The 99,032-nt window shown below is 56.9% G+C and carries 92 protein-coding genes, 1 rRNA gene and 1 riboswitch; of the genes, 43 read left to right on the top strand and 50 right to left on the bottom strand.

Annotated features, from left to right (window positions below; translation table 11 throughout):
* Positions 1–289: 289 nt before the first annotated feature.
* Both murI and btuB read right to left on the bottom strand, forming a co-directional pair.
* On the bottom strand, positions 290–1,141 hold the full coding sequence (gene murI, locus MKS11_RS23310; RefSeq protein WP_023291541.1) for a glutamate racemase: 852 nt from the start codon (positions 1,139–1,141) through the stop codon (positions 290–292).
* Positions 1,086–2,924, bottom strand: coding sequence for a TonB-dependent vitamin B12 receptor BtuB (gene btuB / locus MKS11_RS23305; RefSeq protein ID WP_004203694.1), 1,839 nt, complete (start codon positions 2,922–2,924; stop codon positions 1,086–1,088). The genes murI and btuB overlap by 56 nt, the downstream gene beginning before the upstream one ends.
* A 64-nt stretch (positions 2,925–2,988) precedes the next feature.
* A riboswitch (cobalamin riboswitch) is annotated at positions 2,989–3,176 on the bottom strand.
* 114 nt (positions 3,177–3,290) lie between these two features.
* Here btuB and trmA point away from each other — a divergent pair.
* Positions 3,291–4,391, top strand: a complete 1,101-nt coding sequence (trmA, locus tag MKS11_RS23300; RefSeq protein ID WP_004203692.1) for a tRNA (uridine(54)-C5)-methyltransferase TrmA — start codon at positions 3,291–3,293, stop codon at positions 4,389–4,391.
* A gap of 50 nt (positions 4,392–4,441) precedes the next feature.
* Here the strand turns inward: trmA and MKS11_RS23295 are convergent, their stop codons facing one another.
* Positions 4,442–4,801, bottom strand: a complete 360-nt coding sequence (locus MKS11_RS23295) for a YijD family membrane protein (RefSeq protein ID WP_004203691.1) — start codon at positions 4,799–4,801, stop codon at positions 4,442–4,444.
* Positions 4,802–4,816: 15 nt separating this feature from the next.
* Positions 4,817–5,452, bottom strand: a complete 636-nt coding sequence (gene fabR, locus MKS11_RS23290; RefSeq protein WP_004151856.1) for an HTH-type transcriptional repressor FabR — start codon at positions 5,450–5,452, stop codon at positions 4,817–4,819.
* Positions 5,453–5,648: 196 nt separating this feature from the next.
* Between fabR and sthA the strand changes: the two genes are divergently transcribed.
* Positions 5,649–7,049 carry a Si-specific NAD(P)(+) transhydrogenase gene (gene sthA, locus MKS11_RS23285; protein ID WP_002883016.1) on the top strand — a complete coding sequence of 467 codons (1,401 nt, stop codon included), beginning with the start codon at positions 5,649–5,651 and terminating at the stop codon, positions 7,047–7,049.
* Here the strand turns inward: sthA and oxyR are convergent.
* The 4 genes from oxyR to argC form a co-directional block, all read right to left on the bottom strand.
* Positions 7,032–7,949, bottom strand: coding sequence for a DNA-binding transcriptional regulator OxyR (oxyR, locus tag MKS11_RS23280; protein ID WP_002883015.1), 918 nt, complete (start codon positions 7,947–7,949; stop codon positions 7,032–7,034). The two genes, sthA and oxyR, sit on opposite strands and share 18 nt — an antisense overlap.
* 259 nt (positions 7,950–8,208) lie before the next feature.
* Positions 8,209–9,582, bottom strand: coding sequence for an argininosuccinate lyase (argH, locus tag MKS11_RS23275; protein ID WP_064187991.1), 1,374 nt, complete (start codon positions 9,580–9,582; stop codon positions 8,209–8,211).
* A 100-nt stretch (positions 9,583–9,682) separates the two neighbouring features.
* Positions 9,683–10,459: an acetylglutamate kinase gene (gene argB / locus MKS11_RS23270; protein ID WP_087771191.1), complete on the bottom strand. Its 777-nt coding sequence runs from the start codon at positions 10,457–10,459 to the stop codon at positions 9,683–9,685.
* Positions 10,460–10,465: 6 nt separating this feature from the next.
* The gene (gene argC / locus MKS11_RS23265; RefSeq protein ID WP_087771192.1) at positions 10,466–11,470 is read right to left on the bottom strand and encodes an N-acetyl-gamma-glutamyl-phosphate reductase; all 1,005 of its coding nucleotides are present in this window, start codon (positions 11,468–11,470) and stop codon (positions 10,466–10,468) included.
* 113 nt (positions 11,471–11,583) lie between these two features.
* On the opposite strand from argC, the gene argE reads away from it, so the two are divergent.
* On the top strand, positions 11,584–12,735 hold the full coding sequence (gene argE, locus MKS11_RS23260; protein ID WP_004203688.1) for an acetylornithine deacetylase: 1,152 nt from the start codon (positions 11,584–11,586) through the stop codon (positions 12,733–12,735).
* 258 nt (positions 12,736–12,993) lie between these two features.
* Positions 12,994–15,645: a phosphoenolpyruvate carboxylase gene (gene ppc, locus MKS11_RS23255; protein ID WP_017899812.1), complete on the top strand. Its 2,652-nt coding sequence runs from the start codon at positions 12,994–12,996 to the stop codon at positions 15,643–15,645.
* 47 nt (positions 15,646–15,692) lie between these two features.
* Here ppc and zinT read toward each other — a convergent pair whose 3' ends face one another.
* A complete protein-coding gene (zinT, locus tag MKS11_RS23250; RefSeq protein WP_004203686.1) occupies positions 15,693–16,343 on the bottom strand; it encodes a metal-binding protein ZinT in 651 nt (216 codons plus the stop codon).
* Between the two features lie 69 nt (positions 16,344–16,412).
* On the opposite strand from zinT, the gene MKS11_RS23245 reads away from it, so the two are divergent.
* The 3 genes from MKS11_RS23245 (at position 16,413) to MKS11_RS23235 (ending at position 19,380) form a co-directional block, all read left to right on the top strand.
* Positions 16,413–17,354, top strand: a complete 942-nt coding sequence (locus MKS11_RS23245; protein WP_226549981.1) for an AraC family transcriptional regulator — start codon at positions 16,413–16,415, stop codon at positions 17,352–17,354.
* Positions 17,355–17,559: 205 nt separating this feature from the next.
* Complete coding sequence (fsa, locus tag MKS11_RS23240; protein ID WP_004203684.1) at positions 17,560–18,222, top strand: fructose-6-phosphate aldolase; 663 nt, start codon at positions 17,560–17,562, stop codon at positions 18,220–18,222.
* A gap of 54 nt (positions 18,223–18,276) precedes the next feature.
* A complete protein-coding gene (locus MKS11_RS23235; RefSeq protein ID WP_217312163.1) occupies positions 18,277–19,380 on the top strand; it encodes a glycerol dehydrogenase in 1,104 nt (367 codons plus the stop codon).
* A 93-nt stretch (positions 19,381–19,473) separates the two neighbouring features.
* Here the strand turns inward: MKS11_RS23235 and metF are convergent, their stop codons facing one another.
* Together metF and MKS11_RS23225 are read right to left on the bottom strand one after the other, a co-directional pair.
* Positions 19,474–20,361 carry a methylenetetrahydrofolate reductase gene (gene metF / locus MKS11_RS23230; RefSeq protein ID WP_004203682.1) on the bottom strand — a complete coding sequence of 296 codons (888 nt, stop codon included), beginning with the start codon at positions 20,359–20,361 and terminating at the stop codon, positions 19,474–19,476.
* Between the two features lie 227 nt (positions 20,362–20,588).
* Positions 20,589–21,497, bottom strand: coding sequence for a LysR family transcriptional regulator (locus tag MKS11_RS23225; protein WP_023319430.1), 909 nt, complete (start codon positions 21,495–21,497; stop codon positions 20,589–20,591).
* A gap of 91 nt (positions 21,498–21,588) precedes the next feature.
* On the opposite strand from MKS11_RS23225, the gene MKS11_RS23220 reads away from it, so the two are divergent.
* Positions 21,589–21,960 carry a carboxymuconolactone decarboxylase family protein gene (locus tag MKS11_RS23220; protein WP_004203680.1) on the top strand — a complete coding sequence of 124 codons (372 nt, stop codon included), beginning with the start codon at positions 21,589–21,591 and terminating at the stop codon, positions 21,958–21,960.
* A 38-nt stretch (positions 21,961–21,998) separates the two neighbouring features.
* On the opposite strand, the gene MKS11_RS23215 is transcribed toward MKS11_RS23220, so the two are convergent.
* Positions 21,999–24,431 carry a bifunctional aspartate kinase/homoserine dehydrogenase II gene (locus MKS11_RS23215; protein ID WP_023291529.1) on the bottom strand — a complete coding sequence of 811 codons (2,433 nt, stop codon included), beginning with the start codon at positions 24,429–24,431 and terminating at the stop codon, positions 21,999–22,001.
* A 2-nt stretch (positions 24,432–24,433) separates the two neighbouring features.
* Positions 24,434–25,594 carry a cystathionine gamma-synthase gene (metB, locus tag MKS11_RS23210; protein WP_004203678.1) on the bottom strand — a complete coding sequence of 387 codons (1,161 nt, stop codon included), beginning with the start codon at positions 25,592–25,594 and terminating at the stop codon, positions 24,434–24,436.
* A 267-nt stretch (positions 25,595–25,861) separates the two neighbouring features.
* Between metB and metJ the strand changes: the two genes are divergently transcribed.
* The gene (gene metJ, locus MKS11_RS23205; RefSeq protein ID WP_002882924.1) at positions 25,862–26,179 is read left to right on the top strand and encodes a met regulon transcriptional regulator MetJ; all 318 of its coding nucleotides are present in this window, start codon (positions 25,862–25,864) and stop codon (positions 26,177–26,179) included.
* Positions 26,180–26,280: 101 nt separating this feature from the next.
* Here metJ and rpmE read toward each other — a convergent pair whose 3' ends face one another.
* A complete protein-coding gene (rpmE, locus tag MKS11_RS23200) occupies positions 26,281–26,493 on the bottom strand; it encodes a 50S ribosomal protein L31 (protein WP_002882922.1) in 213 nt (70 codons plus the stop codon).
* A 252-nt stretch (positions 26,494–26,745) separates the two neighbouring features.
* Between rpmE and priA the strand changes: the two genes are divergently transcribed.
* The 7 genes from priA (at position 26,746) to rraA (ending at position 34,713) form a co-directional block, all read left to right on the top strand.
* On the top strand, positions 26,746–28,941 hold the full coding sequence (priA, locus tag MKS11_RS23195) for a primosomal protein N' (RefSeq protein WP_032455464.1): 2,196 nt from the start codon (positions 26,746–26,748) through the stop codon (positions 28,939–28,941).
* A 150-nt stretch (positions 28,942–29,091) separates the two neighbouring features.
* Positions 29,092–30,120, top strand: a complete 1,029-nt coding sequence (gene cytR, locus MKS11_RS23190; protein ID WP_004203676.1) for a DNA-binding transcriptional regulator CytR — start codon at positions 29,092–29,094, stop codon at positions 30,118–30,120.
* A gap of 93 nt (positions 30,121–30,213) precedes the next feature.
* On the top strand, positions 30,214–31,179 hold the full coding sequence (gene ftsN, locus MKS11_RS23185; protein WP_004203675.1) for a cell division protein FtsN: 966 nt from the start codon (positions 30,214–30,216) through the stop codon (positions 31,177–31,179).
* 91 nt (positions 31,180–31,270) lie between these two features.
* Entirely contained in the window at positions 31,271–31,801 is a 531-nt protein-coding gene (hslV, locus tag MKS11_RS23180; RefSeq protein WP_002882918.1) for an ATP-dependent protease subunit HslV, read from the top strand.
* Between the two features lie 9 nt (positions 31,802–31,810).
* Entirely contained in the window at positions 31,811–33,145 is a 1,335-nt protein-coding gene (gene hslU / locus MKS11_RS23175) for an HslU--HslV peptidase ATPase subunit (protein ID WP_004203674.1), read from the top strand.
* 69 nt (positions 33,146–33,214) lie between these two features.
* Positions 33,215–34,135, top strand: a complete 921-nt coding sequence (gene menA, locus MKS11_RS23170; RefSeq protein WP_004203673.1) for a 1,4-dihydroxy-2-naphthoate polyprenyltransferase — start codon at positions 33,215–33,217, stop codon at positions 34,133–34,135.
* Positions 34,136–34,227: 92 nt separating this feature from the next.
* Entirely contained in the window at positions 34,228–34,713 is a 486-nt protein-coding gene (gene rraA, locus MKS11_RS23165) for a ribonuclease E activity regulator RraA (RefSeq protein WP_002882913.1), read from the top strand.
* 61 nt (positions 34,714–34,774) lie between these two features.
* On the opposite strand, the gene pfkA is transcribed toward rraA, so the two are convergent.
* From pfkA to cpxP, 3 genes are all read right to left on the bottom strand, one after another.
* Complete coding sequence (gene pfkA / locus MKS11_RS23160) at positions 34,775–35,737, bottom strand: 6-phosphofructokinase (RefSeq protein WP_002882911.1); 963 nt, start codon at positions 35,735–35,737, stop codon at positions 34,775–34,777.
* Between the two features lie 196 nt (positions 35,738–35,933).
* The gene (gene fieF, locus MKS11_RS23155) at positions 35,934–36,836 is read right to left on the bottom strand and encodes a CDF family cation-efflux transporter FieF (protein WP_002882907.1); all 903 of its coding nucleotides are present in this window, start codon (positions 36,834–36,836) and stop codon (positions 35,934–35,936) included.
* A gap of 159 nt (positions 36,837–36,995) precedes the next feature.
* Complete coding sequence (cpxP, locus tag MKS11_RS23150; RefSeq protein WP_004203672.1) at positions 36,996–37,499, bottom strand: cell-envelope stress modulator CpxP; 504 nt, start codon at positions 37,497–37,499, stop codon at positions 36,996–36,998.
* A gap of 149 nt (positions 37,500–37,648) precedes the next feature.
* Here cpxP and cpxR point away from each other — a divergent pair, with 149 nt between their 5' ends.
* Together cpxR and cpxA are read left to right on the top strand one after the other, a co-directional pair.
* Positions 37,649–38,347, top strand: coding sequence for an envelope stress response regulator transcription factor CpxR (cpxR, locus tag MKS11_RS23145; protein ID WP_004203671.1), 699 nt, complete (start codon positions 37,649–37,651; stop codon positions 38,345–38,347).
* On the top strand, positions 38,344–39,717 hold the full coding sequence (gene cpxA / locus MKS11_RS23140) for an envelope stress sensor histidine kinase CpxA (RefSeq protein WP_004203670.1): 1,374 nt from the start codon (positions 38,344–38,346) through the stop codon (positions 39,715–39,717). Before cpxR ends, cpxA begins: the two co-directional genes overlap by 4 nt.
* Positions 39,718–39,780: 63 nt before the next feature.
* On the opposite strand, the gene yiiM is transcribed toward cpxA, so the two are convergent.
* On the bottom strand, positions 39,781–40,455 hold the full coding sequence (gene yiiM / locus MKS11_RS23135; RefSeq protein WP_032455462.1) for a 6-hydroxyaminopurine reductase: 675 nt from the start codon (positions 40,453–40,455) through the stop codon (positions 39,781–39,783).
* Positions 40,456–40,527: 72 nt separating this feature from the next.
* On the bottom strand, positions 40,528–41,148 hold the full coding sequence (sodA, locus tag MKS11_RS23130) for a superoxide dismutase [Mn] (protein ID WP_004203668.1): 621 nt from the start codon (positions 41,146–41,148) through the stop codon (positions 40,528–40,530).
* Positions 41,149–41,437: 289 nt separating this feature from the next.
* Between sodA and rhaT the strand changes: the two genes are divergently transcribed.
* Positions 41,438–42,472 (top strand): L-rhamnose/proton symporter RhaT, encoded by a 1,035-nt coding sequence (gene rhaT / locus MKS11_RS23125; protein ID WP_004203667.1) that lies wholly within the window; start codon positions 41,438–41,440, stop codon positions 42,470–42,472.
* Between the two features lie 32 nt (positions 42,473–42,504).
* On the opposite strand, the gene rhaR is transcribed toward rhaT, so the two are convergent.
* Both rhaR and rhaS (MKS11_RS23115) read right to left on the bottom strand, forming a co-directional pair.
* The gene (gene rhaR, locus MKS11_RS23120) at positions 42,505–43,350 is read right to left on the bottom strand and encodes an HTH-type transcriptional activator RhaR (protein ID WP_004203666.1); all 846 of its coding nucleotides are present in this window, start codon (positions 43,348–43,350) and stop codon (positions 42,505–42,507) included.
* A 73-nt stretch (positions 43,351–43,423) separates the two neighbouring features.
* Positions 43,424–44,260 carry an HTH-type transcriptional activator RhaS gene (gene rhaS / locus MKS11_RS23115; RefSeq protein ID WP_284109713.1) on the bottom strand — a complete coding sequence of 279 codons (837 nt, stop codon included), beginning with the start codon at positions 44,258–44,260 and terminating at the stop codon, positions 43,424–43,426.
* A 310-nt stretch (positions 44,261–44,570) separates the two neighbouring features.
* Between rhaS (MKS11_RS23115) and rhaB the strand changes: the two genes are divergently transcribed.
* From rhaB to rhaM, 9 genes are all read left to right on the top strand, one after another.
* Positions 44,571–46,037, top strand: coding sequence for a rhamnulokinase (gene rhaB / locus MKS11_RS23110; protein WP_087771196.1), 1,467 nt, complete (start codon positions 44,571–44,573; stop codon positions 46,035–46,037).
* Complete coding sequence (locus tag MKS11_RS23105; RefSeq protein WP_004203663.1) at positions 46,034–47,293, top strand: L-rhamnose isomerase; 1,260 nt, start codon at positions 46,034–46,036, stop codon at positions 47,291–47,293. The genes rhaB and MKS11_RS23105 overlap by 4 nt, the downstream gene beginning before the upstream one ends.
* Positions 47,294–47,444: 151 nt before the next feature.
* Positions 47,445–48,275 (top strand): rhamnulose-1-phosphate aldolase, encoded by an 831-nt coding sequence (gene rhaD, locus MKS11_RS23100; RefSeq protein WP_004203662.1) that lies wholly within the window; start codon positions 47,445–47,447, stop codon positions 48,273–48,275.
* An 81-nt stretch (positions 48,276–48,356) separates the two neighbouring features.
* Positions 48,357–49,343 carry a rhamnose ABC transporter substrate-binding protein gene (gene rhaS, locus MKS11_RS23095; protein WP_004203661.1) on the top strand — a complete coding sequence of 329 codons (987 nt, stop codon included), beginning with the start codon at positions 48,357–48,359 and terminating at the stop codon, positions 49,341–49,343.
* A 214-nt stretch (positions 49,344–49,557) separates the two neighbouring features.
* Positions 49,558–51,069 carry a sugar ABC transporter ATP-binding protein gene (locus MKS11_RS23090; RefSeq protein WP_004203660.1) on the top strand — a complete coding sequence of 504 codons (1,512 nt, stop codon included), beginning with the start codon at positions 49,558–49,560 and terminating at the stop codon, positions 51,067–51,069.
* A complete protein-coding gene (locus MKS11_RS23085; protein WP_017899827.1) occupies positions 51,066–52,073 on the top strand; it encodes an ABC transporter permease in 1,008 nt (335 codons plus the stop codon). The genes MKS11_RS23090 and MKS11_RS23085 overlap by 4 nt, the downstream gene beginning before the upstream one ends.
* Positions 52,070–53,074 carry an ABC transporter permease gene (locus tag MKS11_RS23080; protein WP_087771198.1) on the top strand — a complete coding sequence of 335 codons (1,005 nt, stop codon included), beginning with the start codon at positions 52,070–52,072 and terminating at the stop codon, positions 53,072–53,074. Before MKS11_RS23085 ends, MKS11_RS23080 begins: the two co-directional genes overlap by 4 nt.
* 89 nt (positions 53,075–53,163) lie before the next feature.
* Positions 53,164–54,312, top strand: a complete 1,149-nt coding sequence (fucO, locus tag MKS11_RS23075; protein WP_049093254.1) for a lactaldehyde reductase — start codon at positions 53,164–53,166, stop codon at positions 54,310–54,312.
* Entirely contained in the window at positions 54,309–54,623 is a 315-nt protein-coding gene (gene rhaM, locus MKS11_RS23070) for an L-rhamnose mutarotase (protein WP_017899830.1), read from the top strand. The genes fucO and rhaM overlap by 4 nt, the downstream gene beginning before the upstream one ends.
* A 122-nt stretch (positions 54,624–54,745) precedes the next feature.
* Here the strand turns inward: rhaM and MKS11_RS23065 are convergent, their stop codons facing one another.
* The 5 genes from MKS11_RS23065 to MKS11_RS23045 form a co-directional block, all read right to left on the bottom strand.
* The gene (locus MKS11_RS23065; protein ID WP_074377662.1) at positions 54,746–55,339 is read right to left on the bottom strand and encodes a maltose acetyltransferase domain-containing protein; all 594 of its coding nucleotides are present in this window, start codon (positions 55,337–55,339) and stop codon (positions 54,746–54,748) included.
* A gap of 51 nt (positions 55,340–55,390) precedes the next feature.
* Complete coding sequence (locus MKS11_RS23060) at positions 55,391–56,656, bottom strand: MFS transporter (RefSeq protein ID WP_004203654.1); 1,266 nt, start codon at positions 56,654–56,656, stop codon at positions 55,391–55,393.
* Between the two features lie 41 nt (positions 56,657–56,697).
* A complete protein-coding gene (locus MKS11_RS23055; RefSeq protein ID WP_087771199.1) occupies positions 56,698–58,821 on the bottom strand; it encodes an alpha-galactosidase in 2,124 nt (707 codons plus the stop codon).
* 114 nt (positions 58,822–58,935) lie between these two features.
* Positions 58,936–59,931 (bottom strand): substrate-binding domain-containing protein, encoded by a 996-nt coding sequence (locus MKS11_RS23050; protein WP_032455457.1) that lies wholly within the window; start codon positions 59,929–59,931, stop codon positions 58,936–58,938.
* A 90-nt stretch (positions 59,932–60,021) separates the two neighbouring features.
* Entirely contained in the window at positions 60,022–60,570 is a 549-nt protein-coding gene (locus tag MKS11_RS23045) for a helix-turn-helix domain-containing protein (protein WP_050887633.1), read from the bottom strand.
* A 99-nt stretch (positions 60,571–60,669) separates the two neighbouring features.
* Between MKS11_RS23045 and MKS11_RS23040 the strand changes: the two genes are divergently transcribed.
* On the top strand, positions 60,670–61,329 hold the full coding sequence (locus MKS11_RS23040; protein ID WP_032431168.1) for an AzlC family ABC transporter permease: 660 nt from the start codon (positions 60,670–60,672) through the stop codon (positions 61,327–61,329).
* Positions 61,329–61,652, top strand: a complete 324-nt coding sequence (locus MKS11_RS23035; protein WP_004203647.1) for an AzlD domain-containing protein — start codon at positions 61,329–61,331, stop codon at positions 61,650–61,652. Before MKS11_RS23040 ends, MKS11_RS23035 begins: the two co-directional genes overlap by 1 nt.
* On the opposite strand, the gene MKS11_RS23030 is transcribed toward MKS11_RS23035, so the two are convergent.
* The 9 genes from MKS11_RS23030 to fdhD form a co-directional block, all read right to left on the bottom strand.
* Entirely contained in the window at positions 61,649–62,242 is a 594-nt protein-coding gene (locus tag MKS11_RS23030; RefSeq protein WP_004203646.1) for a hypothetical protein, read from the bottom strand. The genes MKS11_RS23035 and MKS11_RS23030 overlap by 4 nt on opposite strands.
* Positions 62,239–62,676 (bottom strand): PTS sugar transporter subunit IIA, encoded by a 438-nt coding sequence (locus tag MKS11_RS23025; RefSeq protein WP_087771200.1) that lies wholly within the window; start codon positions 62,674–62,676, stop codon positions 62,239–62,241. The genes MKS11_RS23030 and MKS11_RS23025 overlap by 4 nt, the downstream gene beginning before the upstream one ends.
* Before the next feature lie 9 nt (positions 62,677–62,685).
* Positions 62,686–62,955 (bottom strand): hypothetical protein, encoded by a 270-nt coding sequence (locus MKS11_RS23020; RefSeq protein WP_004203644.1) that lies wholly within the window; start codon positions 62,953–62,955, stop codon positions 62,686–62,688.
* A 59-nt stretch (positions 62,956–63,014) separates the two neighbouring features.
* Positions 63,015–63,857, bottom strand: coding sequence for a class II fructose-bisphosphate aldolase (locus MKS11_RS23015; protein ID WP_025999201.1), 843 nt, complete (start codon positions 63,855–63,857; stop codon positions 63,015–63,017).
* Complete coding sequence (locus MKS11_RS23010; RefSeq protein WP_004203642.1) at positions 63,844–65,211, bottom strand: PTS sugar transporter subunit IIC; 1,368 nt, start codon at positions 65,209–65,211, stop codon at positions 63,844–63,846. Before MKS11_RS23010 ends, MKS11_RS23015 begins: the two co-directional genes overlap by 14 nt.
* Positions 65,204–65,518 (bottom strand): PTS sugar transporter subunit IIB, encoded by a 315-nt coding sequence (locus MKS11_RS23005; RefSeq protein WP_004203640.1) that lies wholly within the window; start codon positions 65,516–65,518, stop codon positions 65,204–65,206. The genes MKS11_RS23010 and MKS11_RS23005 overlap by 8 nt, the downstream gene beginning before the upstream one ends.
* Before the next feature lie 11 nt (positions 65,519–65,529).
* On the bottom strand, positions 65,530–66,510 hold the full coding sequence (locus MKS11_RS23000) for a 6-phosphofructokinase (protein ID WP_004203638.1): 981 nt from the start codon (positions 66,508–66,510) through the stop codon (positions 65,530–65,532).
* A gap of 390 nt (positions 66,511–66,900) precedes the next feature.
* A complete protein-coding gene (locus tag MKS11_RS22995; protein WP_004203637.1) occupies positions 66,901–67,113 on the bottom strand; it encodes a YdgH/BhsA/McbA-like domain containing protein in 213 nt (70 codons plus the stop codon).
* Between the two features lie 128 nt (positions 67,114–67,241).
* The gene (gene fdhD / locus MKS11_RS22990; protein ID WP_087771201.1) at positions 67,242–68,078 is read right to left on the bottom strand and encodes a formate dehydrogenase accessory sulfurtransferase FdhD; all 837 of its coding nucleotides are present in this window, start codon (positions 68,076–68,078) and stop codon (positions 67,242–67,244) included.
* 156 nt (positions 68,079–68,234) lie between these two features.
* Between fdhD and fdnG the strand changes: the two genes are divergently transcribed.
* The 5 genes from fdnG (at position 68,235) to MKS11_RS22965 (ending at position 75,000) form a co-directional block, all read left to right on the top strand.
* Complete coding sequence (gene fdnG, locus MKS11_RS22985) at positions 68,235–71,285, top strand: formate dehydrogenase-N subunit alpha (protein WP_085956538.1); 3,051 nt, start codon at positions 68,235–68,237, stop codon at positions 71,283–71,285.
* A gap of 12 nt (positions 71,286–71,297) precedes the next feature.
* Entirely contained in the window at positions 71,298–72,200 is a 903-nt protein-coding gene (gene fdxH / locus MKS11_RS22980) for a formate dehydrogenase subunit beta (RefSeq protein WP_002882822.1), read from the top strand.
* Positions 72,197–72,832, top strand: coding sequence for a formate dehydrogenase cytochrome b556 subunit (fdoI, locus tag MKS11_RS22975; protein ID WP_004203632.1), 636 nt, complete (start codon positions 72,197–72,199; stop codon positions 72,830–72,832). Before fdxH ends, fdoI begins: the two co-directional genes overlap by 4 nt.
* Positions 72,829–73,758, top strand: a complete 930-nt coding sequence (gene fdhE / locus MKS11_RS22970) for a formate dehydrogenase accessory protein FdhE (RefSeq protein ID WP_004203631.1) — start codon at positions 72,829–72,831, stop codon at positions 73,756–73,758. The genes fdoI and fdhE overlap by 4 nt, the downstream gene beginning before the upstream one ends.
* 324 nt (positions 73,759–74,082) lie before the next feature.
* Entirely contained in the window at positions 74,083–75,000 is a 918-nt protein-coding gene (locus tag MKS11_RS22965) for an alpha/beta hydrolase (RefSeq protein WP_004203629.1), read from the top strand.
* Between the two features lie 11 nt (positions 75,001–75,011).
* On the opposite strand, the gene fabY is transcribed toward MKS11_RS22965, so the two are convergent.
* The 8 genes from fabY to typA all read right to left on the bottom strand — a co-directional run bounded on the left by fabY (position 75,012) and on the right by typA (position 83,108).
* The gene (gene fabY / locus MKS11_RS22960; protein WP_025999202.1) at positions 75,012–75,953 is read right to left on the bottom strand and encodes a fatty acid biosynthesis protein FabY; all 942 of its coding nucleotides are present in this window, start codon (positions 75,951–75,953) and stop codon (positions 75,012–75,014) included.
* A 44-nt stretch (positions 75,954–75,997) separates the two neighbouring features.
* Entirely contained in the window at positions 75,998–76,435 is a 438-nt protein-coding gene (dtd, locus tag MKS11_RS22955) for a D-aminoacyl-tRNA deacylase (RefSeq protein ID WP_004203627.1), read from the bottom strand.
* The gene (locus MKS11_RS22950; RefSeq protein WP_004203625.1) at positions 76,432–77,292 is read right to left on the bottom strand and encodes a virulence factor BrkB family protein; all 861 of its coding nucleotides are present in this window, start codon (positions 77,290–77,292) and stop codon (positions 76,432–76,434) included. Before MKS11_RS22950 ends, dtd begins: the two co-directional genes overlap by 4 nt.
* On the bottom strand, positions 77,286–77,885 hold the full coding sequence (gene yihX / locus MKS11_RS22945) for a glucose-1-phosphatase (RefSeq protein ID WP_284109711.1): 600 nt from the start codon (positions 77,883–77,885) through the stop codon (positions 77,286–77,288). Before yihX ends, MKS11_RS22950 begins: the two co-directional genes overlap by 7 nt.
* Positions 77,886–78,023: 138 nt before the next feature.
* On the bottom strand, positions 78,024–79,286 hold the full coding sequence (locus tag MKS11_RS22940; RefSeq protein ID WP_048293950.1) for an MFS transporter: 1,263 nt from the start codon (positions 79,284–79,286) through the stop codon (positions 78,024–78,026).
* A gap of 100 nt (positions 79,287–79,386) precedes the next feature.
* The gene (locus tag MKS11_RS22935; RefSeq protein ID WP_017899840.1) at positions 79,387–80,367 is read right to left on the bottom strand and encodes a sugar phosphate isomerase/epimerase; all 981 of its coding nucleotides are present in this window, start codon (positions 80,365–80,367) and stop codon (positions 79,387–79,389) included.
* Between the two features lie 7 nt (positions 80,368–80,374).
* Positions 80,375–81,085, bottom strand: coding sequence for a GntR family transcriptional regulator (locus MKS11_RS22930; RefSeq protein WP_017899841.1), 711 nt, complete (start codon positions 81,083–81,085; stop codon positions 80,375–80,377).
* A 199-nt stretch (positions 81,086–81,284) separates the two neighbouring features.
* Positions 81,285–83,108 (bottom strand): ribosome-dependent GTPase TypA, encoded by a 1,824-nt coding sequence (gene typA, locus MKS11_RS22925; RefSeq protein ID WP_002882755.1) that lies wholly within the window; start codon positions 83,106–83,108, stop codon positions 81,285–81,287.
* 378 nt (positions 83,109–83,486) lie between these two features.
* Here typA and glnA point away from each other — a divergent pair, with 378 nt between their 5' ends.
* The 4 genes from glnA (at position 83,487) to MKS11_RS22905 (ending at position 87,773) form a co-directional block, all read left to right on the top strand.
* Positions 83,487–84,896: a glutamate--ammonia ligase gene (gene glnA, locus MKS11_RS22920; protein WP_004203622.1), complete on the top strand. Its 1,410-nt coding sequence runs from the start codon at positions 83,487–83,489 to the stop codon at positions 84,894–84,896.
* Positions 84,897–85,084: 188 nt separating this feature from the next.
* Complete coding sequence (gene glnL / locus MKS11_RS22915) at positions 85,085–86,134, top strand: nitrogen regulation protein NR(II) (RefSeq protein WP_004203621.1); 1,050 nt, start codon at positions 85,085–85,087, stop codon at positions 86,132–86,134.
* Positions 86,135–86,142: 8 nt separating this feature from the next.
* Positions 86,143–87,552: a nitrogen regulation protein NR(I) gene (gene glnG / locus MKS11_RS22910; protein WP_002882749.1), complete on the top strand. Its 1,410-nt coding sequence runs from the start codon at positions 86,143–86,145 to the stop codon at positions 87,550–87,552.
* Positions 87,553–87,662: 110 nt separating this feature from the next.
* Positions 87,663–87,773, top strand: coding sequence for a YshB family small membrane protein (locus MKS11_RS22905; protein WP_004152951.1), 111 nt, complete (start codon positions 87,663–87,665; stop codon positions 87,771–87,773).
* Between the two features lie 35 nt (positions 87,774–87,808).
* Here the strand turns inward: MKS11_RS22905 and hemN are convergent, their stop codons facing one another.
* On the bottom strand, positions 87,809–89,182 hold the full coding sequence (hemN, locus tag MKS11_RS22900; protein ID WP_004203620.1) for an oxygen-independent coproporphyrinogen III oxidase: 1,374 nt from the start codon (positions 89,180–89,182) through the stop codon (positions 87,809–87,811).
* A gap of 188 nt (positions 89,183–89,370) precedes the next feature.
* Entirely contained in the window at positions 89,371–89,877 is a 507-nt protein-coding gene (gene yihI, locus MKS11_RS22895) for a Der GTPase-activating protein YihI (RefSeq protein ID WP_002882743.1), read from the bottom strand.
* Positions 89,878–90,462: 585 nt separating this feature from the next.
* Between yihI and yihA the strand changes: the two genes are divergently transcribed.
* Entirely contained in the window at positions 90,463–91,098 is a 636-nt protein-coding gene (yihA, locus tag MKS11_RS22890) for a ribosome biogenesis GTP-binding protein YihA/YsxC (protein ID WP_017899842.1), read from the top strand.
* A gap of 359 nt (positions 91,099–91,457) precedes the next feature.
* Here the strand turns inward: yihA and polA are convergent, their stop codons facing one another.
* Positions 91,458–94,250 carry a DNA polymerase I gene (gene polA, locus MKS11_RS22885; protein WP_004203617.1) on the bottom strand — a complete coding sequence of 931 codons (2,793 nt, stop codon included), beginning with the start codon at positions 94,248–94,250 and terminating at the stop codon, positions 91,458–91,460.
* A 396-nt stretch (positions 94,251–94,646) separates the two neighbouring features.
* On the opposite strand from polA, the gene MKS11_RS22880 reads away from it, so the two are divergent.
* Positions 94,647–95,564 (top strand): acyltransferase, encoded by a 918-nt coding sequence (locus tag MKS11_RS22880; RefSeq protein WP_032425949.1) that lies wholly within the window; start codon positions 94,647–94,649, stop codon positions 95,562–95,564.
* Between the two features lie 30 nt (positions 95,565–95,594).
* Here MKS11_RS22880 and dsbA read toward each other — a convergent pair whose 3' ends face one another.
* The 3 genes from dsbA to MKS11_RS22865 form a co-directional block, all read right to left on the bottom strand.
* The gene (gene dsbA / locus MKS11_RS22875) at positions 95,595–96,218 is read right to left on the bottom strand and encodes a thiol:disulfide interchange protein DsbA (protein WP_004203613.1); all 624 of its coding nucleotides are present in this window, start codon (positions 96,216–96,218) and stop codon (positions 95,595–95,597) included.
* 27 nt (positions 96,219–96,245) lie between these two features.
* Complete coding sequence (locus MKS11_RS22870) at positions 96,246–97,232, bottom strand: serine/threonine protein kinase (RefSeq protein WP_284109710.1); 987 nt, start codon at positions 97,230–97,232, stop codon at positions 96,246–96,248.
* Between the two features lie 75 nt (positions 97,233–97,307).
* Complete coding sequence (locus MKS11_RS22865) at positions 97,308–97,577, bottom strand: YihD family protein (protein WP_002882612.1); 270 nt, start codon at positions 97,575–97,577, stop codon at positions 97,308–97,310.
* Between the two features lie 71 nt (positions 97,578–97,648).
* On the opposite strand from MKS11_RS22865, the gene mobA reads away from it, so the two are divergent.
* Together mobA and mobB are read left to right on the top strand one after the other, a co-directional pair.
* Positions 97,649–98,230 carry a molybdenum cofactor guanylyltransferase MobA gene (mobA, locus tag MKS11_RS22860; RefSeq protein WP_064178634.1) on the top strand — a complete coding sequence of 194 codons (582 nt, stop codon included), beginning with the start codon at positions 97,649–97,651 and terminating at the stop codon, positions 98,228–98,230.
* A complete protein-coding gene (mobB, locus tag MKS11_RS22855; RefSeq protein ID WP_032455444.1) occupies positions 98,227–98,733 on the top strand; it encodes a molybdopterin-guanine dinucleotide biosynthesis protein MobB in 507 nt (168 codons plus the stop codon). The genes mobA and mobB overlap by 4 nt, the downstream gene beginning before the upstream one ends.
* A gap of 191 nt (positions 98,734–98,924) precedes the next feature.
* Here the strand turns inward: mobB and rrf are convergent.
* Positions 98,925–99,032 (bottom strand): 5S ribosomal RNA (rrf, locus tag MKS11_RS22850); the annotation flags it as partial.

Below are 99,032 nucleotides of genomic sequence, written 5' to 3'. Positions count from 1 at the left end.
GAGTGCCCACACAGATTGTCTGATAAATTGTTAAAGAGCAGTGCCGCTTCGTTTTTCGCTGCGGCGCGGGGTGTGCATATTACGCTTTCCCGCTGCAGAGTCAAGCATTTATTTTTGCTTTTCTCTGTCGGTTTTCAGCGCTGAACTTCATCGCCGAAACCCTGCTGACCCGGCGGCTCGCTTGCCGTTGTTCCGTGTCAGTGGAGGCGCATTATAGGGAGTTCTGAGACGTTGACAAGCCCTGTTTTCAAAAAATTATTCAACCGTCTCTTTTTTGTGCAAAACGCCGTTAAAGCGGTAATTTTTCCAGCGTCGAGAAGCCATAGCGATGCAAAACGGGTAAAAGTTGTTCCGTTTCTGCCGTCAACGCCATGCAGAATGCTTTATTCTCGTCGCTGGACTTCGCATCCGGCGCTTCATGCTCTAACAGCCAGGCGGTGCGACGGGCAATCGCCGCGCCGGAATCAATCAGCCGCGTGCCTTCCGGCAGAACGCGCTGCAGCTCCTCCTGTAAAAGAGGAAAATGGGTGCAGCCCAGCACCACCGTATCCGGCGGCTCCTGCATCCGCAGCCACGGTCGCAGGATACGGCGCAGCTCTTCTAACGGCACAGGCTCGCCGTGCAGCTTCGCTTCCGCCAGCTCCACCAGCTCCGCCGACCCCAGCATCTCAATCCGACATTCATTGGCAAAGCGGTCGATCAGCTCACGGGTATAAGGACGCTTTACGGTACCGCGCGTCGCCAGCAGACCAACAATGCCGTTCGCCGTTAAGCGGGCGGCGGGCTTGATCGCCGGCACCACGCCAACAACGGGGAAGGCGAACTTTTCACGCAGGGCAGGCAGGGAGACGGTACTGGCGGTATTGCAGGCGATCACCGCCAGCGCCAGGGGATAACGCTGCTGGACAGCGGTGACGATTTCCACAACGCGCTCAACGATAAACTCCTCGCTCTTCTCGCCATAGGGGAAGGCAACGTTATCGAAAGCATAGATGTAATGCAGATTCGGCAGCAGCTGCCGAATCTCATTATAAACCGACAACCCACCGACGCCGGAATCAAACACCAGCACGGTGGGACGTGGATCAGAAGGTGTAGCTGCCAGACAAGGTGTATTCCCGTCCTGCAGATTGGTAGCCATAAACTGTCTCGTAATCTTTATCGAACAGGTTGGCTATTTTACCACGAACTGTCAGGTGTGAGGTGACGGGATACGATAAACCGACATCCCAGAGGCTCAACCCACCCATATTGACGGTACGCGAATTGTCGTAATCATAATCGTAGCGCTTGCCGATGTAGTGATACGTCACATCCCACCCCAGATCGTAGACCTGGCCGTTCAGCTCGTATTTCACCTGCTGCTTCGCCCGGCGATAGAGGATCTTGTTAGTTTCATCATCGCGAGGGTCAACATACTGCAGCGTCAGATGGTGCTCCACCGGCCCTGTGGTGACATTTCCCGTCCACTCCAGCCCCTTGATCGTCGCCGACTTGACGTTGTAATAGGCGTTGTTGTCGTAATCGATGAGGTTTTGAATCTCATAGCGATACGCGGAGAGACGCCAGTCGACCGGCCCCGTTAACCCTTCAAGGCCCGCTTCCCACTGCTTCGACTCCTCTGGCTTCAGGTTCGGGTTAGAGGCGATGCCAAAGCGTTCTGCGCCATACTGCTGCCCGAGGGAGGGGGCGAGGAATCCTGTGCCGTACGAGAGCGTTGTCCGATAACCGTCGATAAATTCCCAGCCTGCCGCCGTCTGCCAGGTACCGTGCCAGCCAAACTGCTCGTCATGATCCTCACGGCCGGAAGCTTCCAGCGTCACGCTGTCAATCTGCTGCTGGCCCGTCAGATAAAGACCGGTGGTATCGCGCTTATACACGTCGGTACTGGTCGTTCCGCTGGATTTCAGCTTCTCCTGTTTCCAGTCTACGCCGCCGCTCACCGCGCCATGGCCCACCACAACATTATTTCCCCACTGGATATAGCGCTGTTCCATATCATCCAGGGTGGTGCCCGCGGCATAGCGGCCAGCGTCGCTGCTGTAGTTGTAATCTTTAATACGCTGATAGTTCGCAATCAGCTGGGAGGAGTAAATTCCGGAGTGGTAGTGCAGACCGGTATCCCAGGATTGGGTATAGGACTGATTTTCATCGTTTCCACCTGCGTAGCCCCAGTTACCCTGGTCATAGTCAGCATTGGCGGAATAACCATAGCCGCGGAAGAATCCCGAGAAGTTATCATCGAACTGATGCTGTACCCCTCCCCACAGCATTTTATTGCGGTAGCCGTCGCGATCGCTGTCGCCGCTATAAGAGGAGTTCGGCTGGACGTTAAACCCTTTGGTGGTCTGATAGGCGCCGGCAGCGGTAACCAGCGTATCGCCAAACCGCTTGTTGAAGGCGCCATCATAGGACTGATAGCCGTTCGTTCCCGCGCCGGCGTTGATCTGCGAACGCTCAGCGTCGGTCATGGTGATAATGTTCACCACCCCGCCGATCGCTCCGGAGCCATACACCGCGGAGCGCGGGCCGCGGATATATTCCACCCGCTGGACCAGAGAGATAGGGATCTGACTGATATCCACGCCGTTGGAGATCCCCGGACGCGCCATCGGCACACCGTCGATCAGCACCAGCACGTGGCGAGCCTCCGTCCCCCGAACATACAGCGAAGCGCTCTGCCCCATGCCGCCGTTGCGGGCAATATCGACCCCGGGAAGACGACGCATGACATCGTTTAAATCTTTGGACTGCCAGCGGTCGATGTCATCGCGCGTCACTATATCGGTCGGCGCCAGCACGGTATTGACCGGCTGTTGAAAACGGTTTGCTGTCACCACCAACGTATCTGAATTGCTATCCTGCGCCCAGCCGGAAAATGCCGTGACGGATAAGGCCGTCATCAGCGAAGCTTTTTTAATCATTGTAAAAGCATCCGAAACAGAAAAAGGATGCCGCAGGTTTTATCAGTTGCTCGCGACGATAAAACCCAGTGCGACGTATTCCGGCAGGTCTTCGGGCTTGGAGGCTGTTTCAAGAAATAATGACTTCCCACGGCTAACCGCAGTGTCTGCACCGAGTGCGCTCATTTCTCACCTTCCTTACCGCTGCGCGTCAGCCCCAGATTTCCACTGGGTTCCCTTTTAACTCACAGGACCGGTAGGCAAATGCTACAATCAGAATCATATAGATGTCCAGACTGCTAATTATATTTCCCGCGGCATTCGAGGCTGGACATCCCCGGCGCTTTCCCTACAATCCCCGCGTACTTATTTTATTCAGGATACATCATGACCCCCGAACACCTTCCTACCGAACAATACGAAGCGCAACTGGCAGAAAAAGTCGTCCGTTTGCAAACCATGATGGCGCCTTTTGCCGCGCCGGTTCCGGAAGTGTTTCGTTCGCCGGTCAGCCACTACCGTATGCGCGCCGAGTTCCGTCTGTGGCACGATGGCGACGACCTGTACCATATAATTTTCGATCAGCAGACCCGGTCGCGGATTCGCGTTGACAGCTTCCCGGCCGCCAGCGCGCTCATCAATCAGCTGATGACCGCCATGCTGGAGGGCGTACGCAACAATCCCGTGCTGCGCCATAAGCTGTTCCAGATTGACTATCTGACCACCCTCAGCAATCAGGCGGTCGTCTCGCTGCTGTATCATAAAAAACTCGATGATGCCTGGCGTGAGCAAGCGGAGGCGCTGCGTGACGCCCTGCGAGCCCAGGGGCTCAATGTGCATCTCATTGGTCGGGCGACCAAAACTAAAATCGAGCTCGATCAGGATTATATAGATGAACGTCTGCCGGTTGGCGGTCGGGAGATGATCTACCGTCAGGTGGAAAACAGCTTTACCCAACCGAACGCGGCAATGAACATTCAAATGCTGGAGTGGGCGCTGGATGTCACCAAAGGAGCGACCGGCGACCTGCTGGAATTGTACTGCGGCAACGGTAACTTCTCGCTGGCGCTGGCGCGTAATTTCGATCGCGTCCTGGCCACCGAAATCGCCAAACCGTCGGTGGCGGCGGCGCAGTACAACATAGCCGCCAACCATATCGACAACGTGCAGATTATCCGCATGGCGGCGGAAGAGTTTACTCAGGCGATGAACGGCGTGCGTGAGTTTAACCGGCTGCAGGGTATCGATCTGCAAAGCTATCAGTGCGAGACGATTTTCGTTGATCCGCCGCGTAGCGGGCTGGACAGTGAAACGGAAAAAATGGTGCAGGCCTATCCGCGTATTCTGTACATTTCGTGCAACCCGGAAACGCTGTGCCGCAATCTGGAAACGCTAAGCCAGACGCATAATGTTACCCGGCTGGCGCTGTTCGACCAGTTCCCGTATACCCATCACATGGAATGCGGCGTGCTGTTGACCCGGAAATAGGCCAAAAAAAACCGGCAACGTCATATTGCCGGTTTTTTATCACTGGCGGCTTATTCGGCTGCCGTATTTTTGCGGTTACGCATCTTGTAGCCGATCCAGAAGACCATCGCGACGGACAGAACGGCCGGGAAGAAGTTAGAGCCGATATCAGGGTACTCCGCACGCACGACGGTGCTGTACAACAGCACCCCGAGAATAAAAAAGGCGGCGGCGAGGCCCGGTAGCCCGACGGGCATACTGCGATTCTGATAGCGCTGATGCAGACAGTAGACCGTCAGCAGCAGGGATAAGATGGGGAAGACGGAAAACGGAACTATCGAACTGAACAGCGCCGCAAAGGCGCCATTAATAGATAACCCGGCAATCAGCGCCAGCAGCAGCGTACCTTTATCTTGAACTGAGTGTTTCATTGCTCGTCCTTCACGTTATTCGGAATGATGTGACATTTTTTCTTGTTCACGGCGATACCAGTAATACGCGCCTTTAGAGATCATTCTGAGCTGCAGTACCAACCGTTCTTCCAGCTGTCGGCGCTGTTCAGGGCCGACATCCAGCGCTTCCGCGCCAGCGCTAAAAACGATGGTGACCATAGCTTCAGCCTGCGCTTCGGTAAAGGCGCGCGGCATATGGTTTTCGAGTTCTAAATAGTCGGCGAGTTCCGCAATAAAGTGCTGGATCTCGCGTGCGACGGCGGCGCGAAACGCCGCAGAAGTTCCCGAGCGCTCGCGCAGCAGCAGGCGGAAGGCGTTCGGGTTGTTACCGATAAACTCCATAAAGGTCGAGACCGAGGTGCGGATCACGCTGCCGCCTTTGGCAATCCGCTGGCGCGCCTGGCGCATCAGCTGGCGCAGCATCAGTCCGCTCTCATCGACCATCGTCAGGCCTAACTCATCGACATCGCGAAAATGACGATAAAAGGACGTCGGCGCGATCCCTGCTTCCCGCGCCACTTCACGCAAACTCAGGCTGGCGAAACTCCGCTCAGCGCTAAGTTGGCTGAATGCCGCTTCCACCAGCGAACGGCGGGTTTTTTCTTTTTGTTGTGCTCTTACGCCCATCACGATGTATGAATCCTTCCAATAGCCCTGCTGGCACTATACCAGAGATTAAAACTAATCGGTTTGCCCTGGATTGTGAATGATTGTTTACGAGCCGTTTCTGCTTTTATGCCGCAAAAAAGCACAACGATAATTGGGTTAAAGCGCAGCGAATGTTATCATCGTGTTTATTTTATGTATAAAACAGGTGAGTAATGCCATGTCACACTCTTGGGATTATGATGCAATAGTGATTGGTTCCGGTCCTGGCGGCGAAGGCGCCGCCATGGGACTGGTGAAACAGGGAGCACGCGTTGCCGTCATCGAGCGCTACCATAATGTCGGCGGCGGTTGCACCCACTGGGGCACCATCCCGTCGAAAGCCCTCCGCCATGCCGTCAGCCGTATTATCGAGTTTAACCAAAACCCCCTCTACAGCGACCACTCCCGCCTTCTTCGCTCTTCTTTCGCCGACATCCTTAACCATGCCGACAGCGTCATCAACCAGCAGACTCATATGCGCCAGGGATTCTATGAGCGCAACCACTGTGAAATTCTGCAGGGCAATGCCCACTTCGTTGATGAGCATACTCTGGCGCTGGAGTGTCATGACGGCACGGTTGAGACGGTGACCGCGGAGAAATTCGTTATCGCCTGCGGATCTCGCCCCTACCATCCGGCGGATGTCGATTTCCACCACCCGCGCATCTATGACAGCGATTCGATTCTCAGCCTGCAGCATGAGCCGCGCCATGTGATCATTTACGGCGCCGGGGTAATCGGTTGTGAATATGCGTCGATCTTCCGCGGCATGGAGGTGAAGGTCGATCTGATCAACACCCGCGATCGTCTGCTGGCCTTCCTCGATCAGGAGATGTCAGATTCGCTCTCTTATCACTTCTGGAACAGCGGCGTGGTCATTCGCCACAACGAGGAGTATGAGAAAATTGAGGGGGTGGATGACGGGGTGATCATGCACCTGAAGTCCGGCAAAAAACTGAAAGCCGATTGCCTGCTGTACGCCAACGGCCGCACCGGCAATACCGACACTCTGGCGCTGGAAAATATCGGTCTGCAGACCGACAGCCGCGGTCAGCTGAAGGTCAACAGCATGTATCAGACCGCCCTTCCGCACATCTATGCGGTTGGGGATGTCATCGGCTATCCGAGCCTCGCCTCCGCGGCGTACGATCAGGGACGCATTGCCGCCCAGGCGCTGGTGAAAGGCGAAGCCTCAGCGCATCTGATTGAAGATATCCCGACCGGGATCTACACCATTCCGGAAATCAGCTCCGTCGGGAAAACCGAGCAGCAGCTGACGGCGATGAAAGTGCCGTATGAGGTGGGTCGCGCTCAGTTTAAACACCTGGCGCGGGCGCAAATCGTTGGCATGAGCGTGGGAACCCTGAAGATCCTGTTCCATCGGGAGACCAAGGAGATCCTCGGCATTCACTGCTTTGGCGAACGCGCAGCCGAAATCATTCACATCGGCCAGGCGATCATGGAGCAGAAAGGTGGTGGTAACACCATTGAGTACTTCGTCAACACCACCTTTAACTACCCGACCATGGCGGAAGCGTACCGGGTTGCCGCGCTGAACGGCTTAAACCGCCTGTTTTAACGCCTTGTCGAAATGGCCATCCATCGTGCCGCGGATGGCCTCCGCCAGATGTTCGTAGCGGCTGCGCAGCGGTGAGCCCGGACGGTAAACCAGACCGATGGTGCGTCTTGGCTCTGGCTTAATGCACGGCAGGTAGACCACGCCATCGCGTTTTCTTTCCTGCGGCACCGCCAGCGCAGGCAGCAGGGTAATACCGCTGCCTGCCGCTACCATATTGCGCAGTGTTTCCAGGCTGGTCGCGCGGAAGTGGGTATCCTCATCCGCCCCCGCTTCAAAGCAGAAGCCCATCGCCTGATCGCGCAGGCAGTGCCCATCCTCCAGCATCAGCAGCTTTTCACCGGCCAGATCCGACATCGGCACCCGATCGCGGTTTGCCCACGGATGATCCTCATAGATAGCCAGCATCATCGGCTCATCGAACAGCGGCACCTCGATAAAGGCCTCGCTCTCTTTGACCAGCGCCAGGATGGCGCAGTCGAGCTTACCGCTGTCGAGCTGAGCCAGCAGCTGATGGGTCTGCGCTTCGTGCAGATACATTTCCAGCTTCGGGAAGGTCTGATGCAGCATCGGAATGATGTGCGGCAGCAGGTACGGGCCAATTGTCGGGATCAGGCCGATATGCAGCGGCCCGGACATGGTTTCCCCTTGTTGGCTTGCCATCTCCTTGAGCACTTTTACTTCGCGTAACACGGTACGCGCCTGATCCACCAGCAACAGCCCCGCCTGGGTAAACAGAACCTTACGGCTGGTGCGCTCCAGCAGCATGACGCCAAGCTCATCCTCCAGCTTGCGGATCTGTCCGCTGAGCGTCGGTTGGCTCACATGGCATGAGTCAGCCGCCCGCCGGAAGTGGCGGTGTTCGGCGAGCGCTACCAGGTATTCAAGATCGCGAATATTCATTATTCATCCTCCATCGCCACGATAGTCCATGGCGATAGATAGCATAGCAACGAACGATTATCCCTATCAAGTTTTCTGTTCAATAATACACCCATAAAGACGGTGAACCTCTGGAAACCACTGGCCCGTCACACTGTTTCTCTACCCGAACAACTAAAGCCAACGTGAACTTTTGCGGACCTTGCGTCCGCTTTTTTTTTTGCATAAAAAACCCGGCGTCGCTGGGCTCGGCCGGGTCAGGGGGGCAGATATCTAAGGATTAGCTCAGACGGGCCTTCGCCTCGCCGATAGCCTGCGCCACCTGCTGCGGCGAGACGCCGCCTTTTGCCGCGCGTTTATCCAGGCAGGACTGCAGCGACAGGATCGGATAAACATCGTCCACAATCACCGGGCTGAATTTCTGCAGATCGGCCAGGGCCAGCGCTTCCAGCGGTTTCCCTTGCGCAATGGCTTCCACCACCGCTTCACCGACAATATGGTGCGCCTCGCGGAACGGTACGCCTTTCGCCACCAGATAATCCGCCAGCTCCGTGGCGTTGGCATAGCCCTGCTGCGCCGCTTCCGCACAGCGCGGACGTTTTACCTGGATGCCATCCAGCACCAGGGTCGCCATATGCAGGCAGTCGAGCCAGGTATCCAGGGCGTCGAAAAGCCCCTCTTTATCTTCCTGCATATCTTTGTTGTAGGCCAGCGGCAGCCCTTTCAGGGTCATCATCATGCCGGTCAGCGCGCCCTGCACGCGACCGCATTTGCCACGGATAAGCTCCAGGGCGTCCGGGTTTTTCTTCTGCGGCATCAGCGAGGAGCCTGAGGTTACGCGGTCGGAAAGCTCGACGAAATTCGCCTCGCCGGAGTTAAAGAAAATCAGATCTTCCGCAAAGCGCGACAGATGCACCATACCGATAGCCGCATCGGAAAGCAGCTCCAGCACATGATCGCGATCGGACACGCTGTCGAGGCTGTTGCGGGTGGCGGAGGCAAAGCCCAGCCAGCCGGCCAGCTGCTCGCGGTCGATCTCATACGCCGTCCCCGCCAGCGCGCCGCAGCCCAGCGGGCTAACGTCGAGGCGCTTCAGCGCGTCCTGCAGGCGGCTTTCGTCGCGCGCCAGCATTTCGACATAGGCCAGACACCAGTGCGCGAACGTCACCGGTTGGGCGCGCTGCAGGTGGGTGTACCCCGGCATCACCGCGTCCTGGTTCTGCTGGGCCGTCTCCACCAGCGCGCTCTGCAGCTGGCGGTTCGCCGACAGCAATTCGACAACGGTATCTTTGCACCACAGTTTAAGATCGGTAGCGACCTGGTCGTTACGGCTGCGGCCGGTATGCAGTTTCTTGCCCAACTGGCCCACTTTGTCGATCAGTTTGCCTTCCACCCAGCTGTGAATATCTTCGGCATCGCTGGCGAGGATTTGCTGCGGATTGGCGCGCACCTCTTCCAGTAGCACATTCAGCGCTTCTTCCAGCTGCTGCTGTTCAGCGGCACTCAGAACGCCGACCGTTACCAGCGCTTTCGACCAGGCGACAGAGCCAACGATATCCTGCTCCGCCAGACGATAGTCGAAGCGCAACGAGTCATTGAACTGTTTAAACCGTTGATCTGCTGCCTGTGTAAAACGCCCGCCCCAAAGTGCCATAACATGCTTCCTTTATTCGTTAGTTCCGCCGGTGGCGTTGTGCCTCCCCGGCCTACGGTCTTGTAAGCCCGGCAGACAACGCGCCGCCGGGCATGAAATCTTAAGCCAGAATACGTGTGCCGATAGGCGTGCCGTTAAACAACGCCGGCAGCTGCTCGGCGTGACGCCAGGAGGCGATGTCCACCGGACGGCCCAGAGCGCGCGCGGCGTCGAGGGCCGCATTCACTTTGACAATCATGCCGTCGGTGATAATCCCCTGCTCGATCAGTTGCTCTGCTTTCTCGGCGGTCATCTCGGCAATGCGCTGCCCTTTACCGTCGAGGATACCGCTGACGTCAGACAGCAGAATCAGATCCGCCCCCAGGGTAGCCGCCAGCGCCGTCGCCGCCTGGTCAGCATTGACGTTCATCAGCTGGCCCTCATCGGTCACGCCGATAGAGCTCACCACCGGCAGGTAACCGCCCGCCAGCAGGGTGTTGATCAGCGTCGGAGAGCCCGGCTGCGCCAGCCCGACATGGCCCAGCTCAGCATCCAGCTGCGTCACCTTCACGCTACCGCCATCGCCGAGGAACAGGCCGACAGAGGCCAGACCGTGCTTTTTCGCCCACGCCAGCAGCGTCTTGTTAGCGGTTCCCGCCAGCGCGCCGGTGATGATGTCGATTTGCTCAGCCGGCGTCACCCGCAGACCATTTTTCTTCTGCACCGGCAGATTGAGCTGCTTCATCAGCTCATCCACCACGCAGCCGCCGCCGTGGACGATAATCAGCGGACGCTGGTGCGCTTCACGGTAATTGACCAGCGCGGTAAACAGACGCTCCAGCGCTTCTTCGCTATCGAGTAATACGCCGCCGAGTTTGATAATTAATGGGTTCATCATCACACCTTAAATAAGAGACTGCGTCTCAGCGAAGCCGAAACGAATATTCGCGCACTGCACCGCCTGCGCTGCGGCGCCTTTCAGCAGATTATCTTCTGCCGCGACGACGATGAGATGATCGTCCTGCACGGCAAAACCGATATCACAGAATGGCAGACCTTCGACGCTTTTCACTGCGGGCACGCCTTTATCATATAAACGTACCAGCGGTTTATCGGCGTAAGCCTGCTGGTAAACCGCCGCGATCTGCGCATGGCCAACGCCCGGCTTCAGGCGGCAGGTAATGGTTTCCAGAATACCGCGTTTAAAATTACCCAGGTGCGGGGTAAAAATCACTTTCGCTCCGAGGTGGCTGGCAATCTCCGGCTGATGACGATGATTAAATATGCCGTACGGCTGCAGGCTGACTTCACAGAAGCTGTTGCCGATCGCGGCTTTGCGTCCCGCGCCGCTCACCCCGCTGGTGGCGTTGATCACTGGCCACTGGTTGAGATCCAGCAGACCGGCATCGATCAGCGGCTTCAGCGACAGCTGCGCCGCCGTTGGGTAGCAGCCAGGCACCGCGATTAACTGCGCTTCTTTAAGCGCATCCGCGCTCCACTCCGCCAGACCATACACCGCCTGTTTGAGCAGGTCGGGATGCTGATGAGTGAAACCATAATATTTTTCGTAGAACGCCCCATCGTTAACGCGGAAGGCACCGGAGAGATCGAACACCACGCAGCCGGCGGCAAGGAACTGCGGCGCCAGATCGTGACTCACTTCGTGCGCGGTGGCGAGAAACACCACGTCCACGCCAGCGCTGAATTCGCTGATATCGGACATCGGCTGCAGCGGCATATCGACAATGCCTTTGAGCTGCGGATGCAGGTCGGGAATTAATTTTCCCGCATCATTGCTTTGCGCGGAGACCGTCAAAGCGGTTATGTTCATATGCGGATGACGATTGATATAGGTCACCAGCTCTGCGCCGGCATAACCACTGGCACCCACAATCAGCGTATTTAACATTGGAAGCGCATCTCCTTACATTCGATGGGTTTTCTTACGCTCAACGATATTGTATTTTTATTCACAATAAATGCATGAATATTGATACTATCACGACCCAAGGTGTGTCAACAATGAAAAACAATTTACCGCCCTTTATCGAGATCTACCGCGCGTTGATCGCCACACCGTCCATCAGCGCGACCGAAGAGGCTCTCGATCAAAGCAATGAGTCTTTAATCAATTTGCTGGCCGGCTGGTTCCGCGATCTCGGCTTCAACGTCGAGGTACAGCCAGTGCCGGATACGCGCCATAAATTCAATCTGCTGGCCAGCACCGGACACGGCGCCGGCGGCCTGCTGCTCGCAGGGCATACCGATACCGTGCCGTTCGATGATGGCCGCTGGACGCGCGACCCGTTCACCCTCACCGAACACGATAACAAGCTCTACGGCCTCGGCACGGCCGATATGAAAGGCTTTTTCGCCTTTATTCTCGACGCCCTGCGCGATGTCGACGTCACCACGCTGAAAAAACCGCTGTATATTCTGGCCACCGCCGACGAAGAGACCAGCATGGCTGGCGCGCGCTATTTTGCCGAAACCACCCAGCTGCGCCCGGACTGCGCCATCATCGGCGAGCCCACCTCCCTGCAGCCAATCCGCGCCCATAAAGGACATATGTCCAACGCGATCCGTATTCAGGGCCAGTCCGGCCACTCCAGCGATCCGGCGCGCGGGGTCAACGCGATCGAGCTGATGCACGACGCCATCGGCCGGATTATGCAGCTGCGCGATCTGCTAAAAGAGCGCTACCACTTCGAGGCGTTCACGGTCCCTTACCCGACCCTCAACCTCGGCGCCATCCATGGCGGCGATGCCTCAAACCGTATCTGCGCCTGCTGTGAACTGCATATGGACATCCGCCCGCTGCCGGGGATGACCCTCAACGACCTTAATGGTCTGCTGGGCGAGGCGCTGGCCCCGGTCAGCGAACGCTGGCCAGGCCGCCTGACGGTCTCGGAGCTGCATCCGCCGATCCCCGGCTATGAGTGCCCACCGGACCATAAGCTGGTGCAGGTGGTTGAGAAACTGCTTGGCGCCCAGACCGACGTGGTGAACTACTGTACCGAAGCGCCGTTTATCCAGACGCTGTGCCCAACGCTGGTTCTCGGCCCGGGCTCGATCAACCAGGCCCATCAGCCTGACGAGTTTCTGGAGACGCGCTTTATCAAGCCGACGCGGGAGCTGATTAGCCAGGTGGTCCACCACTTCTGCTGGCACTAAAATCGCCCTCTTTTTCCGCCCCGTTCTCCCGGGGCGGAACGGTGACGATCGTCACATTTCCATAAGCGATGCTTATCCAGCGCCCCCTGAGTTAAATTTCGCAAATTACGGGTATTTACTCGTTTGCTGAAGCGATTTCGCAGTAATTGACGTGGGGGTATTTACGTGGCTTTATAAAAGACGGGTTGCTTATCCGTTGCTCACGTTCCAGCGCAGCGGATATAACAAAATAAAATGAGATGGGGTGTCTGGGGTAACATGAACGAACAATATTCCGCATTGCGTAGTAATGTCAGTATGCTCGGCAAGGTGCTGGGCGATACCATCAAGGATGCATTGGGAGAAAATATTCTTGATCGTGTCGAAACTATCCGTAAGTTGTCCAAATCTTCACGCGCCGGCAACGAAGCTAACCGCCAGGAGCTGCTGACCACGCTGCAGAATTTGTCTAACGACGAACTGCTGCCGGTAGCCCGTGCCTTCAGCCAGTTCCTGAATCTGGCTAACACCGCTGAGCAGTACCACAGCATTTCGCCGAATGGCGAAGCGGCCAGCAATCCGGAAGTCATTGCGCGTACCCTGAGAAAGCTCAAAGACCAACCCAATCTCAACGAAGAGACCATCAAAAAAGCGGTGGAATCTCTGTCCCTGGAGCTGGTGTTAACCGCCCACCCGACCGAGATCACCCGCCGGACGCTGATCCATAAAATGGTGGAAGTGAACAACTGCCTCAAGCAGCTGGATAACAAAGATATCGCGGACTACGAGCACCACCAGCTGATGCGCCGTCTGCGCCAGCTGATCGCCCAGTCCTGGCATACCGATGAAATTCGTAAGCACCGCCCTTCCCCGGTCGATGAAGCCAAATGGGGCTTCGCGGTGGTGGAAAACAGCCTGTGGGAAGGGGTGCCTAACTACCTGCGCGAGCTGAACGAACAGCTGGAAGCCAACCTCGGCTATCAGTTGCCGGTGGACTTTGTCCCGGTGCGTTTCACTTCGTGGATGGGCGGCGACCGCGACGGCAACCCGAACGTGACCGCCGATATCACCCGCCACGTGCTGCTGCTCAGCCGCTGGAAAGCGACCGATCTGTTCCTTAAAGATGTGCAGGTGCTGATCTCCGAGCTGTCGATGGTGGAGTGTACCGACGAATTGCGCGCCCTGGCCGGCGCCGAGGGCGCTCAGGAACCGTACCGTTATCTGATGAAGAAACTGCGCACTCAGCTGATGGAGACCCAGGCCTGGCTGGAAGCGCGCCTGAAAGGTCAGAAGCTGCCGAAACCGGCGGGACTGATCACGCAGAACGAGCAGCTGTGGGAGCCGCTGTACGCCTGCTATAAATCGCTGCAGGCCTGCGGCATGGGCATTATCGCCAACGGCGAACTGCTCGACACCCTGCGCCGCGTGAAGTCTTTCGGCGTACCGCTGGTGCGTATTGATATCCGTCAGGAAAGCACTCGCCATACCGAAGCGCTGGGCGAAATGACCCGTTACCTCGGGATCGGCGATTACGAAAGCTGGTCAGAAGCCGACAAACAGGCTTTCCTGATCCGCGAACTGAATTCCAAACGTCCGCTGCTGCCGCGCCAGTGGGAGCCGAGCGAAGAGACCCGCGAAGTTCTCGACACCTGCAGAGTGATCGCCGAGGCGCCGCGCGGATCGATCGCCGCCTACGTGATCTCGATGGCCAAAACGCCGTCCGACGTGCTGGCGGTTCACCTGCTGCTGAAAGAGGCCGGGATTGGCTTCGCCCTGCCGGTGGCTCCGCTGTTCGAAACGCTGGACGACCTGAACAACGCCAACGACGTCATGACCCAGTTGCTGAATATCGACTGGTACCGCGGCTTTATCCAGGGCAAACAGATGGTCATGATCGGCTACTCTGATTCCGCGAAAGACGCAGGGGTGATGGCCGCCTCCTGGGCGCAGTACCAGGCGCAGGATGCGTTGATCAAAACCTGTGAGAAAGCCGGGATCGAACTGACGCTGTTCCACGGTCGCGGTGGCTCCATTGGCCGCGGCGGCGCGCCGGCCCACGCCGCGCTCCTCTCGCAGCCGCCGGGAAGCCTGAAAGGCGGCCTGCGCGTTACCGAGCAGGGTGAGATGATCCGCTTTAAGTACGGCCTGCCGGAAGTCACCATCAGCAGCCTGTCGCTCTATACCAGCGCGATCCTCGAAGCCAACCTGCTGCCGCCGCCGGAACCCAAACCGCAGTGGCGCGACATCATGGCCGAGCTGTCCGACGTGTCGTGCAAGATGTATCGCGGCTATGTGCGTGAAAACAAAGATTTCGTACCTTACTTCCGCTCCGCCACTCCGGAGCAGGAGCTGGGCAAACTGCCGCTGGGTTCGCGCCCGGCAAAACGTCGCCCGACCGGCGGCGTCGAGTCGCTGCGCGCCATTCCGTGGATCTTTGCCTGGACCCAGAACCGCCTGATGCTTCCGGCCTGGCTGGGCGCTGGCGCTGCGCTGCAGAAGGTAGTCGAAGGCGGAAAACAGAGTGAACTGGAAGCGATGTGTCGCGACTGGCCGTTCTTCTCCACCCGCCTCGGCATGCTGGAGATGGTTTACTCGAAGGCCGACCTGTGGCTGGCGGAGTATTACGATCAGCGCTTGGTGAAACCGGAGCTGTGGGCGCTGGGTACCGAGCTGCGCAAGCTGCTGGCTGCCGATATCAACGTCGTGCTGGCCATCGCCAACGACTCCCATCTGATGGCTGACCTGCCGTGGATCGCCGAGTCTATCCAGCTGCGTAATATCTATACCGACCCGCTGAACGTCCTGCAGGCGGAACTGCTGCACCGTTCACGCCAGGCTGAAGAAGAGGGCAAAGACCCGGATCCGCGCGTTGAACAAGCGCTGATGGTCACCATCGCCGGCGTCGCCGCCGGTATGCGTAACACCGGCTAATCGATGTCTTTCCCCCGGCCGCCTGGCCGGGGGATTTTTCACCCGTTTTAGTGGTGCAACATCTCATCAACGATCTGTTCTTTATGCAGCGCATACGGATAATAGGTCGGCCAGTTATCCATCTCTTTCAACAACGCTTCCTGTGATTCATTGCCCATGAAAATATGGAAATGCTGCGATTTACGCGGACCAATGATATGGTCGCTGAACTGGACATATTTTGGCGCGTTGGCATCGCCCTGCTGGCACTCGAACAGATAACGTACGCCCTTCTTACCGGAGGCGTAATGCAGAATTTTGTAGCCTGAATAGCGGTATTTGCAGCTGTTGACGGTCTCGCCGACGTGGAACTCAATCACGTCATCTTCAATGCCAATCTGTTCCACATCGGTGGCGTAGCCCTTCTTATAATAGGCGCGATACTCCTCCACGCTCTTGCCGCCGGGCTTTTTCGCCTTCTGCTCCAGCACCGGATCGAGATCGCCGTTGAGCAGATATGGGTTCACCGACTGCCAGACGCCCTCCCAGTCGCTCAGCGCGCGGTCCTGCACATCTTTATCCGCAAAAATGCCTTCGCTGGCCTGACGCTCCACTTCGGTTAGCGCCGGCCCATGGCTATGGTTGCCGTGGGCGAACGCCTGGGCGCTGGCGAGCGCCATGCCGAGTCCCAAGGCCAGCAGGGGGATCTTTCTGGTCATTACTCTCTCCTGAGTTTGCTATCAATAGCGATAAATTGTTACGATATAACATATCGCAAATAAGAAGCAATAGCGACAGGCTGGCGCTTTTACCGCTGGAATAATGTCCGGTATGATGAAAAGGGTGATGCGCGGGGCGGAACAATGATGGACAACGATATCAATCAACTTATTGATGCATTGCTAAAAAAGCAGACCAGCCTCGGCCGGGTTTATTTCGCCGGCGAGACGCGCTCGCCTGCTGAACCGGTGGTGCAGGTTGATTTTCCCCGTCTGAATATCCTCCTCGATGGGCAATTGCGCGACCAGGCGCTCGGCGATAACGCCCCGCCCCTGGAGACCCATGACGTGCTCTATATTCCTGGCGATAGCTGGAACTGCCCACAGTGGCAGGCGCCCTGCCTGCTGTTAAGCATCCTGTTCGCTAAGCAGCAGCTGGAGTGCTCGCTGCAGCGCTGGAATGGCAAGACGATCGCCGTTGTTGAAAAACTACAGGCGCTGCGTCGCGGGCCGCGCGTCGGTTCCTTTCTGCTGCAGGCGCTCAACGAGATCCGGATGCAGCCGCAGGAGCAGCAAACCGCCCGCAGCATCGTCATCAGCCTGCTCAGCCACTGCCATGATCTTCTCGGCAGCCAGGCGCAAACCTCCTCGCGCAGCCAGGCGCTGTTCGAGGCAATCCGTCAGTACATCGAGGTCCATTACCCGGAGCCGCTGAGCCGGGAATCGGTCGCCCAGGCGTTCTATCTCTCTCCTAACTATCTTTCTCATCTGTTCCAGAAATGTGGGCCAATGGGCTTCAATGAATATCTGAACCACATTCGTCTCGAACAGGCCCGTATGCTGCTGAAGGGCCACGATATGAAAGTGAAAGACATCGCCCACGCCTGCGGCTTCGCCGACAGCAACTACTTCTGCCGCCTGTTCCGCAAAACCACGGAACGCTCGCCGTCTGAATACCGCCGCCAGTACCATAGCCAGCTGACGGAAAAATCATCCCCGGCAAAAAACTAGATTTTTGTGTGTTAAACCTGACTTTTGTGCGCGCTATAGTTTCCTCTCATCCCAGGCTGCGTCGATAAATGTGATCTAAATCACCCTTAATCGCGATGCGTACATTTATCCAGTTTTTGGCAAATTTGTCATCTGGCGATCCTTCAAACGAAAGCCGTATGCTTACCTCAACGACAGCACCGAATTAAGCATTGAGGAAAACACTATGGAACTCTATCTGGATACCGCCAACGTCGCCGAAGTGGAACGCCTGGCCCGCATCTACCCGCTGGCCGGGGTGACCACCAACCCGAGCATTATCGCCGCCGGAAAAACACCGGTCTGGGATGTACTGCCGCGCTTGCAAAAAGCCGTTGGCCCGGAAGGGATTCTGTTTGCGCAGACCATGAGCCGCGATGCGCAGGGCATGGTGGCAGAAGCCAAACGCCTGAGCAACGCCGTGCCGGGCATCGTGGTCAAAATCCCGGTCACCGCCGAAGGCCTCGCCGCTATCAAGCTGCTGAAGAAGGAAGGCATCCCAACCCTTGGCACCGCCGTCTACAGCGCCTCACAGGGTCTGCTGGCCGCGCTGGCCGGCGCAAAGTACGTCGCGCCTTACGTTAACCGCGTCGACGCTCAGGGCGGGGACGGCATCCGCATGGTGCAGGAGCTGCAATCCCTGCTGGAAATGCATGCGCCCGAAAGCAAAGTGCTGGCGGCGAGCTTCAAAACGCCCCGTCAGGCACTGGATTGCCTGCTGGCTGGCTGCGAAGCCATCACCCTTCCACTAGATGTAGCGCAACAAATGCTCGGCACCCCTGCGGTAGAGTCAGCCATAGAGAAGTTTGAACAGGACTGGAATAACGCCTTTGGCACGCTGAACCTGTAACCGGACCCGCGCGCCGCCTGCGGGCGGCATCACGGTCATCGAGGAGGAATCGTAATGGATCGCATTATTCAATCACCAGGCAAATACATTCAGGGCGCAGGCACCATCAAGCGCCTTGGCGACTATCTGAAACCGCTGGCCGAACGCTGGCTGGTCGTTGGCGATAAATTCGTGCTGGGATTCGCGGAAGAGATGCTACGCAAAAGCCTGGCCGATGCCGGCCTGGCGGCGGAAATCGCGCCGTTTGGCGGTGAATGTTCGCATAATGAAATCAATCGCCTGCGCGATATCGCCGGCAGTGCGAAATGCACCGCCGTGCTGGGGATCGGCGGTGGTAAAACCCTGGATACCGCGAAAGCGCTGGCCCATTTTATGAAGGTGCCGGTGGCGATCGCCCCCACCATCGCCTCCACCGATGCGCCGTGCAGCGCGCTGTCGGTGATTTACACCGACGAAGGGGAGTTCGACAGCTATCTGATGCTACCGCACAACCCTAACATGGTCATTGTCGATACGCAGATCGTTGCCGGCGCGCCGGCTCGCCTGCTGGCAGCCGGAATTGGCGATGCGCTGGCCACCTGGTTCGAAGCCCGCGCCTGCTCACGCAGCGGCGCCACCACCATGGCGGGCGGGAAATGCACCCAGGCGGCGCTGGCGCTGGCCGAGCTGTGCTACAACACCTTACTCGAAGAGGGTGAAAAAGCGATGCTGGCCGCCGAACAGCACGTGGTCACTCCGGCGCTGGAGCGGGTGGTGGAAGCCAACACCTATCTGAGCGGCGTCGGTTTTGAAAGCGGTGGCCTGGCGGCAGCCCACGCGATTCATAACGGCATGACGGCCATCCCTGACGCTCACCACTATTATCACGGTGAAAAAGTGGCGTTCGGCACCCTGACGCAGCTGGTGCTGGAAAACGCGCCGGTGGAAGAGATCGAGACCGTCGCCGCGCTATGTCACAGCGTTGGGCTGCCGATCACCCTGGCGCAGCTGGATATCAAAGGCGACATCCCGACCAAAATGCGCCTGGTGGCGGAAGCCGCCTGCGCTGAAGGCGAAACCATTCACAATATGCCGGGCGGGGTTAACTCCGACCAGGTCTACGCCGCGCTGCTGGTCGCCGACCAATATGGCCAGCGCTTCCTGCAGGAATGGGAATAATCCAGAGCAAAACAAAACACCCGGCGTCAGCCGGGTGTTTTTTATGTTTATCTGCCGGACGTGTCGCCCACTGGCGGCGGAAACGGCAAGCACTCAGGCCGGACGCACGCCCAGCGTATGGCAGATGGCGTAGCTCATTTCGGCGCGGTTCAGGGTGTAGAAGTGGAAATCTTTTACCCCTTCCCGACTTAAAATCTTCACCATGTCCATAGCGATGTTAGCCCCCACCAGCTGACGGGTTTCGGCATCGTTATCCAGACCTTCGAACATTTTCGACATCCACACCGGGATACGAACGTTGGTCATATCCGCAAACTTTTTCGCCTGTTTAAAGTTGGATACCGGCAGGATACCCGGAATAATTTCCACGTCGATGCCCGCTGAGACGCAGCGATCGCGAAAACGCAGGTAGCTTTCCACATCGAAGAAGAACTGGGTGATCGCGCGGTTGGCGCCTGCCTCGACTTTGCGTTTCAGGTTGAGTAAATCCGCCTGCGCGCTTTTCGCTTCCGGATGCACTTCCGGATACGCGGCAACAGAGATATCGAAATCCCCCACCTCTTTCAGCAGGCTGACCAGATCGGCGGCATACATCTCCGGTTTACCGCTGCCCGGCGGCAGGTCGCCGCGCAGCGCGACGATATGGCGGATGCCGTTGTTCCAGTAATCCTGGGCGATAGTGCGCAGCTCATCGCGAGTCGCATCGATACAGGTCAGGTGCGGCGCCGCTTCCAGACCGGTTCGCTCTTTAATGCCCTTGATGATGCTGTGGGTGCGATCGCGCTCGCCGGAGTTCGCGCCATAGGTCACCGAGACAAACTTCGGTTTCAGACTGCTCAGGCGATCGATGGATTTCCACAGGGTTTGCTCCATTTCACTGGTGCGCGGCGGAAAGAATTCAAAGGACACATTAATCTGGCCCTGGACTTCCGCCAGGCTCTGATTCAGGGCTTCCCGCTGATTGGCGTGAAAAAAGCTCATACCTTACCTCATCAATCGCATGTAATGGCTGTTGTATTGCGAACTTCTATACGTTTAGACGTCCAGATGTAAAAATGACGGAAAAGCGCGCGGGCGTCAATAGAAAAATCTGCGTAAAGAGTGAGGAAAAGGCCGCCAATATGAAAAAAATTCATCTTCCGGCGCTTTGCCCGCCGAAAGAGCCCGCTCTGCGGTCAACATGAGATAGCACGATGTTCAGCCTGAGGCTAGCCAGTCGTCAGGTGCTCATCCAGCAGTGAGAGCCATTGCTGCACGGATTCTGCCCGGTGAGGCGCATAGATCACCCCAAGGCTTAACGGCATGCTGTCGCCTTCAGCGACAGGACAGAACACCACCCCCTGACGCTGGATTGCGGAAAAGGACGCCGGCAGGAGGATCATGCCTTCCCCACGCGCAATTCGCGCCAGCAGCACATCATGTTCGGCAGGCTCTTCCACATAAGCGGGGGTATAGCCAGCCCGGTCGAAAATGCGTCGCGTATAGTCAAAGAAATCGGGGTTACGCTCACGTTTAAACCAGAACAGCGGCCGGTGATTGAGCGCGCTTAGCGTTAACGCTGATGTGGCGGCTTCCGGCCAGGAGGTTGGCACTGCCGCGATAAGCGGCTCCTGATACGGCAATGGGTGCAGGTGCAGCCCTTCAGTATTGAGCGGCAGCGCAACCAGCGCTGCATCGAGTTTGCCTTTGCGCACCTGCTGAGCCAGCGCCGGTGAAGCGTGGCGGGTGATATGCAACGCGCGGGTATGTTCGCTCAGCGCAGATTCAACAGCGGCGAAAATGCCTTGTTCGAAGGCGGTCGTCACGCCCAGACGCAGAGACGGCGGTGAGTGAACGGAGAGCTCACTCAATGCCGCCAGCGTGCGTTCCTGGAGCGCCAGCATGGGCCGAATCATTGCCAGCACCTCTCTGCCCGCGTCGGTAAGGATCAGGCCTTTGCTATGGCGCTGAAACAGCGTCACCCCCAGCTGCGCTTCCAGATGGCGCATATGGCGACTCAGCGGCGGCTGCGAGATAAATAACCGCTGCGCCGCCCGGCTGATGTTATTTTCCTCCGCCACCACCGCAAAGGCGCGCAGCAGGCGGATATCGAGAGAATGCAATCGCGAAGTTGTCATACTGAAAAGGTATCACGAAAAGGGTATTACTCAAGTCCGGCAAACTTCCCTACCCTTCCTCTCAACGCTTCATCACAGAGAGGAAAAAACGATGTCCAGCGAACGTTATATCACCGGTCAGGAAATGCTTCAGCGCGTGGACGGTCACGGCGGGGAAGCCGTCGTCGACAGCCTGCGGGATATCGCCCCCGACTTCGCCCGCTATCTGATTGAGTTCCCCTTCGGCGATATTTACGCCCGGCCAGGGCTTGATTTGCGCAGCCGGGAAATCGCCACCATCGCCGCGCTCACCGCGCTGGGTAACGCCGAGCCGCAGCTGAAAGTGCATATTGCCGCGGGATTAAATGTTGGTCTGACGCAAGAGGAAATTACGGAAGTGATCATGCAGATGGCGGTCTACGCCGGATTCCCGGCGGCGCTAAACGGCCTGTTTGCCGCTAAAGCGGTTTTTGCGGCGCACTAACAAAAAAGACCAGGCCTGGCCTGGTCTTTTTCTCGGGATTACAGCAGCTGCGCCAGACGGTTAATATCCGACTGGATCGCCCCGGCGGTCACGTCACGCCCGGCGCCGGGCCCGCGGATCACCAACGGATTATCACGATACCAGCGGCTTTCGATAGCAAACACGTTATCGCACGGCAGCAGCGCCGCCAGCGGGTGCTCTTCGCGTACCGCTTCCACGCCGACGCGAGCTTTGCCGTTGGCATCAAAGCGCGCCACGTAGCGGAGCACCAGCCCCATCTCGCGGGCCGCCTCCAGGCGCTGCAGCATCTGCTCGTTCAGCTCTTCGCCATTCTCAAAGAAGTGATCAACCGAACCCTCTTCACAGTGCGCCGGGACCAGTGATTCCACGCGCACCTGATCCGGTTCGATGTCATAGCCCGCTTCCCGCGCGAGGATCACCAGCTTGCGCATCACATCTTTACCGGACAGATCGACGCGCGGATCCGGCTCGGTCAGCCCCTGCTGCCACGCCTGATCCACCAGGTCGGTGAACGGCACGGTGCCATCGAACTGCAGGAACAGCCAGGAGAGCGTTCCCGAGAAGATACCGCTCAGGCCGAGGATGGTATCGCCGCTGTCGATCAGGTCGCGCACCGTATGGTTCACCGGCAAGCCGGCGCCCACGGTGGCGTTATACAGCCAGTGGCGCCCCGTCTTCTCAAACGCGTCGTGGATCTGGCGATACTTATCGCTGCTGCTGGCCCCCGCCAGCTTGTTGGCGCTGATCACGTGGAAGCCATGGCTGGCGAAATCAAGATACTGGTCGGCCAGCTGTTCGCTGGCGGTGACGTCCAGCACCACTAAATCATCGTACGGGTGCGCGCGCATCCACAGGAACAGCGACTCTTCATCCTGCTCCACCGCTTCATCGTTGAAGAAAGCTAGCGCCCGGCTGGCGTCCAGCCCGTCATAGTTCAGCAGACTGCGTTTACTGTCGACCACGCCGGCGAGAACAAACTCAAAGCCGGTGCGCGCCGAGAGCGTGGTTTGTTCACGGGCGAACAGCTCCAGCCAGCGGGAACCGATGTTTCCTTTGCCGAACAGCATCAGGCCAATACGCTTTTCGGCACGAAACAAGGACTGGTGCAGCCCCTGGATCAGGCTTTCCGTCGGCCCGGCGCGCAGCACGGCCACCAGGCTGATTCCTTCTTCCGACTGCCAGGTGAACTCCACTGGCTGCCCTTTCAGCTGCTGCCAGAAACGGTGGCAATGCAGGGGGTTACGGGTGACGCCAGCGCCCACCATCGCCACCAGCGCCAGCTTCTGACGCAGACGCAGCTCGCCCGGCAGACCTGCTTCATCGAGCAGCTTCAGCGCGCTGTCGGCCACCTCGGAGGTATAGCAAAACTGCAGCAGCTTGCGGTCGGCATGGACGCCAACGGCTAACGGGCGCAGCTGGGCGCGTTTGAGCAGGGCGTCCAGCTCTTTATGCGCCAGTTTGAAATCGTGACCGGCCGGCACCTGGAACTCCACCAGGCAGACGTCGTCATGGCTGGTGACAATCCGGGCGCCAGTACCGGAGGCCAGTACGCGCTCAATGCGCGTGGAACCCTGTTCCGGCGTATAGCTGCAGCGTAACTGCAGATCGATATCGCTGGCGGAAACCGGCTGTAGCGTGCGGGCATGGAGCACCGGCGCGGCCAGACGCGCCAACTCGCTGGCTTCGTCCAGACGCAGCAGCGGCAGCAGACAGGCGTCTTTCACCTTGCGCGGATCCGCGCTGTACACCCCGGCGACGTCGCTCCAGATAGTGACCCGGGAAGCGCCCGCCAGCGCACCGATCTGGGTGGCGGAGTAGTCAGACCCGTTACGGCCCAGCAGGACGGTTTCACCGGCCTGGTTGCGGGAGATAAAGCCGGTCACCACCAGACGTTTGTTAGGATGCTGCGCCATCAGCTGCTGCAGCAGCGGATAGGATAATCCTTCATCCACCTGCGGCTGCGCGGCGCGTTCCGCGCGCAGGAACGCGCGCGCGTCAAGCCAGGCGGCTTCCATTCCCAGCTGGTTGAGAACCGCCGCCATCAGGCGCGCGGACCACACTTCCCCATGGCCGACCACTTCCGCATAGACCGCTTCGGAAACCCCGCCGTCCAGCAGACCAGCCAGACGCTCAAGGTCGTGGATAAAGGCGGCTATCAGCGTATCCGCCGCCGCAGGCTCCACCAGACCACCAATCAGTTCGGTGTGATAGCGGCGAAGCGACTGCTGAACCTGATGCGCAGCAAGGCGATCGCTCTGGCTAAGCTTAAGCCAGCTGATCAGCTGGTTGGTGGTGCTGCCAGCGGCGGAGACGACCATCATGTCCCCCGCCTGCGAATACTCCTTCATGATCCCCGCGACGCGCAGGTAACATTTCGCATCCGCTAAACTACTCCCACCAAATTTGTGCAGCTGACGACCCTTCGCCCCTGCCTGCGCAATCACACTCATCTTTATTCCTCGTTTGCTGCCCGGAAGCCATTTTCCAGGTCGGCAATTAAATCTTCACCATCTTCAATACCGGTCGAAATACGCAGGAGCGTTTCTGAAATTCCGGCGGCGGCACGCGCTTCAGGCGCCATGCCGGCATGCGTCATCGTTGCCGCATGGGAAATCAGGCTTTCAACGCCCCCCAGCGATTCCGCCAGTGTAAACAGCGACAGCCCGCTCAGGAAACGGCGCAGCGTCTGCTCGTCACCGTCCAGCTCGAAGCTTAACATTGCGCCAAAACCTTTTTGCTGACGCGCCGCAATTTCATGCCCCTGGTTTTCCGGCAGCGACGGATGATACAGCTTTTTCACCAGTGGCTGGGTTTTCAGATACTCGACAATCGCCAGGGCATTACGCTGCGCCACTTCCATGCGTGGAGAAAGCGTCCGCAGCCCGCGCAACAGCAGATAGCTGTCGAAGGCGCTGCCGGTGACGCCAATATTATTCGCCCACCATGCCAGTTCGGTGACAGTCGCCGGATCGTTGGCAATCACCACCCCGGCCACCACATCAGAGTGACCATTAAGGTATTTAGTACAGGAGTGCAACACCAGATCGGCGCCCAGCGCCAGCGGGTTTTGCAGCGCCGGACTCAGGAAGGTGTTATCGACCACGCTGATCGCCCCGGCTTCGCGCGCCAGACCACAGATTTTCGCAATATCCACTACCCGCAGCAATGGATTACTTGGGCTTTCGACCAGCACCAGCTTCGGTTTTTCCGCCAACGCCGCCCGCAGCGCCTGCTCATCGTTTTGATCGACGAACTGAACGCGATAGCAGCCGCGCTTCGCCAGGCTATCGAACAGACGGTAGCTGCCGCCGTAGCAGTCATGCGGCGCCACCAGCAGATCGCCAGGCTTAAGGAACACCGTCGTCACCAGCAGGATCGCCGACATACCGGTATTGGTCAGCACCGCGCCAGCGCCGCCCTCCAGCTCCGCTAAGGCACGCTGCACCACATCACGCGTCGGGTTGCCGCGGCGGGAGTAGTCGTGAGCGCGAGGTTCATTAAAGTCGGTGAAGTTATAGGTACTGGAGAGGTGGATCGGCGGGACAACGCAACCGTACTGCTCGTCGTCATTTAAACCGCTACGCACTGCGATGGTGGCCTGTTTACGCGTCATGTTGGGAAGTTCCTGGGCTGAATCGGTGAAAAGTCAGGCTCCAGAGTAATCATTGTCACAATAGACGTCAATACATCTGGACATCTAAACTTCTTTGCGTATAGATTGAGCAAAGTGCAAATAGCCGTTAAAATTATATGCATTAGCGCACGTCGGCGGCGGCTTATCTCATGTCAGAAAGCCTGCGCTTACGGTAAACTACGCGCAATTATAGCCCGGGCGGAATATTCTGGCCCTTCACTAATAAACAGAGGATTAAGGTATCTCATGGCTGAATGGAGCGGCGAATATATCAGCCCATACGCTGAGCACGGTAAGAAGAGTGAGCAAGTAAAGAAAATTACGGTTTCCATTCCTCTGAAGGTGTTAAAAATCCTCACCGATGAACGTACGCGTCGTCAGGTGAATAACCTGCGTCACGCGACCAACAGCGAGCTGCTGTGCGAAGCGTTCCTGCATGCCTTTACTGGACAACCGTTGCCTAACGATGAAGACCTGCGTAAAGAGCGCAGCGATGAGATCCCGGAAGCAGCGAAAGCGATTATGCGTGAACTGGGTATCGACCCGGATACGTGGGAATACTGAGACAATAAAAAGGGCGGAAGCACTCTTCCGCCCTTTTTCTTTCTCGCCCAGGCAGGCGAGAGACACAAAAAAGCCGCCCTGAGGCGGCTTCTTCTGGCAACTTACTTGCTGCCCGGGATGCTGAAGCGCTTGTTGAAGCGGTCAACACGGCCACCGGTAGCAACATCACGCTGTTTGCCGGTGAAGAACGGGTGGCATTTGCCGCACACGTCGAGGTTCAGGTCATGACCTACAGTGGAGCGGATTTTCATGACATTACCGCAAGAACAGGTAGCAGTAATTTCGTCGTAATTTGGGTGAATACCTTTTTTCATGGGAGAACCTCAGTTAAGGCCGCGTCGCTCTTCCAGCCCTAACGCCAGACACCACGCGATATTAGTAATTTCCCGTCGCCCTCTACGCTGCTGACAGCGTGAAGCACACGGTAATGGTCAATCTTCAATGCGATATAAAGCGCATCAAAGGCGGCGAATCATACAGAATTTGACCAGCATATGCAAACTGATCCGCGCCGCCTTATCGTAATGTGTATACTATCCCGCCAGATTTCAAGTCAGGAAGATGACATGCCCGTCGCCCACGTTGCCCTACCCGTTCCGCTACCGCGCACCTTTGACTATCTGCTGCCTGACGGCATGGCGGTCAAAGCGGGCTGTCGGGTGCGGGTGCCGTTCGGCAAACAGGAGCGGATCGGCATTGTCGCGGCGGTCAGCGAGCGCAGCGAGCTGCCGCTGGACGAGCTAAAACCGGTCGCGGAAGCGCTGGACGACGAACCGGTCTTCTCCGGTACCGTCTGGCGGTTGCTGATGTGGGCGGCTGAGTACTACCATCACCCGATCGGCGATGTGCTGTTCCATGCGTTGCCCATTCTGCTGCGCCAGGGTAAACCCGCCAGCGCTACGCCGCTGTGGTACTGGTTCGCCACCGAGCAGGGGCAGGCCGTCGATCTTAACGGTCTGAAACGCTCGCCGAAGCAGCAGCAGGCGCTGGCGGCGCTGCGCCAGGGCAAAATCTGGCGTCATCAGGTCGGCGAACTGGAATTTAATGAAGCGGCGCTGCAGGCGCTGCGCGGCAAAGGGCTGGCGGAGCTGGCCTGCGAAGCGCCCACCCTCACCGACTGGCGCAGCGCGTATTCGGTGGCTGGCGAACGCCTGCGTCTTAATACCGAGCAGGCCACCGCCGTCGGCGCGATCCACAGCGCCGCCGATCGCTTCTCCGCCTGGCTGCTGGCGGGTATTACCGGCTCCGGGAAAACGGAAGTGTATTTGAGCGTGCTGGAGAATGTGCTGGCGCAGGGGCGCCAGGCGCTGGTGATGGTGCCAGAGATCGGCCTGACGCCGCAAACCATCGCCCGTTTTCGCCAGCGCTTTAACGCGCCGGTGGAAGTCCTGCACTCCGGGCTCAATGACAGCGAACGTCTCTCGGCCTGGCTGAAGGCGAAAAACGGCGAAGCGGCCATTGTGATCGGCACCCGCTCCTCGCTGTTTACCCCGTTTAAAGACCTCGGCGTCATCGTCATCGACGAAGAGCATGACAGCTCCTACAAGCAGCAGGAGGGCTGGCGCTACCATGCCCGCGACCTGGCGGTATGGCGCGCCCACAGCGAACAGATCCCGATAATTCTCGGCTCGGCGACGCCGGCGCTGGAGACCCTGCATAACGTCCGCCAGGGCAAATACCGCCAGTTAACCTTAAGCAAACGCGCGGGCAATGCGCGCCCTGCCCAGCAGCACGTGCTCGATCTCAAAGGGCAACCGCTGCAGGCAGGTCTGTCTCCCGCGCTGATTGGCCGTATGCGTCAGCATCTGCAGGCGGATAACCAGGTGATCCTGTTTCTTAACCGCCGCGGCTTTGCGCCAGCGCTGCTGTGCCACGACTGCGGCTGGATAGCGGAATGTCCGCGCTGCGACAGCTACTATACGTTGCACCAGGCGCAGCACCATCTGCGCTGCCACCATTGCGACAGTCAGCGCCCTATCCCGCGCCAGTGCCCCTCCTGCGGCTCCACGCACCTGGTGCCGGTGGGTATCGGCACCGAACAGCTGGAGCAGGCCCTGGCGCCGCTGTTTCCTGACGTGCCTATCTCGCGTATCGACCGCGATACCACCAGCCGCAAAGGGGCGCTGGAAGAGCATCTCGCCGCCGTCCATCGCGGTGGGGCGCGTATTTTAATTGGCACCCAGATGCTGGCCAAAGGCCACCACTTCCCGGACGTCACCCTCGTCTCCCTGCTGGACGTCGACGGGGCGCTGTTTTCCGCGGATTTCCGCTCCGCCGAGCGTTTCGCTCAGCTCTATACCCAGGTCTCCGGGCGAGCGGGGCGGGCAGGAAAACAGGGCGAAGTGATCCTGCAAACCCACCATCCGGAACACCCTCTGCTGCAGACCCTGCTGTATAAAGGCTACGACGCTTTCGCCGAACAGGCGCTGGCAGAGCGGCAGACAATGCAGCTACCGCCGTGGACCAGCCATGTGCTGATTCGTGCGGAAGACCATAACAACCAGCAGGCGCCGCTGTTTTTACAACAGCTGCGCAATCTGCTGCAGGCCAGTCCGCTGGCCGACGACAAGCTATGGGTGCTCGGTCCGGTTCCGGCGCTGGCGCCGAAGCGCGGCGGCCGCTGGCGGTGGCAGATATTGCTGCAGCATCCTTCGCGGGTGCGCCTGCAGCATATCGTCAGCGGTACGCTGGCGCTGATCAATACGCTGCCGGAGGCGAAAAAAGTGAAGTGGGTGCTGGATGTCGATCCTATTGAAGGGTAAGCCTTCTCTTGCGAGCCGGATCGAAAAATTCAACAAGCATCACGTTTTTCATGAAAATTCTGTAACTCACTGCCGCGACTATCTGATAAAAAAGATGCAGCAGTTAGCGCGCAAGGGAAATGCCAGCGCCATTCAGCGAGGAGAAACCAGGTGAAGCCCAAAAAACAAGTGGTTGCCGCCACCATGAAAGACGTCGCCTTAAAGGCAAACGTTTCCACGGCAACCGTGTCCCGAGCGTTGATGAACCCTGATAAGGTGTCGCAAGCCACCCGTAACCGGGTCGAGCAGGCGGCGCTGGAAGTCGGCTATTTACCGCAGTCGCTCGGACGCAATATGAAGCGCAACGAATCGCGGACGATCCTCGTGATCGTACCGGATATCTGCGATCCCTTTTTTAGCGAAGTGATCCGCGGTATTGAAGTCACTGCCGCCGAGCATGGATATCTGGTGTTAATCGGCGATTGCGCCCACCAGAATCAGAAAGAAAAAACCTTTATCGACCTTATCATCACCAAGCAGATTGACGGCATGGTGCTGCTCAGCTCGCGCCTGCCGTTTGACGCCAGCGTGGAAGAGCAGCGCAATTTGCCACCGATGGTCATGTCGAACGAGTTCGCGCCGGAACTGGAGCTGCCCACCGTCCACATCGATAACCTGACGGCGGCCTTTAACGCGGTAAACTACCTTCACGAGCTGGGACACCAGCGTATCGGCTGCATCGCCGGCCCGGAAGATATGCCGCTGTGCCATTATCGCCTGCAGGGTTACGTGCAGGCGCTGCGCCGCAGCGGTATCACCGTTGATCCGCACTATATCGCTCGCGGCAACTTTACCTTCGAAGCTGGCGCCAATGCGCTGGAGCAGCTGCTGTCGCAGCCGGTACCGCCCACGGCGGTCTTTTGCCATAGCGATGTGATGGCGCTGGGCGCCTTATCGCTGGCGAAACGCCGCGGTCTGAAAGTGCCGGACGACCTGTCGATTGTCGGCTTCGATAACATCGCGTTGTCTGAATTTTGCGATCCGCCATTGACCACCGTGTCACAGCCGCGTTTTGATATCGGCCGTGAAGGAATGCTGCTATTACTTGAGCAAATGCAGGGTCATAACGTGAACAGCGGCTCGCGCCTGCTCGATTGCGAACTGATAGTTCGCGGCAGTACGCAAAAAATCAGACGATAACCATCAGGCTTTCGGGCCTGCTCTTCTGGTCAAAGGCCCGCCGCTTAAGTAACATGGCGGGCTGACGAACGAATATAAGACAGCGAAACGATAGTGGCACAACGAGATTATGTACGCCGCAGCCAACCGGCTTCTTCGCGGCGCAAAAAGAGCACTACCCGAAGCTCAAGGAATAAGCAAAGCAGCCTTCCGGCAATTTCACCGGCTATGGTGGCGATCGCGGCGGCTGTGCTGGTGGCCTTTATCGGTGGACTCTATTTCATTACGCACCATAAGAAAGAAGAAGCGGAAGCGATGCAAAATCGCCAGGCCGCCGGCAACGGCTTGCCGCCAAAACCGGAAGAGCGTTGGCGCTATATTAAAGAGCTGGAAAGCCGACAGCCGGGCGTTCGCGCGCCGACCGAACCGACCGCCGGCGGCGAAGTGATGAAACCGGAGCAGCTGACTGACGAACAGCGCCAGCTGCTGGCCCAGATGCAGGCCGATATGCGTCAACAGCCGACTCAGCTGACCGAAGTGCCGTGGAACGAACAAACGCCGGCCCAGCGCCAGCAGACGCTACAGCGCCAGCGTTTAGCGCAGCAACAGCAGCAGGCGCAACAGCAACAGTGGGCGCAAACTCAGCCGCAGACCGTGCAGCAGCCGCCGCGCGTTCAGCAGCCGAAGCCGGTCCAGCAGCAACAGCCGAAGCAGACCGCGTCAAACCAGCAGCCGTACCAGGATCTGCTGCAGACGCCAGCGCATACCAATACCACGCAGCCGCGTACCCAGGCCGCGGCGCCGGTAACTCGGGTGGAAGAAGCGCCGAAAACCACCGCCGAGAAGAAAGACGATCGTAGCTGGATGATCCAGTGCGGCTCCTTTAAAGGCGCCGAGCAGGCCGAAACCGTCCGCGCTCAGCTGGCTTTCGAAGGGTTTGCTTCGCACATCACCACCAACAACGGCTGGAACCGCGTGGTCATTGGCCCGCTGAAAGGCAAAGAAAGCGCCAACGAGATGATCACCCGCCTGAAGATGGCTGGACACGCGAACTGCATTCGTCTCGCCGCCAGGGGTTGAAACCCTCAAAAACCCCCCCATCTATAATTGCATTCGGCCCCGCGGACAGCGCGGGGCCCCTGTTCCGCTTTTGCAACCAAGGGGTCTGCTCGTGACTACAATTGTAAGTGTTCGCCGTAACGGCCATGTTGTTATTGCCGGTGATGGCCAGGCCACGCTGGGCAACACCGTAATGAAGGGCAACGTGAAAAAAGTGCGTCGTCTGTACAACGACAAAGTGATTGCCGGTTTCGCTGGCGGCACCGCCGACGCCTTCACGCTGTTCGAACTGTTTGAACGTAAACTGGAAATGCACCAGGGCCATCTGGTGAAGGCCGCCGTTGAGCTGGCTAAAGACTGGCGAACCGATCGGATGTTGCGCAAGCTGGAAGCGCTGCTGGCCGTCGCGGACGAAAACGCGTCGCTTATCATCACCGGTAACGGTGACGTGGTACAGCCGGAAAACGATTTGATTGCTATCGGCTCCGGCGGTCCTTACGCCCAGGCCGCGGCCCGCGCGCTGCTGGAAAACACCGATATGGGCGCGCGCGATATCGCCGAGAAAGCGTTGGATATTGCAGGTGATATCTGCATCTATACCAACCATTTCCACACCATCGAAGAATTACCTTCTAAAGCGTAAGGATCTCCCATGTCTGAAATGACCCCACGCGAAATTGTCAGCGAACTGGACAAACACATTATCGGCCAGGACGCCGCCAAGCGTTCTGTTGCTATCGCCCTGCGTAACCGCTGGCGCCGGATGCAGCTTAACGAAGAGCTGCGTCATGAAGTCACGCCGAAAAACATTCTGATGATCGGCCCAACCGGCGTCGGTAAAACCGAAATCGCTCGTCGTCTGGCGAAACTGGCCAACGCGCCGTTTATTAAAGTTGAAGCGACGAAGTTCACCGAAGTGGGCTATGTCGGTAAAGAAGTGGATTCTATCATCCGCGATCTGACCGATGCGGCGATCAAAATGGTTCGTATGCAGTCCATTGAAAAGAACCGTTACCGCGCGGAAGAGCTGGCTGAAGAGCGCGTACTTGACGTGCTGATCCCACCGGCGAAGAACAACTGGGGCCAGACTGAGCCGTCGCAGGAACCGTCTGCGGCGCGCCAGGCGTTCCGTAAGAAACTGCGTGAAGGCCAGCTGGACGATAAAGAGATTGAAATCGATCTCGCCGCGGCGCCGATGGGCGTTGAAATCATGTCCCCTCCGGGCATGGAAGAGATGACCAGCCAGCTGCAGTCCATGTTCCAGAACCTCGGCGGCCAGAAGCAGAAACCGCGTAAGCTGAAAATCAAAGACGCAATGAAGCTGCTGATTGAAGAAGAAGCGGCCAAACTGGTCAATCCGGAAGAGCTGAAGCAGGAGGCCATCGACGCTGTAGAGCAGCACGGTATCGTCTTTATCGACGAAATCGACAAAATCTGTAAGCGCGGCGGCAACACCTCCGGCCCGGACGTCTCCCGTGAAGGCGTACAGCGCGACCTGCTGCCGCTGGTGGAAGGCTGCACCGTCTCCACTAAGCACGGGATGGTCAAGACCGACCACATCCTGTTCATCGCCTCGGGCGCGTTCCAGGTGGCCAGCCCGTCCGATCTGATCCCGGAACTGCAGGGGCGTCTGCCGATCCGCGTTGAGTTGAAGGCGCTGACCACCCACGACTTTGAGCGCATCCTGACTGAACCGAACGCCTCCATCACCGTGCAGTACAAGGCGCTGATGGCGACCGAAGGGGTGAATATCGAATTTACCGAAGACGGTATCAAGCGTATCGCTCAGGCCGCATGGCAGGTAAACGAAACCACCGAGAACATCGGCGCGCGCCGTCTGCACACCGTGCTGGAGCGCCTGGTGGAAGATATCTCCTATGATGCCAGCGAGATGAACGGCCAGACCGTCACTATCGATGCCGAATATGTGAGTAAGCACCTGGATGTTCTGGTGGCAGATGAAGATCTGAGCCGTTTTATCCTATAATCCGGTGCAATGCATTTTCATCACTGTTGATGGGGGCTATCGCCCCCATTTTTATTGGCTAGAATAACTATGACTGATATCAGCCGTTCTCAGGCGTGGCTGGAAAGCCTGCGTCCTAAAACGTTACCGCTGGCATTTGCCGCGATTATTGTTGGCACCGTCCTTGCCTGGGAGCAGGGGCATTTTGATCCCTGGGTCGCCCTGCTGGCGCTGATCACCGCCGGCTTGCTGCAAATTCTTTCCAACCTCGCCAATGACTACGGCGACGCGGTCAAGGGGAGCGATAAACCGGACCGCATCGGGCCGCTGCGCGGGATGCAGAAAGGGGTGATTACCCCCCAGCAGATGAAGCGCGCCCTGATTGTCACCGTCGCGCTGATCTGTCTGTTTGGTCTGGCGCTGCTGTGCGTCGCCTGGCAGAGCGTCGGCGATTTCATCGGCTTCCTCGCGCTGGGTGGCTTGTCGATCGTGGCCGCCATCACCTACACGGTGGGCACCCGCCCGTATGGTTATATCGGCCTTGGTGATATTTCGGTACTCGTTTTCTTCGGCTGGCTGAGCGTCCTCGGCAGCTGGTATCTGCAAGCGCATAATGTGGAAGCGGCCATCTTTCTGCCGGCAACGGCCTGCGGTCTGCTGGCGACCGCCGTGCTGAACATCAACAACCTGCGTGATATCGACAGCGACCGGCAGAACGGGAAGAACACCCTCGCCGTGCGCCTGGGGCCGGTGAATGCCCGCCGCTATCATGCCTGCCTGCTGCTCGGCGCCCTGCTGTGTCTGGCGCTGTTTAACCTGCTGGCGCTGCATTCAGCCTGGGGCTGGCTGTTTATTCTCGCTACGCCGCTGCTGGTCAAACAGGCGCGTTACGTCCTGCGCGAATCCGATCCGCTGGCGATGCGGCCGATGCTCGAAAAGACGGTCAAAGGGGCTTTACTGACCAACCTGCTGTTTGTTATCGGGATTATTGCCAGTAAGCTGGCGGCTTAACTGACAAATATCAATTAACAATTGATGATTTTGCCAACAATGCGATTCGCGGGATATACTAAAAACTCTCGCAGCAACTGAACGTTAAGCCTATGAAATACGATACTTCCGAGCTTTGTGACATCTACCAGGAAGATGTCAACGTCGTGGAACCGCTGTTCTCTAACTTTGGAGGACGGTCGTCGTTTGGTGGACAGATCATTACGGTAAAATGTTTCGAGGATAACGGGTTGCTCTACGATCTGCTCGAGCAGAATGGCCGTGGTCATATTCTCCTGATCGACGGCGGCGGCTCAGTACGACGCGCGTTAATTGACGCTGACCTGGCGCGTCTGGCCGTACAGAATGAATGGGAAGGGTTGGTGGTCTATGGCGCGGTGCGCCAGGTTGACGACCTTGAGGAACTGGATATCGGCATCCAGGCGCTGGCGGCCATTCCGGTCGGCGCAGCTGGCGAAGGCATCGGCGAAAGCGACGTGCGCGTCAATTTCGGCGGCGTGACCTTCTTCAGCGGCGACCATCTGTATGCCGATAACACCGGGATGATCCTGTCGGAAGACCCGCTGGATATCGAATAAACCTTGCGCCATAAAAAAGGCCTTCTCCATGAGAAGGCCTTTTGTTTATCCGGCGCGTAACTTAGTACAGTTTCTTCGCGCAATCCAGCCAGTCGTTCTTGAACGGACGCTTCATGTTCTCGATGGCATCGATGATGTCGTGGTGCACCAGCTTCTCGTTCTGGATGCCGACGCAACGGCCGCCATGGCCCTGCAGCAGCAGCTCAATCGCATAGGCGCCCATGCGGGAAGCCAGGATACGGTCGTAAGGAACCGGGGAACCACCGCGCTGAATGTGGCCGAGGACGGTGGCGCGGGTTTCACGGCCGGTCTCTTTCTCGATGTAGCTTGCCAGCTCGTCAACGTCGCACATGTGCTCGGTGATCGCCACGATAGCGTGTTTTTTCCCTTTCGCGATGCCGGCTTTGATTTCAGCCACCAGATCGTCGCGGGTATATTCCACTTCCGGCACCATGATGAACTCACAGCCGCCAGCAATCGCCGCCGCCAGAGTCAGGTCGCCGCAGTAACGGCCCATCACTTCCACCACGGAGATACGCTGGTGCGAAGAGGAGGTGTCGCGCAGACGGTCAATCGCTTCCACCACGGTGCTCAGAGCGGTGAAGAAGCCGATGGTGTAGTCAGTGCCTTTGATATCGTTGTCGATGGTGCCCGGCAGGCCGATGCAAGGGAAGCCCATCTCGGTCAGGCGCATCGCCCCCATATAGGACCCGTCACCACCGATAACCACCAGCGCGTCCAGGCCGCGCTTCTTCATGTTTTCGATAGCCACAGCGCGGATGTGTTCTTCGCGGAATTCCGGGAAGCGAGCGGAGCCCAGGAAGGTGCCGCCGCGGTTGATCATGTCGGAAACGCTGTAACGGTCGAGCTGAACCATACGGTCTTCGTACAAGCCGAGGTAACCGTCATAGATTCCAAAAACTTCCAGACCTTCCGTTAATGCCGCGCGCACAACGCCACGAATTGCTGCGTTCATGCCCGGCGCATCACCGCCACTTGTCAACACACCGATTTTCTTAATCATGACTACCTCTGAACTTAGGAAGCAAAAAATAATTCTGTTGCCTGAAGCGCTCCCTCACCAGGAGTGCACGACGCTAATGACAATAGTATATCAAACGCTTCAAGCTGAATTGATTCAGGTCAGACCAAACGGCGGTAATTTATACAAAAAATGCCGAGCTGACCCACATTTTTACATCGAATTTACAGACTATAACCTAACGCTCAAAAAAGCCCTGCTGCGCCGCTGGCACCACAGAACTGGGATCCTGATGGATAATGACATCGGATCCCGGGAAACGGCGCAGAATCGCCTGCTCCACCTGGTCTGCAATCACGTGGGCTTGCACCAGCGGGAGGTTATCTTCCATTTCCAAATGAATCTGAATAAAGCGGGTCGGCCCTGACTGCCGCGTTCGTAGATCGTGTGCCCCGCGGATGCCGGGCCATGCGGTCACGATGGTGATAATGTCCTGACGCTCCTCGTCAGGCAAAGCGCGGTCGAGTAACGACTGAACCGCCTCATAGCCCATCCGCAGCGCGCTATATAAAATATAGATGCCAATTCCTAAGGCAAACAACGCATCGGCGCGATGCCAGCCGTACCAGGATAGGCCCAGCGCCACCAGAATGGCGCCGTTCATCATAACATCAGACTGATAATGAAGCATATCCGCCCGCACCGCCTGGCTCTGGGTTTTTCGCACCACCCAGCGCTGGAAAGTCACCAGCGCCAGCGTGCTGACGAGAGCGATCAGCGTCACAACGACCCCGACGCCGGCGGCCTGCAGCGGCTCCGGACGCACCAGGTGCTGAATACCGGTGAGAAACAGGAACAGCGCCGAGCCGGAGATAAACATGCTTTGCGCCAGCGCCGCCAGCGACTCCGCTTTGCCGTGGCCAAAGGTGTGTTCTTCATCAGCTGGTTGCAGCGAATAGCGAACCACCAGCAGGTTGGTCAGCGAGGCGGCAATATCCACCAGCGAATCCACCAGCGCAGCCAGAATACTGACTGAACCGGTATACCACCACGCAAAAATTTTGATCAAAAGTAACGCAGAGGCCATCGCTGTCGCAGCGATAGCGGCGCGGCTGACCAACCGGCCATAAGATTGATTCATATAGGCTCCTTCTCCTGTACTGCGCTTAGTATAACCTGAACTTGTGACGCTCACGGGAAAGGCGAAGAAGTTGATTTGCCGAAAAAAGGGCAAAAAAAACCCCCTCATCATGAGGGGGGAAGACAGGGATGGTGTCTATGGCAAGGAAAACAGGGTTTGTTACTGGGGTTGCAGGGTGTTGCTACTACTCGAAAGCATCATCGCTGAGCCTTTCTGCATCCTTGCAACCTCACGCAACTGATCCATACGTTGCTGGTGCTTAGCATTTAAAACCGCTTGCTGCTCTGGCGTAAGCAGGTGGTACATCTGGTTGCGGACCTTAGCCATCTCGACCTGGCGAGCAACCTGTTCCTGCGCCATCTTTTCTGCCTGAGCGCGCACAGCGTTTTCATCAAAATTTTCTGCGGTGACAAGGCGATGCATTGTCTCCATTTCGCTAACATTAACGGGGAGCCTGTCGTGGCGTGCCCGTTGCATAAGATCCCGTAACTGCTGACGTTGCTGCTCGGTTAAACTTATGCCGTCAAACATATGGCTCTGGCTACCGCGCTGTCCCCCTTCGTCTCCGGGGAGCCAGTTAACGCTGGTAACGACTTCAGCGGCCTGGCTAATTGCACTTAGCGCCAGCGTTGAGGCCATGACGGCAGCGATAACATTGCGCATCACATACTCCCAAAACGTTTGTGTCGCGATTCAACGAGAGACAGTCTACGATTCAGGCTGCAAACATGCGTCAGGGGGTGTAAAACAACGTAAAGTCATGGATTAGCGGGCCTTGATGACGTAATTTCTGCCTCGGAGGTATTTAAACAATGAATAAAATCCTGTTAGTTGATGATGACCGGGAGCTCACCTCCCTGTTAAAAGAGCTGCTCGATATGGAAGGTTTTAACGTGCTGGTGGCCCATGATGGGGAACAGGCGCTGGCCCTTCTGGACGACAGCATTGATTTATTGCTGCTCGACGTAATGATGCCGAAGAAAAACGGTATCGATACGCTGAAAGAGCTGCGTCAGACACACCAGACACCGGTTATCATGCTAACAGCGCGCGGGAGCGAGCTGGATCGCGTTCTCGGCCTCGAGCTGGGCGCAGATGACTATTTGCCTAAGCCGTTCAACGATCGTGAACTGGTGGCGCGTATACGCGCGATTCTGCGCCGTTCCCACTGGAGCGAACAGCAGCAGACGACCGAAGCCGGTTCGCCGACCCTGGAAGTGGATGCCTTAAGCCTCAATCCGGGCCGTCAGGAAGCCAATTTCGATGGCCAGACGCTGGAGCTCACCGGCACCGAGTTCACCCTGCTCTATCTGTTAGCGCAGCATCTCGGCCAGGTGGTGTCACGCGAACATTTAAGCCAGGAAGTGTTAGGCAAGCGCCTGACGCCGTTCGACCGCGCTATCGATATGCATATTTCCAACCTGCGGCGTAAGCTGCCGGAGCGCAAAGATGGCCATCCGTGGTTTAAAACGCTGCGTGGCCGCGGGTATCTGATGGTTTCCGCTTCATGATTGGAAGTTTGACTGCACGCATCTTCGCCATCTTCTGGCTCACGCTGGCGCTGGTGTTGATGCTGGTGCTGATGTTGCCCAAACTGGACTCCCGGCAGATGACCGAGCTGCTGGAAAGCGAGCAGCGTCAAGGCATCATGATCGAGCAGCACGTTGAGGCCGAGCTGGCCAACGATCCGCCGAACGACCTGATGTGGTGGCGTCGTCTGTTTCGCGCCATCGATAAATGGGCGCCTCCTGGGCAACGCCTGCTGCTGGTGACCAGCGAAGGCCGCGTGATCGGCGCAGAACGCAACGAGATGCAGATCATTCGCAACTTTATCGGCCAGGCCGATAACGCCGATCATCCGCAGAAAAAACGCTATGGCCGCCTGGAAATGGTGGGCCCGTTCTCCGTCAGGGATGGGGAGGATAACTATCAGCTGTATCTGATCCGTCCCGCCAGCACCTCACAATCCGACTTTATCAACCTGCTGTTTGACCGGCCGCTGCTGCTGCTGATCGTCACAATGCTGGTTAGCGCCCCGCTGCTGCTGTGGCTGGCGTGGAGCCTGGCGAAACCAGCGCGTAAGCTGAAAAATGCCGCCGACGAGGTCGCCCAGGGCAACCTGCGGCAGCATCCGGAGCTGGAAGCTGGACCGCAGGAGTTTTTAGCCGCCGGCGCCAGCTTTAATCAGATGGTGACGGCCCTGGAGCGGATGATGACCAGCCAGCAACGGCTACTGTCCGATATCTCGCACGAGCTGCGCACGCCGCTTACGCGCCTGCAGCTGGGCACCGCCCTGCTGCGCCGCCGCAGCGGTGAGAGCAAGGAGCTGGAGCGCATCGAAACTGAAGCGCACCGGTTGGACAGCATGATCAACGACCTGCTGGTGATGTCGCGCAATCAGGCGAAAAACGCCCTGGTGAGCGAGACGGTCAAAGCCAATCAGCTGTGGAGTGAAGTGCTGGACAACGCGGCGTTTGAAGCCGAGCAGATGGGTAAATCCTTCACCGTTGAGTATCCTCCGGGCCCGTGGCCGCTGTACGGTAACCCCAATGCGCTGGAAAGCGCGCTGGAGAACATCGTCCGCAACGCCCTGCGCTACTCGCACACGAAGATTTCCGTCAGCTTCTCGGTGGATAAAGACGGGATTACGGTTAACGTCGATGACGACGGCCCGGGAGTCAGTCCGGAGGATCGCGAGCAGATTTTCCGGCCATTCTACCGGACCGACGAGGCGCGCGACCGCGAGTCCGGCGGCACCGGCCTGGGGCTGGCGATTGTCGAAACCGCTATTCAGCAGCACCGTGGCTGGGTGAAGGCCGACGACAGCCCGCTGGGCGGTCTGCGCTTAACCCTCTGGCTGCCGCTGTATAAGCGCACCTGATGCTATCCCGGCTTGCGCTACGCTAAGCCGGGAGCATCCCCGGAAATACTCAATATGGGGGAATTATTTCCCCCATAATCTCCGCGAACTATCCTCGATCTTACCGCTTAAACGGCGCTTCTGCATGGTTCTGCTCCAGCTCACCGACAGGCCCGCGGCCGACAATAAGCGGTGGTACTGATCGTCATCAAACGGCATATGCCAAGCAATCGCCCCGGCCTCATGGACGCTGACCTCACTCAGGCGAGAGACCAGCTCGAGCGGCGCATCGCTGGAGGCTTTCCCCCCGGCGATCACCCGATACAACCAGCCGGTCTTCCCGCTGTTTTGCATCAGCTGAGCCATGTCATTGATCGAAAAATGAAAGTTGAGCTTGAAGCACGGAGAGCGCGGCTGGGTGACCTGGATCAGCGCCTCGCCCCAGCGAAAGATATCGCCAATGTAGACGTTTTGTTCGGTGAGCCCGGTGGTGGAGAGGTTTTCGCCGAACGCCGGGGCGCAGAACCGATCGGCCTGCTGGGGGAATTCACGGATCCAGTCGGCATAGTGTTCGCGCGGATAGTGACACAGCGCGCGGTCCGGCCCGCCGTGGATTTTCTTCTCCGCCTGCTCATCCCCTTCGAGACCGAGATCGCCGAGCTGCAACTCGCCGTCAACCTGGATTTTGCCGATCGCGCTGGGACGACTGCCCGTGTAGTCCCTGATTTTGCCAACAAAGACATTCACCGGATAATGCATCTCTGCTCTCCTTGCTACCGATATAAAAAAAGCGAGCCATCAGACTCGCTTCTCTCTTAGCACATTGCAACCTTATTTTTTGGCGGCAAAACGCGCTGCAGCTTCGTCCCAGTTCACCACATCCCAGAAGGCTTTGATGTAGTCCGGGCGACGGTTCTGGAATTTCAGGTAGTAAGCGTGTTCCCACACGTCCAGACCCAGGATCGGGAAGCCAGAAGCGCCGGAAATGGCTTCGCCCATCAGCGGAGAATCCTGGTTAGCGGTGGAGACAACGGCCAGTTTGTCACCTTTCAGGACCAGCCACGCCCAGCCGGAACCGAAACGGGTAGCAGCGGCTTTTTCAAATTCCGCTTTGAAGTTGTCCACAGAGCCGAAATCGCGCTCGATAGCCGCTTTCAGGTCGCCCTGCAGGGTGGTACCGGTTTTCAGGCCTTTCCAGAACAGGCTGTGGTTCGCGTGGCCGCCGGCGTTGTTACGCAGTACGGTTTTTTTGTCAGCCGGCAGCTGATCCAGCTTGGTGATCAGCTCTTCAGCGGACAGGTTAGCGAACTCCGGCAGGCTTTCCAGCGCGGCGTTGGCATTGTTCACGTAGGTCTGATGGTGTTTGGTGTGATGGATCTCCATCGTCTGCTTGTCGAAGTGCGGTTCCAGAGCATCGTAAGCGTACGGCAGGGATGGCAGGGTATAGCTCATAATCATCTCCATTATTGTCGAGCGGCTCAAGTGTTAACGCCGCGTAAGCAGTTTGTCCATTATAGTTAATTAAATGGTATTGAAAATGCTTATCAATGCCGTATTTTTCATATGGATATAACCAGAAGAAATACCCGCCGTTTTGTGATGTAGAACAACTAATTAAGCCCATGGTTGCCAGAGTTCGCCATCCTGTGGCAACGTCCTGAAGGCGGCCAAAGCGGCTAATTTTTACACTCATCGCATCGGAAGCCGCCGTCTCCGATAAAAAAAGATGAGGATAAAATCAATGAACCACGCGATTACGATGGGTATTTTTTGGCATTTGATAGGGGCCGCCAGTGCCGCCTGTTTCTATGCCCCGTTCAAGAAAGTAAAACACTGGTCGTGGGAAACCATGTGGTCGGTCGGGGGGATCGTCTCCTGGCTGATCCTGCCCTGGGCCATCAGCGCCACGCTGTTACCCGATTTCTGGGCCTACTACCGCTCCTTTAACGCCTCCACGCTGCTGCCGGTCTTTCTGTTCGGCGCCATGTGGGGTATCGGTAATATCAACTATGGCCTGACCATGCGCTATCTCGGCATGTCGATGGGGATTGGCATCGCCATTGGCATCACGCTGATTGTCGGTACGCTGATGACGCCGATTATTAACGGTCAGTTTTCGGTGCTGATGCACACCCAGGGCGGTCAAATGACGCTGCTCGGCGTGCTGGTGGCGGTGGTTGGCGTTGGCATCGTCACCCGCGCGGGCCAGCTGAAAGAGCGCAAAATGGGCATCAAAGCCGAAGAGTTCAATCTGAAGAGAGGGCTTCTGCTGGCGGTGATGTGCGGTATCTTCTCGGCAGGGATGTCGTTCGCGATGAACGCCGCCAAACCGATGCATGATGCCGCCGCGGCGCTCGGCGTCGACCCGTTATATGCGGCGCTGCCAAGCTACGTGGTGATTATGGGCGGCGGGGCGCTGGTTAACCTTGGCTTCTGCTTTATTCGTTTGGCAAAAGTGAAGAGCCTGTCCGTCAAAGCCGATTTCTCGCTGGCCAAACCCCTCATCATCAGCAACCTGCTGCTTTCCGCCCTCGGCGGCCTGATGTGGTATCTCCAGTTCTTCTTCTATGCCTGGGGCCACGCCAGCATTCCGGCGCAGTATGACTATATGAGCTGGATGCTGCACATGAGCTTCTACGTACTGTGCGGCGGTCTGGTGGGTCTGGTGCTGAAAGAGTGGAACAACGCCGGTCGTCGTCCGGTGAGCGTCCTGAGCCTCGGCTGCGTGGTGATCATCATCGCCGCCAACATCGTCGGTCTGGGAATGGCCCGTTAAGCACCGGAGCATTTGCCTGACAAAGACGCGCTTCAGGCGGCGGCGCGACTGCGCTGCCGCCACTGCCCCGGCGACATGCCGATTTCCCGGCTGAACACCACCGAAAAGTAGTTACTGTCCTCAAAGCCGCACTGCATGGCGATATCGCCGATTAAGCGCTCGGTATGCTGCAACAGATACTGCGCATGGCAGATCCGCAGCTGGCGTAAATAGTGATTGATGGTCATCCCGGTTTGCTGGCGAAACTGCTGACGTAGCGCCCGCTCGCTGCCACCCTCCTGCTCGCAGAAACGCTCCAGGACAAAGGGGCGGCTCAGGCTGGCCGCCAGCGCGGCCAGCAGTTTGTCCAACAGCGCTTCGCGCTGCGTCGCCGCCAGGTTATCCGTCGCGTAGCGATGCCGCTGGAGGGTCAGCGCCAGCTGAGCAAACAACAGCTCGGCCATCGCATTCCCCTGCGCATCGTGCCGGGAACACTCATGCTCAAGCTGACTAATCACCTGACGCGCCTGCGCCATACCGGTGCTGCCCATGCGCCAGTGGGGCTTCCACGGGGTGCCGAAGAGACCAGGGATCGCCCCCGCCCAGTCGAAATTGAGCTGCAGCCGCTCCGGGCAATAGATGATGTTCTGCAGAACCAGATCGTTAACGGAAGCATAGGAGTGTTTATCTTCGGCGCGAATATAGAACAGATCGCCGCGGGTAATGCGCCAGGGACGGTCGTTGAGAACATGCAGCCCGTTGCCCCGCCACACCAGCACCAGCTCGCAGAACTCATGGGTGTGTTCAGCGAAGACGTTTTGCGGATAGCGGTCAGCCACCGCCACCGCCTGCGTGGCGGAAGGGAAAAATTCCTCTTTACGTAGAATCAAACCGGCCACGGCTCACACTCCCAACGCGGATAACGGCGCATTATTCGCGTTTTTTCTCCGCAATACGTTGACTCCTCTCGCGTTACTGAAGAATAGCGTCGCGCCCCTGGAGGATATCGCGCGGCGACCAGGAAAACTCGCGGCGAAAAAGCGTCGAAAAGTGGTTACTGTCGCCGAATCCGCAGCGATAGGCGATATCCGTCACGCTTTCATCGCTGTGGCGCAGCAGGTGGCGGGCTTTCATCAGGCGCACCCGATTGAGATAGCGCTGCGGCGTCAGGCCGGTCTGCTGCTTCAGCTGACGGTGTAATGTACGCAGCGATAGCGAAAACTGCGCCGCCACCTCCTCCCAGCAGATCTCCTGCGCAAAATGGTCTTCCAGCCAGGCCAGCAGCTGATTCAGCCGTGCATCGTTGTTGGTGGCCTCTTCCGCAAGGCTGCTTTTCCGCAGCAGCACCAATAGCTGCATAAACAGGATCTCACGGCTGGCGACGGCATGGGTATCCGTTTCGCTCCCCATGGCCTCCATCTGCGCCACGATATGCCGCACCTGCTGCAGAACCGTCTGGTTCACCCGCCAGTGCGACGGGTAGTTGCCCTCCTGCTCCTGGGGCAACAGCTGGCTGACCCCGGCGAGAAACCGAAACGCATCCGGCGCGCGATAAAGCACGTTGGTCAGACACAGATTGTCCGTGTGCTCGTAAAGATGCCGGTCGTGATCGCGAATAAAGCAGACCGAGCCGCCGCCGATGGTATAGGGCTGGCCATTGAAGACGTGAATGCCCGTACCCTGCTCCACGATGACAATTTCATGAAAATCATGGTGATGTTCAGGAAATGCCGACTGAGGGAGGCGGGGTTCAATAGCCACCGTCGAGATCCCGGCCTTAAAGAAATCCGTACTGTGCAATATGGTCATGATGCCACCCTCGTAATGAGAAAAATTATCAGTCACCGGCTGATAGTAATGAAGGGTTGGCTATCCAGCCTTCAATTTTTGACCGCAAAATTCGTAAATCCTGCCGCTTTTTCAAGAATCAGCCGGAAAGATGCGGAACTGCGGACCCCATCACATCCTCCTCACCACCGCCCAAAACCGCAATTTGTGATTTTCCTCACGGTCACCTTTGCTTTCTTGCCAGCGGCCAGTTTCGGCTGTCCGTAGCGAGAAGGTGTGAGTCAGCGCCCTTTTTTAGACTGCGGACAATGATTTTAAGAAGGATCGTTCCATGAGTATTCGTCATTGTGTCGCCGTCGATTTAGGCGCCTCCAGCGGGCGGGTCATGCTCGCCAGCTATCAGTCCGGGCCGCGCGCCCTGACGCTGCGTGAAATTCATCGCTTCACCAACAGCCTGCAGAAGGTGGATGGCTTCGACTGCTGGGATCTCGATAGCCTCGAAGACGAGATCCGCCGCGGGCTGGAGAAAGTGTGTGAGCAGGGCATCCTGATCGACAGCATCGGCATCGATACCTGGGGCGTGGATTATGTCCTGCTGGATAAGCAGGGTCAGCGCGTCGGGCTGCCGGTCTCCTATCGTGACGATCGCACCCAGGGCCTGCTACGTCACGCTGAAGAACAGCTGGGCCGGGCGGAGATCTATCGACGCAGTGGCATTCAGTTTCTGCCGTTTAACACCCTTTATCAGCTGCGCGCCCTGGTGGAACAGCAGCCGGAGCTGGTCAGTCAGGCCGCCCATGCCCTGCTGATCCCCGACTATTTCAGCTTCCGCCTGACCGGCAATCTGAACTGGGAATATACCAACGCCACCACCACCCAGCTGGTCAACATCCACAGCGATAACTGGGATGAGACGCTGCTGAACTGGACCGGCGCGCCGCGCGAGTGGTTTGGCACCCCGACGCATCCCGGCAATGTGACAGGCCACTGGATCTGCCCGCAAGGCAACCGTATTCCGGTGGTCGCCGTCGCCAGTCACGACACCGCCAGCGCGGTGATCGCCTCCCCGCTGGCCGACGGCCACGCCGCCTATCTCTCCTCCGGCACCTGGTCGCTGATGGGGTTTGAAAGCCTGACCCCTTACACCTGCGACGCGGCGCTGCAGGCCAATATCACCAACGAAGGCGGAGCCGAAGGCCGCTATCGGGTGCTGAAAAATATCATGGGCCTGTGGCTGCTGCAGCGGGTGCTGAAAGAACAAAACGTCAGCGACCTGCAGGGGCTGATCGCCCGCACTGCCGCACTGCCGGCGTGTCGCTTCATCATTGACTGCAATGACGACCGCTTTATCAACCCGGCCAGTATGAGCGCCGAGATCCAGGCCGCCTGCCGCGGATCCGGCCAGCCGGTTCCTCACAGCGACGCCGAACTGGCGCGCTGCATTTTCGACAGCCTGGCGCTGCTCTACGCCCGGGTGCTTAACGAGCTGGCGGCGCTGCGCGGCCAGCCCTTTAGCCAGCTGCATATCGTCGGCGGCGGCTGCCAGAACGAACTGCTCAACCAGCTGTGCGCCGACGCCTGCGGGATCGCCGTCGTGGCCGGCCCGACAGAGGCCTCCACCCTCGGCAATATCGGCATCCAGTTAATGACCCTCGACGAGCTGGCCAGCGTCGATGAGTTTCGTCAGGTGGTGCACGGCAACGCATCCCTCACCGCCTTTACCCCCAATCCTGATAGTGAAATTGCCCGTTTCGTGGCGCAGTTTCAGCCACAACAGACCAAGGAGCTTTGCGCATGACCACTCAACTTGAACAAGCCTGGGAAATTGCTAAGCAGCGCTACGCCGCCGTCGGCGTGGATGTCGAGGAGGCCCTGCGCCAGCTGGACCGTCTGCCCGTCTCCATGCACTGCTGGCAGGGTGACGACGTCGCCGGTTTCGAAAACCCGGCGGGAAGCCTGACCGGCGGCATCCAGGCCACCGGCAATTACCCGGGCAAAGCGCGCAATGCTCAGGAGCTACGCGCCGACCTTGAGCAGGCGCTGAGCCTGATTCCGGGGCCAAAACGTCTCAACCTGCACGCTATTTATCTGGAAGCCGACGCGCCGGTGGCGCGCAATGAGATAAAGCCGGAGCACTTTAAAAACTGGGTCGAGTGGGCGAAAGCCAACAAACTGGGGCTGGATTTCAACCCCTCCTGCTTCTCGCATCCGCTGAGCGCCGACGGCTTTACCCTGTCGCATGCCAACGATGAGATCCGCCAGTTCTGGATCGACCACTGCAAAGCCAGCCGCCGCGTATCCGCTTATTTTGGCGAGCAGCTGGGCACCCCGTCGGTGATGAATATCTGGGTGCCGGACGGCATGAAGGACATTACCGTTGACCGCTTCGCGCCGCGCCAGCGGCTGCTGAACGCGCTGGATGAAGTCATCAGCGAAAAATTCGACCCGGCGCACCACATTGACGCCGTCGAGAGCAAGCTGTTCGGTATCGGCGCCGAAAGCTACACCGTCGGCTCCAACGAGTTCTATATGGGCTATGCCACCAGCCGCCAGACGGCGCTGTGCCTGGATGCCGGCCACTTCCACCCGACGGAGGTCATCTCCGACAAGATCTCCGCCGCCATGCTCTACATCCCGCGCCTGCTGCTGCACGTCAGCCGCCCGGTGCGCTGGGACAGCGACCACGTGGTGCTGCTGGATGATGAGACTCAGGCCATCGCCAGCGAAATCATTCGCCATAACCTGTTTGACCGCGTGCACATCGGCCTCGACTTCTTCGATGCCTCCATCAACCGCATCGCGGCCTGGGTGATTGGTACCCGCAATATGAAAAAAGCGCTGCTGCGCGCCCTGCTGGAACCGACCAACCAGCTGCGCCAGCTGGAGAACGACGGCGATTACACCGCCCGCCTGGCGCTACTCGAAGAGCAAAAATCCCTGCCGTGGCAGGCCATCTGGGAGATGTACTGCCAGCGTCACGACACGCCGGCGGGCAGCCAGTGGCTGGACAACGTGCGGGCTTATGAGAATGCGGTTCTGAGCCAGCGCGGGTAATACACGGGCTTCCCCGGGTCGCGGCTGACGCCTTACCCGGGCTACGAACTGCGCGATGTTGCCAGAGCGCACCGAACCGTTCCCTCTCCCCTGTGGGGAGAGGGTTAGGGTGAGGGGCTACCCCCACCGGATTAACAGGAAAGACAAGACTATGCAGACCATTATCGACGCCTGGTTCGTCCAGGGCATGATCAAAGCCACCTCCGACGCCTGGCTGAAAGGCTGGGACGAGCGCAACGGCGGCAACCTGACGCTGCGTCTGGATGAGGCGGATATCGAACCTTACGCGGCGGATTTCCACGCTAAACCCCGCTATATCGCCCTCAGCCAGCCGATGCCAACCCTGGCCAACCAGCCGTTTATCGTCACCGGTTCCGGCAAATTCTTCCGTAATGTCCAGCTCGACCCGGCCGCTAACCTTGGCGTGGTGAAAGTCGACAGCGACGGCGCGGGATACCATATCCTGTGGGGTCTGACGGAGGATGCGGTGCCGACCTCCGAGCTGCCGGCACACTTCCTGTCGCACAGCGAGCGCATCAAACTGACCGACGGCAAGGACCGGGTGATCATGCACTGTCATGCCACCAATCTGATCGCCCTGACCTACGTCCTGGAGAACCACAGCGATCTGTTCACCCGCAAGCTGTGGGAAGGTAGCACCGAATGTCTGGTGGTCTTCCCGGATGGCGTCGGCATTCTGCCGTGGATGGTGCCAGGCACCGATGAAATCGGCCAGGCGACTGCGGAAACCATGCAAAAACACTCGCTGGTGCTGTGGCCGTTCCACGGCGTCTTCGGCAGCGGCCCAACCCTGGATGAGACCTTCGGCCTGATCGACACTGCCGAGAAGTCCGCCGAAGTGCTGGTGAAAGTCCTGTCCATGGGCGGGATGAAGCAGACCATCACTCGCGAAGAGCTTATCGCTCTTGGCAAACGCTTCAACGTCCAGCCGCTGCAGTCCGCGTTAGATCTTTATCCATAACAACATCGCGCCCCGCTCACCGAGACGGGGCGAAGCCTCACCTGCAAACCCTACAAAACTGACTCATGTGGAGTAAAAGCAATGAAAACAAAGACAAGCTTGATCCTCACCGTTGCCGCCCTGGCGTTGTCCGGTTCCGCCTTAGCAGAAGTTAAAATCGCCCTCGTGGCGAAATCGCTGGGAAATGGCTTCTTCGAAGCCGCCAACGTTGGCGCCCAACAGGCCGCCAAAGAGTTAGGTGATGTCAAAGTGATCTACACCGGCCCGACCACCACCACCGCCGAAGCGCAGATCGATGTGCTGAACGGGTTGATCGCCCAGGGGGTGGATGCGATCGCCATTTCCGCCAACGATCCGGACGCGGTGGTACCGGTGCTGAAAAAAGCGATGCAGCGCGGCATCAAAGTGGTTTCCTGGGACTCCGGCGTGGCGCCGGCAGGCCGCCAGATCCATCTTAATCCTTCCAATAACGCCTTAATTGGCGAGACCAACGTCAAGCTCGCCGCCGATGCGCTGAAGGCGCTGAACGTGGAGAAGGGGGATGTGGCGGTGTTAAGCGCCACCCCGACCTCCACTAACCAGAATATCTGGATTGAGGAGATGAAAAAGGTGCTGCCGCAGTATCCGTCCGTCAATCTGGTGACCGTCGCCTACGGTGACGATCTGTCGGATAAAAGCTACCGCGAAGCGGTGGGCCTGCTGAAATCATATCCGGACCTGAAAGTCATTGTTTCGCCGTCATCGGTGGGAATTGTTGCCGCCGCGCAGGCGGTGAAGGACCAGGGAAAAATTGGCAAAGTCTATGTCACCGGGCTGGGGCTGCCGTCGGAAATGGCCGGCGCGATCAAGTCTGGCGCCAGCAAAAGCTTCGCCATCTGGAACCCGATTGACCTCGGTTACGCCGCCACCTATCTGGCCGACGATTTAGTCAAAGGCACGGCGACCAAAACCGAAGCCAGTATGGGCAAGCTGGGCAAAGTGAAGCTGGACGCCGAAGGGAATGGCGCGATGGCCGAGCCGTTTGTCTACGATGCGAGCAACATCGATAAGTTCTCGAAAATTTTCTAACCCTTGTTTCCTCACCCCGGCCCTCTCCCAGAGGGAGAGGGGGAAAGACTGGTCCTCTGCGCGATGCGGCCTGCGGGCGCCGGACCGTTCCCTCTCCCCTGGGGAGAGGGGGAAAGACTGGTCCTCTGCGCAATGCGGCCTGCGGGCGCCAGACCGTTCCCTCTCCCCTTTGGGGAGAGGGTTAGGGTGAGGGGCGATTTTACGGAGAACTATCATGTCAGCATCAACACCACTGCTGTCGCTGAAGGGGATCACCAAGATTTTTCCCGGTGTGCGCGCCCTTGAGAACGTGCAGCTCGATCTCTGGCCCGGCAAAGTGACCGCCCTCATCGGCGAAAACGGCGCGGGGAAATCCACGCTGGTCAAAGTGATGACCGGTATTTATCAGCCCGAAGAGGGGGAGATCCTCTATAAAGCGATTCCCATTCATCTGCCGACGCCGGAATCGGCGCACAAGATGGGGATCACCGCCATCCACCAGGAAACCATACTGTTTGACGAACTTTCGGTCAGCGAAAACATTTTCGTCGGCCAGTATCTGTATAAGGGACTGCTCAAAACGCTCGACTGGCCGGCGATGCACCGCCGGGCTGGTGAGATCCTCGCCCGGCTGGAAGTCCAGATCGACCCGCGGGCAACGTTAAAAACGCTCAGCATCGCCCAGCGGCACATGGTGGCGATTGCCCGGGCGCTGGCTTTCGACGCCCAGGCGGTGATCCTCGATGAGCCGACCGCCGCGCTTTCCCAGCATGAAATCCTGGAGTTTTATCACATCGTTGAGCGTCTGAAGCAGGACGGCAAAGCGATCCTGTTTATCTCGCATAAGTTCGATGAAATTTTCGAGCTGGCCGACTATTACACCATCCTGCGCGATGGGGTGTACGTCAGCTCCGGGATGATGAGCGATATTACCGAAGAGCGGATGGTGTCGATGATGGTGGGCCGGGCGATCAGCCAAACCTACCCGAAAGTCGACTGTACCCCAGGGGAAACGGTGCTGGAGGTCAACGATCTTTGTCATCCTACCGAGTTTGCCGATATCAGCTTCAGCCTGCGCAAGGGAGAAATTCTCGGCTTTTACGGCCTGGTGGGCGCCGGACGCACCGAGCTGATGCAGGCGCTCTCCGGCGTAACGCATCCCTCCTCCGGCGAGATCCGACTGAACGGCAGCCCCATGCGCTTTCGCCAACCCGCCGACGCTATCCGCGCGGGCATCGTCTGCGTACCGGAAGAGCGACAGAAACAGGGGGCGATCATCGCCCTGCCTATCGCCCAGAACATCAGTCTGCCGCAGCTGAGCAAGCTCAATCCTAACGGCGTCCTGAACGACGCCCGGGAATGGCGGCTGGCGGACGAGTACGCCTCGCGCCTGCAGGTTAAAGCCTCCAGCTGGCGGCAGCCGGTGGAGACCCTCTCTGGCGGCAACCAGCAGAAAGTGGTGATCGGCAAATGGCTGGCGACCCAGCCCGAGGTGATCATCCTCGATGAGCCGACCAAAGGCATCGATATCGGCTCAAAAGCCGCTGTGCATCAGTTTATGTCCGAGCTGGTCAGCCAGGGGCTGGCGGTGATTATGGTCTCGTCAGAGCTGCCGGAAGTCATGGGCATGGCCGACCGGATTATCGTGATGCATGAAGGGCTGATGGTCGCCGAGTACCGGGCCGGGGAAGCGACGGCGGAAACCATCGTTAGCGCCGCCAGCGGCATCGGCCAGGAGGCAGCATGATGGGACACGCATGGCTGAAGCATCGCGAAGCGCTGCTGGCGCTGGTCATCATTTTGATGATCGGCGCCATTGGCAGCCGGGCGCCGTCGTTCGTTTCACCGGGTAATCTGGTGGAGATGTTTAACGATACTGCCATCCTTATCATTCTCGCCCTCGGACAGATGATGGTGCTGCTCACCAAAGGCATCGATTTGTCGATGGCCGCCAACCTGGCGCTGACCGGGATGATCGTCGCCCTGCTCAATGCCCATAATCCGGGTATTCCGGTGGTAGCGCTGCTGGCGCTGGCAACCCTGCTGGGCCTGCTGATGGGGATGATTAACGGCCTGCTGGTCTGGCGCCTCGGCATTCCCGCCATCGTGGTGACCCTGGGCACCATGAGCATTTATCGCGGCATTATCTTCCTGCTGACCGACGGCGGCTGGGTTAACTCACATCAGATGAGCGCTGATTTTCTCAGTCTGCCGCGCAGCACCCTCCTGGGATTGCCGCTGCTGAGCTGGTGCGCCATCGCCGCGCTGCTGCTGGTGGGTTACTTCCTGCGCTACAGCCGCACCGGCCGGGCCTTGTATACCGCGGGCGGCAACGCGACGGCGGCGTATTACACCGGCATTAACGCCGGGAAAATGCAGTTCGTCAGCTTCTGCCTCTCCGGCGCGCTGGCTGGCTTCTGCGGCTATCTGTGGATCTCGCGCTTCGCTGTCGCCTATGTCGATGTGGCGAACGGCTTTGAGCTGCAGGTGGTCGCCGCCTGCGTGATCGGCGGTATCAGCACCATGGGCGGAAGCGGACGGGTACTGGGCTGCCTGTGCGGCGCGCTGTTCCTCGGGGTCATCAATAATGCCCTGCCGGTGATCGGCATTTCGCCGTTCTGGCAAATGGCGATTTCCGGGGCAGTGATCGTCATGGCGGTGCTGCTTAACGAGCGCGGCAATCGCGGTCACGGGCGGTTAATCCTGCGTAACGCGGCGTTAGCCCGGCAGAAACAAGGGATGAAATCATGAGCAAGATGATGGTATCTGAAGAGATGAAAAACGCCCCGGCCGTACCGTCGCCGCTGCGCCGCCTGCTGTGCTGGGAAGGGTTTTTACTGGCGGTGACCCTCGCGGTATTTATCGGCAACGCCCTGGCTTCCCCTTACTTCCTCAATATCTGGAACCTGTCGGACGCCACCTTCACCTTTACTGAGAAGGCGATCGTCGTTCTGCCGATGGCGATGCTGATTATCGCCCGCGAAATTGACCTTTCGGTAGCCTCGACGATGGCGCTCAGCTCAACGGTGATGGGCTTTTGCGCGGCGGCGGGGATGGATACGCCGCTGCTGGTATTGGTCGGATTGGGCGTGGGTCTGCTGTGCGGTCTGTTCAACGGTATCCTGGTGACGCGTTTTAACCTGTCGTCGATCGTGATCACCATCGGCACCATGAGCCTGTATCGCGGCATCACCTATATCCTGCTGGGCGATCAGGCGCTCAATCACTATCCGGAGAGCTTTGCCTGGTTCGGCCAGGGATACGTGTGGGGGGCGCTCTCTTTTGAGTTTGCGCTGTTTATCCTCCTCGCGGCCGCCTTCACCTTCCTGCTGCATAAAACCAACTTTGGCCGCCGAACCTATGCCATCGGCAATAACCCGACCGGCGCCTGGTACTCCGGGATCAACGTGAAGCGACATAACCTCGCGCTGTTCGCGCTGGTCGGGCTGATGGCCGGGCTGGCGGCGGTCCTGTTGACCTCACGGCTCGGCAGTACCCGCCCCACTTTGGCGATGGGCTGGGAGCTGGCGGTTGTCACCATGGCGGTGCTCGGCGGCGTCAATATACTTGGCGGCTCCGGCAGCATGCCCGGGGTGATCATCGCCGCCTTTCTGATGGGGCTGGTGACCTTCGGCCTGAGCCTGCTGAACGTACCCGGCATCGTGATGTCGGTGATTATCGGCGCGATGCTGATCGTGGTGATCTCCCTGCCGATTATGGCCCGGCGGATGCTGCAGCGAAGACGATGTTAATTTCCCCCTCGCCCTGGCCCTCTCCCCAAGGGAGAAGGGCGGGGTGAGGGGAAACGGATTTCCCAAAATCAACATTAAGGAGAATTATCATGAGTTTTATGTTGGCACTACCTAAAATCAGCCTCCACGGCGCAGGCGCTATCGGTGATATGGTCAAGCTGGTAGCGGGCAAACAGTGGGGCAAGGCGCTGATCGTCACCGACGGCCAGCTGGTGAAGCTGGGCCTGCTGGACAGTCTGTTTTCCGCGCTGGATGAACAGCAGATGGCTTATCAGCTGTTTGATGACGTGTTCCCCAACCCCACCGAAGCGCTGGTGCAGCAAGGCTATGCGGCGTACCAGGCGGCCCGCTGCGATTACCTGATCGCCTTCGGCGGCGGCAGCCCGATTGATACCGCCAAAGCGATAAAAATCCTCACCGCCAACCCAGGCCCCTCCACCGCCTACTCCGGCGTCGGCAAAGTGAAAAACGCTGGCGTGCCGCTGGTGGCCATCAACACCACCGCCGGCACGGCGGCGGAGATGACCAGCAACGCCGTGATTATCGATAGCGAGCGTCAGGTAAAAGAGGTGATTATCGACCCGAACCTGATCCCGGATATCGCCGTCGACGACGCCAGCGTGATGCTCGACATCCCACCAGCCGTTACCGCCGCCACCGGCATGGACGCCCTGACCCACGCCATCGAGGCCTTTGTCTCCGTTGGCGCCCATCCCCTGACCGACGCCAACGCCCTCGAGGCCATCCGCCTGATCAACCTGTGGCTGCCGAAAGCGGTAGAGGAGGGACACGATCTGCAGGCCCGCGAGCAGATGGCGTTTGGCCAGTATCTGGCGGGCATGGCGTTCAACAGCGCCGGCCTCGGGCTGGTACACGCCCTGGCCCATCAGCCTGGCGCCACCCACAACCTGCCACACGGAGTGTGCAACGCCATCCTGCTGCCGATCATCGAAAACTTTAACCGCCCGAACGCGGTGGCGCGCTTCGCCCGCGTGGCGCAGGCGATGGGCGTCGATACCCACGGCATGAGCGATGAAGCCGCCAGCATGGAGGCCATCAACGCCATTCGTGCGCTGAGCAAACGCGTAGGGATCCCCCAGGGCTTCAGCCAGCTTGGCGTCAGCAAAGCCGATATCGAAGGCTGGCTGGACAAAGCGCTGGCCGACCCGTGCGCGTCGTGTAACCCGCGCCCCGCCAGCCGCGATGAGGTACGCGAGCTCTATCTGGAGGCATTATGATCCGCAAAGCCTTTGTGATGCAGGTGAACCCTGACGCGCACGAGGAGTATGCACGTCGCCACAACCCCATCTGGCCGGAGCTGGAGGCGGTGCTGAAAACGCACGGCGCGCACCACTACGCCATTTATCTCGATAAAGAGCGCAACCTGCTGTTCGCCACGGTGGAGATTGAGTCGGAAGCCCGCTGGGAGGCGGTCGCCAGCACGGAAGTGTGCCAGCGCTGGTGGAAATACATGCGCGAGGTGATGCCCAGCAACCCGGACAACAGCCCGCTGAGCGCGGAGCTCAAAGAAGTGTTTTATCTGGCGTGAAACCCCGCGACGCCGGAGAGTACCTTCCCCGGCCTCCCCCCATGCGGGCTGGAGGCCGGTTCAACGGCGATAATGCAAAACAGGGGACACGATCCTTTACGCTCCCCTGTTTCTCTCGTCCATCATCCGGGGAAAAGTGCGTATTTGTCTTTATCCGCATCGGTAATTTCTCTTAATACCCGGCAAGGTACGCCAGCGGCAACCACATTCGCCGGTATAGAGCGATTTACCACACTGCCCGCGCCTATGACTGAATTCTGGCCAATCGTTACCCCGGGATTAATAATCACCCCCGTGCCTAACCAGACCCCATCTTCAATCACTACCGGTAATGAAAACTGTTGATGCGTATGGCGCAGCACGGGGTGGATGGGATGCCCGGCGGTGGAGATAGTGACATTTGGCGCAAACATAACGTTATTGCCGATGATAATGTCCGCATCGTCGACCAGCGTGAGGTTAAAATTGGCATAAAAATTATCACCAATCGTCGTATGGATCCCATAGGCAATATTGATCGGCGGCTCTATCCAGCATTGTTCGCCGACTTTCGCGAACATGCGCTGAATAATATCGTTGCGCAATTCCTGATTAAACGGATGCGAATGATTATATTCATAGGCCCGCGCTTTACCCATCAGCCGCTGCTCCGGCAAGCCATATCCTGCATCCAGGTAAAGCTCACCGCTGTTCATACGTTTTTTCATATCCATCATGACATCTTCCTTCTCTGTCAGGCACCACCCTGTGCCACGGAATGTTGATAATTAAACGGTCATCGCATTATCGCGCAGCGGCTCACTTTTCGCCTTGCCCGCTAACGTAAACGCGGATATTAAGGTGACCGTCAGGGCTATTCCGCCGAGGATCATATAGGTCTCCTGGAAGCCGATCCGATCATACATATTGCCGGCGAAGGCGGAGAGGAAGATCGCCGCCACCTGCTTGGCGAACTGGAAGCCCACCAGATATATGGTCGCCGACAGCCGGACATCAAACACGCCGGTGATGTATTTAAAGGCACCCACCAGCAGGAACGGCACTTCCAGCGCATGGAGCATCTTCAGCGCCACCACTTCCGCGGCGGTGGTGGCGAAGGAAGAGCCAATCATTCTGGCCGCCATCACCATCCCGGCGATCAGCAGGGTATTCTTCGCTCCGATGCGGTTAATAATCCACGGCGAGCTGAACATAATGATGGCGTTACATATTTCTCCCGCGGTGGTGGCGAAACCAAAGGCACGGGTGCCTGCTTCCGGGGTCGCAAAGAACGATTTGAAGAAGGTGGCGAACTGCTGATCGAAAACGTCATACACGCAGGCTACGCCGATAACATACAGAATAAACATCCACATCTTCCGCTGACGGAACATGCGCACCGCCGTTTTTAAATCGATCGCCGGGCGATTGGCGCCGAGCGAGTCCATTACCTGCGCGGACTGACTGGCCTGCGGTTTGGCGATAGCCACCAGCACCACCAGCAGCAGCGCGGCGGCCGACCCCATCCAGAACACCCATTCGGGATTAATGCTGAACAGCATGCCGGCGGTGGTGGCGCACAGCGCCCATCCCAGACAACCAAAGGTGCGCGCCTTGCCGTATTCAAACCCGCTGTTGCGGCTTACCCGTTCGATATAGGCCTCCATCGCGCCGGCGCCTGCGGAGAATACAAAGCCGATATAGGCGCCGCCGCTCAGCGCCCCGAGCCAGATGTTGGTTTTCAGCAGCGGCGCGAAAACATAGAGGAAGAAGGGAGCAATCAGCACCAGCAGAACGGTCACGATCCACATCAGATGTTTTTTCAGCCCCAGCTTGTCTGAGATCACCCCGAGAACCGGCTGGAAACAGATGGCGAACAGCGACAGGCTGGAGAAAACGAGGCCGGTTTCAGTTTTATTCAGGCCGATAACATCCGACAGCCAGATCGGCAGAAACGGAAAGCAGGTGGCCATGATGAAGAAGTAGAGAAAGAAGAACAGCCCGAAAATCCAGAAGTTGGGGTTGTTTTTGTGGGTACAGACGGTCGGGTTCATTATATTTTCCTCAAGAAGGGCCGCGACGCGGCCCGATACCATCACACGCGTTGCAGGCCAATCAGAATGGCGCTTTCCGGGTCGAGGATGGGCAGCGCCAGCCCCGCCTGCTGTAGCCACTCACCGCTCACCGTCTGCGGCGTCGTCATCCATGCCGGCAGCTTCCGCATGGTGTGGCCGCCCTCGCCGGTGATCTGAATGTTCGGATGATCGAGGAGCGTCACCTGATAGCGGGCGCTCGCCTCCAGCCCCGCCAGGCGCAGCGGCGCCATCAGGGTGTAGTCCGGCATCGCCAGCTGGCTGACGAGGAAAATCGCCTGCGCTTTATCCGGGCTGACGACGCCATGAGCAAGGGTGGTGGCGTCCGGCATATCCATCCGCCACTGCACGCCGTGATGGATCACGTCGCGCCACTGCTTATGCAGAGCCGCGTATTTCCTATACCCGGCGCGCTCTTCTTCATCGGCGCTCACCGGATCCAGCTCAAGCCCCATATGACCGAACAGCGCCGTCAGGCCGCGGAAGGCGATACTGTGCTGGCGGAAGGTGGCATGACAGTGGCGATTACCGATATGCGCGCCCATCACCTCCGGCGGGAAGAAGTAGCTCATGCCGCGCTGGATGGTGTTGCGCTCAAGGGCGTCATTGTTGTCAGAAGCCCAGAAGCGATGGCTGCGCTTGAGGACTTCATAATCGATACGACCGCCGCCGGAGGAGCAGGATTCAAATTCAATATGCGGGAAGCGGGCCACCAGCGTATCCAGCAGGCGGTAGAACTGGCGAGTCTGCGCATCGGCGGCGGCTTTGCCGTTATGGCCCGGCTGCACCAGCTCGCGGTTCATATCCCATTTCACGTAGTCCACCGCGTGTTCGCCCAGCAGCCAGCTCATCCGCTCCAGCAGATAATCAAAGGCTTCCGGAATATTCAGGTTCAGGACAAACTGATGACGCCCGGGAAGCGGCGTATAGCCCGGAAGCGCCAGCACCCAATCAGGGTGTGCCCGATACAGATCGGAATCCGGGTTAATCATCTCAGGCTCCACCCAGATACCGAACTCCATCCCCAGCGATTTCACGTGGTTGATAACCGGCGTCAGGCCGTGGGGGTATTTTTTCTCATCGAGATACCAGTCGCCGAGCGCCGCCCAGTCGTCGTTGCGTCCTTTAAACCAGCCGTCGTCAATGATAAAACGCTCCACGCCCAGGGCCGCCGCTTCATCCGCCATGCGCATGATGTAGTCCGGATCGTGGTCGAAATAGATCCCCTCCCAGGTGTTGAGATGCACCGGGCGCGGCTTGTTGCCCGGGAAGCGAATAATCCGTTCGCGCAGATAACGATGGAACTGCTGGCTCATGCCGTTCAGCCCGTTCGCCGAGTAGCTGGCATACAGGTACGGCGTCCACAAGGTTTCCCCTTCCGCCAGCGCCATTTCGCCCGGCAGATAGAGCGCCTCGGCCTGCAGATAGCGACGGCCATCGGTTTTCACCTCCGCCCGCAGGCGATGATTACCGCTCCAGGCCAGATGCACGCCCCAGACTTCACCCTGCATCTCGCTAAAGGCGTGGCTGCCAGTGATCAGGGCCGGGAAATGTTCGTGAGAGGTGCGCCCGCGGCGGTTCTCCAGCACAAAGCTGTCGTGCTCCAGGGTCAGGCGGTGAGGCTGAAACTCGCGGATCCAGCGGCCATGGAAAGCCATTACCTCACGAGAGCGTTCGGCGACCGGCAGCGTGACCGCCAGGCGATCCACCTGCCATGGGCTGACGCGCAGATTGGTCACGCCATGGCGCACGCTCAACACACCGCTGGCATCCAATGCGATCTCGCTGTACAAACGCAGGCCGGCATGCGGGTCTTCGCTGACCAGGGTTAGCGTCTGGCCCTCGTGCCGCACTTTGCTGGTGGCGAAAATCGGCGAGGCATCCAGCCCCTGGCGATGGCCTTCAATGCCCGGCGCGCCAAACAGACCATGGCCCAGTTCCGCCATTAAAGTGACCGGGGAATCGACATCGAGGCGGCCATTGGCGACCGGTCGCGTCAGGCTGTCGGCATCCTGCGGCGAAAAGTGGCTTAAATGCGGCCCCCAGTAGATAATTTCGGCGAAAGGGCGGGCTTTGATCACCACGTCAACCGTTGCGCTTTGCAGGCGTATAATCGAATCTGACATTAGACATCTCCATATCAAGGAATGTCTTACTGTTGATCCGAAACGTTTCGGACGCCAACCAAAACGTTTCGGATCCGTGATCGAGTTCAGGAAATTAATCTGTGGAGAGAATTATCAGGCGGTTTCGCCGGGAATGAATTCGGGCTGCCAGAGCACCTGAAGCGAGGTCAGATCTTCGCCGGCAATTAAGCGGCGGACCATCGTGGCTATCTGGCGGCCCACCCCCTGTCGGGTGGATTGAACCACCGCGCCCACCGGGGTGTCGATGATGCTATCCTGCGGCAAACCGTCGTAGACCACCAGTGAGACGCGATCGGCGCCGGTAAGACGTCCGAGCTGAGCCAGGGCCATCGCCGCGCCGTCGCCATGGGTATTGCAGTCGGTGACAATCGCCGTTGGCGGTTCAGGCAAGCGCAGCAGCTCCATCGTTGTCTGAAACCCGCCGCGGCGGGTGGGCGGCACGCTGCGCAGCCAGGTTTCCGCCAGGCCCGCTTCGCGCAGCGCTTCCAGGTAACCGTTGCGGCGTTGGGTAATAAACGCCTGATTATTATTTTCGCTCAGCAGCGCGATGCGCCGGTGCCCCTGGCTAATCAGATGACGGGTGGCGCGATACGTGCCCGCCTGGTTATCGAAATCAAACCAGGCGTAGGGCTGCGGCAGGCGGCTACGGCCCAGCGCGAGAAAAGGAAAGCCGGAAGAGAGCAGCTGAATCAGGCGCGGGTCGTCGTCCAGGGTATGCGCGACGATCAGCGCATCGACGCGACGGCTCTGCACCATGCGCATATAGCCGTGTTTATCGGCCTGTTCATCATCGGCGATCAGCAGTAAATCAATCTCATAGCGCGCCAGCTCGTGGCTGATTTCTCCCACCATTTCGAGAAAGACGTTGTTATTCAGCGGCGCGGGGCGCACGGGGAAAACGAGGCCAACGGCGTCGATTTTGCCCATTTTCAGGCGACGCGCGAACGTGTTTGGCCGATATCCGCGACGCTGCGCTTCAGCCTCCACGCGAGCACGGGTCTCCTGCGACACATCATCATAGCCGTTTAACGCGCGGCTGACGGTCGTTACCGAGATCCCAAGTTCTTTAGCAATGGCTTTCAGCGACATAGGTATGCCTGTCTTCGCGGAAGAATGCGGCTAGTGTCCCGCAATACGGCTATGGCGTCCAGCGAGAGCGCGACGCCCGCCGGTGCGATGTCAGTTTTGCTCAGCGATCAGCAGGGCCTGCGTATCCGGCTCCAGGGCCTGAAACACATGCTCCTGATCCGCCGGATAGCAGATATAGTCGCCCTCGCCGAGCTCTTCCGGCGCCGACGTCAGCCCTACCCGCGCCCGCCCCTGGGTCACGATAATATGTTCCACCGAGCCTGGCGGATGCGGATGCGAAATGCGGTCGGCGCCGGGCTGGGTGAGCAGCAAATAGATGTCCCGACGCGCGCCGGGTGGACAGGCGGCCAGCAAAATAGCCTGATAGTTCGCCTGCTCCGCCACCACTTTTGTCCCCTCGCCGCGGCGGATCACCTGCGTTTTGTTCATCTGCGGCTCAAGCAGCCTGGCAAATGGAATATCCAGCGCTACGCAGAGCGACCACAGCGTTTCCAGACTCGGATTACCGTTGCCGGACTCCAGTTGCGATAGCGTGGATTTTGCGATACCCGCCCGACGCGCGACTTCCGCCAGCGAAAGCCCGGTCCGCGCCCGCTCCCGCACCAGACTTTTGGCGATAACGCTGATTGGCTGTGTCATACCCGCCCCTTGTTTTTTATATCGAACGATTTGTTCGCCTTGAAAAACGATCATTATGTGTTCATTATAATGGAAATTCGTTCGATATGGCTAAGGGATATGAAACAAACTCTCTCCAGTCTCAGCGGAGACACGATAAAAGCGATTGTTTTAGTTTGCCTCGCCGTCGGGGTGGTAGGCATGTCCTATGGGTCGCTAGCGGTGGCTTACGGCTTCCCCTTATGGGTGCCGCTCGTACTTTCGGTGTCCGTGCTGGCGGGCGCCTCTGAATTTATGTTTATCGGTATTGTCGCCAGCGGCGGTAGCCCGCTGGCCGCCGCCGCCGCCGGCCTGTTAGTCAACGCGCGCCATATCCCTTTCGGGGTGACCGTGCGCGAACTGGTTGGTCGGCGCGCCTTAAGCTTTATCGGGTGCCACATTATGAACGACGAGAGCGTGGTCTTTGGCTTGTCGCAGCCCACCCCCGCGCAGCGCAAAGCGGCCTACTGGCTGTGCGGCGCCGGCGTAGCGCTGATCTGGCCTTTGGGTACGCTCACCGGCGCCGCCGTCGGCAAACTGCTGCCGGCGCCGGAAACCATCGGGCTTGACGCGGTCTTCCCGGCAATCCTGCTGGCGCTGGTGATCCCGGCCTTTAAAAACCGTACCACGCTGATCCGCGCCGTCAGCGGCGCCGCGCTGGCGCTTGCTGCCGTGCCGTTTGCGCCTACCGGGCTGCCGGTGCTGCTCTCGTTGTTTGGTTTACTGTCGAGGAAAAAATAATGGGCAATATGACGCTGTTTATCGCCGGTATCGCCATCCTGTCGCTGGGAACCTATCTGATGCGTCTTGGCGGCGCGAAGCTTGGTAATCGGCTGGCATTTTCCGAGCGCTCGCAGGCGCTGCTTTCCGATGCGGCGACGGTGCTGCTTTTTTCCGTCGCCCTGGCCACCACTTTCTATGAAGGCGCGCATTTCGCCGGCATGGCGCGCGTTCTGGGCGTGGCTGTCGCTGTGTTTCTCGCCTGGCGCAAGGTGCCGCTGATCGGCGTGATTATCGCCGCGGCGGTGGTGACGGCGCTGCTGCGGCTGGCGGGTATGTCCTAGGACGGGTAGGCGTAATTCGCCAAACCGGTACGTTGTCCGCTAATTGTACCTTCAAGCCAGTGAATAACCGCCGTTATCTCCAGCGGGCGCTGCTGGTCTATCGTCAAAAGGGGCCCTAAAGACATGGGCTGCGCGCGCCCGGCCAGCTGGGCCAGCTCCGGCAGATACTCTTCGCCGGGGTGGCCCGGCGGCCGCGTCGCCAGCCGCGAGGCATAGCGCGCGACCGCCAGCTCGGGGGAGATATGGTTCCAGATCTCAATCACCTGCTCCACGCCCGCCTGCCGCAGCAATTTTTGCAAGGTCTCCCGCGGCTGAAAGCCGAACCAGGCGTCGATCAACCAGACCATACTGGCAGGCGACGCGCCGACAATCGACCAGATCACCTCATACGCCGCACAGCCCAGCTGGCGATTCATTGGCCGGTCGACCGGAGCCAGACGCGCCATAAACGGCTCTTTGATGCCGTCGATCGTCAATACCGGCAGGCTGAAGGTCTCCGCCAGCAAACGGGTGATGGTACTCTTCCCCGAGGCCGGAATGCCGTTGATTAAAATAGCCGTTTTGCAGACTGGGGTCAGATGTCTGTTCATAGTAACGCGACAACCTCCTCCCGGCTGCGGGCCATCCGCAGTTTGGCCATCGTGTCATTGTTATCCAGCAGCACGACGATGGAGCGGATCCCCTCCTCGATATGCGCATTGCTGTCCCGGGCGCCAAACATAATGACAATGTCGGCTTTTTCACTGTCCGCAAAAGGAATCGGCTTTTCCAGCAGCACCAGGCTAAAGCAGTTGCGTCTGACGCCGCACTCGGGTCGGGCATGGGGGATAGCAATACCTTCATCGAAGACGTAATAGGCGCCATGGTTCAGGGTATTGTCGATCACCGCCTGGCTATATTCCGTCGAAATAAAGCCTTTTGCCTCCAGCGGGCGGGCAGCCAGCTTTATTACCCGCTGCCAGTCGGACTCCACAACGCCAACCTGAATGGCATCGGCCTCAATAAGCAGTTCTTTTATGGTCATTCTGTATTCCTAAATATTGCGGCGAATAATATTGCGTAAATTATCAATCTGCAGAAACAGCGTATCGATATCCTGCCGGTGGGCGGTGCTTTTGGCATATATCGATAGCGCCCGGTTGTAAGTCAGCATCAATGTTTTTTGCACCTCGCTATTGCCAGGCTGGCGCTGTAGTTCGCCCTCCAGCCTGGCAATCTCCTCCGCCAACTGACGGGACTGTTGATCATAATCCTGCAGCGGGGTTTGCTCTTTTTTCCACAACGTTTTCAATGATTCAAACATAGCAAGTTCCCTCCCTGGCGGAAGACAGGGCAATGAAATAGAGAGTGGAGGAGAAAACGTTATTTAAATAACGCCATTTTTTCCATTAAGACATCAGTGACCGCCTGGTTGGCGGGAATTAAGAATTTCCGTACGCTGTCATTCACCTTCCCTTTCTCAAACGTCGTTTTACAGCGGTCAACCCACTGCACGTTCATTTCCGTCCCGACGTTCACTTTATTAATCCCTTCGGTGACGGCCAGCCGCATATCCTCATCGCTGACGCCGGTACCGCCATGCAGCACCAGCGGCACGCCGGTCGCCGCGCTAATCTGTTTCAGCCGCTGGTGCTGTATCTGCGCTTTACCGGTGTAGAGGCCATGCACGGTGCCTACCGAAACGGCCAGCATATCGACCTGGGTCTCCTCCACAAAGCGTTTCGCATCTTCGACGGTGGTAAAACAGATATCTTCCGCCGCCACCGCTTTTCCATCCTCAGACCCGCCGATCGCCCCCAGTTCGCCTTCTACCGTAATATTGCGCGGGCGGGCCATCTCCACCACAATCCGCGTATTACCGATATTTTCCTCAAGGCTTAAATGTGAGCCGTCGTACATCACCGACGAAAAGCCCGCGTTCATTGCCGTCTCGATAGCCTTAATATCTGAGCAGTGGTCAAGATGCAGACAGGCTGGAATATTTTCACTGTCCGCTAATGAACGCACGGCGTCGACCAGCAAACGATAGCCGAGGTACTCCGCGGTCCCGGTTGAAATTTGGATCATTAACGGGCTGTGGCTGTTTTGCGCGGCTTTGAAAAACGCCGGCAGCATCTCAATACAGTGCAAGTTAAACGAGCCAATCGCTTTAAAATTTCTCGCTTGGGCAATTTTTAAAATCTCATTGAAATTATACAGACTCATGAACATTTTCCCCTTTCGGCTTAGCGGATTTCCCGTTGACAAACCATGCCAGTGCGGCGACAAACACAATAAATAAGGCGACAAAGAGCCAGTTATTCTGGAAGGCGTGGCCTAATACCAGACCCGAGCTGATGACGTCAGAGTCGCTGAAGGTGACGCCCGTAAAGCCATAGCTCTCCAGCATGGGCACCAGAATGGCCGGCAGAAACGTGATAAACAGACCGTGAATAACCCCGCCGATCATCGCCCCGCGGCGTCCGCCCAGCGCGTTGCCAAAAACCCCTGCCGTGCCGCCGGCGAAAAAGTTGGTTAACAGCCCGGGGAGGATCATCGCCAGACCGAACATCGGGAAAACCAGCATGCCGATAATCGAGCCGACGGTCGTCGCCAGAAATCCGACAATCACCGCATTCGGCGCATAAGGAAACAGTACCGGGCAATCAAGAGCCGGCTTCGCATCCGGGACAATACGCATCGCAATACCGCGAAAGGCCGGCACCAGCTCATTGAGCAATAAACGCACGCCGCTATAGAGGACAAAGACCCCGGCGACAAACTGAATGGACTGCATAAAGGCATACATCAGGTAGTTAATCCCGCCGGAGAACTGCGCGATGTACTGGGGGCCCGCCGCGATAGCCGGGATGAGATACATCGGCACCATCACCACCGCCATGGCCAGATAGGTATCCTGCAGAAACTTAAAGTTATCAGGCAGCTCGAGATCTTCCGTCGAGCGGGAGCCTTTGCCGACGACCTTTGCGACGGCGGCCTGCACCAGATAACCGATGGTACAGAAGTGCCCCAGGGCCACGTCGTCAGATCCGGTAATGCGCCTGACCACCGGCTGCGCCAGGGCCGGCATTAACACCGCCATCACGCCGCCGAAGATGCCCCCGGTTAAAATCAGCGGTACGCCAGTGAGCCCGGACTTATAGCCAATCACGGCGCCGATCGTCGCCATCCACAGCAGCGCCTGGCCGGTCAGGAAAATATATTTAAGCGGCGTCAGACGGGCGATAATAATATTGACGGCAAAGATCACCAGCAGCGTCAGCGCCACTTCCGAACCTAATTCCCGATTCGCTAACCCGGCGATGGCGGCCACATCGGTAATATAGCCTTTCATGCCAAATCCCTGGGTGAAGATATCGTTCAGAAAGGTTAGCGTGGCGACAATGATGTTGATCCCCGCCATCATAATTAAGAAGCCAAGCAGCGTTTTAAACGTCCCTTCCGCGGTTTTGCCCGGCGATTTCTTTTGCAGGATCAGGCCAAGCATGGCAATAAAAGCAATAAGAATGGATGCCTGACCAAGTAAATCCTTAACGATAAACGCAACGAAGCTATTCATAATCAGCCACCTTCAGATGACGTTCTTTTAAGAATGCGACGATCTTGGTTTCAATTTCCTCTTTATCCGTAAGCTTATTGAGCACCACGACGCGTTTAATTTCCTCTTCAGTAGCATCGGCGGTTAAGATGTCGGCAAAGGTTTTTTGCGTCAAAATCATATCCGATTTAAAGGCTCCGGCTTCGGATACGGTGGTGTGTTCAATATGAGCGGGAATTTCCAGCTTTTTTAAAACTGCCTTCGCCGTCATTTCAATGGCAAAGCTTGAACCGAGGCCGCAGCCACATACGCATAAAATTTTCAGCATGGAGGGTCTCCTCAAATAATATTGAGTTGCTTGGCAAGTTTATAATGATGTCCTTCAGTATCGACCAGTCGTTTTTTCATACTGACTAAATCAATCGGAATAGGTTTGTTACTGGAATTAATTATTATGGCTTTATTTTTCATACCTGACTGAATACAGCGAACCACTTCACTGGCCATAATGGTGCCCTGATAAATCTCTTCACAGGTCGGGTCACCGCTGCGTAGGCCATAACCGACAATCGTTTTACGGATTCGGACGCCGATTTGCGGTTCCAGCTGTTTGATCATGGTATCAATCGCTCCCTGAAAGCCGGGAGAGTATTCTTTGGTGTAGCCTTCTGAGCAGAGGATAACGACGCTGTTCTGCGTGCTCAGCTTCCGGGTAATCCGCTCCGCAAGCATGGCCAGCGGCATCTGCGCCTCCGGGATCAGGGCAATATCCGCATTGCATTTAATGGCGGACTGTAACGTTAATTCTCCACAATAACCTCCTAATATCTCAACCATAAAAACCCGCCCCGGCAGCGCTCTTCCGGTATTTCTTAAACGGGAGACTTCTTTAATAATCTGCTCGCAGGCCGTGGAAAAACCAATCGTATAATCACTGCCATACACGTCATTATCGATAGTCATTCCCACGCCAAAGCAATTAATATCAAATTCACTTAGGGTATTGAGAAACTGCAGGCTGCCGTCCCCCCCGGCCATAATAAGCACGTCAATACGCAGCGATTTCAGTTTTTTAGCAATCATTTCATATTCGCTGCGCTGTAGTTTGCGACTGGTTCGTCCGGAGGTAATGATCGGCACCGCGGTAATGGAGAAATCAACCAGATCGCGCCACGCGATATCCTGATGATTTTTCTCCAGCAGGCCAGGAATACCGCCATTAAACAGCGTGATATCGGCATCAGCCTGCCTGGCAATCTGGAATATAAAATTATTCATTCCCGAAACATCCCCGCCGCTAATAACGATGCCAATTTTCATGACGCCTCCTCGCTCATTTGCCTGACGACATTTTTCCCTGACTGCAAGACTTGTATTTGCAATGGAGATCACATAATGCGTATTAAATTACGTACATGAATAGTTGACAGTCGCAACAGCGGGCTTATTTTTGTGACAAAAATCACACATGCAGAGCGTGTTCTTCATCGCTTTTCCTTTTTAATATCTTTACATTTCATAGCGTTAAAATATCGAGATATTCAACAATGAAGATGTTTCATTGGCGGTAATAATGGGGAGTTAAGAAAAGAACGGAAACGTGAGTACTGCCACATTTTTTTCGCGGCGGTGGGGAATAGTGACTGTTTTTTGCCGAAACGGAAACGAAAAAAAGCGCCCTGAGGCGCTCTTTCGACAGTAGCGTTACGCTTATTTGTTCAGTTCGGCAGTCATATGCACGCGGTTGCCGGTAAACGCTTCGGTAATTTTGTAAGACGACGCGCCTGCTGCCTGGGCCTGTGCGGCGATTTTCGCTTCCGCGCCGTCCATCGTTGCAGCGGTAGCGGTGACGGTTTCAGCGGCGAAGGAAGCAAAAGAGGCGGCCATAGCGATTACTGCGACAAAAGTTTTGATGCTTTTCATGATATAAACCCTTTCATTTAGTTGTTTAGATAAGGCGTTGTGCCTTGATGTGTTAAATAGTAGCCCGCACATTACCAAACAAAAAGCGGAAGGATTTGCTGTCATTATTCAAATTTACTGATTAACTTTTAACCCGCGATCAAACGCTGCGGGTGGGTGTAGATCGTCGCCCTGCCCGGCTTGCAAAAGCCCACCAGCGTCAGGTTGCAGCGCTCGGCGACCTCCACCGCTAAGGTGGTGGCTGCTGATACCGCGAACAGGATCTCGACCCCGCACATCGCGGCTTTCTGCACCATTTCATAGCTGGCGCGGCTGGAGACCAGCGCGGCGCCCTGCTGCCAGCCCTCGCCGATTTCCGCCCGCCGGCCGAGCAGTTTATCCAGCGCCACATGCCGGCCGACGTCTTCAAAACCGCCCGCCAGTTCGCCCGTCGACCGGACCCAGGCGGCCGCGTGGGTGCAGCCGGTGAGTCGGCCGATCGGTTGAAAGTCGTTAAGATGCGCCAGGGCCTGGTCGAGATTGGCGATATCGAACGTCTGAGTGAACGGCAGCGGTTGAACCGGCTTACCAATATCATTGAGCTGCTCGACGCCGCAGACCCCGCAGCCGGTGCGCCCGGCCAGCGCGCGACGCCGGGCTTTGAGCCCCATAAAACGCCGGCTGGAGAGTTCAATCTGCACCTCAAGGCCGTTGCATACCGACACCACGTCCATGCCGAAAATCTCCCGCCGATGCTCAATAATCCCTTCGGATAAGGAGAAGCCGACGGCGAACTGCTCCAGGTCTTTCGGCGTGGCCATCATCACCACGTGGGAGATACCGTTGTAGACCAGCGCGACCGGTACCTCTTCCGCTAACTCATCTGGCTGAGGATGTTGCAGATCCTCGCGCTTCCAGAGGGAGACCTGGCGATATCCTGTGACATTCGTCACATTTTCGATTTGTTCGAGAGGCTTCTTGTTCACTTTGCTTTAACCGTATTGGAACAGGCATACACACAATGTGGTATTCTGTTTTTATCCCTTCAGGAATGAGGGAAATATGCCCTAATTCTGAACCTTTGCGGCTCTCACCGCAAAGCAAATAACTACATGTGACAATGTCGAAACAAGGAGCGAACCATGCAGGTCAGCAGAAGGCAGTTCTTTAAGATCTGCGCTGGCGGTATGGCGGGAACCACGGCAGCAGCGCTGGGCTTTGCCCCGGCGACTGCGCTCGCGGAGACACGGCAGTACAAATTGCTGCGCACGCGCGAAACCCGTAACACCTGCACATACTGTTCTGTCGGCTGTGGGCTGTTGATGTATAGCCTCGGCGACGGCGCGAAAAACGCCAAAGCATCCATTTTCCATATCGAAGGCGATCCGGATCATCCGGTCAACCGTGGTGCGCTCTGTCCGAAAGGGGCTGGTCTGGTGGACTTTATCCATTCTGAAAGCCGCCTGAAATTCCCGGAATATCGCGCGCCAGGCTCCGATAAATGGCAGCAAATCAGCTGGGACGAAGCGTTCGATCGCATCGCCAAGCTGATGAAAGAGGACCGCGACGCCAACTTTATCGCGCAAAACGACGCTGGCACCACCGTCAACCGCTGGTTGACCACCGGGATGCTGTGCGCCTCCGCCTCCAGTAACGAAACCGGCTATTTAACGCAAAAATTCACCCGCGCCCTCGGGATGCTGGCGGTGGATAACCAGGCGCGTGTCTGACACGGACCAACGGTAGCAAGTCTTGCTCCAACATTTGGTCGCGGTGCGATGACCAACCACTGGGTGGATATTAAGAACGCCAACCTGATCGTGGTGATGGGCGGTAACGCCGCTGAAGCGCATCCGGTGGGATTCCGCTGGGCGATGGAAGCCAAAATCCATAACGGTGCCAAACTCATCGTTATCGATCCGCGCTTCACGCGTACAGCGTCGGTGGCTGATTTCTATACCCCGATTCGTTCCGGTACCGACATTACCTTCCTGTCGGGCGTGATCCTGTACCTGCTGAATAACGAAAAATTCAACCGCGAATACACCGAAGCCTACACCAACGCCAGCCTGATCGTGCGTGAGGACTACAGCTTCGACGACGGGCTGTTCAGCGGCTATAACGCAGAAAAACGCCAGTACGACAAAACCAGCTGGAACTATGAGCTGGACGAAAACGGCTTCGCCAAACGCGATACCACGCTGCAACATCCGCGCTGCGTCTGGAACCTGCTGAAGCAGCACGTTTCCCGTTATACCCCGGATGTGGTCGAAAACATCTGCGGTACGCCGAAGGCCGACTTCCTCAAAGTCTGTGAATACATTGCCGAAACCAGCGCGCCGGATAAAACCGCGTCGTTCCTGTACGCTCTCGGCTGGACCCAGCACTCCATCGGCGCGCAGAACATCCGCACCATGGCGATGATCCAGCTGCTGCTCGGCAACATGGGGATGGCGGGCGGCGGCGTCAACGCCCTGCGCGGCCACTCCAATATCCAGGGTCTGACCGACCTCGGCCTGCTCTCCACCAGCCTGCCAGGCTACATGTCGCTGCCGAACGAAAAACAGGCCGACCTGCAGACCTACCTGACGGCTAACACGCCGAAGCCGCTGCTGAAAGACCAGGTCAACTACTGGGGCAACTATCCGAAGTTCTTCGTCTCCATGATGAAAGCCTTTTTCGGCGATAAAGCGACAGCAGAAAACAGCTGGGGCTTTGACTGGCTGCCGAAATGGGACAAGAGCTACGACGTTCTGCAGTACTTCGAGATGATGAATCAGGGCAAAGTGAATGGCTATATTTGCCAGGGCTTTAACCCGGTCGCCTCGTTCCCGAACAAAAACAAGGTCGTCGCTTCCCTGTCGAAGCTGAAGTTCCTCGTGACCATCGACCCGCTCAATACCGAAACGTCCACCTTCTGGCAAAACCACGGTGAGTCGAACGATGTTGACCCGTCGAAAATCCAGACCGAAGTGTTCCGTCTGCCGTCTACCTGCTTCGCCGAAGAGAATGGGTCTATCGTCAACTCCGGCCGCTGGCTGCAGTGGCACTGGAAAGGCGCGGACGCCCCGGGGATCGCTGTCACCGATGGTGAAATCCTCGCCGGTATCTTTACGCGCCTGCGTAAGATGTATGCCGAAGAGGGTGGCCCGGCGCCAGAGCCAGTGCTCAACATGACGTGGAACTACTCCACGCCACACGAGCCGGCGTCAGAAGAAGTGGCGATGGAGAGCAACGGTAAAGCGCTGGCGGATATTACCGACCCGGCAACCGGCGCGGTGATCGTCAAGAAAGGCCAGCAGCTGAGCTCCTTCGCACAGCTACGCGACGACGGCACGACTTCCAGCGGCTGCTGGATCTTCGCCGGAAGCTGGACGCCGGAAGGTAACCAGATGGCGCGCCGGGATAACGCCGATCCGTCAGGCCTCGGCAATACGCTGGGCTGGGCATGGGCATGGCCGCTCAACCGCCGCATCCTGTATAACCGCGCCTCCGCGGACCCGCAGGGTAAACCGTGGGATCCGAAGCGTCAGTTGCTGAAGTGGGATGGCGCGAAATGGGGCGGCGTGGATATTCCGGACTACAGCGCCGCTGCGCCTGGCAGCGACGTCGGTCCGTTTATCATGCAGCCGGAAGGGATGGGCCGTCTGTTCGCTATCGATAAGATGGCGGAAGGACCGTTCCCGGAACACTACGAGCCGTTTGAAACGCCGCTCGGGACTAACCCGCTGCACCCGAACGTGGTCTCTAACCCGGCCGCTCGCGTCTTCAAAGGCGATCTCGAGCAGATGGGCAAAGCGGAGAAATTCCCGTACGTCGGCACCACTTATCGCCTGACTGAGCACTTCCACTACTGGACCAAGCACGCGCTGCTTAACGCCATCGCGCAGCCGGAGCAGTTTGTGGAGATCGGTGAAAAACTGGCGAATAAACTTGGCATCAGCCATGGCGATACCGTCAAGGTCTCCTCCAACCGCGGCTACATTAAGGCCAAGGCGGTGGTGACCAAACGTATTCGCACGCTAAAAGTTGACGGTAAGGATATCGATACCATCGGCATTCCTATTCACTGGGGCTATGAGGGCGTGGCGAAAAAAGGCTTTATTGCCAATACCCTGACGCCGTTCGTCGGTGATGCGAATACGCAGACGCCGGAGTTCAAAGCTTTCCTCGTGAACGTGGAAAAGGTGTAACGGAGACGACTTATGGCTTATCAATCGCAAGATATTATTCGTCGTTCCGCGACTAACGGTTTCACCCCCGCGCCTCAGGCGCGGGACCACCAGCAGGAGGTGGCGAAGCTTATCGACGTCACCACCTGTATCGGCTGCAAAGCCTGTCAGGTGGCCTGCTCCGAATGGAACGATATTCGTGATGAAGTCGGTCACAACGTTGGGGTGTATGACAACCCGGCGGACCTGACCGCCAAGTCATGGACGGTGATGCGCTTCTCGGAAGTGGAGCAAAACGACAAGCTTGAATGGCTCATCCGCAAAGATGGCTGCATGCATTGCGCCGATCCGGGCTGCCTGAAGGCCTGCCCATCAGAAGGCGCGATCATTCAGTACGCCAACGGCATCGTCGATTTCCAGTCCGAGCAGTGCATCGGCTGCGGTTACTGTATCGCCGGCTGTCCGTTCGATGTGCCGCGTCTGAACCCGGAAGACAACCGCGTCTACAAATGTACCCTGTGCGTAGACCGCGTCACCGTCGGCCAGGAACCGGCCTGCGTGAAAACCTGCCCGACCGGCGCCATCCACTTTGGCTCCAAAGAGGATATGAAAACGCTGGCAGGCGAGCGCGTAGCTGAACTGAAAACCCGCGGTTACGACAATGCGGGCCTGTACGATCCGGCCGGCGTCGGCGGTACCCACGTCATGTACGTGCTGCACCATGCCGATAAGCCGAATCTGTACCACGGCCTGCCGGAAAACCCGGAGATCAGCCAGACCGTCAAGTTCTGGAAAGGCATCTGGAAACCGCTGGCGGCCGTCGGCTTCGCCGCGACCTTCGCAGCCAGTATCTTCCACTACGTCGGCGTCGGTCCGAACCGCGCGGAAGAGGAAGAGGACAACCTGCATGAAGAGAAAGACGAGGTGCGCAAATGAAAAGACGTGACACCATCGTGCGCTACACGGCGCCGGAACGCATCAACCACTGGGTCACCGCCTTCTGCTTCATCCTGGCGGCGGTAAGCGGGTTAGGCTTTTTCTTCCCGTCCTTTAACTGGCTGATGCATATCCTCGGCACGCCGCAGCTGGCGCGAATTCTCCACCCGTTCGTCGGGGTGGTGATGTTCGCGTCGTTCATCATCATGTTTTTCCGTTACTGGCACCACAACCTAATCAATCGGGATGATATCTTTTGGGCGAAGAATATTCGTAAGATCGTCGTCAACGAGGAGGTGGGCGATACCGGACGCTATAACTTCGGCCAGAAATGCGTATTCTGGGCGGCGATTATCTTCCTGGTACTGCTGCTGGTGAGCGGTGTGATCATCTGGCGTCCGTATTTTGCGCCGGCTTTCTCAATCCCGGTGATCCGATTTGCGCTGATGCTGCATTCATTTGCCGCAGTGGCGTTAATTGTGGTTATCATGGTGCATATCTACGCCGCCCTCTGGGTGAAAGGCACCATTACCGCGATGGTGGAAGGCTGGGTCACCAGTACGTGGGCGAAGAAACATCACCCGCGCTGGTACCGAGAGGTCCGCCAGAAACAGGAAAAGTCATCTGAATGAGTATTCGCATAATCCCGCAAGACGAGCTGGGTTCGAGCGAGAAACGCACGGCGGAAGCAATTCCGCCGCTACTGTTCCCCAGGCTGAAAAATCTGTATAACCGCCGCGCTGAGCGTCTGCGCGAGCTGGCCGCCAATAACCCGCTGGGCGATTACCTGCGCTTTGCCGCGCTGATCGCCCATGCCCAGGAAGTGGTGCTGTACGACCATCCGCTGCAGATGGATCTCACCGCCCGTATTAAAGCGGCCAGCGAACAGGGCAAGCCGCCGCTGGATATCCACGTCCTGCCACGCGACAAACACTGGCACAAGCTGCTGCACTCGCTGATTGCCGAGCTGAAGCCGGAGATGAGCGGCCCAGCACTGGCGGTCATTGAGAATCTGGAAAAAGCCTCTGAGCAGGAGCTGGAGCAGATGGCCAGCGCGCTGTTTGCTTCCGACTTCGCCTCGGTCAGCAGCGATAAAGCGCCGTTCATCTGGGCCGCACTGTCGCTCTACTGGGCGCAGATGGCCAGCCTGATTCCGGGGAAAGCGCGCGCTGAATACGGCGAACAGCGCCAGTTCTGCCCGGTGTGCGGCTCGATGCCGGTCTCCAGCATCGTGCAGATCGGCACCACCCAGGGGCTGCGCTATCTGCACTGCAATCTGTGCGAAACCGAGTGGCACGTGGTACGCGTCAAATGTAGCAACTGCGAACAGAGCCGCGATCTGCACTACTGGTCGCTGGACAACGAGCAGGCTGCGGTGAAAGCCGAAAGCTGTGGCGACTGCGGAACTTACCTGAAGATTATGTATCAGGAGAAGGATCCGAAAGTCGAAGCCGTCGCCGACGATTTGGCATCCCTGGTGCTTGACGCCCGCATGGAGCAGGAAGGCTTCGCCAGAAGCTCAATTAACCCGTTCATGTTCCCCGGCGAAGGGGAATAAGTTCTGCGCTCCTATAACGGGCGACTCAGGTCGCTCGTTATCATTCATACGGTGTGAACACGCCGGAAATGCTCTCCTTAGCCCGTTTCTGCTTCTCCAGATATTGTTCAACTTTTAGGGTGCTGTTCAGAAGGACAAGGTATTACGGCGCACCGGATAACGAGCAAATTACACCTGATAAAAACGAAGAAAAAGCAGATCTTTGCTGAGAAATACGCTTCTGCGAGCCGCTTTCCACAATGCGATCGCGGCTTTATTCGGTATATCTTTTTCGCAATAACCAGGCTATAACACTGGATATTAACCCAGTAAAAGGGACTTGCCATGACGTTGGAAAAAGGGATTGCTTCGCTGGTTGAGGAGTTTATTGCTGCGGGGCGGCCATCATCGCGAGAACAGAGTATTGATGACCGGAGAAACGGCTATCTCGCCAGCGCCGTTCTCGCAGGGGAAACAGAAACGCGGGTGCAGGTTGAAGACATCGCGCTCGATGGCATGACCTTGCGCGTCGTCTCGCCGCCAAAAAGCAACGGCTTACTACCCACCATTGTGTATTATCACGGCGGCTGTTTTGTCAGCGGCGGCTTTGCCACCCACGACAATCAGCTCCGCCAGCTAGCCTGGTTCAGCGGTTGCCGGGTGATCGCCGTGCAGTACCGCCTGGCGCCGGAGCATACCTTTCCGGCGGCGCACGATGACGCAGAACAAGGTGTCATGATCATCCACCGGCACGCGGAGCAGCTTGGCGTTGACGCCTCACGCATCACACTGGCTGGCGACAGCGCCGGCGGGCACCTCGCTCTGGTAACGGCCCTGCGCCTGAAAGCGAATGCGGCGTGGCAACCCGCGCAACTAATTCTGATTTATCCCATGCTCGACCCCACCGCCAGCATGGCGAGCTACGTCAGCAACGGCGCTGACTATGTGATTACCCGGGACACGTTGTTGAGCGGCTATGAAATGTACCTCGCCTCGACGCCAGCGAACCATCCGGATGCCAGTCCACTCTGGCGCGACGATTTTCACGGTCTGCCGCCGGTGCATATTCTGACGGCGGAGTTCGATCCTTTACGCGACGAGGGCGAAGCGCTGCATCGAAGGCTGATGGCGCAAGGGGTGGAGAGTTCCTGTCAGCGCTATCTGGGGGTGATCCACGGCTTCTTTCAGCTGGGTGGGATCAGCCGCGCCGCGCGAGATGCCATGCGGGATATCGCCTGGCGCTTAGCATCGCCAGGACGATAACCGCCCGCGGCTTACTCTTCCTCGTTGCCGCCCTCTTCGTAAGAGCCAAAGGGCTTCGCCGGCAGCACGATGTAGATCCCCTCGAAAACGGCGCCCTGTTTATCGTCGCCAAAAAGCTCCACCTGCATTTGCACGCGGGCTTTACGCCCACGCGCCAGACGGTCGAGATCGCCGCTCAGCGAACCGAGGTCGGCGATGGCGCTGGGGCGGCCGCTAATGGGCTGACTGTAGCGGATATGCGCATCCGCCAGAATGATGGTGCCCCCCAGGTGCCGCTCGCGCAGCATCAGCCAGATAAGCCCCCATCCGGTTAAGGTAGCGAGCGAGAACAAACTGCCGGCAAACAGCGTGTGGTGCGGATTCTGATTTCCCGCTTCCGGCATGGTGGTAATAAATTTCTGCCCGGTGTACTGCTGGATGCGCACGCCCATTTTTTCACTCAGCGGGATATGCTGATACCACGCCTGCTGTAGTTGCGCGCACCAGTCGCCACGGTGGAGAATGTCGTCCAGCGATGCGACCGGCTTAATCATCAGGAAATGACGGATCGGCGTGGTGGTCGGGGTGGTGATCTCCCCCTGATTGATAAAGCCGAGCTTGGCGAAAAACTCCACCGCATCTTCGCGAGCGCTACAGGTGACCCGCTTAACCCCTTCCTGACGCGCGACGGACTCCAGGGTCATCGCCATCAGCGTACCCAGCCCTTTATCCTGCACCGAGGGATGAACGGCCATAAAGCGAATGGAGGCTTCATTCTCTGCATTGATATATAGCCGGCCGACAGCCACCAGGTTGCCCTCTTCATCCACCACCATCTGATGATGTGCCATCGCATCCCAGGCGTCACGTTCCGAACCCTTAGGCTGATGCAGCGGCTTACGCAGCATCTCCCAGCGGAACTGATAGTAGCTCTCTAACTCTTCTGCTGTTTGCGGTACACGAAGGTGATACATAGTCGTACTCTCTTTTGTTACCCGCAGCCTGCCCGGAAGCTGGGTCATACTTGCAACCAAAAGGTCACGGGACCATCATTGACCAAAGAAACCTGCATATCCGCAGCGAATCTTCCGGTCTGGGTGTTCATTTCCTGCTGGCGACAGCGGGCGACGAAATACTCATACAGCGCCTCAGCACGGTCAGGAGCGGCGCCTTTCGAGAAGCTTGGCCGCATTCCCCGCTCGGTATCCGCCGCCAGCGTAAATTGCGAAACCACCAGCACGCTGCCGCCCGCCTGCTGAACGTTCAGGTTCATTTTCCCCTCCGCATCGCTGAAGATGCGGTAGCCCAGCACGCGCTCGCAGAGGCGATTCGCTTTTTGTTCATCATCGTCTTTTTCGACCCCCAGCAGCACCAGAAGCCCCGGGCCAATTTCGCCCGTCACCTCGTCCGCCACGGTAACGCTTGCACGGGATACGCGTTGAATTAATGCAATCATGGTTGTTCTGTTTCTTCTGTTTTAAGTTTGCGGTATTCACCGAGAGTGACAGTAATTTCAGCGCCAAGCAAGACGATACACCAGGTCCAGTACACCCAGACGAACAAAATCGGCACCACCGAAATCACGCCATAAATGAGCTGATAGGACGGAAAGGTGGTGATATAGAGGGCAAACGCTTTTTTACCTGCCTCAAACAGCAGCGCCGCCACCAGCGCCCCGATCACCGCGTCGCGGTTACGTACCTGGGTGGTGGGTACAATACTGTAGAGCAGCCAGAATGCCGCCCAGGAGAGGATCAGCGGGAAAAGGCGGAGCAGATTATCAATTACGCCGTCCAGGTCGCTTGCCCAGCGCAGCGACAGCAGATAGGAACTGATCGCCAGGCTGGCGCCCGCCAGCAGCGGACCAAGGGTCAGGATCATCCAGTAAACGGCAAAGGAGTAAACTTTGGGGCGACTGCGCGTGCTGCGCCAGATGGTGTTTAGCGCGCTGTCGATCGAGTACATCAGCAGCAGCGAGGTGACGATCAGGCCAAAGGCGCCTACGGCGGTCATGCGGCTGGAATTGGCGACGAACTGCTCGATATATCCCTGGATCACATCCCCGGTCGCCGGAATGAAATTGGCGAAGATAAAATGGCGGATCTGCACGCTGACTTCGGAGAACATGGGGAAGGCCGCAAACAGCGCGAACACGACGGCAATCAGCGGCACCAGGGACAGTAATGACACATAGGCGAGGTTCCCCGCCAGGGTCGTCATATGGTCTTCATCAATACGCCGCCACAGCAGCTTTAGCCACGCCAGCAGCGGCCGGGTATGGTGGAGTAATTTTTGATGAACGGTTCTTAGCATAGCTGTTTCGCGAAATAGTCAGGGATGGTCTTCTTCCCGGTCACCAGAATGCTGGTGATCCCCAACCGGTTAGCCCCTGCTACATTATCGACGTTATCATCAAAAAAGACCGTATCTGCGGCGGAAAAGCCCTCTTCGTCCAGTACTCGCTGATAAATTTGCGCTTCAGGCTTACGCATTCCCATCTCCTGTGACAGATAGATGCGATCGGCGGCAGCGCGCACTTCCGGGTATTCATCCGGCCAGAACGTGGTGTGAAGACGATTGGTATTGGAGAGCACCACCACGCGATGGCCCTGGGCACGCAGTTTTTGCATGATCGCAATCACTTCCGGACGCAGCGCGACAAACACCGCCTGCCAGCCGTGAGCAAACTGCTCATAGCTGAGGGACATATTCATTTCATGACACATGGCGGCGGCAAAGTCTTCATCGCTGAGCTCGCCGCGCTCATGCTGATGGAAAGCCTCTCCCATGGTGAAATGCTGCTTCAGCGTCGCCAGCGGGATGCGGGTTAAATCGCTCCAGGCCCCCAATACCCGGTTGAAGTCAATGTCGACAATCACATTACCTAAATCAAAGATATAGAGCATTTTCGTCTCCTTCCGCGCCGTGGAAAATTAACTTTAGCGGGAAAGATGAGGTTTGACTATGCATAAACCTGAAACAACAAGCCACTCGCGAACAAAGCCGCATAATGCGGCTTTGAATAAGCAGAATCAGGCTGGCGGTTATTCTGTCGCAGCGCGCAGCGTTTTCCTGCCACCGCGAATGCGTTTAACCAGCATGACCGAAACGAACGCGCCACAGAGCGCAAAGCACGCCATGATGCCAAAGACTATCTTGTAGCCTGTCAGACCAGGGTTGAGATCGAGAATGTAGCCATACAGGCTGTAGCAGAACATGGCCGGTGCGTAGCCAATGAAACTCCCCAGCGCCATGGCGGCGCCGGTCCGGTTCTCCGCGATGTTGGCTTCACCGATCGGGGCAAAGAAGACCGCTCGCTGGGTAAACACAATTGCGCCAAATCCCAGGGTGCAGATCATGCCGAGGTAGACTGGCATGCTTTCGTGGGGCAGCAATATTAACGCCACCAGGGCTACGGTGCTGGCACAAAAGGTATAGAAGAGATATTTGCTTGGCGACTTGAGGATTTTATCGGCTATCAGGCCGCCAATCGGCCCACCCACCATTTTCAAACAATACTGGTTAATGATGCCGTAGGCGCCCACCAGCGCCACCGGCAACAGGTAGATATTTTTCAGGAAGGGAATAAAGAAAGTGAGCCCACAGTAAACCGCATAAACAAAGAAGACGTTGAATGCGATAAGCCAGATGGTTTTATCTTTTAAGACCGAAGAGATGCTACTTTTCTCTGTGGCGCTGTCGACGGTAGCTTTCTCAGGCGCATCCTCATCCTTTTCTTTCAGCATAAAAAACAGCATGATCCCGACAACAATCACGATCAGAGCGTAGAACCAGATCCCGGCTTTAAACCCCAGCAAACCGCTGCCAAACCAGGTGAAAATAGCCAGGGCAGAGAAAGCAATAATCGTGTCGACAATCCCCCGCCCGGTCTCAAAGAAACCAAACAAACGCCCCTGCTGTTCGCTGTTGCCCAACCGGCTTACCGACTTTAATAGCACCGGCCAGTTCATCATGTCGCAGGTAACGCCAAAGAGAGCCCAAACAAAGAGAATTCCCCAGTAGCCTGGCATAGTCGTCAGATAGATCCCCAACAAGCCTGTCGCAATCAGCGATAGCGACATGGTGTAGCGGCGAGGCAGTTTATCGGCAAAGTAAATTGACAGGAAAAAACCAATCGTGGTCACCACGGAGTTCACCGACATGGCATTGCCTATCTGGCCATTAGTCAGATGGAAATAGTCCTGCATCGGAATATAAAAAGCATCTTTCAGAGAAGGCAGTTTATAAATGGTGCCACCGCACAGGGTTAATAAACTGAATATAGCCCATTTCTTTTTTGTGAGCATAAGTTCCCCTAATGATTGAACATCATTTGGTTTAAGGAAAATAACAGACCATCATCATTTATTAAAAATGATGTCCCGGCATAACGAATTATTAGTAAATTTAGTGTGCCAGCGCCGTAAGCGCTTCGTCTTTTATTCTCTGCAACGTCTCTTTGACATAATGGAGCTGCGCTATCGCATCCTCTTTTTCTTTTAGCAGTCGCGCTTCAAGCTGATCGGCGTCTGGCAGTGGGGTTTCGCTCATTTGTCGCCAGGGGATCCACGGGTTGTCCCCCTCCGAGGCAAAACGGAACGGGGGGGCATAGTAATCCACTTCTTCTTCCAGACCGTATGCCATGACCTGCGGATGATCATCACCAAGACAAATTAATTCCGTCAGCAGCGCCTTAAACGGCATATCGCCCTGGCCTGAATTACAGGCCCGATGCCCAAGCCCACCGTTCTCAGTAATAATACAAGCGTCTTTGATATGAACCTGCGTAATGTAAGGTGACATCAACGCTAACGCCTCAAGCGGTCGCTCATTAGCGTTGATCATATTGGCGAAGTCAAAAAGGAGCGATAGCGATGGCATCTCGCTTTGTTTAATTAAATTCACCAGTTCAGCGCTTTTGAGATCTTCATGTTGCTCAAGGGTGAAGGTCAGGCCGGTATGGCTATAAGCCTTTTTAATGTATTGAATATCTGCTGAAATTTTTTCCATTACGTCATGTAAATGGCCTTCATAACGCGGATAAAAACGAACGGAAGTCGCTCCTGTTTTTAAAGCGATAGTCGCGGCCTGATCGATGGTCTGTTTATCGGAGGCGCTGGTTTCGATGTGAATATCCAGCTGCAACGCTTTCGCTTTGTCAGCAAACCCGGCTAACTGGGCATCATTCATATTGCTCAGCGAATAACGCTCACCATCAAGAACGTGTATTTTCACCCCCTTTAAATGCAGACTATCTGCAATGGTCAGTAAATCATTAGGTAAAATACGTTCAAGCCGCATATTCAAATGATAGGCATAAGCATGAAGGTAGAGTGGTATATTATCAATACGGGAAAGGATCTTCCCGGCGTTATCTTTAGTGACCATAAAATACCTACAAGTTAATAAACAGATCCACAGCCTCAAATCGCCAGTATTCGAGATCTATTTGCACAATATTGCCGGCACTATCGGCACGGTGTTTTTCTATCAGAATAGCCGGCAGACCTGCAGAGCCACCGATGAATTTGCTCACATCGCCCGACATTCTGACGGGTCTAAAAGCCAGTTTTTTTATCACCACAGGCTTATGATATTCACGCTCCCAGACGGAGGAAAAAGACTGGTTCTTCAACCGGTCAATAAAATCTGGCGCGACGTTAGGGTTGATAAAAGTCTCGTGGTAGAAAACTTTATGCCCTTCCAGCGCTCCCCAGCCGGTGACCAGATATAAATCATCAGACGGAGTGACATCCAGCAGGGGTTTAGCGGCGTCGGGATAGTCTCGGGTTCGCTGTTTTTCAATAAAGCCCCACGAGGGTTCTCTTCCCTGCTCAATGGCGGCCCGCTGAAAGCTCGCGGGGAGCTCAGGACTGTAGTTAAAACGCGGCTGCGCGACAAACCATCCTTTCCGGTCTTTACGAAAGATCCTCGATTCCGCTTCCAGGCTGAGCAGCGCCTGACGCAGCGTCATGCGTTTGATCCCCAGCAGTTCGCCAAGCTCTCTCTCTGAAGGCAGTTTTCCACCCGCAGCCGTCAGCCCTTGCTTAAGCCACAGATCCAGTTTCTCTTTTGCATTTTCGACAGTAGAAAGATTTTCAGTCATTGTTTAATCCACTTGGTTTAAACCAGATGACTCATCTTACTCTTCTGCAAAAAAAGAAAGCAATTCCTCGGACAAACTTTAGGTATAAATGTGACCAGGGTCTCCTGGAGGCCCCGGGTTAGCGCAGCGATTGTCAGATCTCACCCATAAAAAAACCCCGCCGGAGAGGCGGGGTTTAGCGAACAGCAAGAAGAATCAATTACTCTTCTTTTGCACCGCGCATTGCGCGTTTACGGTCGTTCTCGGTCAGGTGACGTTTACGAATACGGATAGAGGTCGGAGTGACTTCTACCAGTTCGTCGTCATCGATGAACTCCAGAGCCTGCTCCAGGGTCATCTTAACCGGCGGAACCAGAACCGTGGCTTCGTCAGTACCGGACGCACGCATGTTGGTCAGTTTTTTACCGGTCAGGCAGTTTACCGTCAGGTCGTTAGAACGGCTGTGAATACCGATGATCTGGCCTTCGTAAACTTCCGCACCGTGACCGAGGAACAACTTACCGCGATCCTGCAGGCCGAACAGCGCGAACGCTACCGCTTTACCCTGACCGTTGGAGATCAGCACGCCGTTGTTACGCTGGCCCACTTCGCCCGGACGAACGTCGTCGTAGTGGCTGAAGGTGGAGTACAGCAGACCGGTACCGGAGGTCATGGTCATGAACTCTGAACGGAAGCCGATCAGACCGCGGCTTGGGATCACGTAGTCGAGACGTACGCGGCCTTTTCCGTCCGGATTCATGTTTTTCAGGTCGCCTTTACGCTCGCCCAGCGCCTGCATAACAGAACCCTGGTGCTGTTCTTCGACGTCCAGCGTCACGTTCTCGAACGGCTCTTGTTTACGGCCATCGATTTCACGGAAGATAACTTTCGGACGAGAAACCGCCATCTCGAAACCTTCGCGACGCATGTTTTCAATCAGAACGGACAGATGCAGTTCACCACGGCCGGAAACGCGGAACGCATCAGCGTCTTCGGTTTCTTCAACGCGCAGCGCCACGTTGTGCACCAGCTCTTTGTTCAGGCGGTCCAGAATCTGGCGAGAGGTAACGAACTTACCTTCTTTACCGCAGAACGGAGAGGTGTTGACGTTGAAGAACATGGAAACGGTCGGCTCATCAACGGACAGGGCCGGCAGCGCTTCGACATTCTGCGGGTCGCAGATGGTGTCGGAGATGTTCAGCTCGCCCAGACCGGTGATCGCGATGATGTCGCCAGCTTCAGCTACGTCGCTCTCGATACGCTCAAGCCCCAGGTGAGTCAGCACTTTACCGACTTTACCGTTACGGGTTTTGCCTTCGCTATCGATGATAGTGACCTGCTGGTTCGGCTTCACTTTACCGCGTTTGATGCGGCCGATGCCGATGACGCCAACGTAGTTGTTGTAGTCCAGCTGGGAGATCTGCATCTGCAGCGGACCGTCAAGGTCAACGTCCGGCGCCGGCACGCGATCGACAATCGCCTGGTACAGCGGGGTCATGTCGTCAGCCATGTCTTCGTGGTCCAGACCCGCGATACCGTTCAGCGCGGACGCGTAAACGATCGGGAAGTCCAGCTGTTCGTCGGTCGCGTCGAGGTTAACGAACAGGTCGAACACCTGATCGACAACCCAGTCCGGACGCGCGCCCGGGCGGTCAACTTTGTTGATGACCACGATCGGCTTCAGACCGTGGGCAAAAGCTTTTTTGGTCACGAAGCGCGTTTGCGGCATCGGGCCATCAAAGGCATCTACCACCAGCAGCACAGAGTCAACCATGGACATAACACGCTCAACTTCACCTCCGAAGTCGGCGTGCCCAGGGGTATCAACGATGTTGATACGGTAATCATTCCATTTGATTGCGGTGTTTTTCGCGAGGATGGTAATCCCACGCTCTTTCTCCAAATCGTTGGAGTCCATCACACGTTCTTGTGCTTCAGTACGTGCGTCGAACGTACCGGATTGCTGTAGCAGCTTGTCAACCAGGGTAGTTTTACCATGGTCAACGTGCGCGATGATGGCGATATTACGCAGATTTTCGATCACAACTTTGCCTCAGGCATTAGAAATAGCGCGTTATTGTACACGTATTAAGCGAAGGACTGAACAGGATCACAAACATCCTCCGCAAACAAGTATTGCAGAGTTTCTTTGTGACCGCTTTCACGGAGCGATAAAAGGGCACCGTAACAAAAATTGCACCAAAATGGTGCTCAATGTTCACACTGAGGCACTATTTTGGTGCATTATCTCCATCATGGTGCAGTCCTTTTGCACTATGGTGCGCATGATACAGCGTTTTATGGGGCATTTAAAAGTTGGCACAGATTTCGCTTTATATTTTTTAAGGCAACAACGCCACTTTTAAGCAGTATGAAGTTTTCGTTACCACGACGACAATGACCAATCCGGGAGAGTTTAAGTATGTCCGCTGAACACGTTTTGACGATGCTGAACGAGCACGAAGTGAAGTTTGTCGATCTGCGCTTCACCGATACCAAAGGTAAAGAACAGCACGTCACGATTCCGTCTCATCAGGTAAATGCCGAATTCTTCGAAGAAGGCAAAATGTTTGATGGCTCCTCGATTGGTGGCTGGAAAGGTATCAACGAATCTGACATGGTCCTGATGCCGGACGCTTCCACCGCGGTCATTGACCCGTTCTACGAAGAACCGACCCTGATCATCCGCTGCGATATCCTCGAGCCAGGCACCCTGCAGGGCTATGACCGTGACCCGCGCTCCATCGCGAAACGCGCTGAAGAGTACCTGCGCGCTACCGGCATCGCTGACACCGTCCTGTTCGGGCCAGAACCAGAATTCTTCCTGTTCGACGACATCCGTTTCGGCGCCTCTATCTCCGGCTCCCATGTCGCGATCGATGATATCGAAGGTGCGTGGAACTCCTCCACCAAATACGAAGGCGGTAACAAAGGTCACCGTCCGGGCGTGAAAGGGGGTTACTTCCCGGTTCCGCCAGTAGACTCTTCTCAGGATATCCGCTCCACCATGTGTATGATCATGGAAGAGATGGGCCTGGTTGTTGAAGCTCACCACCACGAAGTGGCTACCGCAGGTCAGAACGAAGTGGCAACCCGCTTCAACACCATGACCAAAAAAGCGGACGAAATTCAGATTTACAAATACGTTGTTCACAACGTCGCTCACCGCTTTGGTAAAACCGCGACCTTTATGCCGAAACCAATGTTCGGCGACAACGGCTCCGGCATGCACTGCCATATGTCTCTGGCGAAAAACGGGACTAACCTGTTCTCCGGCGACAAATACGCAGGTCTGTCTGAGCAGGCGCTGTTCTACATCGGCGGCGTAATCAAACACGCTAAAGCCATCAACGCCCTGGCGAACCCGACCACCAACTCCTACAAGCGTCTGGTCCCGGGTTACGAAGCGCCGGTTATGCTGGCTTACTCTGCCCGTAACCGCTCTGCCTCCATCCGTATTCCGGTGGTGACCTCTCCGAAAGCGCGTCGTATCGAAGTGCGCTTCCCGGACCCGGCTGCTAACCCGTACCTGTGCTTTGCGGCGCTGCTGATGGCTGGCCTCGATGGTATCAAGAACAAAATCCATCCGGGCGAAGCAATGGACAAAAACCTGTACGATCTGCCGCCGGAAGAAGCGAAAGAGATCCCGCAGGTTGCCGGTTCTCTGGAAGAAGCCCTGCAGGCCCTGGATGCTGACCGCGAGTTCCTGACGGCTGGCGGCGTATTCACCAATGATGCTATCGATGCTTACATCGCCCTGCGTCTGGAAGAGAACGACCGCGTACGCATGACTCCGCATCCGGTTGAGTTCGAACTGTACTACAGCGTCTAATTTTGCTGTAAATCCAGGGTATGTCGTGTTGTGGCGCGGGATGCCCGGGATATTTTGTTGCCGTGGAAACTTTCAGCCCATCTCAGGATGGGCTTTTTTCTCCACCAACACGCTGATCTCGCGAGCTTTTTACCGATAAAAAGCTATACTGCACTAAATTGGTGCACTCTTTTTCAGGAGACTGTCGAATGGCAACAGGCACACTGCCCGATGCTGGGCAGATCCTCAACTCTCTTATCAACAGTATCTTACTGGTCGATGATGACCTGGCGGTGCACTTTGCCAACCCTGCGGCGCAGCAGTTGCTGGCGCAGAGTTCGCGCAAGCTGTTTGGCACCCCGTTACCTGAGCTGTTGAGCTATTTCTCATTAAATATTGGGCTGATGCAGGAGAGTCTGCAGGCGGGCCAGGGTTTTACCGATAACGAAGTGACGCTGGTTATCGATGGCCGCTCGCATATCCTGTCGCTGACCGCCCAGCGGCTGCCGGAAGGCTTTATTCTGCTGGAAATGGCGCCGATGGATAACCAGCGCCGCCTGAGCCAGGAGCAACTGCAGCACGCGCAGCAGGTCGCCGCCCGCGATCTGGTCCGCGGCCTGGCGCACGAGATTAAAAACCCGTTAGGCGGCCTGCGCGGCGCGGCACAGCTGCTCAGCAAAGCCCTGCCCGACCCGGCGCTAACGGAATATACCAAAGTGATCATCGAGCAGGCCGACCGGCTGAGAAATCTGGTCGATCGCCTGCTCGGCCCACAGCATCCGGGCATGCACGTTACCGAAAGCATCCACAAGGTCGCCGAACGGGTAGTGAAACTGGTCTCGATGGAGTTGCCGGACAACGTGAAGTTGATCCGTGATTACGACCCCAGCCTGCCGGAGCTCCCCCACGACCCGGATCAAATTGAACAGGTGTTGCTGAACATCGTCCGTAATGCGCTGCAGGCGCTGGGGCCGGAAGGGGGCGAAATTGTTCTCCGCACCCGGACCGCTTTCCAGCTGACGCTGCACGGGGTGCGTTATCGCCTCGCCGCCCGTATTGACGTCGAAGATAATGGCCCGGGTATTCCGCCCCAGCTCCAGGATACGTTGTTTTATCCGATGGTCAGCGGCCGCGAAGGCGGTACTGGCCTGGGCTTATCTATCGCCCGCAGCCTTATCGATCAGCACTCCGGCAAAATTGAATTCACCAGCTGGCCGGGTCATACCGAATTTTCGGTATACCTGCCTATTCGGAAGTAGAGGTGTTTATGCAACGAGGGATAGCCTGGATCGTTGATGACGATAGCTCCATCCGCTGGGTGCTTGAACGCGCGCTCACCGGAGCCGGCTTGAGCTGCACAACGTTCGAAAGCGGCAATGAGGTGCTAGATGCCCTCACCACCAAAACCCCGGATGTACTGCTGTCAGATATCCGTATGCCGGGAATGGATGGTCTGGCGCTGCTCAAACAGATTAAGCAGCGTCATCCGATGCTTCCGGTCATCATAATGACCGCGCATTCCGATCTGGACGCCGCGGTCAGCGCTTATCAGCAGGGCGCGTTTGATTATCTGCCCAAACCTTTTGATATCGATGAAGCTGTCGCCCTCGTCGACCGGGCGATTAGCCACTATCAGGAGCAGCAGCAGCCGCGAAATGCGCCGATAAGCAGCCCCACCGCCGATATCATTGGCGAGGCGCCGGCCATGCAGGATGTCTTTCGCATTATTGGCCGTCTGTCGCGCTCATCCATCAGCGTGCTGATCAATGGCGAATCCGGTACCGGTAAAGAGCTTGTCGCTCATGCCCTGCATCGCCATAGCCCGCGCTCAAAAGCGCCGTTTATCGCGCTGAATATGGCGGCGATCCCCAAGGACCTGATTGAGTCCGAGCTGTTCGGCCATGAAAAAGGGGCCTTTACCGGCGCCAATACCGTCCGTCAGGGTCGCTTTGAACAGGCTGACGGCGGCACGCTGTTCCTGGATGAAATTGGCGATATGCCGCTGGATGTCCAGACTCGTCTGCTGCGCGTTCTGGCGGATGGCCAGTTTTATCGCGTGGGCGGCTACGCGCCGGTGAAGGTCGATGTGCGGATCATCGCCGCCACCCATCAGAATCTGGAGCAGCGGGTGCAGGAGGGGAAATTCCGTGAAGATTTATTCCACCGCCTGAACGTGATCCGGGTGCATTTGCCGCCGCTGCGCGAGCGTCGGGAAGATATTCCACGTCTGGCCCGCCATTTTCTGCAGATTGCCGCCCGCGAGCTAGGTGTTGAAGCCAAACAGCTGCATCCGGAAACGGAGACAGCGCTGACCCGCCTGGCGTGGCCGGGCAACGTTCGCCAGCTGGAAAACACCTGTCGCTGGCTCACCGTCATGGCCGCCGGCCAGGAGGTGCTGACGCAGGATCTGCCGAGCGAACTGTTTGAGACCACCATTCCTGATAGCCCGACGCAGATGCAGCCAGACAGCTGGGCGACGCTGTTGGGTCAGTGGGCCGATCGGGCGCTGCGTTCCGGTCATCAAAACTTGCTTTCAGAAGCGCAACCCGAAATGGAACGCACGCTGCTGACGACCGCCCTGCGTCATACTCAGGGACATAAACAGGAGGCTGCGCGCCTGCTGGGATGGGGTCGTAATACCCTGACGCGTAAGCTAAAAGAGTTGGGTATGGAGTAGGGTTAAACGGCGTGATGAAAAATAGCCGATCAGCGCAAAGTGCTGCTATTTTGTACTTTACTGTTCCGATGAGTTGAGTATGATCGTGCCCGGCATTAGGGGAGAGCATCATGTTTGAATCACTGGTGAGTATGATATCGAGCGGCGCCGCTGCGAGTCACACACCACAAACGGCAGTCGCTGCCGTTCTGTGCGCTGCGCTGGTCGGGCTGTTCAGCTAATTGTTCCCCCTCTCCTGCGAGAGAGGGGGAAAACATTAAATCACCCTTGAGAACTGCTGCATCCGAGCCTTTTGCCGCAGATAGGCATCAAAGCACATACAGATGTTGCGGATCAGCAGGCGGCCTTTCGCCGTTACCTGGATAGCCTTACTCTCCACCACCACCAGCCCGTCATGCGCCAGCGGCGCCAGCAGTTTCAGGTCCTCAGCAAAATAAGACTGAAAATCCACGGCCCACTGCGCTTCGACTGCATCAATATCCAGACGGAAGTTACAGATCAACGCCTTAATTACGTCGCGACGCAGACAGTCGTCCCGGGTTAACGCGATCCCGCGCCACAGGGCGTTCCCTTGCTCTGCCACCTGCTGGTAGTACTGCTTTAGCTCTTTTTGGTTCTGGGCGTAGCTGTCGCCAATCATGCTGATCGCGGACACGCCCATCCCCAGCAAATCGGTATCGCCCTGAGTGGTGTAGCCCTGGAAATTGCGATGCAGTACGCCGTGACGTTGCGCGACCGCTAATTCATCATCAGGACGCGCGAAGTGGTCCATGCCGATGAACTGATAGCCTGCCGCCGTCAGCGAGCCGATGGTCTCCTGGAGGATCTCCAGCTTCTGTTCAGCGGAGGGCAGATCGGCATCTTTAATTTTGCGCTGTGCGGCAAAGAGCGTGGGCAGATGCGCGTAGTTAAACACGCTCAGGCGGTCAGGATTGAGCTCGGCGACCTTTTGCAGGGTAAAGGCAAAGCTCTCCGGCGTTTGTTTCGGCAGGCCGTAGATGAGGTCGATATTGGTCGAGGTAAATCCAATCTCCCGCGCATGACGGAGCAAATCAAAGATGAACGCTTCGTCCTGTTCGCGGTTAACAAGACGCTGAACCTCTTTATTAAAGTCCTGCACGCCCATACTCAGGCGGTTGAATCCCTCAGCGCGTAAATGATCGAGGACATCCAGCTCGATTTCACGCGGATCGACCTCGATGGAGATCTCGGCTTCGGCGCTGAAATGAAAATGGGTACGCAACAGATCCATCAGGCGACTGATTTGCGCCTTGTTGAGATAGGTCGGCGTGCCGCCTCCCCAATGCAGTTGCTTAACCTGACGGTTGGCAAACAGCGGCGCACGGTGGATGATCTCCTGTTCAAGGAGATCGAGATACTGATCGGCCTTATGCTGCTGGCGGGTGACGATCTTATTGCAGCCGCAGAAATAACACAGCTTATGGCAAAACGGGATATGCACGTACAGCGACAGGGGACGCTGTGGGTAACGGGCCACAGCAGCATCGAATTCCGCCGCGCCGAATTGTGGTGAAAACTCGAGCGCGGTGGGATACGAGGTATAGCGCGGCCCGGAATAGTTATATTTCTGGATCAGGGCCAGATCCCAGTCGATTATCTGCTCAGACATGCTCACTCCTTCCGATGGTGCCGCCGACGGGTACGCCGTCCCGGCCCCACCGCACCGCGGGTCATGAGCCGGTTGCGCAACCATTTCTGACGCCGCGACAACCGTCGTAGTTTAACGAATAACCACAGCAGATAACATATAACCAGAAGGGTTATAAGCAGTACCGGGAATCCGATGGGATGCAAATGTTAGTTTCCACCCTTCAGCAGACGCATCATATCTTCCTGACGCTCTTCCTCTTCTTCATCTTCGTCATCGTAAGAGAGGCCGAGCTGCTGCATCAGCTCATCAATGCGATCCAGTTTGGCATCCACCCAGCTCTGCTCTTCAGCATTCAGGGTACCGCCCTCTTCCAGACGTTCCAGCAGCGCGTCCAGGCGCTCATCATTCTCCAGCAACTCCAGCTCAGCCTGCGGTGAAAGCATAGGTTTCTCGCTCTTTGGTTTATGCTGCTTGGGAGCTGGAGCGCTGCTTTCGCTCACGCCCAGCGGGATGGGTTTTTTGCTGCCCACGCGTGGATCTTGCGCCTGGCGCTGTTTTTTACCTGCTGAAGCCGCATCGCCGCCGTTCGCGCGACTACCTGCCGCGTGGCCACGATGTTTCTTCTGCCGTTTGCGATCGCGAGCTTCCTGATTTAACTCTTCACGCGACTTGCGGCCGGATTTGCCACGGGTGGCGGATGTCGGTTTTTTCATGGTGTGTAATCTTCAGACAGTATTATTCAGTATAGAATTGAGGCGGAATCTAGCAGAAAGCAAGCAAAGAAAAAAGGCGACAGATTACTCTGTCGCCTTTTTCCTCACTGACCACCCTTAACGGGCTCTTCTTTCCCTGTTCGCTAACGACTTACCCTGTCTTTCCCTTAGCGTCCAACGGTCCCTGTCTCTTCCTTTTCCCTTTGAAACGTTTCCAAAACGCGCGTCATCCTGACAATCCTGTGGTCTTCGCCTCCTGGCGCTTCCTGACCCCTCGTCCTGAGTCCTCATCCTTTTCAGCATCCCCGCCGTTGTGTATTACTTTACCCTGTTGACAAAAATCGACAACCAGTCTGGCCGTTAAAATTCCACTTTTCAGATTTCTCTATTCTTGTAATCTATTTATTTTCAGTAGGTTATAATTTATTAGTCTTATTTTTCTCAGGCATGTCCTATACGAAGAATAGCCAATGTCTCACAAAGTGCATGGTTTTTACTTACAGAACCGGCGTGCGGTAAAAACAGCCTTTTTCTGCTGTTCAGGTATAATCCCTGCCATAGCCTGTTTTAACGGAGACGACCGTCTTGACCAACTGGAATTATCAACTGACGCACTTTGTCACTAGCGCGCCAGATATCCGCCATCTTCCTGCCGATACCGGTATTGAAGTGGCATTCGCCGGCCGCTCCAATGCGGGAAAATCCAGCGCGCTGAATACGCTGACCAACCAGAAAAGCCTGGCGCGGACCTCCAAAACTCCCGGACGTACACAGCTGATTAACCTGTTCGAAGTCGCCGAAGGCAAACGCCTGGTCGACCTTCCCGGCTACGGTTATGCGCAAGTCCCGGAAGAGATGAAGATCAAGTGGCAGCGCGCGCTGGGAGAATACCTGGAAAAACGCCTGTGCCTGAAGGGCCTGGTGGTCCTGATGGACATTCGCCACCCGCTTAAGGATCTCGATCAGCAGATGATCCAATGGGCGGTAGAAAGCGATATTCAGGTGCTGGTGCTGCTGACCAAAGCCGATAAGCTCGCCAGCGGCGCGCGTAAAGCGCAAGTGAATATGGTGCGTGAAGCGGTGCTGGCCTTCAATGGCGATGTTCAGGTTGAACCCTTCTCCTCGCTGAAAAAATCTGGCGTGGATAAGCTGCGACAGAAGCTGGATAGCTGGTTTAACGAAATCCCGCCGCAGGAAGCAGAGAGCACCGTAGACGAGTAATCGTCACCAACAGCCGGATAAGAGCGTGCCGCGCCTTGTCCGGGTTCCTCTCCAGCGTCAAGCACAAGCGCGTCCTTCTTTTTGCCACTTTTCTTTCGCGCAATAAAAAACGCCCCGGTCATAAATGACCGGGGCGGCTAAAATATTCAGCCAAATCCGATTACGTGAAGTAAAAGGTCTGAAAGATAGAACATCTTACCTCTGTACCCTACGCGAATAACTTTACTCTTCTTTCGCTCACGGATAAAGCATTTTTTGTAGTTTTTTTTCACTATTTACATAGCAAATTCAAATGATCCTCACAAAACTCTATAAGTTATGTTGCTTACTTACAGAAAATCGCGTTGTGCTTTGTATACTTAGTGCGCTTGATCCCAGTTTTCTCCGCTGCCCACTTCCACCAGCAACGGTACCGCCAGCGTAGTGCTGTTCTCCATCAGTTCGTGGATCTTTTTCGATACGGCATCGAGCTCGTCCTTATGCACTTCAAAGACCAGTTCATCGTGAACCTGCATGATCATTCGCACGCGAGGTTTCTCACTCCGCAGCCATTCATCAACGGCAATCATCGCCCGCTTGATGATATCCGCAGCCGTCCCCTGCATCGGGGCGTTAATCGCCGCACGTTCCGCACCGGCACGACGAGCGCCATTGCTGGACTTGATATCCGGCAAATAGAGTCGACGGCCATCCAGCGTTTCAACATACCCTTGCTCCTTCGCCTGTGCGCGGGTGCGCTCCATATACTCCAGGACGCCCGGATAACGCTCGAAATAAAGATCCATGTACTTCTGCGCTTCTTTACGCGGGATGTTCAGCTGGCGGGCCAGGCCAAAGGCGCTCATGCCATAGATCAGACCGAAGTTGATAGCTTTCGCACTGCGCCGCTGTTCGCTGCTGACGCTGTCCAGCGGTAAGCCAAACACTTCAGCCGCCGTCGCCCGGTGAATATCCTTCCCTTCCGCGAAGGCGGTCAGCAGGCCTTTATCCCGCGACAGGTGCGCCATAATGCGCAGCTCGATTTGCGAGTAGTCCGCCGAGACAATAACGTAATCTTCTGGCGCGATAAACGCCTGGCGAATACGGCGCCCTTCTTCGTTACGCACCGGAATGTTTTGCAGGTTTGGATCGGTAGACGACAAACGGCCGGTGGCGGTAACCGCCTGATGATAGGAGGTATGTACGCGGCCCGTTTTGGGATTAATCATCAGCGGCAGCTTATCGGTATAGGTCGACTTCAGCTTCGCCAACCCACGGTACTCCAGAATCACTTTCGGCAACGGATAATCGAGCGCCAGCTCTTCCAGTACCTCTTCAGAGGTGGACGGCGCACCGCCCGGCGTCTTCTTCAGCGGCTTGATACCCTGTTTTTCAAACAGGATCGTTTGCAGCTGTTTGGTGGAGGAGAGATTAAACGCTTCCCCGGCGATCTCATGCGCCCGCTGCTCCAGCTCAACCAGGCGCTGGGCTATTTCCTGCGAGTGCGCATGCAGCACGGCGGGGTCGATTTTAACGCCGTTGCGCTCAACGCGTGACAGCACCGGCACCAGCGGCATTTCAATGTGCTGGAAGATATTCAGCGGACCTTCATGCTGCTGCAGCTTCGGCCACATTTTCAGATGCAACTGAAGCGTGACGTCGGCATCTTCCGCCGCGTAGCGACCCGCCTCTTCCAGCGCAATCTGGTTAAAGGTGAGCTGATTCTTACCCTTACCAGCGATCTCTTCGAAGGTAATCGTTTTATGTTTCAGCCAGCGGTCGGAAAGACTGTCCATATCATGGCGGCCCGCCACGCTGTCGAGAATGTAAGATTCCAGCATGGTATCGAACGCAATCCCGCGCAGCTCAATGTCGTAATTAGCCAAAATGCCGCGATCGTATTTGAGATTTTGCCCAACCTTGAGCAGCTTCTCATCCTCCAGCAGCGGTTTAAGCAGCGCCAGCACGCGCTCGCGCGGGATCTGATCCGGCGCATCAAGGTAATCATGGGCTACCGGGACATAGGCGGCCACGCCCGGCTCAACAGCGAATGAAAGGCCGACCATGTTGGCGGAGATGTTATCCAGGCTGTCGGTTTCCGTATCAAAGGCAAAGAGCGGCGCTTGCTTCAGCTTATCGATCCAGGTGAGCAGCGTAGCCTCATCAAGGATGGTGACATAGTGCTCTGCTGAAAGTGCAGTAGCGGCCTCAACCTCTGCTTCCGCTTCTGCCGCTGCTGCAGGCACTGCAGGTTTCGCAGCCGGTTTGCCCCCCTTAGCCTGCAGCCATTTTCCGGCTTCAACGTCGGTGGTCCAGCGCTTAAACTCATACTGTCTGAACAGCGCCAGCAGATCGTCTGCCGCCGGCGGCTGCACCTCCAGCTCTTCGCAAGTGAGCTCCAGCTCGACGTCGGTTTTGATGGTCGCCAGCTGATAAGAGAGATAAGCCACCTCCTTGTTCTGCTCCAGCTTCGCCGCCATCGTTTTCGCGCCGCGGAAGCTCAGTTCAGCGATCTTCTCCGGTTCCGCATACAGCGTATCGAGGCCGCCGAGGCCTTGCAGCAGCGCCTGGGCGGTCTTTTCGCCCACGCCCGGCACGCCAGGAATGTTATCTGAGGAGTCGCCCATCAGCGCCAGGAAATCAATAATCAGCTCTGGCGGGACGCCGTACTTGGTAACCACCTCATCCGGCCCGAGGATAGTGTTGGTCATGGTATTGATCAGGGTGATCCCCGGCGTCACCAGCTGGGCCATGTCTTTATCGCCGGTACTGATCAGCACCGGACGTCCAGCCCTTTCCGCTTCCCGCGCCAGGGTGCCAATCACATCGTCAGCTTCGACGCCCGGGACCGCCATCAGCGGCAGCCCCATCGCTTTCACCATCTTATGCAACGGCTCAATCTGCGCGCGCAGATCGTCCGGCATCGGCGGGCGGTGAGATTTGTAATGTTCGAACAATTCATCACGGAATGTTTTCCCTTTCGCATCAAAGACCACGACGGCATGAGTCGGTTGATACTGCAGAATCAAACTGCGCAGCATATTCAGTACGCCGTACATAGCCCCGGTGGGCTCCCCTGCGCTGTTAGTCAGCGGCGGAAACGCATGATACGCCCGATAAAGATAGGAGGAGCCGTCAACGAGGATGAGAGGGTTTTCTGGGATCTGAACCATAATTTCCGTGCCTGTTTATCAGATTATGGATAAAGGATGCCACAGACGGGCATGAAATCCTGAATTTTTCCCGCATTTCGCGGAAAAGATTCAACGATCCTCGCGATCGCGCGACAACTTAGCTTGTGGATAACTTTGTGCATAGTTTTACAACGTCAGCTTATCCGCCCCTGAAAATAAATGAATAAATAGCATTAATTATTATTTATCAATAACTTAAAATAAGATCAACGATCCTGGCATGAATTTGATGACCTAATCTTCCATGTGGATAGAAGATCCTTGTTTTTTTCTGTTCTGGTAAGACCCGTCATTTGCCGCGTTTTCTGGTAAAATCAGCCTCTTGCGCAGCTTAAAGGCGCTCTTTGTCAGCCTAACTTTCTGAATAAACTAACTATGTCGAGATTACTCGCTGCGATAACACTTCCGCTGAGTATCGCCTTAACCATCTTAGTCACCGTTATCTGCTCTGTACCGATCATCGTCGCCGGGCTGATTAAACTGCTGGTCCCCATTCCAGCGGTATGGCGCTCTATATCCGTTTTTTGCAATTTTATGATGTACTGCTGGTGCGAGGGGCTGGCGCTGCTGTTGCATCTCAATCCCTGGCTAAAATGGGACGTCCAGGGTCTGGAAGGCCTGAACAAAAAGAACTGGTATCTGCTGATCAGCAACCACCACAGCTGGGCAGATATCGTGGTGCTATGCGTGCTGTTCCGCAAGCATATTCCGATGAATAAGTACTTCCTTAAACAACAGCTGGCGTGGGTACCGTTCATCGGCCTCGCCTGCTGGGCGCTGGATATGCCTTTTATGCGCCGCTATTCGCGCAGCTATCTTATTCGTCACCCGGAACGCCGCGGTAAAGATGTCGAAACCACCCGCCGTTCATGTGAGAAATTCCGCTCGCACCCAACGACAATCGTCAATTTCGTGGAAGGCTCGCGTTTTACCGACGTAAAAAAGCGCGAGACGCGCTCCCCTTACGACAATCTTTTACCACCGAAAGCGGCGGGTATTGCCATGGCGCTCAATGTTCTCGGCTCGCAGTTCGATAAACTGCTGAACGTTACGCTGTGCTACCCGGAAAATCATGCAAGGCCGTTTTACGACATGCTAAGTGGCCGACTGACGCGCATTGTGGTTCGTATCAATCTGGTACCGATTGGCGAAGAGCTACACGGCGATTACGTCAACGATAAGAACTTTAAGCGTGGTTTCCAGCGCTGGCTGAATGGGCTATGGGAAGAGAAAGACCGTCAGTTAACTGACATCATGCGGGACAAAGCAAGGAAGTCACGGCAAAGTAGATAAAAAAAAGCCGGTCAGTGACCGGCTTTTTTTTTATTTCTTCTCAACCAGCTGCTTCACGGTATCCGCATACTGAGCGACGAAGACATCCATATTGCTGGTGTCCATCCCCTGCGGGTTCAGCTGGTACTTACCATTGACGTACATAGCCGGTACCCCCTGCAGCTGCAGATCGGCTGCCGCTTTCTCCTGCTGAGCGACCAGAGATTTCACCACGAAGCTGTTCCATGCGGCATCGTAGTCTTCCCCTTTCACGCCAGCGTCGACGAACACTTTACGAATGTCAGCCAGGCTCTGTACGGTCTGGTTTTTCTGCACCGCTTCGAACATCGGCGCCGTAATTTTATCTTCAACGCCCAGCGCGATGGCCACAGCCCATGCCTGCGTCAGCTCCTTGCCCAGCGGCCCCAGGAACTCGACATGGTATTTGGTCATTTTGGTGCCTTCTGGCAGTTTCTGGCGCACGCTGTCAGAGACATGCAGCACTTCTTCAAACTGATAGCAGTGCGGGCAGTAGAATGAGAAGAATTCGAGCACCTGCGGCTCGCCAGCAACCGGCTTATCAAGGGTGATGTACTGCTTGCCGTCGGTGATCTGGGCAGCGGATGCACTAAAAGCCAGAATCATACCAGCCAGCGCCAGCCAAACTTTTTTCATGATTTACTCTCTCCTGGATATATCACATTAATACATTGGCGTTAACTGAAGCGGGGGTTCCTGTAGAACCTTCACCTGCTCGAGAAAAGTAGACGTCTGCCCTCGCCAGTAATCCTCCCCGGTTAACCAGGGAAAATTAACCGGAAATGCCGGATCGTCCCAGCGTCTGAGCAACCACGCCAGATAATAAACCAGTCGCATGGCGCGTAAAGGTTCAATAAGCGCGATTTCATCGCTGTTAAAGGGGCTGAATTCCTCATAGGCCTCGACGATGGTCTCCAGCTGCATACGCTGTTCAGCCTTATCGCCGTTGAGCAGCATCCACAGATCCTGAATCGCCGGGCCGGTTCGCGCATCGTCTAAATCAACAAACAGCGGCCCATCGCGCCAGAGGATATTGCCTGCATGGCAGTCACCATGCAGGCGCAAAGTAGTCCCGCCACCGTGCCATTGCGTCATGACGGCAGCGATGAGTTTATCGGTCGCCTTCAGGAAATAGGCCTTCAGGCCTGAGGGGATAAGCGTCGACTGTTCAAATACCTGGCGTGGTTCCAGCAGATATTCCTGCACGCCAATCTCCGGACGCGCAGAAAAGCGCTGTTTGCGCCCGGTCTGGTGCAGGCGCCCCAGATAACGGCCAACCCACTCCATCTGATCAAGGTTATCCGCCTCGAACTGTCGGCCGCCAAGGCTTGGGAAAACGGCAAAATAAAACCCCTGGTGCTGATGAAGCGTACTGTCGTTAAATAACAGCGGCGCAGCAACGGGCACTTCATCTTCTACAAGCTGAAGCGCAAACTGGTGTTCTTCAAGAATTTGTGCTGCCGACCAGCGCTCAGGACGATAGAACTTCACCACATAACGATGACGCTCTTCGTCCTGGAACTGATAAACGCGGTTCTCATAGCTGTTCAGCGGGGTAAGACCGGAGTCCACCCGCATACCCAGATCGAAAAACCCATCGATAATGGTATCCGGGCGAAGCGTCTGAAAAGTAAAAGCCTTATCGTGCATCCTGACATCCGATAATCGTACGAATAGTTCAGGATATCATCTCATTGCGCTTTACGCGGCAGCGCTTACAACCTTTTACTCTTTTATTACGCCGCGGGCGCGCAGCAGCGCGGTTTTAAAGTCCTCTTCATAATCCTTCTGAATACCCGGGATGACAGCATCTTTGGAAGAGTCGCGCATCTTCAGGTGATAGATCAGAATATCGTCGGAAAGATCGCTCAGTTCGCCATCATAGCCGGCCTCTTTCGCCAGCTTCTGCAAAAATTGCATCAGGTTCAGTTCAGGCTCTTTTTGCCAGGCTGGCTGGAGGAGTTCAATTACTTCATTCAGACGTTTACATTTCATGGTCATGCTCCTTACTCTTGATAGGGACAAGTTAACAGGGTCAATCCCACAATGAAAGAGGCGATATTCATATGCAAAGCGAGGCGATAACCGGCGTCGTGCTGGCGGGCGGCAGGGCCACGCGGATGGGCGGCATTGATAAAGGATTACAGGCGCTAAATGGTCGCCCTCTCTGGCGACACGTCGCGGAAGCATTAGCCCCGCAGGTAGATGAGTTAGTCATTAGCGCCAATCGTCATCTTGAACAGTGGCGTGCCAGCGGATATCCGGTCTTTCGAGACATACAGGAGGGTTATCAGGGGCCGCTGGCCGGAATGCTTGCTGTGATGCAGCAGGTCGCGAGCCCATGGTTTGTTTTTTGCCCCTGCGACACGCCGTTCATTCCGTCCTTTTTGGTGGAGCGCTTTATCCAGCAGGGAGGGGACGCACCGGTCGTTTGGGCCCATGACGGCGAACGGGATCATCCTGCCGTTGCATTAGTTCATCGTCAAATCATTCCGGAACTGGAGGCTTATCTGGCACATGGAGAGCGCAGGGTGATGTTTTTTATGCGACAAATGGGTGGGCGCCCGGTGAATTTCAGCGATGTGAAAACTGCTTTCATTAATGTAAATACGCTCGAAGATTTGCAGCAGATGCAGGAGCCATCATGATCCCATTACTGGCGATCGCCGCATGGAGCGGTACCGGAAAAACAACATTATTAAAGCGTCTTATCCCTGAGCTTTGCGCTCTAGGATTACGCCCGGGACTGATAAAGCACACCCATCATGATATGGACGTGGATAAGCCGGGCAAAGATAGCTATGAACTGCGTAAGGCGGGCGCTGCGCAAACTATTGTCGCCAGCGAACAGCGGTGGGCATTGATGACCGAGACGCCCGAGAAGCCGGAATTAGATCTCACATGGCTGGTTAGTCGAATGGATGCCAGCAGACTGGATCTGGTTTTGGTCGAGGGTTTCAAGCATGAAGCAGTGCCTAAGATCCTGCTTTTTCGGCAAAACAGCGGCCATTGTGTGGAAGAGTTAACGACTGATGAGCATACGATCGCCGTGGCCAGCGATGTATCGATCGCGACCTCACTTCCGCTGCTGGATTTAAATAATATTCCGCAGATTGCGTCATTTATTGTCGGCTGGTTAGCGAGGCAGTAGCAGGTATTCAGGCGATTTTTTTCCCAAAGGCGGTGCTGCGCCCCCTGGCCGGGCGACCGGGGCGTAGCCCCATGTCGGATCAGTAGCCCCGGTAAGCGCAGCGCCACCGGGGAGGCATGCCGGCACCCTCCCCGGATGACACAAACGCAAAAAAGCCCAGTCTTTCGACTGGGCTTTCTGCTTTATTTGATGCCTGGCAGTTCCCTACTCTCACATGGGGAGACCCCACACTACCATCGGCGCTACGGCGTTTCACTTCTGAGTTCGGCATGGGGTCAGGTGGGACCACCGCGCTAGTG

Source organism: Klebsiella sp. K5-45 (assembly GCF_030128605.1).
Classification (GTDB): domain Bacteria; phylum Pseudomonadota; class Gammaproteobacteria; order Enterobacterales; family Enterobacteriaceae; genus Klebsiella; species Klebsiella quasipneumoniae.
Note: the sequence above shows the minus strand (reverse complement) of the source record. Positions and strands in the feature narration are given on the sequence as shown.

Coding starts and splice junctions, on each gene's coding strand:
- mobB (WP_032455444.1), top strand. CDS start 98,227: ATGATCCCATTACTGGCGATCGCCGCATGGAGCGGTACCGGAAAAACA.
- MKS11_RS23105 (WP_004203663.1), top strand. CDS start 46,034: ATGACCACTCAACTTGAACAAGCCTGGGAAATTGCTAAGCAGCGCTAC.
- MKS11_RS23225 (WP_023319430.1), bottom strand. CDS start 21,497: ATGACAACTTCGCGATTGCATTCTCTCGATATCCGCCTGCTGCGCGCC.
- MKS11_RS22940 (WP_048293950.1), bottom strand. CDS start 79,286: ATGCTCACAAAAAAGAAATGGGCTATATTCAGTTTATTAACCCTGTGC.
- MKS11_RS22930 (WP_017899841.1), bottom strand. CDS start 81,085: ATGACTGAAAATCTTTCTACTGTCGAAAATGCAAAAGAGAAACTGGAT.
- yihI (WP_002882743.1), bottom strand. CDS start 89,877: ATGAAAAAACCGACATCCGCCACCCGTGGCAAATCCGGCCGCAAGTCG.
- cpxP (WP_004203672.1), bottom strand. CDS start 37,499: ATGCGCAATGTTATCGCTGCCGTCATGGCCTCAACGCTGGCGCTAAGT.
- menA (WP_004203673.1), top strand. CDS start 33,215: ATGACTGATATCAGCCGTTCTCAGGCGTGGCTGGAAAGCCTGCGTCCT.
- dtd (WP_004203627.1), bottom strand. CDS start 76,435: ATGATTGCATTAATTCAACGCGTATCCCGTGCAAGCGTTACCGTGGCG.
- MKS11_RS23295 (WP_004203691.1), bottom strand. CDS start 4,801: ATGAAACACTCAGTTCAAGATAAAGGTACGCTGCTGCTGGCGCTGATT.
- MKS11_RS23090 (WP_004203660.1), top strand. CDS start 49,558: ATGTCAGCATCAACACCACTGCTGTCGCTGAAGGGGATCACCAAGATT.
- MKS11_RS23235 (WP_217312163.1), top strand. CDS start 18,277: ATGGATCGCATTATTCAATCACCAGGCAAATACATTCAGGGCGCAGGC.
- cpxA (WP_004203670.1), top strand. CDS start 38,344: ATGATTGGAAGTTTGACTGCACGCATCTTCGCCATCTTCTGGCTCACG.
- pfkA (WP_002882911.1), bottom strand. CDS start 35,737: ATGATTAAGAAAATCGGTGTGTTGACAAGTGGCGGTGATGCGCCGGGC.
- yiiM (WP_032455462.1), bottom strand. CDS start 40,455: ATGCATTATCCGGTGAATGTCTTTGTTGGCAAAATCAGGGACTACACG.
- polA (WP_004203617.1), bottom strand. CDS start 94,250: ATGGTTCAGATCCCAGAAAACCCTCTCATCCTCGTTGACGGCTCCTCC.
- MKS11_RS23060 (WP_004203654.1), bottom strand. CDS start 56,656: ATGAACCCGACCGTCTGTACCCACAAAAACAACCCCAACTTCTGGATT.
- rhaB (WP_087771196.1), top strand. CDS start 44,571: ATGAGTATTCGTCATTGTGTCGCCGTCGATTTAGGCGCCTCCAGCGGG.
- MKS11_RS23025 (WP_087771200.1), bottom strand. CDS start 62,676: ATGACCATAAAAGAACTGCTTATTGAGGCCGATGCCATTCAGGTTGGC.
- cpxR (WP_004203671.1), top strand. CDS start 37,649: ATGAATAAAATCCTGTTAGTTGATGATGACCGGGAGCTCACCTCCCTG.
- rhaM (WP_017899830.1), top strand. CDS start 54,309: ATGATCCGCAAAGCCTTTGTGATGCAGGTGAACCCTGACGCGCACGAG.
- rpmE (WP_002882922.1), bottom strand. CDS start 26,493: ATGAAAAAAGGTATTCACCCAAATTACGACGAAATTACTGCTACCTGT.
- metB (WP_004203678.1), bottom strand. CDS start 25,594: ATGACGCGTAAACAGGCCACCATCGCAGTGCGTAGCGGTTTAAATGAC.
- glnL (WP_004203621.1), top strand. CDS start 85,085: ATGGCAACAGGCACACTGCCCGATGCTGGGCAGATCCTCAACTCTCTT.
- MKS11_RS23040 (WP_032431168.1), top strand. CDS start 60,670: ATGAAACAAACTCTCTCCAGTCTCAGCGGAGACACGATAAAAGCGATT.
- fucO (WP_049093254.1), top strand. CDS start 53,164: ATGAGTTTTATGTTGGCACTACCTAAAATCAGCCTCCACGGCGCAGGC.
- MKS11_RS23055 (WP_087771199.1), bottom strand. CDS start 58,821: ATGTCAGATTCGATTATACGCCTGCAAAGCGCAACGGTTGACGTGGTG.
- metF (WP_004203682.1), bottom strand. CDS start 20,361: ATGAGCTTTTTTCACGCCAATCAGCGGGAAGCCCTGAATCAGAGCCTG.
- mobA (WP_064178634.1), top strand. CDS start 97,649: ATGCAAAGCGAGGCGATAACCGGCGTCGTGCTGGCGGGCGGCAGGGCC.
- MKS11_RS22905 (WP_004152951.1), top strand. CDS start 87,663: ATGTTTGAATCACTGGTGAGTATGATATCGAGCGGCGCCGCTGCGAGT.
- zinT (WP_004203686.1), bottom strand. CDS start 16,343: ATGACCAGAAAGATCCCCCTGCTGGCCTTGGGACTCGGCATGGCGCTC.
- priA (WP_032455464.1), top strand. CDS start 26,746: ATGCCCGTCGCCCACGTTGCCCTACCCGTTCCGCTACCGCGCACCTTT.
- fieF (WP_002882907.1), bottom strand. CDS start 36,836: ATGAATCAATCTTATGGCCGGTTGGTCAGCCGCGCCGCTATCGCTGCG.
- MKS11_RS22880 (WP_032425949.1), top strand. CDS start 94,647: ATGTCGAGATTACTCGCTGCGATAACACTTCCGCTGAGTATCGCCTTA.
- MKS11_RS22965 (WP_004203629.1), top strand. CDS start 74,083: ATGACGTTGGAAAAAGGGATTGCTTCGCTGGTTGAGGAGTTTATTGCT.
- MKS11_RS22865 (WP_002882612.1), bottom strand. CDS start 97,577: ATGAAATGTAAACGTCTGAATGAAGTAATTGAACTCCTCCAGCCAGCC.
- trmA (WP_004203692.1), top strand. CDS start 3,291: ATGACCCCCGAACACCTTCCTACCGAACAATACGAAGCGCAACTGGCA.
- murI (WP_023291541.1), bottom strand. CDS start 1,141: ATGGCTACCAATCTGCAGGACGGGAATACACCTTGTCTGGCAGCTACA.
- rhaS (WP_284109713.1), bottom strand. CDS start 44,260: ATGACCATATTGCACAGTACGGATTTCTTTAAGGCCGGGATCTCGACG.
- fdxH (WP_002882822.1), top strand. CDS start 71,298: ATGGCTTATCAATCGCAAGATATTATTCGTCGTTCCGCGACTAACGGT.
- MKS11_RS23010 (WP_004203642.1), bottom strand. CDS start 65,211: ATGAATAGCTTCGTTGCGTTTATCGTTAAGGATTTACTTGGTCAGGCA.
- MKS11_RS23220 (WP_004203680.1), top strand. CDS start 21,589: ATGTCCAGCGAACGTTATATCACCGGTCAGGAAATGCTTCAGCGCGTG.
- fdoI (WP_004203632.1), top strand. CDS start 72,197: ATGAAAAGACGTGACACCATCGTGCGCTACACGGCGCCGGAACGCATC.
- sodA (WP_004203668.1), bottom strand. CDS start 41,148: ATGAGCTATACCCTGCCATCCCTGCCGTACGCTTACGATGCTCTGGAA.
- ppc (WP_017899812.1), top strand. CDS start 12,994: ATGAACGAACAATATTCCGCATTGCGTAGTAATGTCAGTATGCTCGGC.
- yihX (WP_284109711.1), bottom strand. CDS start 77,885: ATGCTCTATATCTTTGATTTAGGTAATGTGATTGTCGACATTGACTTC.
- fdhE (WP_004203631.1), top strand. CDS start 72,829: ATGAGTATTCGCATAATCCCGCAAGACGAGCTGGGTTCGAGCGAGAAA.
- argH (WP_064187991.1), bottom strand. CDS start 9,582: ATGGCACTTTGGGGCGGGCGTTTTACACAGGCAGCAGATCAACGGTTT.
- sthA (WP_002883016.1), top strand. CDS start 5,649: ATGTCACACTCTTGGGATTATGATGCAATAGTGATTGGTTCCGGTCCT.
- MKS11_RS22935 (WP_017899840.1), bottom strand. CDS start 80,367: ATGGTCACTAAAGATAACGCCGGGAAGATCCTTTCCCGTATTGATAAT.
- MKS11_RS22995 (WP_004203637.1), bottom strand. CDS start 67,113: ATGAAAAGCATCAAAACTTTTGTCGCAGTAATCGCTATGGCCGCCTCT.
- MKS11_RS23020 (WP_004203644.1), bottom strand. CDS start 62,955: ATGTTTGAATCATTGAAAACGTTGTGGAAAAAAGAGCAAACCCCGCTG.
- argB (WP_087771191.1), bottom strand. CDS start 10,459: ATGATGAACCCATTAATTATCAAACTCGGCGGCGTATTACTCGATAGC.
- btuB (WP_004203694.1), bottom strand. CDS start 2,924: ATGATTAAAAAAGCTTCGCTGATGACGGCCTTATCCGTCACGGCATTT.
- rhaD (WP_004203662.1), top strand. CDS start 47,445: ATGCAGACCATTATCGACGCCTGGTTCGTCCAGGGCATGATCAAAGCC.
- MKS11_RS23000 (WP_004203638.1), bottom strand. CDS start 66,510: ATGAAAATTGGCATCGTTATTAGCGGCGGGGATGTTTCGGGAATGAAT.
- argC (WP_087771192.1), bottom strand. CDS start 11,470: ATGTTAAATACGCTGATTGTGGGTGCCAGTGGTTATGCCGGCGCAGAG.
- MKS11_RS23005 (WP_004203640.1), bottom strand. CDS start 65,518: ATGCTGAAAATTTTATGCGTATGTGGCTGCGGCCTCGGTTCAAGCTTT.
- glnG (WP_002882749.1), top strand. CDS start 86,143: ATGCAACGAGGGATAGCCTGGATCGTTGATGACGATAGCTCCATCCGC.
- MKS11_RS23065 (WP_074377662.1), bottom strand. CDS start 55,339: ATGATGGATATGAAAAAACGTATGAACAGCGGTGAGCTTTACCTGGAT.
- fsa (WP_004203684.1), top strand. CDS start 17,560: ATGGAACTCTATCTGGATACCGCCAACGTCGCCGAAGTGGAACGCCTG.
- metJ (WP_002882924.1), top strand. CDS start 25,862: ATGGCTGAATGGAGCGGCGAATATATCAGCCCATACGCTGAGCACGGT.
- fabY (WP_025999202.1), bottom strand. CDS start 75,953: ATGTATCACCTTCGTGTACCGCAAACAGCAGAAGAGTTAGAGAGCTAC.
- MKS11_RS23050 (WP_032455457.1), bottom strand. CDS start 59,931: ATGTCGCTGAAAGCCATTGCTAAAGAACTTGGGATCTCGGTAACGACC.
- glnA (WP_004203622.1), top strand. CDS start 83,487: ATGTCCGCTGAACACGTTTTGACGATGCTGAACGAGCACGAAGTGAAG.
- rhaS (WP_004203661.1), top strand. CDS start 48,357: ATGAAAACAAAGACAAGCTTGATCCTCACCGTTGCCGCCCTGGCGTTG.
- MKS11_RS22950 (WP_004203625.1), bottom strand. CDS start 77,292: ATGCTAAGAACCGTTCATCAAAAATTACTCCACCATACCCGGCCGCTG.
- MKS11_RS23045 (WP_050887633.1), bottom strand. CDS start 60,570: ATGACACAGCCAATCAGCGTTATCGCCAAAAGTCTGGTGCGGGAGCGG.
- MKS11_RS23215 (WP_023291529.1), bottom strand. CDS start 24,431: ATGAGTGTGATTGCGCAGGCAGGGGCGAAGGGTCGTCAGCTGCACAAA.
- MKS11_RS23035 (WP_004203647.1), top strand. CDS start 61,329: ATGGGCAATATGACGCTGTTTATCGCCGGTATCGCCATCCTGTCGCTG.
- rhaT (WP_004203667.1), top strand. CDS start 41,438: ATGAACCACGCGATTACGATGGGTATTTTTTGGCATTTGATAGGGGCC.
- hemN (WP_004203620.1), bottom strand. CDS start 89,182: ATGTCTGAGCAGATAATCGACTGGGATCTGGCCCTGATCCAGAAATAT.
- dsbA (WP_004203613.1), bottom strand. CDS start 96,218: ATGAAAAAAGTTTGGCTGGCGCTGGCTGGTATGATTCTGGCTTTTAGT.
- MKS11_RS23015 (WP_025999201.1), bottom strand. CDS start 63,857: ATGAGTCTGTATAATTTCAATGAGATTTTAAAAATTGCCCAAGCGAGA.
- oxyR (WP_002883015.1), bottom strand. CDS start 7,949: ATGAATATTCGCGATCTTGAATACCTGGTAGCGCTCGCCGAACACCGC.
- hslU (WP_004203674.1), top strand. CDS start 31,811: ATGTCTGAAATGACCCCACGCGAAATTGTCAGCGAACTGGACAAACAC.
- rraA (WP_002882913.1), top strand. CDS start 34,228: ATGAAATACGATACTTCCGAGCTTTGTGACATCTACCAGGAAGATGTC.
- MKS11_RS23085 (WP_017899827.1), top strand. CDS start 51,066: ATGATGGGACACGCATGGCTGAAGCATCGCGAAGCGCTGCTGGCGCTG.
- MKS11_RS22870 (WP_284109710.1), bottom strand. CDS start 97,232: ATGCACGATAAGGCTTTTACTTTTCAGACGCTTCGCCCGGATACCATT.
- argE (WP_004203688.1), top strand. CDS start 11,584: ATGAAAAACAATTTACCGCCCTTTATCGAGATCTACCGCGCGTTGATC.
- MKS11_RS23030 (WP_004203646.1), bottom strand. CDS start 62,242: ATGAACAGACATCTGACCCCAGTCTGCAAAACGGCTATTTTAATCAAC.
- MKS11_RS23080 (WP_087771198.1), top strand. CDS start 52,070: ATGAGCAAGATGATGGTATCTGAAGAGATGAAAAACGCCCCGGCCGTA.